This is a genomic window from Myxococcus xanthus (genome assembly GCF_006402735.1).
Classification (GTDB): Bacteria; Myxococcota; Myxococcia; order Myxococcales; family Myxococcaceae; genus Myxococcus; species Myxococcus xanthus_A.
Genome location: NZ_CP017174.1, coordinates 6,387,919 through 6,501,658 on the forward strand (window position 1 = coordinate 6,387,919; position 113,740 = coordinate 6,501,658).

Genomic DNA, 113,740 nt, shown 5'->3' on the forward strand with positions numbered 1-113,740 from the left:
CACGGCCACCACGCGATGCCCGTTATGCGTGAGCAAGTCGCTGGCGAGCTGACGGAAGAACAGGTCGTCGTCGACGACGAGGATGGGTCCGGCCACGGCGCGTTCTGACCTGGGGGCGAGAGGAACGCGGGAGGTTACCGGCCCGAGGGAACCGCGACAACGCCCTCGAAGACGAAGGCCACGGGTCCACGGAGGCGGATGTCGGACAGGTCGGCGGGGACGCGGATGCGCAGGTCTCCCCCTGGCAGGGTGACGCGCAGCCAGGCATCGGCCGGGAGCCGTTTGGCCAGCACGGCGGCCACGGCGGACGCGCAGGCGCCCGTCCCACAGGCCTGGGTGAGGCCGCAGCCTCGCTCCCAGACCACCACGGTGAGGCCGTCCGAGTCCACACGGACGAACTCCACGTTGGTGCGATCCGGGAAGGACGGGTGCCGCTCCAGCAAGGGCCCCAGGCGCGAGGCGTCTTCCAGCGGCTGGTCCAGGAGGACCATGTGGGGATTGCCCATGCTCACCGCGTAGGCGCGCAGGTGCGGATGACCCGGCACGAAGGCATCCAGGAAGGGCTGGCCGGTGACGCCCGAAGGCAGGTTGGGGGCGACCAGCCGGGCGGGGCCCATGGAGATGTCCACGGCCACCACGCCGCCCTCGCCATACGAGGGGTAGCAGGTGAGCACGCCCGCCCCGGTCTCCACGTCGAGGTGGCCCGGCGTCTGGCCCGAGTCATCCACCAGGAACTTCACCGCGCAGCGCAGGCCGTTGCCGCACATCTCCGCGATGCTGCCGTCCGCGTTGTGTACGACCATGCGGGCGACGCCACGCTCGGAGGGCAGCAGCGCCAGCACGCCGTCCCCGCCGATGCCCAGGCGCCGGTCGCACATCCACCGCGACGTGGCGGCGTCGATGTCCTCGCCGGAGCCGCGCCGGTCCAGCACGACGAAGTCATTGCCCAGGCCCTGATACTTGAAGATGCGCTCGCGAGCTTCCACGGGCGCAATCCTATTCGCGAGCGGCTATTCGCGCTCGTCCGGCTTCGGGGGCGTTTTCTGGGGCGGCAGGTCCAGCGCGGGCACCGCGCCTCGGGGACGCCGAGCCGGGGCCTTGGCGCCCTGCTCCGTCCCAGCTGGGGGGACCAGCTCGTTCCGGGCCGGCTCGGGCGCGTCCAATAGGGCGAAGCTGTCCGCGCGGGACGCCGGCCGCTGCGCCGCGGCCAGTTCGGCCTCGCGGTCCGCGAGCTTCTGCTGGAGGTCTTCCACCAGGGATTGGAGGAGCTCCATCTCCGCGGCCATCTCCAGCACGTCCTCGGGCTGGGAGGACACCTTGAGGGACTCCACGGCGGACAGGAGTTCGGCGCGCTCCACCTCCAGCGCGTCCACGCGGGCCTTCTGGGACTGGAACTGGGCTTCGAGGCCCCGGAGCTGTTCATCGAGCTGGGAGCGCTCGGTCTGGAGCAATGCGAGCTGCCCGGCAGCGCTGCCGTCGTGACTCTGGAGCTGCTGCGTGGCCACTTCGAGCGCCTGGGACAGGCGGGTGCGCTCGGCGCGCTCGGCGTCGAGGATTCGGACAGCGTCGGTGGACGCGGCTTCCAGGGCGGTGACGCGGCCTTCGAGGCGGACCCGGGCTGCGCGGGCGACGGACAGGTCGGACTGGAGGCGCTCGCGGTCGGAGTCCGCACGGGCGAGGCGCTCCTGGGCGGACTGAAGCGTGGCCGCGCGCTCCGTGGCGGCGGCCAGGTCGGCGCGGAGCACATCGAGCTGGGACGTGAGCTCGGCGACGTGGGATTCCAGGGTGGCCCTGTCGGCGTGGGCACGTTCAGCGGTGTCGGAGAGCAGGGCCGCGCGCTCGCTGGCCTCTGCCAGTTGCGCGTTGAATCGCGCTGAGGCATCGGCGAGCCGCGATTCCAGCTCCGCTTGCTGTGCTTCGAGTCGAGCGTTGAGGTCCGCCAGCCGGGTCTCCGACTCAGCGCGCTGTGCCTCGGCGTGGGCCACGGCTTCCGCGAGCCGGGCCTCCAGTTCGCCACGCTGCGCCTCGGAGCTGGCCACGGCGGCGGCCAACTGAGCCTCCAGCGCGCCTCGCTGTGCATCTGCGTGGACCGTGACTTCCGCCAGCTGGGTCTCCAGCGCCGTGCGTTCGGCCTCGGTGCGAGCAGCAGCCTCCGCGAACTGCTGCCCCGCCTCCACACGTAGAGCATCGGAACGAGAGACAGCTTCCGCGAGCTGCGCTTCGAGTTCGGAGCGCTGGGCGTTGGAACGCGCGACGGCTTCCGCGAGCTGCGCTTCAAGTTCGGCGCGCTGAGCATCAGAACGCGTGACGGCGTCCGCGAGCTTCCCTTCGAGTTGGGCGCGCTGGGCCTCCAGCTCGCTACGGGCGCGCGTCAGTCCATCGGCTGAGTCCGTGAGCTGGGCCTCCAGCGCGTTCGCCCTCGCCTGCTCCGTGGCGGCGGCCTCGGTCGCGCGGGCCAGTTCGTTTCGCAGCGTCTCCAGCGCGGCACGCTCGGCTTCGAGCGAGTTCTCCATCGCGGTGGCCTTGCCCGCGAAACGTCGCGCCGTCTCGAGCTGCACCATGAGCAACTCGGCGTTTTCCCGCTGCGCCGCGAGCCGGTCCTGCGCATCCACCAACTCGGCATCGAGCCGGGCGATGTGCATGCCCCGCTCGTGCAGGGCCGCCATCGCGCGCTGGAGCTGTGCCCCCAGGCGCATGCTCTCCTGCCGCGCCGCTCCAAGATGCGCCAGCTCCTGCTGCGCCGCGGCCAAGGCCGTCCGTTCGCGGTCTCGCTCCGCCGCCAGCGCTTCGATTTCGCCCTGCTGCCGCTCCGCCCGAGCAAGCGCGTCGTCCAGCTCACGCTCGACCGAGGAGAGCCGCTCCTGCGCGGCGGCTTCCTGCCGGGTCAGCGCCTCGCGAGCCTCGGTGGCGGCCTCGCTGACACGGCCCGCCTCCGCCTCACGCTCCGCGACCTGTTCACGCAGCTGGGCGACCTGCGTCTCCAGCGCCCCGATGATTCCCGCACGCTCGGCGAGCTGGGCATCCGCCGCGCTCCGAGCCGACTCCAGGTCCGCCAGGGCCTGAGCCAACGAGACCGCACGCGCCGCGTCCGACTCCTGCGCCGCGCGCGCCTCCGAGAGCCGGGACTCCAACGCCGAGCGCTGTTCCTTCGCGGTGTCGTCCGCCCACGCCCGCTCCGACTCCAGGCGCGTCACGGTATCGCGCAACTCCTGCTCGCGCACCTCTGCCGCCAGGCGCTGCGCTTCGAGCGCGCGCTCCTGCTCAGCCATGACACGTTCGGCGGCAGCCAGTCGCTCCTGCCGGGCCTGGTCGCGCTCGGACGTCTCCGTGCGCAGCGATTGCAGCGCGGACTCCGCATCGGCTCGCGTGCGCTGCTCGGTTTCGAGCAACGTGCGGGCCTGCGCCAACGAGGCTTCGGCCTCGGCACGGCCCTGCTGCTCGGACTCCAGTTCCGAGCGAGTCTGTCCAAGCGCGGCACCGGTATCGGCGCGAGTCTGCTGCTCCGCTTCGAGCGTCGCACGCGACTGCGCCAGTGCAGACTCAGCCTGAGCGCGAGCCTGTTGCTCCGCGGCAAGTGCCTCACGGGCCTGGGCCAGGGCGGCCTCGATGGCCGCGCGAGCCTGCTGCTCCGCCGTGAGCGCGGACACAGTCTCGCTCCGAGCCTGCTGCTCCGCCGTGAGCGTCTCACGAGACCGCGCCAAGGCGGTCTCGAGCTCGATGAGCGTCTGCTGTTCCGCCGTCAGCGACTCGCGCGACTGAGCCAGGGCCGTCTCAAGGCCGGCCCGAGCCTGTTGCTCCGCCGTCAGCGCCGCGCGAGCCTGGGCCAGAACGGACTCGGTCTCCGAGCGAGCCTGTTGCTCCACCTCAAGTGCCGCGCGAGCCTGAGCCAGAACGGACTCGGTCTCCGAGCGAGCCTGTTGCTCCGCCGCAACCGCCTCACGGGTCCGCGCCAGGGCAGACGCGGTCTCCACCCGAACCTGCTGCTCAGCCGCGAACGCCTCGCGCGACTCCGCCAGCACGGCTTCGGTCTCGGCGCGCGTCTGCTTTTCCGCCGTCAACGCAGCACGCGCCTCGGCCAGGGACGCTTCGGCATCGGCCAGCGACTGCTGTTCCGCCCCGAGCGTCGCACGGAGTTGAGCCAGCGCAGCTTCCGCCCCCGAGCGAGCCTGCTGCTCCACCCCAAGCAGGCCCTGCACGCGAGACAGCTCGGCCTCGCCATCACCGCGCCCCTGGCGTTCGACGTCCAGGTCCGCACGAGCCTGGGCCAGCGCCTCACGCTCCGCGGCGAGCGCATCCTGAGCCCGGGCACGCTCCTCGCGCTCGGAAGCCGCCTCGGCCTGAAGCCGGGTGACGACCTCATCCGCGCCGAAGGCCCGCTCCCGCATCGCGGTGAGCTCCGCGGCCAGCCGCTCTCGCTCCTCACGTTCGGAAGCAAGCGCCGCCTGGCCCCGAGCCTCGTGCCGAGCCAGCGCCTCCTGGGCCGAAACAAGCTCCGCCTCGGCCCGTGCACGCAGCGCCAGCGCCTCATCCAGGCGAGCCTGAACCCCGACAAGCGAATCCTCCGCCTGAGCTCGCCGCTCCGCCTCCGCCGCATGAAGGCCCTGGGCCGAAGAGAGCGCCGCCTCCAACCGCGCGCGCTCCTGCCCCTCCACTTGAAGCAGCGCCTGCGCATCCCCGAGCGCCGCTTCCCACCGAGCGCGCCGCTCCTCCTCGGAAGCAAGCGCATCCCGAACCTGGGTCAGCGTCTGGCGTGCCTCATCCAGTCCAGCCCGAGTCTCCGCGAGCGTCGCCTCGGCGTCGCTGCGCCGCGCCTGCTCGGCCTCGAGCTGCGCACGCAGCGCCTCCAATGCCCGGGCCCGCCCCTCCTGCTCGGAGTCCAGCGAGGTCCGGATCTCCGCCAGGGAGTCCTCCAGCGCCGTGCGCCGAGCAACCTCCGCATCCAACGCCTCACGGGTCCGCGAGAGCATGGCCTCGGCGTCCGTCAGTCGCTGCGCCGCGCCCTCCAGCTTCCCACGCGCCAGCCGCAGCGCCTCTTCCACCGCGGCCCGGGCCTCACGCTCCGAATCCAGCTCCCCCCGAACGCGCCCGAGCTGCTCCTCCGACACCTGCCATTCCAGGTGCGCGGACTCCAGCTCCTCACGGGCGGCCTGAAGCGCGGACTCCAACTCCGCCGCGCGCTCCGAGGACTGCCGCCCCGTCCGAGCGTGCGAGGAAGCCTCGGCCTCCAGCTCCACCACGCGCCGGACCAGGGCCGCGCGCTCCTCCGCCAGTTCCTGCCGCCGGGCCTCGACCTCCCCCTTCGCGGAGACCTCATCAAGGACCTGCTGCTCCAGCGCCGTCGCTCGCGCCCGCTCGTCCTCCAGCTCGCGCTCCAGCGACGTCAGCCGGGACTCGAGTTCGGTCCGTTCCGACTCCAGCGCCTGCCCCAGGCGCTCCTCGGCCCGAGCGCGCTCCGCTTCAAGCGCCTCCAGCCGCTGCGAGGCCTGATGAAGCGACTCCTCCCACTTCTGCGCCGTGGCCCGCGCGGAAGCCTCCGCGTGCGTCAGGGCCTCCACCTCCTGGCCCAGGCGGGACTGCGACTCGCGAGCGGCGGCCAGCTCCGTCTCCAGGCCCCGGACCTCCGCCTGAAGCGACTCCAGCCGCGACTCCGCGTCCTTCCGAGCCCCCTCCGCCGAGGCCGTCCGCTGCCGCGCGTCCACCAGCTCCCGAGCCGTGCGCGCCAGCTCCGCGTCCTTCACGGAGACGGCGGCGCCCGCGTCCCGGGACGTCTCCGCCGCCCGCGCCGCTTCGGCCTTCAGGTGCTCCACGGCCGCCAGGGCCGCCGAGTACTGCTCCGCGATGCGCAGCTCCCGCTCGCGCGCGGCCTCCGCGGCACGCCGGCGGTCCTCGGACTGCTCCACGGCGCGCTCGGCCCCCAGCCGGTCCCGCTCACGCTCGATGCGCAGCGTAGACTGCTCCTCCTGGAGATCCCGCACCTGCGTATACGCCTGCGTCAGCCGCTCGCGAGCCTCCTCTAGAGAAGCCGCCGTCTCCTCCCGGCGAGCGCGCTCCAGCCGCAGGGACTCCTGCGCCGCCAACACCTGTACGCCCGCGTCCGCCTGGGCACGCTGCGCGGCCTCCACCTCCAGCCGCTGCGCCGCCAGCCGCCGGTCCGCGTCGGCCAGCCGCTCCTGCGCCACCTGGAGCTCCAGCTCGCGGCGCCGCAGCTTCCCGGACAGGTCGTCCCGCTCGCGCTGTGCCTCCTGGCTGCCCCGCGCCTGCTCCAACTGCGCGGTGAGCCGAGCCACCTCATCACGGGCCGTCTCCAAGGAGGGACGCAGCGACGCCGCCTCCGCCTCCCGGTCCGTCAGCTCCGCGCGGAGCTTCGTCAGCGACTCCTTCAGCCGGCCGCTGCGCTCCTCCCACGACTTCGCGCGAGCCACCACCTCATCGAGCTTGCCGCGCGTGAAGGCCAGCGGCTCGGGAGGCAGCTGCACCCAGGTCGGGTCCACCACGCGCGCCGGGTCCTGCCCCGCCACCACCAGGAAGTAGGCGGCCTCGCTGTGATTCACCAGGGTGCCGTCCACCTGGAGCCCTTCGCCCCGCTCGAAGGCGAGCTGGTAGCCCAGCACCGGGGACTGCGTGGCCACCTCCACATTGGCGAAGTGGACCGACAGGGCGTCCAGCAGCTGACCATAGGTGGGCGGCACACCCTCCTCGGCCTCCAGCAACTGGGGCAACGCGAGCCCCGCGACGTTGCGCAGGCCGCCCACGAGGAAGCCCTGCTTCGTCACCAGCCGCGCCAGCTCCGCCAGCAGCTCCGGCGCCTTCACGTACGGCGCCAGGTCCGCGACCAGCACCACATCGAAGCTGCCCGACTCGAAGTCGTCGTAGACGTTGGCCCGGAAGCGCAAGGCGGGACCGCCGTGCGCCTTTTGCGCGGCCTCGACCGCCGCTACATCCCTGTCGCACGACACGACTGCGCGCGCGCCTCTCTCCACGAGGAAGCGTGCGCTCTCGCCCCCGGTGGAGGCGACCGCATCGACTTCCAGGACCCGTCGACGGGCGAAGAGGCTCTCCGCGAAAATGTAGCGGGGCAGCAGTTCGCTGGGCCCCAAGCGGCGGAATGTGTGGTGCATCGGTGTGTTCGGGAGTGGGAGTATACCCCCGGGCAGGCGCGCCCCAAGTTAAGCGCCGGGGCTGGAAATGGGCCTCGCGCTCGCACGTCAGGAGGGCAGGCGACATGAACGGAACGGCACAACAGGGATTCGGCTATCGGGCGCGGCGTACCTTCACGCGGCTCCTCATCTTCACTCTCATCCTGGGCCTGGGCGGCGTGGTCGTCTTTCTCCTCTCCCAGCTCAACGCGCGCACCTTCACCCTGGCCCTCCATGACGGGCAGCTGGTGGTGATGAAGGGCCGCAACGCCCCCATGGGCGCGGTCCCCTACCGGACCGGGGACCCGCGGCTGGCGGACGCCTATGCGCCGGTCGCCATCGAAGGCCAGGACGTCTCGGCCCTCCTGACGCGCAAGTTCACCGACCGGGACGAGCTGGACCAGGCCCTGTTCCCCGTCCTGGAGGGACTGGCCCGCCCGCGCATCGCGTCGGACGAGCCGGCCCGGGTCGACCAGGGCCTCTACTACCTCCGGCGCGCGGAGAAGCTCTCCGGCATCACCGAGGAGCAGCGCCTGACGCTCCAGAAGCACATGGTGGACGTGGCCTACTACCAGGCCCGGCAGAAGCTGGAGGACGCCCGCCGGCTGGTCAGCGAGGCCCTCACCCAGCTCAAGCTGGCCGCGGAGAGCCAGAGCCGCCACGCGCGCAGCGCCAACCAGATGCTGTCCGCCGTGGCCCCGCCGGCCCGCGAGTTGGAGGATTCGCTGCGGCGGGCCGTGCACACCCTCAGCGGGCCCCAGGTGGCCCCCCAGACGCCGCCCCAGGCCGCGCCGCAGCCCGCCCCCACCGCGCCGCCCCCGGCCCCCACGCCGCAGCCAGAGACCACCGGGGAGGCCCTGGACGAGGCCCCCCAGGCCCCCACCGGGACGGATGCGGGCGGTGTGGTTCCAACCCCTCCGTAGGGCCCTTTCTGACCGTCCACGGTGGATTCCAGGAGGCCCACACTCCACGTTCCTGGGAGGGGTCACCGACTGTTCACCGAACGACTGCGAGATCGTCTCGGAGATCGATCATAGATTGCACGGGCCATGCCGGGCCGAGCACTAGATCTCGCGTTGACAGGTTGGGTACCCCCCCATAGCTTGTGGCTGGTCGATGGCGCCCCACCAGCCGATGTGGCTGAGAGCGGGGAAGAGGAGGGATTGTGGGTTTCTTGCACACAGCATCGGTTTGGCCCATAAATCCCTCCAGACACACCGTCGATTCCAGCCGCTAGCCCCGTCCCGCCGGAACGGGACTTACCTGAACAATTTTCCAGTAACGTGGTGGGGAACCCCGCTTCCCTGGACAGGCCTCGTGTCTGCCCGAAGCGCCCTGCTTTTGTCTGGAGTGAGCCGCTCGTGAACTTCGATACGCCCGTGAAGCCGTCCGCCAACATGTCTGTCCCGCCCGTCTCCTCCGGTCCGTCCACGCCGGCGACGACGCCCGCGCCGACGGGCGCCGCTGCCTCGGGCGCGGTTGCTTCCGAGCCCACGGCGGGCGACTTCAGCGCGACCTCCATGCGGGTGCGCAAGCGCAACGGCGGCGCGGAGACGGTGGACCTCAACAAGATTGTCCGCGCCGTGGGCCGCTCCTGCGTGGGCCTGCCCCGCGTGGACGCGATGCGCGTGGCCACGAAGACCATCTCCGGCCTGTATGACGGCGCGACGACGCGCGAGCTGGACAGCCTCTCCATCCAGACGGCCGCCGCCCTCATCGTCGAGGAGCCCGAGTACGGCCGTCTCTCCGCGCGCCTGCTGGCCACCTTCATCCAGAAGGAGGTCAGCAACCAGGACATCCACTCCTTCAGCCAGTCCGTGGCCGCGGGCCACAAGCACGGGCTGATCGCGGATCGGCTGCTCCAGTTCGTCCAGGCCAACGCGCGCAAGCTCAACGCGGCCATCGACCCATCGCGCAACGACCTCTTCGAGTACTTCGGCCTGCGCACCGTCTACGACAGGTACCTGCTGAAGAACCCGCAGACGCGCGAGGTGCTGGAGACGCCGCAGGAGTTCTTCCTCCGCGTGGCCAGCGCGCTCAGCGGCGACAATGTGAATGAGGCCATCGAGCTGTACCGGCTGTTCAGCTCGCTGGAGTACCTGCCCAGCTCCCCCACCCTGTTCAACTCGGGCACGCGCCACGAGCAGCTTTCGAGCTGCTTCCTGCTGGACTCGCCCGCGGACGAGCTGGACGCCATCTACAAGAAGTATTCGGACATCGCGATGCTGTCGAAGTTCTCCGGCGGCATCGGCGTGGCGTACCACCGGGTGCGCGCGCGCGGCTCGCTCATCAAGTCCACCAACGGGCACTCCAACGGCATCGTCCCCTGGCTGAAGACGCTGGACGCCTCCGTGGCGGCGGTGAACCAGGGCGGCAAGCGCAAGGGCGCGTGCTGCGTGTACCTGGAGACGTGGCACGCGGACATCGAGGACTTCCTCGAGCTGCGTGAGAACACCGGCGACGACGCGCGCCGCACGCACAACCTGAACCTGGCCAACTGGGTGCCGGACCTCTTCATGAAGCGCGTGGAGGCGGACGGCGACTGGAGCCTGTTCGACCCGAAGGGCGTCCCCCACCTCACGGACCTGTACGGCGACGCCTTCGAGCAGGCCTACGCGAAGGCAGAGGCCGACGGACTGGCCATGCGCAAGGTGAAGGCGCGTGACCTCTACGCCCGGATGATGAAGTGCCTGGCGCAGACGGGTAACGGCTGGATGACCTTCAAGGACATCAGCAACCGCAAGAGCAACCAGACGGGCAAGGACGGCAACGTCATCCACCTGTCCAACCTGTGCACCGAAATCCTGGAGGTGACGAGCCAGGGTGAGACGGCGGTGTGCAACCTGGGCTCGTTGAACCTGAGCCGGATGCTGGTGAACGGGAAGTTCGACTTCGAGCGGCTGCGCGCCAACGCCCAGCTCGCGATGCGGCAGCTCGACCGCGTCATCGACCTGAACTACTACCCCATCCCCACGGCGGCTTCGTCCAACAAGCGCTGGCGCCCGGTGGGCCTGGGCCTGATGGGCCTCCAGGACGTCTTCTTCCAGCTCAAGCTGGCCTTCGACTCGGCGGAGGCGCGTGCGCTCTCCAAGAAGATTTCGGAGGAGATCTACTTCGCGGCGCTGACCACGTCCTGCGAGCTGGCCGAGCAGTACGGCGCCCACGAGTCCTTCCAGGAGACGCGGGCGGCCAAGGGCGAGCTCCAGTTCGACCACTGGGGCGTGGTGCCCGAGGACACGGCGCGCTGGGACGCGCTGCGCCAGCGCATCATGAAGCACGGCCTGCGCAACTCGCTGATGATTGCGATTGCCCCCACGGCGACGATTGCCTCCATCGTCGGCTGCTACGAGTGCATCGAGCCGCAGGTGTCCAACCTGTTCAAGCGCGAGACGCTGTCGGGTGACTTCCTCCAGGTGAACCGCTACCTGGTGCGCGACCTCCAGGCGTTGGGGCTGTGGAACGAGAACATCCGCAACCGCATCAAGATGGCGGAAGGCAGCGTGCAGGACATCACCGAGCTGCCGGAGAACCTCCGCGCGGTGTACCGCACGGCGTGGGAGCTGCCGATGCGCTCGCTGCTGGACATGGGCGCGGACCGAGGGGCGTTCATCGACCAGAGCCAGTCGCTCAACCTGTTCGTCGAGACGCCGAACATCGGGAAGCTGTCCTCGATGTACTTCTACGCGTGGCAGAAGGGCCTGAAGACGACGTACTACCTGCGCTCGCGTCCGGCGACGCGGATTGCCAAGGCCACGGTGGGCGCGGGTGGTGGCGCCAGCATGGCGTCCGCGGCCCCTGCCCCGGTGGCGAAGGCGACCGAGGCCGAGGCGGTGGCCTGCTCGCTGGAGAACCCGGAAGCGTGCGAGGCCTGCCAGTAGGCATTGAGACGCTGACGGTTTCGCAGTTGGAAGAACGTTTGAGTTACCGCGCCGCAGCGCGAGGAGCACGGAAGCAATGCTGTTGAACCCTGGCCTGAATCTCACGCTGCGCCCGATGGCGTATCCGCAGTTCTTCGAGATGTACCGGAACGCCATCAAGAACACCTGGACCGTGGAGGAGGTCGACTTCTCCACGGACCTGGTGGACCTGCGCTCGAAGATGACGGACGCGGAGCGCCACCTCATCCACCGGCTGGTGGCGTTCTTCGCGACGGGTGACAGCATCGTCGGCAACAACCTGGTGCTGAACCTCTACAAGCACCTGAACGCCCCTGAGGCGCGGATGTACCTGTCGCGCCAGCTCTACGAGGAGGCGCTGCACGTCCAGTTCTACCTGACGCTGCTGGACACCTACGTTCCGGACCCGGCGGAGCGGGCGATGGCCTTCGCGGCCGTCGACAACATCCCCTCCATCCAGCGCAAGGCGCAGTTCTGCATGAAGTGGATGGACAGCATCCAGGGGATGGACACGCTGCAGACGAAGCAGGACCGGCGCCAGTTCCTGCTGAACCTCATCTGCTTCGCGGGCTGCATCGAGGGCCTCTTCTTCTTCGCGGCCTTCGCCTACGTGTACTTCCTGCGCAGCAAGGGTCTGCTGAACGGCCTGGCGGCGGGCACCAACTGGGTGTTCCGGGACGAGAGCGCGCACATGGCGTTCGCGTTCGAGTCCATCCAGGTGGCGCGCAAGGAGGAGCCGGACCTCTTCGACGCGCAGATGGAGCGCGACGTGGTGGCCATGCTCCGCGAGGCCGTGGAGTGCGAGACGCAGTTCGCGCAGGACCTGCTGAGCGGCGGCGTGATGGGCCTGTCCGTGCAGGACATGCGCGGCTACCTGGAGTACGTGGCGGACCAGCGGCTCCAGATGCTGGGCATGTCGCCGGTGTTCGGCACGAAGAACCCGCTGCACTTCATGGACCTGCAGGACGTGCAGGAGCTCACGAACTTCTTCGAGCGCCGCGTGTCCTCGTACCAGGTGGCCGTGGGTGTTGGCGCGGCCACGGACGTCGTGCTCGACGCGGCGTTCTGAGCGGCTGTGTGTTGTGTCCCGGGGCGCGGTTTACGCGCCCCGGTTGAGGTCAGCGCGCGGAGGGGTCACCAGAACTTCCACCATGGGCGCTTCGGAGCCTCGGCCCCCCCTGATCCGGCGCCTGGATGGTTGCTCAACAGGGCCACCCTTCCTCCATTGCTTCCGGCGCCGTAACCGTCCGGCCAGTGACGTGGCGTGAGCAGTTGCAGCCGGATGAGAACCGTGGTCGGCGCACGCCGCGAGGATTCAGAGACTGGGCTGGAGGCGCGAGTCGGGCGGGTCGGCGGCGCGTCGCCGCTTCCACTCGTGGGGCAGCAGCTCACCAATGCGCGAGTTGGGGTACGTCTGCACGCGCAGCAAGACGTCCTCAAGGTATGCCTCGGGGTTGACTTGGTTGGCCTCACAGGTGGCCACCAGCGCGTAAAGGCCCGCGAGATTCTCCCCCGCGACCTCGTGGCCGACGAAGAGGAATTTCTTCCGGCCCAGGGCCGCCTTCCTCAGCGCCGATTCCGAGCGGTTGTTGTCGAGAGGAAGGCGCTCATTCTCCACGAAGCGGGTGAGGGCCTCCCACTGCTTGAGGGCGTAGGAAATGGGAAATGGCCTGGCCCAGCGGACTCTTGGGCGGGTGCCGCGGCGCCTGCGTTTCAAGCCAGGCATGCAGTTGCGCGATGACGGGGGCGATGTGGAGTTGACGCAGTCCGCGGAGCGCGGCCGTGCGAACCAAGTCCGCGTCGCGTGCCTGGGCTTCCACCCGGTAGAGATCGAGGATGAAATCCAGGGCTTCACGCGCTTCGGGCGCGGTGGCCAGCGCGTCGAAAATGCGACGCCGGCAGTGGGCCCAACACCCGACGCGTACCCGGCCCTGGGGTAGCGCCACCGCGTTGTAGCCGGTGTACGCGTCCACCACGAGGGCGCCCGAGGTGCCGCCCAGGACTTCCTTCGGCGTCTTGCTGGCGCGGCCCATGCTGAAGCGGTAGCCGATGAGCCACTCGCCTGCCTCATTCTGGGTGAGGAAAGTCCAGAGGTAGCCAAGCCGCGTCTTCTTCACGTCCAGCACTCGCAGCGGCGCCTCGTACGCCCACACCACGTCCGCAGACGCAATGCATTGCAGCAGGTGGTGGGAGAGAGGCAGTAGTACCGAGGCGGCCTGGTGGAAGAGGTCCGTCAGCGTGCTGCGACTCATGGGCACGCCGCTTCTCTCCACCCTCTGGGCCAGCCGGTGCAGCGGCATGGCGTCCGCGCACTTGGACGTCACCACGTGCGCGAGGAAGCCGGGGCCGTACTCGCCCCGGTCCACCCCCCTGGCCGGAGGCGGGGCGGTGACGACGCCCCGGCCGCGCGCGCACGCTAGGACTTCCTGCACGTGTACCTGCCGCTCGAAGCGCGAAAGAATGTACTCGTACACCTCGCTGGTGCGGCCCCGGCCCAGCGGCCTCAAGTCCTCGCTGCCGCACGCGGGGCAGTGGCGCTCCTCGACTGGGACGGCGTGGCGAATTTCCCGCGCCGGGATCTCCTCGGCCTTTCGGGCCGCCCTCTGCTGGCGCTTCTTCTTCGCTGCCTCGTCCCGCGCCGCCTTCGACTCCTCCTCGGACGCGGCCCCTCGCAGCTCGTGTTGGCGGTCATCAAAGAGCGCGGGATTCTGGTCATCGACGCGGTCATCGGCGAGCGCAGGTATCGAGTCGAGACAACGCAAGACGGCCCCGCGCTGCGCTCCGATTGCGGGGCGCAGAGCGAGGCCCGTGCGCCCGGGAGGCGTCCAGGCGGGCTGGCGCCTCACCTGGGCCACGTCAATGCCGTCCAGCAACATGGCCAACTGCGTGGCGTCCAGGTGGACTACCTGCGCGCCCGCGTCTACCGGTGGCAGCCGGAAACGGCCCGTCTCCAATCGCTTGTACAGCAGCACGAAGCCGCCTCGGCTCCACGTCAGTACCTTGATGCGATCGCCTCGCCTGGAAACGAAGGCGAAAAGGTGCCCCGAGTAGACGTCCTCCCCCCAGGCTGTGGGCACCAGCGCCATGAGGCCGTCGATGGACTTGCGCATGTCCACCGGCCCTGTCGCCAGCACCACCCGCACCGAAGCTGGGAGGTTAAACACCGCCTTACCGCCCCAGTTCCGCGACGAGCCGGGCCACGCACTCGACGTCGGTGCCCACGGCGAATCGCACCCGCGCTCCGCTTGCCGTCACCACCTCCAGCACGAACTCGGCCGCGGCGGGCGCCATCGACACCTGCACCGGCAACAGCCGCACCGGCTCGGCTCGCGTCTCCCCAGACCGTCGCCTACGGTACACCCACGACTGCAACGTGCTCAGTCGCACGCCTCTCGCTGACGCGAACTCCCGCTGCGTCTGCCCACTGGCCTCGAACGCTTCCGCGACGCGGCCCCACTCCTGCTTCTCCACCTGCTTCGACATGCCCGAAAGCGTCCGCCGCTACCGCCACCCCGGCAATCCCTCACGGCACGTCGTTGGCCGGACGGTTACGCACCAACTACACAAGATTCAGGACTTGACCCGATGCTGTTCCCGGTCTCTGCCACCTCGCATCGATGCGAACACTTGCTGCGTCTGCCCCCTGGCCTTGAACGCATCCGCGATGCAGTCCCACTCCGAATTCTTCGCCTGCTTCAACATCCCCAGAAGCGTCCGCCACGCGCTGCTTGCATTGCAATCCCTCACGGCACGTCGTTGGTCGGACGGTTACCGGTTAACAACCGTGAGCATCACCCCGCCCCTGCACTCGAAAATCGGCCGATGTTAAAATACCAACCACGCCTGCGATTCAAATGCAATTGATAAGACCCGAGACGGCGCTCATCATTCCCATTGTGACAGTTCCATCAAACAGGCCCTATCCGCCCCCCACGCTGGAAGACCTGCATCGAAATATCGATCTCTCCAACCAATATCGAATGGAATTCATAAAGCAGGGAATGCTGTTGGCAGGAGCGGTCTTTGTCTTCACTGTCTCATTCATCAAAGACCTACTCGATTGCAGTCCTGTCCAAAACAAGTTCCTCGTTGCCATGAGCTGGGGGGCAATGGCAGTGTCACTCCTCGGAGGACTCGGCCATCTGGCGGGCTGGGACCGCTTCTACATCCGCTATCGAGATGACTTTCACGCGCTCAATGAATTCGACTCAACACTGAGCCTGACTCTGGACGCCACCACCAAAGAAACTCTTCGCAGAATCACACAACAAAAAATCGACAAAATCAAACAACTACGAACTCGCATCACCCTCGCCCGCCGAACGGCCATGGCTGCGCAACTCCTAGGATTCGCGGTGGGAATAATCACCATCGCAATCTTCTACTACCAGAACCTCAGGTAACACGGAAAACGCGTGAAACCGCTTGATGAATCGCTAGACGCCATCCTGTTTCCAAAGAGAGGGTCCTGGCACCGTCGGGTCGCGGCTTGGCTTGAACGTGAGGAGAAGGAGTTCCCCAACAGCTTCCTTGAAGCGAATATCGAGGTCGTCACCCGAACCGTCCGCGATGCGGAGACAGGGCTCCGCATGATCGTGAACATCCCAGCCGATGCATTGCTCTCGATGTTGGATGAAGGGCGGTACCTCAACGCCTACGAGCGGCCTCGAGTGGGTGGCGAAGAGAAAGGCCCATCCGAGACACGCCGCGCCGTGGACGCGTTGCTAGGCATGGGAGATAACGCAAGGTCCTATTACTTCGGTGCAGTGGCGCTCGGTGGAACGGGTGTACGCTTTTATGGCGAATACTGCATGGCGCTTCGTCCCGATGCGGTATCCGCGTCTACTCAAGTGTTCGACCGTAATTGTTACGATCTCGTGCATCCGCCGCTGAACCAGATAAAAGATACGCGGAATATCGTCGATTGCTTGCGCGGCTCATGGTCCCTTCACCTGCTGGACATGCTCGTCCTCAAATGCCTTCCGAGCCTGAGAGGGACCCAGCGCCTGCTCACAGCGGGGGCCGTATCGGAAGCCATACTGCGTGATGAGGACTTTGTGGAAGTGCACCGGCTGGGAACATTTGGCCCACAGGAACTGGAAGAAATTCGCCAGAGCCCTGATGACGCCGTTGTATCCGCGCAGATTGCTTCGAACATGCAGCGGGGAGTGCCGCCCAGTCCTGATGAAATCCTCTGGAATGCGCGCCGCAATCTCGTAAACAAACGATTGGAAGAGTTCTCGATCCGAACACGCTTGGTTACGACTTCCGCACGGACTCAGCGTTGGAGGTAGATACGTGCCGTGGTTCATTGACGCATGGGCTGGCGCGGATGGACTCGCCTTTGCCTCACAACGGGATCAGGACGCGTCCCGCTCCGAGCTGACGGTGTACCTTGCTCCTCCCGCGTTTCATCCCGTCCCTGTAGCCAGCCGGTCCACCGCGCTCTGGTCCACGCGATCCAGTTTCCAGGAGGGATTCCTCGATGAGAATGGCGCCGAGGTCCCGTTCGCGGCGCTCGACGATGTTATCGAAGCGGTGAGGCGTGTCTTCCGCGCAGGTGGACATCTGCAGCCGCCACCGGCGGGGGTTCCCTTCCCACCCACGACGCCACTTCCCAGCAACGACGGTTCACTGCTCACCGTTAAGAAAGACGACACTGAGCCCGAGCATCTCAGGCATGCCCCTGATGAGTCTGTCCGAAGAGAAAGTGTGGAAATCACGAGGCGCTGGTGGCCCCGGAGCGATCGAGGTCGAGGGGGGGAAAGGAAGGAAGTGCCTTCGTGGGAAGTGGTCCATAGCAGGATCGCTGCCCGCCAGGGGACAACTAACCGCGCAGGGCTCCCTGTAGCCCTCGTTCGCTTCATGGATGATTCTGAAGTTATGCTTGAGCAGTTCAGCTTTCAAACATTGGACTCGCTCCTGGCTCGCCTTGAGGCCAAAGCCCGTCCGGCGGTATCAGAGCTCGATTGTTTGAATCGATGGGTTAGCCTCCTGTCCGGAGCATGGATCAGCGGAAGCCCAATGACCCCGTTTGATCAACTGAGCGAACTTCTCCATGACAACTATGCATCTCTGAAAATCAGTACTGGACTGGTCATCGACGCACACTCCAGGCGAGTCCGTTCCGACAGTGACTCCTCTGTTCTTCGTGGCACCCTCTTCGAAGTTCCCTTTCCGCCAACATGGCTTACGCCCAGACACGCTCGCGTGACAATGTACTCCATCGGCGACATGCTCAGCCTCGGAATGTCTGATCATTCGATGTTACGAGCAATGTGCGACCCCATGGAGTTTGTGCCGCTGGCGCTCATTGCCAGGGTCATTGTGGGGGAGTGCTTCCCTCGAAGCAGTTGGGTCATCTTCCCTGGAAGCCCACATGAGAAACGGCTATTCACCGAGCTACGCGCGCGGACTGCAGCGTGGCTTTCTGAATCCCTTCCAGATGCGCGGCTACTTGGCCACTACGTTGAGGAGGCGATCACAAACTTTCCTCTGCAGCGCTCCCGGGGAAGAGACGGGGGGAACAACGAGCCGCCCTTGACACCTGGCCCGGGTAGACCGGGCGGCAGCCCCCTCTCCTCCAGTTCAGCAGCAGCGCCAGAGGGTCAGCAGGCGGTGAATTCAGAATTTCCTCAAGAGGATGAGAATGCAGCCGAGGCGGAGGGAACCAACCTCAACGCGCTCAAGCAATAGCACTCGCTCCGCGTCGAAAAGTTTAAAAAACAGCCAAACGCCCAGCAATTCGCACTCCGAAATTTGCCCCACCAGCAAGACTTCTGGCGCATGGGCTTCCGTCTCAGATTACTGCCACACAAGAACTCTCGCCACTCCCCTATTCACATCAAAATGTCTGGGAATGACACTCCTAGACTTGAGCTGTGCGACTAGCGAGGCATTCCGTGGAGCCACCACATCAGCCCTCCTGCCGCGAGCTGGCCACCAATGAACAGCGCCAGCCGCCACGGTAGACGCACCGGCCGCCCCTGGAAGTCGTCGAAGCGCACCAGGGCGAACAGGGCCCAGACCAGCGTCATCACACCGCTGAGCACGAAGCCCTTCACCGGGCTCTCCACCGGTGGCGCGAAGATGAAGTGGTACAGCACTGCGGGCACCACCAGGGCAACCACCAGCACCAGCCCCCAGACGCGCGCCGCGGGCACCAGCGTCGCCGCCCTGCGCATCCTCCGGGCCCTCCCGAGCTTCGGCGCCATCTCGCTCACCGGCGTCGGCTTGGGCAACACCTTCCCCTTCCACACCAGGTAGTGCGTGGCCATCAGCCGCGAGGCGCGCGTCAGGTTGAAGCCCTCCACCGGCGTCCCCGCCGCCATCGCGCTGCGGCAGCTCACCGCCCAGTCGATGTAGTGGTGGACCTCCTCCAGCGGCAGCTTGACGATGCTCCGGATGACCTCGCGCGCCACCACGGGCGCCAGCGGGTCCACGGTCCACCCGTCTGGCCCCAGGGTACGCAGTGCCTCGTCCTCCCGCTTCGCACCAACGGGCACGCCCTCTTCGCCCTGGGACTCCAACTCCCACGCCATGGTGCCCACGTCGCCCATCCACACTCGCGTGCTCTTGAAGCCCGCTTCCTTCGCCAGGCTGGCCACGCGCGTCAGGAAGCCGTCCTGCTCCGCCGCCTCCGCCTCGCCTTCGACGCGCGGCGCACCGAGTACCTGCACGTCGATGAGCGTCAGCGACGGCCCGAACTGGAAGACGTCCGCGACGACGATGTCGCTCTGGGGCTGCTCCCCGAACGACGTCCCCAGTGCGGCGTCCATCCACTGACGGACCCTGGACCGGTCCGGGCTCCCATGAATCCAGAGGTGATTCGCGATGCCGTAAGCCATGAGCTCCTCAACCCGGATGCCTACCAGAGACGCGGCGCCACGCTCCAGGGTGATTGGCGCCCCGCCCCTTCACGGATACCACCCCGGGTCATGGTAGACAGGGACGCACCGCATGGACCGCCTGTCCCAACTCCTCTGGCTCTGGATGCTCTTCTTCGCCGTCAACGCCCTCTGGGCGCTGGCGCAGGCCGCCGTGGCCAGCACCCTGGGGGCACGTCCCGTGTCCGTCGTCCTCGGCTACGGCCCCACCCTGCTCTCCGCCCGCCTGGGGAGCATCCTGTGGGCCTTCCGCCCCCTGGCGCTCGGCAGCGCGGTGAGCTTCGACGAGCCCGTCGAGGGCGCCCCCGCCCAAAGCCGCCTCCTTCAGCTCTCCCCGCCCCTCCACGCCGCCGTCATCCTCCTGCCCTGGGCCGTGCAGGTCGCCATCGCCATGGCCTGCCTGGGGCCCACGGAAGCCCTGCGCCAGTTCGCGAGCGGCTTCGCCGTCCCCTTCGAGCCCTCCCTGCTCCCTGGCCGCGTGGAGCGCTTCCTCGCGCTCCTCCGGGACGGCGACCTGCTGCGCGCCTGGGGCCTGATGAGCGCGAAGCTGGCCGCCCTCAACCTGCTGCCCCTGCCCGCCCTCGCCGGAGGCACCTTCCTCCTCCTGCCGTGGCGAAAGGGCTACCCCGTCTGGGCCGGCCTGCTCGGAATCCTCGGACTCCTGGCCGCAGTGCCGTGGGTCCTCTACGTGCTCTACGTGGTCATCAAGGCGCTCGTCTGACGCCTACTCCTGGCGCTGCAACGCCAGCCGGGCCCCCAGCGCGACGAACACGCCACCGGTGACGCGCTTCTGCCACGCCGCCACGCGCGGGTTGCGCCGCATCCAGCCCCCAAAGGCACCCGCGAACGCAGCCAGCAGCACCAGCCACGACGTCCCCGTGACGGAGAACATCAACCCGAGCCCCAGGAACTGGAGTCCCGTCGAGCCCGCGGACGCATCCACGAACTGCGGAAGGAAGGCCAGGAAGAACACGGCCACCTTCGGGTTCAGCACGTTGGTGACGACGCCGTCGCGAAAGATGCGCCACAGGCCAGCGGGTGGCAGCGCCTGCACCGCCTCGGCCGCGGTGTCCTTGCTGCGCAGCATCTGCACGCCCATCCACACGAGGTAGGCCGCCCCACCCCACTTCACCACGGAGAAGGCCAGCGCCGACGTCGCGAGCAACGTCGACAGCCCGAACGCCGCCGCCGCGATGTGGAACAGGCACCCAACGAAGATGCCCAGCGCGGAGACGATGCCCGCCTTGCGCCCCTGCCCCATGCTCCGGGCCAGCACGAACATCGTGTCCGGCCCGGGCGTCAGGATGAGCGCGAGCACCGCCAGGAAGTAGGCCGTGAGGCGCGTCGGGTCGAAGAACATGGCGGCTCCAGTGGGGGCACGAGTGGCCCCGATTGCCGGTCACCGTACGCGCCGGAGCCCGCCGAGCAAAGCGACCCGCAGCATCAGACAGGCGCGCGCGTGCCGGCCCGCTCGTCCGCGATTCGCGCCTCACGCTCGCGCCGCAGGGCCCGCTCGGCCTCCTCCGCGCTGATGGGCACGGCAGGACGGAACACCGTGCGATACACCGCCGCCGCGGTGGCGCCTCCCAAGAGCGGCGCCACGATGAACAGCCACAGCTGCCCCATGGGCACGCTCCCCGCGAACACCGCCGGCCCCAGGCTGCGCGCCGGATTCACCGACGTGTTCGTCACCGGAATCCCCACCAGGTGGATGAGCGCCAGCACCAGGCCAATGGCCAGCCCCGCGAAGCCCACCGGGGCGCGCGCATCCGTCGCGCCCAGCACCGTGAGCACGAGCAAGAAGGTGAGCGCCACCTCCGTGAGGAAGGCCGCTCCCATGTTGAAGCCGTCAGGTGAAGCGGCGCCGTACCCGTTGGTCGCGAGTCCCTCGGTCACCGCCGAGTACCCTCCGGGCATGCCCTTGGCAATCAGCAGCACCACGCCCGCGCCGAGGATGGCCCCCACGCACTGCGCCACCACGTAGCCGACCGCGTCCTTGCCCTCCATCTTCCCAGACAGCAGGAGGCCCAGCGTCACCGCCGGATTCACATGGCACCCCGAGATGGGGCCAATCACGTACACCATGGCCAGCAGCGACAGGCCAAAGGCGAGCGCTACACCTTGGAAGCCGATGTGGTCGCCCGCCAGCACGGCCGCCCCGACGCCTCCCAACACCAGGACGAACGTCCCGATGAACTCCGCAACGTACTTCCGGACGGCGTCGTTGTTGCGGGGGTTGCCCGCCCGAGCCAGCGCGGCCCTGTCCCTGGATGCATCCATGGTCAGCCTCGATTCGCGCGGTCAGACGCCGCGCTTCAGCGAATTCTTCTCAGGCACGCTGTGCATGGACCGGAAGACGACAACGCGAAGCACCGCGTCACGGCCGCTGAGCAGCCCCCGTGAGCGGCCCATGGCCCTCTGTCTCCCCTGATATACACAGACATGCCCTCTTTGACTTTCAGGCATAGGAAAGACAGCCTGGATAGGCCGTCCCCACCTGGAAAGGACTCGTCGAAGGCTGCTACGCTGCTTCTCGCGGTGACGACGTGCTCCATCCAGTGCGACGGCGTGGAGCGCCGCTGCCCGTTCCGAGCATCACCTGAAGACCGGTGCGGCGCCGCGCACGTGGGCGGCGCTCGCACCTGAAAGTCACTACTTGTTCTTCATCACCCCGATGAAGGGGATGTTCCGGTACACCTCGCCGAAGTCGAGCCCGTAGCCCACGACGAAGAGGTCATCGATGACGAAGCCCTTGTAGTCGATGTCCACCTTCGTCCGGGCGCGCGAGGGCTTCTCCAGCAGCGTGCACACCTTCAGCGACGCGGGGTGCCGGGCGCGCAGGTTCTCCAGCAGGAACTGCATGGTGAGCCCGGTGTCGATGATGTCCTCGATGATGAGCAGGTGCTTGCCCGCCATCGGCTTGCTGACGTCGGTGGTGATGCGCACCTCGCCCGTGGACTCCGTGCCGCCCTGGTAGCTGGACACGCCCAGGAACTCCAACTTCACCGGCAGGTCGATGTACTTCGCCAGGTCGATGGTGAAGAACGCCGAGCCCTTCAGCACGCAGATGAGCGTCAGGTCCTTGCCCGCGTAGTCGCGCGTAATCTCCGCCGCGAGCTCGCGCACGCGCGCCTGCAACTTGTCCTCGGAAATCAGGACACCGACTTCCTGCTCGTAGAACGCCAAGGATTCCTCCGCTACACGTACGCGTTGTTCATGATCTCCCCGAAGCCGCCGCCTCCGGGGACGATGTACTGCCGGTCATCCAGGCCCCGCTCCTTCTCCCAGAGCGCGCCCGGCTCGGTGCCGAACACCTCCGGCGGGGACAGGCCCCGGTCCAACCGGAGCGCGTAGATGATGACGTCCGGATGGTCCGTGGTCATCTTCCGCAGGTACTCCGGCGTGACGATGAGGTTCAGGGTGATGATGCGCCGGGGCGTCCCGGGCACCTTGTTCTTGTAGAGCGAAATCGCCGTGGACAGGCTGCCCCCCGTGGCCCCCATGGGGTCCGGGAAGAGCACGAAGGCGTCGTCCACATCGCCGCCAATCTTCGCGCCGCCAATCTCCGAACCCACCACCGCCTCCGCGGCGTCAATCATGCGGCTCATGATGATGTGGTCCTGGCGCACCACCGTCGGGTCCAGCGTGGCGTTCATCAGGTCGTACGTCACCTGCGACGGCAGCGTGCCCGCCCGGGCGATGTTCACCGTCACCACGCGCACCTGCGGGTCGATGACCTCGCCCTGGTAGAGCCCCTGGGGGGTGGAGTCGATCATCCGCGTGGGCAGGCTCACGTTCTTCCGCGGGAACTCCGCGTTGAGCACCGTCTTCACCAGGTCGACGTACAGCGTCTCCACCAGGCGGTTGATCTGCGGCTGGATGACGCCCTTCGAACACAGCGTGGCCAGCTGGGTCAGGAGAAAGGGATTTCCCACCAGGTGGACGTGAGGCCCATAGTGGTGGGTCATCTCGTTCAGCTTGAAGGGAACGTTGGAGTACAGGGTGTCGCGCATCCGTTCAGCTCCCGCTCAGTCGAACAGTTCCAATGTCTGCGGCGGCGTGCCCTCCGCCGGTTCAGCCACGTGACACTTGCGGCAGCGCGGCTCATACGCGCCCGCCGCGCCCACCACCACCCGCTCACCACTGGACACGATGCGCTGGGAGCGGTTGGCCGGATTCCCACACACCACGCAGATGGCCAGCTCCTTCGTCACGTACTCCGACACCGCCATCAATTGGGGCATCGGTTCGAAGGGCCGCCCCTGGTAGTCCTGGTCCAGGCCCGCGCAGATGACGCGCAGGCCCTTGTTGGCCAGCGCCTCCACCACGGCGACGACTTCTGAACCGAAGAACTGCACCTCGTCGATGCCCACCACCTGGGTGTCGGGCGCGAGCCTGTAAAAAATCTCTTCAGCCCGCTCGATGGCGGTGGACATCACCTTCAGCTGCGAGTGGCTCACCACCGCGGATTCGTCGTAGCGGTTGTCGATGCGCGGCTTGAAGACCTGCACCCTCTGCTTGCCGTAGACGGCGCGCTGGACGCGGCGGATCAGCTCCTCCGTCTTGCCGGAGAACATCGAACCGCAGATGACCTCTATCCACCCGATATCTTTGGGGAATTGGTGCAAGGAACGCTCACGGGCCGGGGGCGGAAAGGGCGCGGATAGTCTGCCACGACCCCAGGAGAGTCAACTTCCCGCCACGCCCGTCCCATAGCCGAATCGTCCCTGGATGTCGCCCGCTTCCTCGCCTGCCCGTCACCAGGCCCCGCGGGCGTTGGCAAGGCTCTTGAAGAGCACTGACTACGGACTGGCGAAGGGGGATGGGCGTGGCGGCGACGATCGGACAGATGCTGGGTGGGGCGTGGGGCAACAGGGCTTCTTTCTACCTGTCACCGGCATCCGTGGCGCTATTGATGCTGAACCTGCTGGACGGGCTGTTCACCCTCTTCTTCCTGCAGCTGGGTGTGGCCGAAGAGCTCAACCCCATCATGCGGGAGGCCTATGAGCAGTCCCCGCTCTTCTTCATGTTCTCCAAGCTGGTCATCGTGAACGCGGGCCTGTGGCTGCTGTGCATCCACCGGCACCTCAACGCCAGCCGCATCGCCATCCGGCTGGGCGCGGCCGTGTATGCCGTCATCGTGGTCTACCACCTCGCCTTTCTGACCCACCTGGTCATGCACTGGCCCCAAATGCTGACCTAGCCTCCGCTCGCAGCGGCCGACTGTGGGGGCATTGAACAGTGGCGCGAATCTCCCTCGCGCCCGCGCTTGCATTTGACACCCGGTATGTCCCAGGCTTCCCTTCAGCTCCGACCTTTCGGGTTCGGGGGGGGACCATGAACATCACCGACGTCCGGGTGTTTCCGGTCGAAGAGGACAAGCTCAAGGCGTACGTCACCATCACCTTGGACCACTGCTTCGTCATTCGCGATTTGAAGGTCATTCACGGCTCGACCGGGCTCTTCATCGCGATGCCAGCCAAGAAGCGGAAGGATGGGACGTACAAGGACATTGCCCACCCGCTCAACGCGGATACGCGGAGTCAAATGGAACGCGTCATCCTGATGGAGTACGAGCGACACCTCCATCAGGCGCAAGCCGGGATGCTTGTCGCAGCGCCAGCGGACCTGGACTAACGACTTCTTTCCTTCCGTCCGCGTCCAGGTTAGTCAGCGGCCCCACCATGCAGCCGCGTGACTTCAAGGTGTTCGCCGGGAACTCGAATCCCGGCCTGGCGCATCGCATCTGCGAGTACCTCAAGCGCCCTCTGGGCAAAGCGGAGGTCGGTCGCTTCTCGGACGGGGAGATTCACGTCGAGATCGGCGAGAACGTCCGCGGCCACGACATCTTCATCCTCCAGTCGACCTGCCCACCGGCGAACGACCACCTGATGGAGTTGCTCATCATGTGCGACGCGCTCAAGCGGGCCAGCGCCGGCTCCATCACCGCCGTCATTCCGTACTACGGGTACGCCCGTCAGGACCGGAAGGTGGCGCCGCGCACGCCGATTACGGCGAAGCTCATCGCGGACCTGCTGGAGTCCGCGGGCGCCGGGCGCGTGGTGTCCATGGACATGCACGCGGGGCAGATCCAGGGCTTCTTCAACATCCCCTCGGACCACCTCTACGGCTCGCCGGTGTTCCTGGAGGACCTGCGCAAGCGCTTCCCGGAGTCGCAGGAGCTGGTCATCGTCTCGCCGGACGCCGGCGGCGTGGAGCGCGCCCGCGCGTACTCCAAGCGGCTGAACACGGGCCTGGCCATCATCGACAAGCGCCGTCCCCGCCCCAACGCGTCGGAGGTGATGAACCTCATCGGCGACGTGAGCGGCAAGGACGCGGTGCTGGTGGACGACATGGTGGACACCGCCGGCACGCTCGCCCAGGCGGCCGCGGCGCTGAAGGCCAAGGGCGCACGGCGCGTGGTGGCGTACGCGGTCCACCCCATCCTCTCCGGCCCGGCCATCCAGCGCATCCAGGACTCGGTGCTGGAAGAGGTCGTCTTCACGGACACCGTGCCGCTGTCTCCGGCGGCGCAGGCCTGCTCGAAGATCCGCCTGCTCACCACCGAGCGCCTCTTCGGCGAGGCCATTGCCCGCATCCACCGCGCCGACTCGCTCAGCTCGCTGTTCGTCTGAGCCGGCGCGCGTCTGTCCGCCGGGCGGCTTGACTCCAGGCCCTCCGGCTGGCATGTGCACGACCCTCCATCGGAGGCCTTCACAGGCGCCGTCTTCGGGGCCCGCCACTGGGGCGGGATGCCGAGGGCGCCAGGGCCGCCGGTGGCACCCGCAGTCCCATTCGTGAGGATTTCATGTCCGTCAATACGAGCACCCTCGAGGCCAAGCCGCGTGAGGGTTCCGGCAAGGGCGTTGCCCGCCGCCTGCGCGCCCAGGGTCTGATTCCCGCCGTCGTCTACGGAAAGCACCTGGAGAAGCCGGTGCACATCTCCGTGGACCCCAAGGCGGTCCGCCAGGCCATCAACACCCCGCACAAGTTCAACACCCTGATCCAGATCAAGGTGGAGGGCGGTGACCGCCAGGTGCTCCTGAAGGACTACCAGATGGAGCCCGTCACCCGCGCCATCCTGCACGCCGACTTCCTGGACGTGCGCGCCAACGAGCAGGTGAAGGTCAACGTGCCGCTGGTGCTCTCCGGCCGCGCGCAGGGCGTGGCGGACGGTGGTCTGCTCACCCAGGCTCGCCGTGAGATCGAGGTCTGGTCGCTGCCCGGCGCCATCCCCGAGCGCATCGAGGTGGACGTGACGCCGATGAAGATCGCCGAGGTGCTCCACATCAACGATGTGAAGCTGCCCGAGGGCGTGTCGGTGAAGACGAACGTCAACTACACCCTGGCCGTCATCAGCGCGCCGGAGGCCGTGGAGGCGGGTCCGGCGGCGGCTGCCGCGGCGGCGGCTCCGGCCAAGGACGCGAAGGCGGCTCCGGCCAAGGACGCGAAGGCCCCGGCGAAGAAGTAGTCTGTCGCCTTCAGCGGTCCTTCTGGAGCGGGGCCGGCCCGGCAAGGGGCTGGCCCCGTTTCTCGTTTCGGGAGCCACGTCATGAAGCTCATCGTCGGGCTGGGCAATCCAGGGCGCGAGTACGAGCGGCACCGGCACAACATCGGGTTCATGGTGGTGGAGGCGCTGCTGTCACGGGCGCGCGCGCAGCTGAACCAGGAGAAGTTCGCGGCCAAGGTCGGCCAGGGCACCCTGGCGGGCGAGCGCGTCCTCTTCGTGGAGCCCCAGACGTTCATGAACCTGTCGGGCCGCTCCGTCGCGGAGGCGGCGCGCTTCTTCAAGGTGCCGGTGGCGGACGTGCTCGTCATCCATGACGAGCTGGACCTGCCCCTGGGCCGGCTGCAGCTCAAGGCCGGCGGTGGCAGCGGCGGCCACAACGGCCTCAAGAGCATCGTCGCCAGCCTGGGCGACGAGGGCTTCATCCGCCTGCGCTTCGGCATTGGCAAGCCGGAGGGCCCCAACGCCCGCGAGCGCGTGTCCGGCTACGTCCTGTCCAACTTCGACGACGGCGAGCGCCGGGAGCTGGAGACACTCACCGACCGGGCCATGGACATGACGGAGATCTGGATTCGCGAAGGGCTGTCGGTGGCCATGAACCGGTTCAACCGGAAGGCCTGAGGCGCCCCCCCACGGGCAGGCGGACAGGGCGCCCGGCCGCTTGACTTGGCGGGGGGGGCCCCATAGAAGGCCCGTTCCCTCATCGGGGATAACCCGGTGGGATGTTCTTTTTCAGCTTCCCGTGTTGGTACACGGGACGTAGCGCGAAGGTGACGGGCGCGCGGTTTCCCGTCCCCGGCGGTGGGCCTCTCAGGTCTGCTGGCCGTTTCCCCGCTCTCTGGATTCACCGGAGGGCACTCGACCCCAAGGGGAGAGAAAACAATGGCTGAGACGCAGGCCGCGACGCGGCTTCGTGAGTACGAGACCATCTTCCTGGTCAAGCCGGACCTGACGGACGACAACGTGGACAAGCTCAAGGAGCGCGTCCGCGGCATCGTTTCCCGTGAGGGTGGCAAGGTCATCCGCTTCACGGTGTGGGGCAAGAAGAAGACCCTGTTCCCCGTGGCGAAGCAGCCCCGCGCCATCTACGTGCACACCCACTTCCTGGGCGGCGCGAAGCTGGTGGCGGAAATCGAGCGCAACCTCCGCAACCTGGACGAGGTCACCCGCTACATCTCCGTGAAGCTCGCGGACGAGGTGGACCCCGAGACGCGTCCGGTGCTCGAGGACGTGAAGCTGGCCGGCGACGTGGAGGAGACCCGTCCGGGCGCTCCCGCGGAGCGCGAGGGTGGCTTCCGCTCCGAGGGTGCCGAGGAGCAGGGCGGCGACTCCGAGGAGGAGTCGTCCGAGGAGGCCTGAGGGCCTTCTGGGTCAATTCGCTAGAGACCATTCCAGGATACGAGAACGCTCATGAGCAACGGAACGGATAGCAAGACGGCCTCTGCCCCCGCCGCCCGCAGCGGTGGTGGCTTCGGCGGTGGTGGTTCGCGCGGTGGTGACCGGGGTGACCGGGGTGACCGCGGTGGTGATCGCGGCGACCGCGGCGGCGGGCTGGGCGGCGACGACGACAAGCGCGGTGGTGGCCGCGGCTTCGGCCGCAAGAAGGTCTGCCGCTTCTGCGCGGAGAAGAACGCGTCGGTGGACTTCAAGGACCAGGCGACGCTGAAGTACTTCGTGACCGAGCGCGGCAAGATCATCCCCCGCCGCATCTCCGGCAACTGCGCCAAGCACCAGCGCGAGGTGGCGGTGGCCATCAAGCGCGCCCGTGGCATCGCGCTCCTCCCCTACAACGCGGTGGTCGGCTAGTCCGCCGGTCCGCACAGGAGACTGAACATGAAGGTCATTCTGCGTGAGGACATCGAGAACCTGGGCAAGTCCGGGGAACTCGTCACCGTGAAGGACGGCTTCGGCCGTAACTTCCTCCTGCCCCGCAAGAAGGCGGTTCTCGCCAGCGAGCAGAACCTGCGCCAGCTGGAGCACGAGAAGTCGGTCATCGCCGCTCGGAACGCCAAGCTGAAGGGCGCGGCCGAGGAGCAGGCGAAGAAGATCGGCGCCATCAAGGTCAGCATCAAGCGCCGCGTGGGCGATCAGGACAAGCTGTTCGGCTCCGTCACGGCGCTGGACATCGCGGAGGCGGTTGCCGCCGAGGGTCAGAGCATCGACCGCCGCCACATCCACCTGCCCGAGCCCATCAAGGCCCTGGGCAACTACGAGGTGGAGCTGCGCCTGCACCGCGACGTCATCGCGAAGATCAAGCTCGAGGTCCTGCCGGAGTAATCCTCCGCGGGCTTCACTGAAGTGAGAAAGGGCCGTCCGGGGCAACCCGGGCGGCCTTTTCCTTTGCGCCCCACCCCGCCCGTCCGGTTCGCGCCCTTGTGAAACCGGCTGGCGACAAGCGCGTGGAGCGCCCCGGGCGCGGTGCGTATCCCGGAGCGGAAGGAGGCTCGCCCATGAGCACCACCGTCACCGCGCACCCCACCGATGAACACCGCCCGGACCTGGACTGGCTCCGCGTGGTGGCCATCCTCCTGCTGCACCTGTTCCACACCGGGATGATGTTCAACACCTGGGACTGGCACGTGAAGAGCGTCCGGGCCCTGCCGTGGCTGGAGCCGCCCATGGAGGTGCTGCACCACCTCCGCATGCCGCTGCTGATGTGCATCTCCGGCCTGGGCACGGCGTTCGCGCTGCGGCGGCGCTCGCTGGGCACCTTCGCTGGGGACCGCACGAAGCGGCTCCTGGGTCCGGTGCTGTTCGGCATGTTCGTCGTGGTGCCGCCGCAAATCTACGTGGAGCGGCTCCAGCGAGGGACGTTCCAGGGCAGCTACGCGGACTTCTACCCGTCCGTGTTCGGCTTCGTGCCCTACCCCGCCGGCAGCTTCAGCTGGCACCACCTGTGGTTCGTCATGTACCTCTTCGTCTACTGCATGCTCGCGCTGCCCCTCTTCGCGGCGCTGCGCACGGCGAGGGGCCAGGCCTGGCTCCAGCGCGCTGAGGCGTGGCTGAGCCAGGGCTGGAACATGGCGTGGCTGTTCCTGCCGCTCGCGCTCAACGAGGTGCTGCTGCGCCGCTTCCCCCAGACACACGCGCTGCTCGACGACCCGCGAGCCTTCATCCACTTCGGCCTCTTCTTCCTCGGCGGACACCTGCTGGGCCGGTGTCCTCGCGCCATGGAGCACCTGGTGGCCCGGCGCAAGGCGCTGCTGGGCGCCTGCGGCCTGCTCTTCGCCGTCATGGTGCCGCCGAACGAGTACGCCTTCCCGCTGGAGACGCTGGGCCGCACGGCGCTGCAGTGGCTCTTCATCCTCACGGCCCTGGCGTGGGCGCGGGCCTGCATCCACGTCCGCCGCCCCTGGCTCCGGTACGCGCGCGAGCGGGCCTACCCGTTCTACATCCTCCACCAGACTGTCATCGTCGTCGTCGGCTTCGCCATCGTCGACTGGCCCGTGGGCCCCTGGGGCCTCTTCATGGCGGTGCTCACGCTGACGTTCGGTCTCACCTGGGGCCTGTGTGAAGGGGTGGCCCGGGTGCCCTGGCTGCGGGCGTGCTTCGGGATGCCGGCCCGCTCGAAACAGGCCGCGCCCATCCCCGCCGCCCCGCTGCATACTGCCTGACGACGCCCATGACGCCCGCCCCGCCCCAGGCCCGCTCCGACTGGAAGTGGCCCCGCATCCGCGCGCGGCCGACGCTGGCGCTGTTCGGCTTCTGCCTGTTCTTCGGCCTGTGGCTGGGGCTCACGCTGTGGCTCACCATCCGCGCGGACGGCGGCACCCTACCGGCTGCCCGGCCCTTCCTCTGGGAAGTCACCGGATCGCTCGGCATCTGGGCCGTCATGCCCATCCTCTACACGGCGGTGCTCAACGCTCCGAGCCCTCGCGTGGGATGGGGGCGATTCCTGGGCATCCATGCCGTGGCCTTCGTGCTCTTCACCGGCCTGCACACCGCGCTGATGGTGGGGACGCGGCAGCTGCTGTACGCGCTGCTCGGCTGGGGCACCTACGACTATGGCGAGCTCGCCTTCCGCATCCCCATGGAGGCGCAGAAGGACCTCATCTCGTACACCGTCTCCGCCACGCTGTGGAGCTTCTTCCAGGCCTGGAAGGAGCGTCAGGCGAGGGCGCTGCGAGAGGCGGCGCTGGAAGGTGAGCTGCGCGCGGCCCAGCTCCAAGCCCTCACCGGGCAGCTCCACCCGCACTTCCTCTTCAACGCCCTGAACACCGTCAGCTCGGTGATGTACGAGGACCTCGCGCGCACGGACCGGCTGCTCAGCGACCTGGGCGGGCTGCTGCGCGCCAGCCTGGAGCGGCGCGAGGCCACGTGGACGCTGGCCGAGGAGCGCACCCAGGCCGCGCGCTTCGTGGCCCTGCTGGCCGCGCGCTTCGGCGAACGGGTGACGGTGCGCTGGGAGGTGGCTCCAGGCCTGGACGGCGCCCAGGTGCCCTGCTTCGCGCTGCAAGCGCTGGTGGAGAACGCGGTGAAGCACAACCAGGACAGGACCGAGCCCCTGGAGGTGCGCATCCGGGCCCGGGAGGACGGCGCCGGGTGGCGGCTGGAAGTGGAGGACACGGGGCGCGGCTTCGGCACGCCCTCGCCCGCGTCTGGCCCCGGCGTGGGGCTGGCCCACCTGGAGCGCATCCTGGCGCTGCTGCACGCGGGCCGTGCGCGGCTGGAACGAAGCCACGGCCCCGAAGGCGGCGCGCGCGTGTCGCTGTGGCTGCCCCGGGAGGCCGCGGCATGACGCGCTTCCAGGTGCTGGTGGCCGACGACGAAGCCCCCGCGCGGGCGAAGATGAAGCGCCTGCTGGCGGAGGACACGCGCTTCGCGCTCGCGGGCGAGGCGGCGGATGGGACCCAGACGTTGCGCCAGGTGAGCGCCCTGCGTCCGGACCTGCTGGTGCTCGACGTGCAGATGCCCGGCCTCACCGGCTTCGAGGTGCTGGAGGCCCTGGGCCCGGAGCATTGCCCGGCCGTCATCTTCTCCACCGCGTACGACGCCTTCGCGCTGGCGGCCTTCGAGGCGCAGGCCGTGGATTACCTGCTGAAGCCCTACGACGCGGAGCGCTTCGGCCGGGCGCTCGACAAGGCCCACGCGGTGCTGCGCAGCGGGATGCCGGACACCGCGCGGCTCCAGGCCCTGCTGGCGGAGTTGGGGCGGGCCCCCGCGGGCCGTCCGCTGGAGCGGCTGGTGGTGAAGGCGGGGGAGGCCTGGGTACCCCTGCCGCTGAAGGACGTCTGGCGCCTGTCGGCCGAGGACAAGTACGTGCGGCTCTACACGGGCCAAGGAGAACACCTGGTGCGACAGACACTCCGGGCCCTGGAGGAGCGGCTGGACCCCTCACGCTTCGTCCGGGTGCACCGGGGCGACATCGTCAACCTGGACGCGGTGGCCCGCCTGGAGCCGTGGAGCCACGGGGATGGAATCCTCGTCCTCAAGGACGGGAGCTCCGTCGTGCTCAGCCGCACCTGGCGTGAAGCGTTCCTCCAGAAGTGGGGACTGGAGGGGTAGGCGTCACTGCTACAGGTCTGTGGTAGCAAATTTGGTTGTGTCAGCCCTGCCTGTAGAGTGGGCGGGCTGCCATGGAGAACGTCCACGAGTTCAGAGAGGGTCGGAAGGTCCACGAGGACCTCGCCGCGGAGCGCGCCGTGCTGGGCGCTGTGCTGGCGGATAACACGCTCATCGCCGCGGTAGGCGAGGTCGTCCACCCAGAGGATTTCTCCAGCCCCGCACACGCCCAGATTTTCGAGGCGATGCTGAAGCTCGACGGCCAGTCGAGACAGGTGGACCACCTGACGCTGGCCGAGGAGCTGAAGGTGTTGGGCCACCTGGTGTCGGTGGGCGGCCCGGCCTACCTGATGCGTCTGGACCAGGTGGTGCCCATCGCGTCCAACGCGGTCCAGTACGCGCAAATCGTCAAGGACCAGGCCATCCGCCGCCGCCTGGCCCAGGCGGGCAGGGAGATCCAGGACCTCGCCAGCCAGGAGACGGGCGAGCTGGAGGTGCTGCTCGACGAGGCCGAGCGCAAGGTGTTCCTCCTCGCGGAGAAGAAGCGCGAGGGCGACCTGCGCCCGGTCAGCGAGCTGATGGAGCACACGCTCGACCTGCTGGACAAGATGAAGGCGGCGGCCACGGGCATCACGGGCCTGTCCACCGGCTACATCGACCTGGACAACCAGCTCACCGGCCTGCACGCCGGCGAGCTCATCATCCTCGCGGCGCGTCCCGGCATCGGCAAGACGTCCTTCGCGATGAACATCGCGGTGCACGCGGCGCTGAAGGAGAACAAGGCCGTCGGCATCTTCAGCCTCGAAATGCCCGCCGACCAGTTGCTGATGCGTCTGCTGGCCTCCACCGCGCGCGTGGACATGAAGAAGCTGCGCGGCGGCCGGCTGACGCCGCACGACGAGGAGAAGTTCCAGGAGATGGCGGGCGCGCTCTACAACGCGCCCATCTACATCGACGACTCGGGCGGCCTGTCCCCGTTCGACCTGCGCGCCAAGGCCCGCCGCGTGAAGCAGCGCGACCCGCGCCTGTCGCTCATCGTCATCGACTACCTCCAGCTCATGCATCAGAAGGGCAAGGTGGAGAGCCGCCAGTTGGAGGTCGCCGAAATCTCCCGCGCACTGAAGCAGCTCGCCAAGGAGCTGGAGGTGCCCATCATCGCGCTCAGTCAGCTCAGTCGAAAGGTGGAGGACCGCAAGGACGGCAAACCCCTGCTGTCGGACCTGCGTGAGTCCGGCTCCATCGAACAGGACGCCGACGTGGTGATGTTCATCCACCGTGAGACGACTGACGAGGGCCCCGACGGGCAGCCGGCGCAGCAGTCGAGCACCGTCATCCCCGTGGAGCTCATCGTCGCCAAGCAGCGCAACGGCCCCATCGGCTCCATCGACCTGGTGTTCCTGGCCGAGTTCACCCGCTTCGAGAGCCGGTCGAGGACCGATTAGCGCGGCCTCACCCTACTCCGCGCCGGTCCGCAGGTAGCGCACCACCAGCGCGCGGGCCGAGCGCACCGCCGTCTCCAGCGTACGGCCCCGCCCCAGCTCCGTGGCCAGCGCGGAGGCCAGCCGGCACCCGGTGCCCCGGCGTCCGGGGGCACGCGCCAGCCTCTTGCCCTCCAGCACTCGCACGCGGCCCGGTGTGGCCAGTACGTCCGCCAGCCCCTGCGTGTCCGGCAAGTGCCCGCCCTTCACCAGCACCGCGCCAAAGCCGTGCCGTGCCAGTGCCTCCGCGGCCTCGACAGCCTCTTCCACCGTGCGCGCGACGGGTCGTCCCAGCAGCCAGCCCGCTTCATCCAGGTTCGGCGTGAGCACCACGCGCGGCGCGGCCAGGGCCAGGTAGGCCCGTGCGGACAGGCGCGTCAGCGGCTCGCCCCGGGAGGTGCGCACCACCGGGTCCACCACCCACCACGCGCCCGTGTCCTCCAGGGCCCGCTGCGCGGCCTCGAGCTGCGCGCGAGCGGGCACCATGCCGCACTTCACCGCATGCACCGGCCCCAGTTCGCGCGCGGCGGCCACCTGGGCGGACAGCACGCGCGGCGGCGAGGCCGTCCAGGTGAAGGTGCGGACACCCTGCGCCGTCTGCGCGGTGGGCACCGCCACCGGCTGGCCCCGCAGCGCACGCACCGCGGCGACGTCCGCCAACAACCCCGCCCGTCCCGTGGGCTCCAGCCCGGCCAGCAGGAGGACGCGGGCGCTCACCGGCGGTGCTCGCGCGCCTTCTGCACGAACGCCTTGTAGAGCCCCACGTGCACCGGAATGGTCGTGGACATGTATTCGGGGTGCCACTGCACGCCCACGGCGAAGGTGTGCACGGAGGACTCGATGGCCTCCACCACGCCATCCGGCGCCACCGCGGTAATCGTCACGTCATTGCCAACGCCGCGCACCGACTGGTGGTGGGTGGAGTTGACCATCAGCTGGCCATGCCCCACCGCCTCCGCCAGCAACGTGCCGCTCTTCACGTCCACCGGGTGCTGCGGGTGGGTGCGGTCGTGCTTCTGCTCGTGCTCGCGCGCGCCCTCCACCTCACGGCCGATGTCCTGGTACAGCGTGCCGCCCAGGATGACGTTGAGCAGCTGCATGCCGCCACAGATGCCCAGCACCGGCATGTTGCGTTTGAGCGCGCCGCGCATGAGCGCCGCCTCGAAAGCGGTGCGCCCTTCCTTCAGCGCCCCCAGCCCCTCGCGCGCGTCCTCGCCGTAGGCCGACGGAGGGATGTCGAACGCGCCGCCCGTGACGAGCACCCCGGAGATGCGGTCCAGGTAGGACTCCACGCAGGCTGGCTCGTCCGAGTACGGCAACACGAAGGGCAGCCCACCCGCGCGCAGGACGGCGTCCGCGTACGGCACCTTCAGCTCGTAGCGAGCAAAGGGCTGTTCTCCAGCCGGACTCCAGTCCGGGGTGATGCCAATGTTGGGGCGGCGCGGCGCCGGCCCGTGGTGACGCGAATGGGTGTTCATGGAGGCTCCTGGCTTCGAGGCTATGCCCCGAAGCGCCCCTGTTCAAACGCGTCCGCCAGCTGTCTCACACGCTCGGTGATATCCGCGGCAAGCAGCGCGTCGGAGACCACCGCCGCGCAGTGCGCCCCGGCCGCCGCCACGCTCGCGATATTCGCCAGCCCCACCCCACCAATGCCCACCACGGGCAGCGGGCTGTCGCGCACCACGGCCGCGAAGGCCTCCAGGCCCAGCACCGGCGCGGGCACCTGCTTCGTCGACGTGGGGAAGATGGGCCCCAGGCCCACATAGTCCGCCCCCGCCGCTTGTGCCGCCCGCGCGCCCACCACGTCTCGCACCGTGACGCCTACCAGACGGCCAGGCCCCAGCAGCGCGCGCGCATCCTCGGCGGGCACGTCCTCGTCACCCACGTGGACGCCGTCCGCGTCCGCCAGCAGCGCCACGTCCACCCGATCATTCACCAGGCACAGCGCGCCTTCCCGGCGGCACAGCGCCACCACCTGCCGCGTGGCGGCCAGCGCATCACGGACCGGGGTGCGCTTCATGCGCAGTTGCACCACCCGGGCCCCTCCGGCCACCAGGCGAGCCGCCTTGTCCACCAGTGAAATCTCCGGCAGGACGGAGTCGTCGCACAACAGGTAGGGACCGCGGGGAAGGTACGGACGGGACGGTGCGTTCATCGGCTCTGGAAGGCGGGACGGCGGCGTTGACAGATGGCCACCCTGCTATAAGGTGCCGCGCTGTTTTCCAAGCAATTCTGAGGATTTGAACCATGGCGGATTCGGCGGACCCGAAGTACCTCGATAAGCGCACCGTGGAGCGGTACGTGCGCTCAGGCCAGCTCGACGAGGTGGAGTACGAGCGCCACCTCCAGGGCCTGCCCGACGTGGCGGAGAAGTCCGTCCCCGTTGAGACGCTCATGCTCGACGACGCCGACGACTTCGACGACGAAGAGGATGACTTCGACGACGAGGACGAGGACGACGACGACGATACGTCCGACGACGAGGCCGAGACCTCCTCCGCCGCCGAGTCGACGGATGGCGACGCCGCCGAGGCCGGTGAGGACGACGAGGACGACGAGGACGAGGACGAGGGCGACGACGATGCCGCCACCGCTTCGAACGAGACCCCCGACGACGAGGGGCCGGTCTCCGCATGAGCTCCGGGGACGAGAAGCGCGGCGAGACCTTCGTGATGCGGGGGGAAGCGCGCTCCGCGTCCGAGGAGTCGATTTCCTTCAGCACCTTCATCGTGGGGCTGGGCACCGCGGTGCTCATCCACCTGGGAGGTGCGCCCAATCCTGAAACGGGTCAGACGGCGAAGGACCTGCCGCTGGCCCGGCAGAACCTGGACCTCTTGTCCATGCTGCGCGCGAAGACGCGGGGCAACCTCACGGCCGAGGAAGAGAAGCTCTTCGACGGGCTGCTCGCGGACCTCCGCCTGCGCTACGTGGAGGCGACCAAGCGGTGAAGCACTCCGGTAGGAAGGGCCTGCCCGGCGGCATCCGCTTCGCCGCCATCGTGGGCCTCGTGCTCTCCATCCTCACGGGCTGGGCAGCGCTGATGGAAGCCGTCGAGATGGCGAACTTCTACGAAGCGCGCTCGCTCCGGATGGAGCAGGAGCTGCCTCGGATTCCCGGCGCCCCGGCACTCGACCCGAAGATTTTCGAGGTCTACTACGCGGCGCTGGAGCCCATGCGGGAGCCGCGCGCGGTGCTGTTGGGCCTGCTGGCCGTGGCCTGCGCCTTTGTCAGCGTGTCCGCGGCGCGAATGCTGAGTCCGGAGAACCTGCCGCGCGACGCCATGCGCCGGGTCCTGAGCCGCGCGGCCATCATCGCCGCCGGGCTGCGCACCATCGACGGCGCGCAGATGTCCGTGGCCAAGCAGCGCCTGTTCGCGGCGCTGGCGGAGCCGATGAGCAAGATGCCCGAGTTCCCACCGGACATCACCGTCGAGGCCTCTCGCGAAATCCTGAGCGCGATGGGCACGGGGAGCGCCATCTTCGGCACCGTGGTGGTGGCGGGCACCTTCGCGCTACTGGGGCAGTACTTCCGCAGCCAGGGCGTCCGCGAGGCCATGGCCGTGCAGGACGGGCCGCAGGAGGAGTAGCCCTTCTCAGAGGGCGTCGGACTCCGGCAGCGTCACCTGGCAGGTCGGCAGCAGGGCCTCCAGGACGGCGGCCCCTTCTGCGTCACGGCCCTCCAACTCCAGCTCGTGGCCCGGAGCCACGCGCGGCAGCCGCAGCAGCTCCTTGCGCGTCAGGCCGAACACGTACGCCAGGTGGCCCACCGGCCAGCGCTCCTGCATGTGCTTGAAGGCCGCGTCGTCCATCTGGTCCAGCGGAACCGGGAGCTCCACGTCCTCGTAGACGACCCGCTCGCCGCCCACGCGCCGGCCGTTGCCGTACGCGATGACCTGCTCGCCTTCGTCTGGATCATAGACGTAGGCCTGGACGGCGGCGTTCGTCGCCCGGGAGAGCAGTCGGGGGAGCGCATGGTGGGCCGCATACCAGTGTGCGCCCTGCCGTCCCTCCGTGAAGGGAGCCACGTACGCCAGACGGACCACCTTGCGGCGCCGGTTGACGGACACCTTCAGCCCCGTCGCGCCCATCGCACCGTCCAGCGCCAGCGCTTCACGCGCCAGCCGGAGCAGCTCCAGGCCGCCGAAGCTTTCGAGTCGTAGGAGATATCCGCCGTGCGCTTGCAGTGTCAGCCCCCCAGGGGATTGGGCGCCGCCTATACCCGGCATCATACCCGCTGGCAACTCCGGCACCTTGAAAAGCAGGTGGTTACCAGGAGTCCAAACAATTTCAGGCGAACGGAAACGCCGCGCCACGTGCGCTGCTTGCCAAGGGGTGGCCGACTCTTACGTTGGAGGCATGCGACTCGACAAGTACACAGTGAAGGCGCAGGAGGCGATCCACGAGGGTCAGACCCTGGCCCGTCGGGCGGACAATCCGCAGTACGAGCCCGAGCACCTGGCCGCTGCGTTGCTCGGCCAGAAGGACGGCATCGTCGACCCCCTGCTCCGGAAGATCGGGGCAGACGTGAAGCTGTTCGCCGCGCGGCTCGGCGAAGCGCTCCAGAAGCTGCCCCGCATGCAGGGGGGCGAGAGCGCGATGCTCGGCCAGCGGCTGCTCAAGACTTTCGACAAGGCCGAGGACGAGGCCAAGTCCCTCAAGGACGAGTTCATCTCCTCGGAGCACCTGCTGCTCGCGCTCACGCACGACAAGGGCGCGGTGGGCGAGGTGATGAAGTCCTCGGGCGTCACGCGGGAGCGCGTGCTGTCCGGACTCAAGGACGTCCGGGGCTCCGGGCGCGTGACGAGCCAGGACGCCGAGGCGACCTACCAGGCGCTGGAGAAGTACGGCCGCGACCTCACGGAGGCGGCGCGCGCCGGCAAGCTCGACCCCGTCATCGGCCGTGACGAGGAGATCCGCCGGTGCGTCCAGGTGCTGAGCCGGCGCACCAAGAACAACCCGGTGCTCATCGGCGAGCCCGGCGTGGGCAAGACGGCCATCGCGGAAGGACTGGCGCGGCGCATCGTTGACGGCGACGTGCCGGAGGGCCTGAAGAACAAGCGCCTGGTGTCCCTGGATTTGGGCGCCATGGTGGCCGGCGCGAAGTACCGCGGTGAGTTCGAGGAGCGCCTCAAGGCCGTCCTCAAGGAGATTGCCGACGCCGCGGGCGAGGTCATCCTCTTCATCGACGAGCTCCACACGCTGGTGGGCGCGGGCAAGGCCGAAGGGGCCATGGACGCGGGCAACATGCTCAAGCCGGCGCTGGCGCGCGGTGAGCTGCACTGCATCGGCGCCACCACGCTGGACGAGTACCGCAAGCACATCGAAAAGGACGCCGCGCTGGAGCGGCGCTTCCAGCCCGTCATGGTGGGCGAGCCGAGCGTGCACGACACCATCAGCATCCTCCGCGGCCTGAAGGAGCGCTACGAGGTGCACCACGGCGTGCGCATCCAGGACAACGCCCTGGTGGCCGCCGCGACGCTGAGCCACCGCTACATCGCGGACCGGTTCCTGCCGGACAAGGCCATCGACCTGGTCGACGAGGCCTCGAGCCGCCTGCGCATCGAAATCGACTCCATGCCCACCGAGCTGGACGACGTGCGCCGGAAGATGACGCAGCTCCAGATTGAGCGGGAGGGCCTGCGCAAGGAGACGGACCCGCACTCGCAGGAGCGCCTGGGCCAGATTGAGAAGGAGCTGGCCAACCTGAGCGAGAAGTTCAACGCGCTCAAGGTGCACTGGGACGCGGAGAAGACGGCCATTGGCGCCATCCGCGGCCTGAAGGAGAAGCAGGAGAAGGCGAAGAACGACCAGGCGGCGGCCGAGCGTCAGGGCGACCTGAACCGCGCGGCGGAGCTGAAGTTCGGCGTCATCCCCTCGCTCGACAAGGAGCTGAAGGCACAGAACGAGAAGCTGACCGAGCTGCAGAAGAACCAGAAGTTCCTCAAGGAGGAAGTCGACGCGGAGGACATCGCGCAGGTGGTGGCCAAGTGGACGGGCATCCCCGTCTCGCGGCTGATGGAAGGCGAGGTCCAGAAGCTGGTCCACATGGAGGACCGACTGGCGAACCGGGTGATTGGCCAGCGCAGCGCCATCGAGGCGGTGTCCAACGCCGTGCGCCGCGCGCGCAGCGGACTGCAGGACCCCAACCGCCCCATCGGCTCGTTCATCTTCCTGGGCCCCACGGGCGTGGGCAAGACGGAGACGGCCAAGGCGCTGGCGGAGTTCCTCTTCGATGACGACTCGGCCATGGTCCGCATCGACATGTCCGAGTACATGGAGAAGCACTCCGTGGCCCGGCTGGTGGGCGCGCCTCCGGGGTACGTCGGCTACGAGGAAGGCGGCCAGCTCACCGAGGCGGTGCGCCGGCGGCCGTACACGGTGGTCCTCTTCGACGAAATCGAGAAGGCGCACCACGACGTCTTCAACGTGCTGCTCCAGATTCTCGACGAGGGCCGGCTGACGGACAGTCAGGGCCGCACGGTGGACTTCAAGAACACGGTGCTCATCCTGACGTCCAACATCGGTTCGCAGGACATCCAGGCCGGCATGGCCGGCAAGGAGGAGTTGGATGAGCGCACTCGCAACGAGGTGATGGACGCGCTGCGCGCGCACTTCCGGCCGGAGTTCCTCAACCGCGTGGACGAGGTCGTCATCTTCGAGCCGCTGCGGAAGAAGGACATCTACCGCATCGTGGACCTGCAGTTGGCGCGGCTGTCCAAGCTGCTGGCCGACAAGCGGCTGACGCTGGAGCTGACGGAGAAGGCGCGCGAGCTGCTCGCCGAGCGCGGCTACGACCCGACGTACGGCGCGCGGCCCCTGAAGCGCGCGGTTCAGAAGAACCTGCTGGACCCCCTGGCCCTCAAGGTCCTGGGCGGCGAGTTCGTCCCGGGCGACCACATCCAGGCGGATGCGGGCCCGGACGGACTCACCTTCGCCAAGGTGCTGGTGGACACCTCGAAGAACGTGAAGCGCTCGGCCTGAGCCCGGGCGTCCACGGATGTGCCCCGGCCCGGCGTCATGGCTTGACGCCGGGCCGCATGCCGCGCGAAGAGCCCCGGTCATGAAGCCCTGGGAGACGCTGGAGCGCGCAGAAGTCCCGGACGTGGGGGAAGTCACCCTGGTCCGGCGCGGAGACGAGTATGTCTTCCGCGTGCGGGGACAGACGCTGATGTCCAGCCGGCAGCACGGCTCCGAGGAAGCGCTGGCGGACGCCGGCTGTGAAGGGCTGGCGGGCCGGAGCGGCGTCCGGGTGCTCGTGGGGGGGCTGGGCTTTGGCTACACCGCCCGCGCGGTGCTGGACCGGCTGGGCCCCGACGCGCGTGTCACGGTGGCGGAGCTGCTCCCCGTGGTGGTGACGTGGAACCGGGGGCTGCTCGCGCCGCTGGCCGGGGCGCCCCTGGAGGACCCGCGCGTCACCGTGGTGGAGTTCGACGTGGGCAAGCACATGGCCCGGCAGTCCGGGACCTATGACGTCATCCTGCTCGACGTGGACAACGGGCCCACCGCCCTCACCCACCCCGACAACCACGGCCTCTATGGGCGCGTGGGGCTGGCACACGCCGTCCAGGCGCTGCGGCCAGGAGGCATGCTGGGCGTGTGGAGCGCCGGGCCCTCCCCCGCCTTCGAGCGCCGCATGGAACAGGCGGGCTTCACCGTCCAGGTGCTGCACCCGGCGGCCCATGGCACCAAGGGGACGCGGCACACCCTGTTCATGGGCAAGCGGAGGCCCCAGGGACGGCGTTAGTAGGGGCCCCATGATTCCTTTCTCCGTCCTTGACCTCTCGCCCGTCACGCAGGGCTCCACCGCGGCCGACGCGCTCCGGAACACGCTGGACCTGGCACGGCACGCGGAGGACTGGGGCTTCAAGCGCTTCTGGCTGGCCGAGCACCACAACATGACGGGCATCGCCAGCGCGGCGACGTCCGTGGTCATCGGCTACGTGGCCGGGGGGACGAAGAGCATCCGGGTGGGTTCGGGCGGCGTCATGCTGCCGAATCACGCGCCGCTGATCATCGCGGAGCAGTTCGGCACGCTGGAGACGCTCTACCCGGGGCGCATCGACCTGGGGCTCGGCCGAGCGCCGGGCACGGACACGCTGACGGCGCGCGCCCTGCGGCGGGACCTGGCGGCGAGCGCGGACACCTTTCCCCAGGACGTCGTGGAGCTGAAGTCGTACTTCGAGCCCACCGAGCCGGGGCAGCTCATCCAGGCGGTACCGGGCGCGGGCTTGAAGGTGCCCATCTGGCTGCTCGGCTCCAGCCTGTTCAGCGCGCAGCTCGCGGCGATGCTGGGCATGCCGTTCGCCTTCGCCTCCCACTTCGCGCCGGAAGCCCTGCTTCAGGCCCTGGACATCTACCGGGAGCGCTTCAAGCCGTCCGAGTCGCTTGAGCGGCCCTATGCCATGGCCTGTGTGAATGTCTTCGCGGCGGATACGGATGCGGAGGCACAGCGCCTCTTCACTTCCGTGCAGCAGCAGTTCATCCGCCTGCGCCGCGGCACGCCCGGTCAGCTGCCGCCTCCGGTCGATGACATCGACTCCGTGGCTTCGCCCGTGGACCGCGCGAGCGCCGACCATGCGTTGAAGTACTCCATCATCGGCGCGCCCGACACCGTTCAGCAGGGCCTGGCGTCGTTCATTCGACTCACGGGAGTCGATGAGCTGATGGTGACGGGAATGGTCTACGACCATGCCGCGCGGCTGCGCTCGTTCGAACTGACTGCACAGGCGCACAAGAAGCTCTCCGAGGCCGAAGCGGCGCGGACGGCCTGATGCGGCGTCGCGGGCGCGTTGCACCACGGCCGACATGCGATACGCCGTCGGCATTCTGCACCGCAACCAGCGTGGACCCCATCTGCGGCGTTGCGGCTCAAGGCGCGGTCCACGCGGTTCATGGCCGCTGATTCCGGGCGGCCCCGATCGCGCCGTTTGCGAATGCCGCCTCAGCGCAGTGGCGCCACGACCTTGGTGTCTCCGCGCCGCAACGGCACCACGCTCCCGCTACGTGGAGCGTGGAACATCGTGCCTGTAGCGATGAACGACACACACGCCAGGGACCTGTAACGGAATGCGCTACAGGGCCCCTCGGTTCGCGCGCTCGGACGCCGTTCCTCACAGGGGCAGACGGACCCTGCTCCTCATGGCGCGCGAGGTGCACGCCGTGCGGACGTGGACGGCGTGCTTCGCCTCGGAGCGCGCCACGGGAAACGAGTAGGATTTTCCGCAGGAGACCTCTCGATGCGCAGGCGGCTGTACCTTCTCGGCATTCCCGTCGGAGCCCTCGCGCTCGCCGCAGTCTGGGCGGGCACGCACCAGCAGCCTCCACCGCTTGAGCTGGGCGCCCTGCCCACCACGGCCGAGCCGGGTGAAGAACTCTCGGGTGGACGAGGCTCCGTGCCGGACCCGGGACGCAATGCCTTCGGCCGCTCGCCCATGAACATGCCGCGGACGCGCTGGGAGGACTTCCACGCGGGCAAGCGCGTCTTCGGCCGTGACTGGACGGACGTAGACGGCCCCATCCAGGTGGGGCCGCTGTTCAACGCGCCCTCCTGCATGACGTGCCACGTGAAGGATGGCCGCGGACAGCCTCCTGCGTCCCCCAGCGAGACGCCGGTCTCCCTCGCGTTCCAACTGAGCGGACCGGACGGCCGGGGTCCCCATCCGGTATACGGCGCACAGCTCGACGTGCGCCACGTGGACGGCGCCGGCGCGGAGGGCTCCGTCAAAGTGACGTACGAGAAAGTCACCGGCCGGTTCGCCACTGGAGAGTCCTTCACACTGCACCGACCCCGCTACCAGTTCACCGGCTTGTCCAAGGGCCCCATCGGCGAAGGGACGCGCTTCTCGCCTCGCGTCGCGCCCGCCAACCACGGGCTCGGCCTGCTCGAAGCCATTCCCGAGAGCGCGCTGCTGGCCCACGAGGACGTCGAGGACCGCGACCAGGATGGCATCTCCGGCCGGGCCAACCGCGTGAAGGACGCCGCGACGGGACAGACGCGTTTGGGGCGCTTCGGCTGGAAGGCCAACCAACCCACGCTGCATCAGCAGGTGGCGCACGCGCTCGTCACTGACATGGGACTGACGACGGAGCTGTTCCCTCGCGAGCAGGGACGTGAAGCGCACGACGCCGTCCCACCCGAGGTCAGTCCCCAGGAGCTGGCCTCACTGCTCATCTACGCGCGTCTGGTCGCCGTCCCCAAGCGCAGGGACTGGGAAGCCGCCGATGTCCTTCGCGGCAAAGCGGTGTTCAGCGCCATTGGCTGCACGGGGTGCCACGTGGCCACGCCCTTCGCGACGGAGGACGTGCCCGGCTTCCCCGAGCTGTCCGGCCAGCTCATCCGCCCCTTCACGGACCTGCTGCTGCACGACATGGGCGAAGGGCTCGCGGATGACCGCCCGGATGGACTCGCCAGCGGCACCGAGTGGCGCACGCCGCCGCTGTGGGGCATCGGCTTGGTGAAGGCGGTGAATGGCCACACCCGCTTCCTGCATGACGGGCGGGCGCGCAACCTGGAGGAGGCCGTGCTGTGGCATGGCGGCGAGGCCGCGCCGGCCCAGGAGCGCTACACGCGCCTGCCTCCCACGGACCGACAGGCGCTGCTCGCGTTCCTCGGCTCGCTTTGAGGCCCCGGCGGATCAAGCGGCATTGACGCGGGTGGTGGCGCCGCCACCCGCGAGCCGCCGCATGGGCTGAGCCCGGCGCATCAAGATGCGCTGACGCCGGCACCACCACCCTCGCCCACGAGCCGCCGCATGGGCTGGACCTTTCCGTACGTGAGCGAGCGCCACAGCCACTCCACGGGGCCGAAGCGGAAGTACGTCAACCACAGGCGGCTGAGCACCACCTGCGCCGCGAAGACGCTGCAGGTGATGACGACGATGCGCGACGGCGGCAGCTTGCCGATGAAGCCCAGCCCCCAGCCGTCATAAATCCAGATGCTCACCGCGGACTGCATCAAGTAGTTCGTCAGCGCCATGCGGCCCACGTGCGTCAGGACGCCCAGCCAGCGACGCCAGCGCTCGCGCTGGAAGAGCAGCGCGAAGGCCGCCACATAGGCCGCGCCCATGGCGATGTAGCCCGGCTCCTGGAGCCCGTTGAGCACCAGCATCGCGGGGCTCCGAGGCTCCCACGCCAGCACGCCCGCGGCGTTCAAGCGATACAATACGAAGCCGGTGCCATTGAGGACCAGGCCCACGGCCAGGCCCCACCCCAGAATCCTGCGCAGCAGCGGGCGGTGGGCCTCCACGTTCTGGAGCAGCAACAGACGCCCCGCGAGCAAGCCGAGCAGGAAGCGCCCCAGGATGAGGCTCAGCCATTGCACCTGACGGTACTCACGCCCGAAGAACGAGAGGAAGAAACGCGCGTTGCCCGTCTGCGTCGTCCAGATGGAGTCGCTCGACAGCGCCGCCAGTGTGTCCGCGAACAGAGCCAGGTTCCGGGCCTGGGTGGCCTTCACCGCCGCCTCCGCGGCCTCCGCGCCGTGCAGCAGAACGGGGACATAGCGGATGGCCGCGGGAACCAGGAACGGCATCACGGTGATGAGGCCCACCGCCCAGAACAACACTTTGCGGTTGGAGCTGGCCCGGAAGGCCATCAGCACGAAGCCCACCAGCGCGTAGCTGATGAGGATGTCCCCCGTCCACAACACGAGGGCATGCGCGATGCCGATGCCAAGGAGCACCAACAGTCGGCGACGGTAGAGCGGCACCAGGGAGGTGCCACGAGCCTCCGCTCGCGCGAACTGGATGGAGAATCCCAGCCCGAAAAGAAAGGAGAAGATGGCGATGAACTTCTGCGCCACGAAGAGCTGGAAGAGGGCGCCGACGACCTGCTCCAGCCAGGGTGCGGACTGCGCCTTCGCCACATCCGGAGGCAGTAAGACCCTGCCGCTGAGCCACATGAGGCTGTTGGACATGAAGACGCCCCACAGTGCGAAGCCACGGAGGGCGTCCAGCAAGACGACGCGCTCGGAGACTTCCACCGGGCGCGCCCCGGGGAGGGCCGCTTCCACGGGAGAACCAGGCTCGGACATGGGTGAAGCAGACGCGCTCCGCCACCTGGGCGTCAATCCGGCGCATGACCGGCTATCCTGCCTCAAGTCGCTCTGAGCCCGCGCCCTGCGCCTCGCGTCAGGAGGCCGCGACACCGGGCGCGTCACCGTCCCCGGCTGGACGTCGCATGAGCTGGGCCTTGCCATACGTGAGTGAGCGCCACAGCCACTCCGCGGGACCGAAGCGGAAGCGAGACAGCCACAGGTGGCTGAGCACCACCTGCGCCGCGAAGACGATGCAGCAGATGACGACGATGCGCGACGGCGGCAGCTTGCCGATGAAGCCCAGCCCCCAGCCGTCATAAATCCAGATGCTCACGGCGGACTGCATCAGGTAGTTCGTCAGCGCCATGCGTCCTACCGGAGTCAGGACGCCCAGCCAGCGGCGCCACCGCTCGCGCTGGAAGAGCAGCGCGAAGGCCGCCACGTAGGCCGCGCCCATGGCGATGTAGCCCGGCTCCTGGAGGCTATTGAGGAGCATCATCCAGGGCCCCTGCGGCTCCCACTCCAACACGCCAGCCTTGCGCAGGCGATACAGCACGAGCCCGCTCCCATTGAGCGCCAGCCCCACACCCAGGCCCCAGGCCAGAATCCGGCGAAGCAACGCGCGGTGACGCGCCACGTCCTGGAGCAGGAGCAGACGGCCCGCCAGCAGGCCCAGAAGGAAGCGCCCGAGGATGAGGCTCATCCAGAGCACGCGCCGGAAGCCGCCCCCCAGATTCTCCAGGAAGAAGCGCGCGTTGCCCACCTGCGCCGTCCAGAACGACTCGCTCGACAGCGCCGCCAGGGTGTCGGCTTTCAAGGCCCGATCCCTGGCCTGACTGGCCTTCACGGCCTCGGCCGCGGCCTCCGCGCCGTTCAGCAGGATGGGGGCGTAGCGAATGGCCGCGGGGACCAGAAATGGCATCACGGTGACAAGCCCCAGCGCCCAGAACAGCACCGTGCGGTTGGCGCGAGCACGGAAGGCCATCAGCAGGAAGCCCACCATCGCGTAGGTGTGGAGGATGTCCCCCGTCCACAACAGAAGGGCATGCGCCAGGCCGATGCCCAAGAGCACCAGCAACCGCCGGCTGTAGAGCGGCACCGCGGAGACACCCCGCGCCTCCGCCCGGGCGAGTTGGATGGAGAAGCCCAGTCCGAAGAGAAACGAGAAGATGGAGATGAACTTCTGCGTCACGAAGAGCTGGTAGATTCCGCTGACCACCTGCTCCAGCCCTGACGCTTCCAGCGGCGCGGCCGCCTCGCGCGGCATGAAAGCCCGGCCGCTGAGCCACATGAGGCTGTTGGAGACGAAGACACCCCACAGCGCGAAGCCCCGGAGTGCATCCAGCAAGATGACTCGCTCGGAGGCATCCACGGGACTCGCGCCAGGAGCGGTGCTCGCCGGGAGCGGACTCGATTCGGACATGCACGAAGCAGACACGCTCCGCCGACTGGCCGTCAATTCCGCCCAATCTTGGACGGCGGGACATGCGGGCCTGTCCCCTGCCGACACGGCGGGTGTGCTGTAGTGGCGCCCCGCTCCCCCGTCGGACAGGAGTCCGCCCTGTGAAAGTTTCGCACCTGCTGCCCCTGCTCATCTCACTGGCCGTGCCCGGCGGCCTCGCGCTCGCCGCGGAGACGCCTCCCGTCCTGGGCGGCCTCGACGCGCTCTACCCCGAGCTCGACGCGCTCTACCGCGACCTGCACCAGACGCCGGAGCTGTCCAACCAGGAAGCCAGGACGGCGGCGAAGCTGGCCGACCGGCTGCGCAAGCTCGGCTTCGAGGTGACGTCCAAGGTGGGCGGACACGGCGTCGTGGCCCTGCTCCGCAACGGTCAGGGCCCCACGGTGATGCTGCGCGCGGACATGGACGCGCTGCCCGTGGAGGAGAAGACGGGCCTGCCCTATGCGAGCAAGCAGAAGGCGAAGGACGCTGCGGGCGCGAGCACCTCGGTCATGCACGCGTGTGGCCATGACGTGCACATGACGTCGTTGTTGGGGACGGCCACGCTGCTGGCCCGTTCGAAGGACCGGTGGCGAGGAACACTGCTGCTGGTGGGCCAGCCAGCTGAAGAAGTGGGCGCGGGCGCCCGGCAGATGCTCCAGGACGGCCTCTTCAAGCGCTTCCCCAAGCCGGACTTCGCGGTGGCGCTCCACGTCAACACCGCCGCGGCGGGCACGGTGGAGTTCACCCCCGGCTATGCGATGGCGAGCGTGGACGGCGTTGAAATCACCCTGCATGGCAAGGGGGGACATGGCGCGTATCCCCACACCACCGTGGACCCGGTGGTGATGGCGGCGCGCGTCGTGCTGTCGCTCCAGACGCTCGTCAGCCGCGAGAAGAACCCGCTGGAGCCCGCGGTGGTGACGGTCGGCGCCATTCATGGCGGCACCAAGCACAACATCATCCCCGATGACGTGAAGCTCCACCTCACCGTGCGCTCGTACAAGCCCGAGGTCCGCAAGGCCCTGCTGGACGGCATCGAGCGCATCGCCAAGGCGGAGGCCATGGCCTCCGGCGCGCCCCGTCCACCCGACATCGCCATCACCGAGGGCACGCCCTCCACCTTCAACGACCCCGCACTCACCCGGAGGCTGGTGGGCGCGGTGTCCCGCGTCCTGGGCGAGAAGAACCTCCAGGAGGCGCCTCCCGTCATGGGCGGCGAGGACTTCTCCGAGTACGGGCGAGCGGGCGTTCCCGCCGTGATGCTCTGGCTCGGCTCCACCGAGCCGCGGCAATACGCCCAGGCGAAGGCCGCGGGGACAGCGTTGCCCTCGATGCACTCGCCCCTCTTCGCGCCGGACCGCGAGCGCACGCTGCGCACGGGCGTCACCACGCTGACCACCGCCGCCCTGGAGCTGCTCGACAAGCCGTGATGGCCGGGAAGCGCTCAGCGCCTTGCCCCGGGCCGGCACCTGTTCGGCGACGGGGTTCGCGAGACGCCCACGCTGATTTGACTCGGAGGAATGCGAAACCGTAGACAGGGCTCCTCTCGCATCGCGACAGGATGTCCCCCTTGCTCAATCGCAATCATTCCCTGCGAGCCCTGCTGGGGGCTTCGCTGTGGTGGGTCGCCTCCGGCTTCCAATCCGAGGCCATCGTCAGTCACGAAGGCACGGTCCGCAGTGGCACCTCCGTCTCGCTGAGCCTCCAGGTCTCCTCCGGGCCCAGCCAGACCTCCACGCGCACCGGTCAGCTGGTGGCCTGCATCGCCCTGCCCGGGGGCTGGCAAGCGCCGGGCGGCAGCTACACTCATGCCGGCTCAGCGGCCACCGCCGCGCAGCCGGGCGCCCCGGAGCTCTCCGCCGAGGCCCAGTCCGCCTGGCCGGTCAACGGCGCCACCTGGCACTGCCTGGTGTCGGAAAACGTGACCACGACGAACCAGGAGGTCCAATCGACCGCGCAGCTCACGCTCCCCGTGCCCGCGGCGGCCCAGGGGGCCTACCGGGTGCGGTACCAGAGCGGGTTCCGCGAGATGACGCCTCCGGTCGGAGGGGGGCAGGCTCCGACCTACCAGCCCACGGACTTCTCGGGACGCCTGGAGCGCCTGCTCCACGTCAACGTGGCCCCCGCCACCACCTTCGACGACTGGCAAGCGGGCGTCGCCACCGGCATCTTGGTGACGCCGTCCGTGACGCGCGCATGGCATGGCAACGGGACGTTCCTGGCGGCGGCCACGGGCAACACGGAGCTGCTGCGCTCCTCGGACGGGCGCCAGTGGACGGGCTTCGTTCCCGTGTCGGAGGGGACCACGTCGCCCCTCCCGCTGGAGCGGCTGGTCTACTCCCAGCGCAAGTGGTTCGGCGTGTCGAACGGGCGCATCGTCGTCTCGTCCGACAACGCGCATACCTGGGCCCCCGCCTACCAGGACCCGGCGCCCGGGGGCCGGCGCTTCCTGGAGCTCGCGCTCAGCGGAAACCGGATGGTCGCGGTGGGCACCGCGGGCCTCATCGCCAGCTCCACGGACGGCCAGCGCTGGACCGATGAGAGCATCAACGGCGCCTATGATGTCGTGACGCTGGTGCCCGGTCAGAGCAGCTTCCTCGCCGTGGCCAACCCGATGGCGGGCGCGCCCTCCCAGCTTCCCGTTCTCGTGCGGCCCCAGGGCGCTGGCGCCGCCTGGGAGGTGTTCCAGCCCGCCACGCTGTCCGGGCTCACCATCGCCCAGCTCACCGCTGGCAATGGCCGCTTCCTCGCCTTCGCCCGGCCCAACCAGGTTCCCCCTCCGCCGCCCCTGGCCGCGGAGCCGACGAGCGGATTCTTCCTCTCCGAGGACCTCGGCAGCACCTGGACGCGCGTGGAGAGCCTCCAGCTTCCCGCTGACGCTCCGTCGCCCACCCCGCTCATGACGTTCGTGGACCAGAGCTTCGTCGTCAGCTGGACAGCCGTCGACCCGCAGTTCGTGGAAGTGCTGCCCCCGTTCGAGTTGCAGGTGTCGGCGGATGGCAAGGAATGGACGGCGCACCCGACGGGCGCGGGCGGCAACTATGCGTCCACGGCCTTCGCCTCGGGTGAGACGTCGGTGGTCGCGGTGAGCCAGCGGCGCCTGCTGGTGGCCACGCGCCGGCCCTGGCCGCTGCCGGAGCTCCTCACGGAGACGCTGCCCCCGTTCCGGCTGGGCACGGCCGCCAACGTGGTGCTGAGCACGCGCGGCTCGGGCACCCTGACGTTCGAACTGGAGGGCACGCTGCCCTCGGGCCTGACGTTCACCCCCACGACGGGCACCTTCACCGGCACGCCCGCGCAGTCGGGCAGCACCGCCGTCACCGTCCGGGTCCGCGACGCGCGCGGCGGTGTGGCGGCGCGCACGTACAGCGTGGACGTGGTCGGCACGATGAGCATCTCCAGCGACGCGCTTGCGTCCGCGACCCAGGGCACCGCGTACGAGGCGCGCTTCACCGTCCAGGGAGGCCGGGCGCCGTATACGTGGAGCCTGGGCGGCGGCACCGTGCCCGGCGGCCTGACGCTTCAGCAGCGCGACGGCGCCTACGTGCTGAGCGGGATTCCGACCGCCAGCGGCACCTTCCCGCTGACGGTGCGGGTGACGGACTCGGCGAACCAGACGGCGGCGCGGAGCGTGTCGCTGCAGGTAGCGCCCACGCCTCCTCCGGTGGAGGACAAGGGTGACGCGCCCAGCGGCTGTGGTTGCAACGGCGGCGGCGCGGGCGTCCAGGCCCTGGGGCTGGCGGCGCTGGCGCTGATTGGCCGAGCCCGCCGCAAGCGCTGACCCTGCGATGACCTGACGTCCTCTCCATCCAGGAGAGGGCGTCAGCCCAAGGAGCCCCTATCCCTTCTTCGGGGTGTACACGGCCCGCGCCGCGGCGATGCGGGGCATGCTGTCCTCAATCCAATCCGCGAGCGCCTCCACGCGCGTGGCGACTTCCTCCCCCAGCGGCGTGAGGCTGTAGTCCACGTGCGGCGGAATCACCGGGTGGACTTCACGGAGCACGAAGCCGTCCTGCTCCAGGGCCTGGAGCGTCTGCGACAGCATCTTCTCGCTCACGCCCGCCACCCTCCGGCGCAGCTCGCTGAAGCGACGCGTGCCTTCCAGCAGCGCAATCAAGACCAGGACGCCCCAACGGCTCGTCACGTGGTCCAGCACGCCTCGGGAAGGACATGAGGGCACGTACAGGTTGCCCCGCTCCACCGCCAGCTTCGCCATCTTCCGCGCCAGCGGCCCCGGACGCTTGTTCGCGCTCATGTTAGTAGCTTACCAAAAAGTGGGTACTTACTAGAAGTTAGTGACATCGTTAGGTTCCTCTCGCGTCTGGAAAACCCTCCACGACAGGAGATGTGAACCCCATGATTCTTGTGACTGCGGCAACGGGTAAGCTGGGCCGTCTGGTCGTCACGGGCCTGCTCGAAAAGGTCCCTGCCAAGGACATCGCCGTCGCCGTGCGCGACCCGAGCAAGGCCTCCGACCTGGCGGCCAAGGGCGTCCAGGTCCGTCAGGCGGACTACAGCAAGCCGGAGACGCTCGGACCCGCGTTGGCCGGAGCGGACAAGGTGCTCCTGATTTCGTCCAGCGAGGTCGGCCAGCGCGCGGTGCAACACCAGGCCGTGGTGGACGCCGCGAAGAAGGCAGGCGTCCGGCTGCTTGCATACACCAGCATCCTGCACGCGGATACCTCGGGCCTTGTGCTCGCCGGCGAGCACAAGGCGACCGAGGAGGCGATTCGAGCGTCCAGCATCCCCTTCGTCTTCCTGCGCAACGGCTGGTACACGGAGAACTACACGGAGAACCTGGCACCCGCGCTGGCACACGGCGCACTCATCGGCAGCTCAGGTCAGGGCCGCTCCGCCGCCGCCACCCGGGCGGACTACGCCGCCGCCGCGGTGGCCGTGCTCACCAGCACGGGCCATGAGAACAAAATCTACGAGCTGGCCGGCGACACCGCCTTCACCGCCGCCGAGCTGGCCGCCGAGGTGTCCCGCCAGGCGGGCACGACGGTCGTCTACAAGGACCTGTCACAGGCTGACCATGCCGGCGCGCTCATCGGCGTGGGCGTCCCCGCCCCCTTCGCCGAGTTGCTGGCGGACTCCGATGCGGGCGTGGCGCGCGGTGAGATGAACGACAGCTCCGGCGACTTGCGTCGGCTCATCGGGCGGCCCACGACGCCGCTCGCGGACGCGGTGGCGGCGGCCGTCAAGCGCTGAGCCCGACGCCCCCAGATTCCAACCCGGCCCGCGTGAACGCGCGGGCCGTCAGTTGCCCAGCCGCGTCAGCAGCCACTCCCGGACGTAGGCCCAGTCGCGCTTCACGGTGACGGGCGACACGCCCAGCACGGCGGCGGTGTCCAGCAGGTCCAGACCCACGAAGTAGCGCAGCTCCAGCATGCGCGCGAGCCGCGGCTGGAACGTGTCCAGCTCCGAGAGCGCTCGGTCCAGCTCCAGCACCTCCATGCTCAAACCCGCCGGGACATCCGCTTCCACGTCCCCCAGGCTCACCCGCTCCAGCCGGGCCTCGCGGACCTGCGCCCTGCGCAGCCGCGTCCGGTCCACCATCACCCGCCGCATGGCCTGCGCCGCGGCGCTGAAGAAGTGACGCCGCGCCTCCACCGGAGCCCCCGCGCTGAACAGACGCAGCCAGGCCTCCTTCACCAACACCGCGGGTTGCAGTGACGGCGTCGACACCGCATCGGACATGGCCCGCTGCGCCATGTCCCGCAGCTCCTGGTAGGCCGCCGCCATCAACGCATCCCGCGCGCCCTGCTCGCCCTTCCGCGCGTGGTCCAGTAGCTCTGTCAGCTCCGACATGCCCACATTCACCTCCAGGCCAGACGGGTTCGCCGCCCCCACAGAAACTACGCCCTCAACGAGAAAGCTTGGAAAGCTGGGGCAGATACCCCTCACGGTGCAACGATTTCCCCGACCGGAGGGGTTGGGAAACGACAGTGCCCCACAGCGGGAGGCGTTCACCCCCTGACGTCAGGCCGAGGCGTGCCCGCAGGCACGGCGGAAGCAGGGCATTCCGGTATTTCCCTGAGTCGTGCTAGCGAGCCGCTCGCGTCCGGCGGGCCACACCCTCCGTCCGGGCGCAACCACCCTACGTGCCCGGGAGTCGCCATGAAGCCGCTGCTGTCCGCCCTGCTGCCGTTGCTGTGTCTTGCCTCCGGCGCCTCCGCCGCGCCGCAAGCGCCCGTCGCCGTGCGGTCCGACCTGACCTTCCTGTCCGGACCGCCCACGCTGACCTTCGCCGCGGACTGGGGCGTCACCCTCAGCGGCCAGCCGGAGGCGGGCGGCGCGCTGGACATCGTCTATGACACCTCGCGCCTGCCGCTGTGCCGGGGCACCGGGTGGACCATCACCGGCTTCGCCATGTCGAACCGGGGCCCGGTGCAGAGCTTCCCCGTGGCGGATGCCACCACGGTGGGCGCCATCGCGCAGACGCAGCTGGCCCTGGCCCAGGGCGGCACGCTCGAGCTGTGGTTCCAGAACACGGACGCCACCGGCTGCTCCAACTGGGATTCGAACCTCCAGTACAACTTCCACACGTGGGTGACGCAGAACCCGACGATTTCGTTCCACCCCGCGCCGGCGTGGACGTACACGGTCCACGGAACGCTCCAGGGCGGCACCACGCTGATGGTGGACTACGACATCGGCCGCATCGCCCAGTGCCGGGCGCAGTACCTGAACTTCAAGGCCTGGGGCACCACGGCGTACTACCGCATCAACGGCGGCCCGGTGACGATGCTCAGCCTGACGGCGAGCTGGGGTGAATGGGACGCCCAGTTCTGGAGGCAGATCCCCGCCTTCATTCCGCTGCCGCCCGGCCCCGCGACGCTGGAGCTGTGGTTCTCCACCCAGGACCGCAAGGGCTGCCAGCAGTGGGACTCGCGCCACGGGCAGAACTACGTCTTCGCCATCCAGTGAGCCTCCGCGCCCCGCAAGAACAAGGCCACCACCAGCAAAACAGGCTTGCGCGTCAAACGCCGACATTGCGTGCGCCAGGGACGCATCGAACGAGGTGCGCGTCTTCCAGGGACGCCCCCCTGACGAGAGTCCCCTGACTGGGCGCGCCTCTCACGCCCCCAGCGACAGGAGCCGCTCCACCGCCGCGCGCACGTCGCGCAGCAGCGCCGGGTCCGTCACCGCGACGAAGATGGTGTCATCCCCCGCCACCGTCCCCGCGAGCCCCGGCAACTCCCGCTCCTTGTCCAACGCCAGCGCGAGCACCGGCGCGAAGCCCGGCGCCGTTCGAATCACCAGCAGGTTGGGGGGCGCTTCCAGGATGGTGACGCGGGGCCGCTCCGGCATCACCGCGGGCGTGGCCGGCATGCGCTGATAGCGCCCACCCACCTTCAAGATGCCCAGCTTCTTCAGGCGCCGCGACAGCGTCGACTGGCTTGGCGCCTGGCCTTCGGCCTCCAGGAGCTGCTGCAGCACGGCCTGATCGCCGATCTCCCGCTCCGCGATGAGCCGCAGGATGGCCTCGTCCAGATTCATTCCCACCACCATGCATCCCCGTGAATATTCATGCAAGAACATGCATGCGCCCGTTGCGAATAATCCGCTTGCGCGGCGCGTCTTTCTGCATAATATCCGCCGCCTTTTCGCGGCAATGCACGCATTTTCACGCATATTCATCACGAATATGCAGGCAGCCGCTGCCGGGGAGGACAGGCCCATGAAGCACGTCACGCACATCAAGGATCTGGGGCCCGAGGGCGTGGAGGCGGTGCTCGCGCAGGCGGCCGCGTGGAAGCAGAAGGGCCCGGAGCACGCGCTCTTCGCCAACGCGCTGCTGGGGATGGTGTTCTTCAACCCGTCGCTGCGCACGCGCACCTCGTTCGAGGCCGTCATGCTGCGCGGCGGCGGCAACGCCATCATCCTGGACGTGGGCGCCGGCGTCTGGAAGCTGGAGCACCGCGAAGGCGCGGTGATGAACGCGGACCGGGCCGAGCACCTCAAGGAGGCCGCGCCCGTCCTGTCGCGCTTCGTGGACATGCTGGGCGTGCGCACCTTCTCGCAGGGCGGCGGTGACGAGGAGGACGAACTCGACCCCGTCATCAACGCGTTCCGCAAGTGGTCCACCGTACCGGTGGTGAGCATGGAGTCCGCGCGCGAGCACCCCTGCCAGGGTCTGGCGGACATGCTGACGCTGCGCGAGACGTTCGGAAGCACGAAGAAGCTGCCGGTGACGCTGACGTGGGCGCCGCACATCAAGCCGCTGCCCAAGGCCGTGCCCAACTCCTTCCTGCTGAGCGCGGCGGCGGCCGGCTGTGAGATTCGCGTGGCCCACCCTCCCGGGTTCGACCTGCACCCGGCCGTCCGCGCCGAGGCGGAGGCGTACGCCAAGGCCACGGGCGGCAGCGTCACCTATACGCACGACCAGGACGAGGCCCTGGCCGGCAGCCGCGCCGTCTACGCCAAGTCGTGGGGCCCCACGGCCGCGGCGGCGTTTTCGCCCAACGACGTCACCGCGCTGCTCGCGTCCTACTCCGGCTGGATGCCCACGCGCCTGACGATGTCGCGCGCGCAGAAGGACGCGGCCTTCCTCCACTGCCTGCCCGTGCGCCGTAACGTGGAGGTGGCCGATGAGGTTCTGGACCACCCGAACAGCCGCGTCGTAGACGAGGCCGGCAATCGCTACCACGTCCAGCGGGCGCTGCTGCACTGGATGCGTTCGCGCTGAGCGGCCCCTCCGCATTCTTCCTTTCCTGACTTCGAGGTCTCACGTGCCCCTTTCGCCCGACCCCTACTCCGCGCTTCGCAACGCGGCGAAGTACGTGCAGCAGTTCCGCCGCAAGACGTTCGTGGTGAAGCTCGGCGGCGCCATGCTGAGCGACCCGCGTCTGCGCCGCGCCGCGTGCGAGCAGATTGCCCTGCTGTGGACCTTCTCCATCCGCCCCGTCGTGGTGCACGGCGGCGGCCCGGAGCTGGACACGCTGTGTGACGCCCTCCACCTGCCGGTGGAGAAGGTGGCCGGCCGCCGCGTCACCTCCGCGCCCGTGCTGGACGCGGCGAAGATGGTGCTCGCGGGCAAGCTACACACGGACCTGCTGGCGGACCTCCAGGCGGCGGGCGTGCCCGCGGTGGGCCTGAGCGGCGTGGACGCCGGCCTCATCAAGGCGCGCAAGCGTCCGCCCGTCATGGTGACGGAGGCCGGGGCCACCGAGGGCAAGCTGGTGGACTACGGCCTGGTGGGTGACATCGAGCAGGTGGACACCCGCGTGGTGGAGCACCTGCGCTCGGCCGACTACGTGCCCGTCATCGCGCCCCTGTCGGGTGGCACGGACGGCGCCGTGTACAACACCAACGCGGACACCGTGGCCGCGGCGCTGGCGGTGGCGCTGTCCGCCGAGAAGCTCTTCTTCCTGGTCCAGGTTCCGGGCCTGCTGAAGAACGTGAGCGACCCGTCGTCGCTCGTCACGCTGGCCAACCTCACGGACCTGGCCACCATGGAGAGCACCGGCGCCATCGCGGGCGGCATGAAGCCCAAGGCGCACGCCATCCGCCACGCGCTCGTGGGCGGCGTGGGCAGCGTGCACCTGGTCAGCGGCGTGCAGCCCAACGCGCTCCTGGAGGAGGTCTTCACCAACGAGGGCAGCGGCACCATGGTCGTGCGGGAGAACGCGCAGAAGCCCGCGGGGGCGGTGGGATGACGGCGGCGGAGCTGCTCCAGGCGCTGGTGGCCATCCCCAGCGTGTCGGGTGACGAGGGCCGCATCGCGGACACCGTGTCCGGGTGGGCCGAAGGCTGGGGCGCGCGCGTCCAGCGGCAGGGCCACAACGTGTGGTTCTCCGTGGGGAGCGGGCCGCGCCGGCTGCTCGTCAACTCGCACCTGGACACGGTGAAGCCGTGCGCCGGGTGGACGTACGAGCCTCACGCGCCCGTGTGGCGCGAGGACCGCCTGTACGGCCTGGGCAGCAATGACGCCAAGGGGTGCGTGACGGGCATGCTGCTCGCCGCGCGAACCCTGCTGGCCGAAGGCGCGCCCACGGGCGCGGAAGTCGTGTTCGCGTTCACCGCGGAGGAAGAGACGGGAGGCCAGGGACTGGGAACGCTGTTGCCCAATCTGGGCCCGCTGGACGCCGCCATCGTCGGCGAGCCCACCAGCCTCAAGCCCTGCACCGCCCAGCGCGGCATGCTGCTGCTTCGCTGCACCGCGCACGGCAAGAGCGCGCACGTCGCGCATGCGCACGCCACGGAGGCGGTCAACGCCATCCACCTGGCGGCCACCGACATCGCGGTGCTGGCCGAGCTGCGCTTTCCGCCCCACCCGCTCCTGGGCGAGGCCCGGGCACAGGTGACGCAGGTGTCCGGTGGCCTGGCGCGCAACCAGGTGCCGGACCGGTGCGAGTTCTTCGTGGACCTGCGCACCACGCCGGGCATGGAGCACGCGATGGTGGCCCGGCAGGTGGCGGGCGCGTTGAAGAGCGAAGTGAAGGTCCATTCGGAGCGCTACCTGCCGAAGGCGACGTCGGCGGAGCAGCCCATCGTCCGCGCGGCGGTGGCCGCGTCGGGCGCGCAGCCGGTGGGCTCCAGCACGGCGTCGGACTGGGCCTTCCTGGGGGACATCCCCGCGGTGAAGGTGGGCCCTGGCGACACGCTGCGCAGCCACCTGGCGGACGAATTCATCACCCGGGCGGAGCTGGAAGCCGGCGCCGCCTTCTACACGCAACTGGTTCGGGGTTACTTCGAGGAGGTGGCTCGTGGCTGACACGCTGTGGGGCAAGGGCCTTCCCCTGGACGCGGCCATCCACCGCTTCACGGTGGGCAACGACCCGGTGGTGGACCTGGCGCTGGCGCCGCATGACGCGCTCGGCTCGGCCGCGCACGCGCGGATGCTGGCGCGCGTGGGCCTGCTGAAGGACGCGGAGGCCAAGGCCCTGGTGACGGCGCTCAAGGCGCTGCACGACGAGGCCCGCGCGGGCACGTTCGTCATCCGTCCCGAGCAGGAGGACGGCCACACCGCCCTGGAAGCGGCGCTGGTGGAGCGCGTGGGCGAGCCGGGCAAGCGCATCCACCTGGGGCGTTCTCGCAATGACCAGGTGCAGCTGGCCCTGCGCCTGCTGCTGCGTGAAGAGGTGCTCACGCTGGGCGCGCGGGCGGCGGAGCTGGCGGGGGCCTTCCTGGACTTCGCGCAGGCGAACAAGGACGTGGCGCTGCCGGGCTACACGCACCTGCGCCGGGCCATGCCTTCCACCTTCGGCCTGTGGGGCATGGCCTTCGCGGAAGGACTGCTGGAGGAGTTGGAGGCGCTGCGCGGCGTGTGGGCTCGGCTGGACCGCTGCCCGCTGGGCGCGGCGGCGGGCTTCGGCGTGCCGCTGCCCATCGACCGGGAGTACGTGGCGGCGCTGCTTGGTTTCTCGCGCGTGCAGCGCAGCCCCATCGACGTGCAGAACGGACGCGGCCGTCATGAGTCCGCGGTGCTGGGTTGGGCCTGCTCGGTGGTGGGCACGCTGGAGAAGTGGCTGTGGGACGTGCAGCTCTACAGCATGGACGAGTTCGGCTTCCTCGGGCTGCCGGACGCGTACACCACGGGCTCGTCCATCATGCCGCAGAAGAAGAACCCGGACGTCGTGGAGCTGGCCCGGGGCCGCTGCCGCGAGCTGCGCGGGCTGGCGCATCAGGTGGAGGCCGTCGCGGGCGGACTGCCCTCCAGCTACCACCGCGACTTCCAGTTGCTGAAGTCCCCCACCCTGACGGCGCTGGGCTCCACGCGGGAGCTGTTGGACGTGCTCACCCGGCTGGTGCCAGCGCTCCAGGTGAAGGCGGACGCGGCGGCGCGCGCCAGCGATGACACGCTGTACGCGGCGCACCACGCCTATGCGCTGGTGGCCCAGGGACAGGCCTTCCGTGATGCCTACAAGCAGGTGGGCCGCGAGCTGGTGGAAGGAACGTTCCGTCCAGACCGCGGCGCCCTGACGGCCACCCACCTGGGTGGCGCCGGCAACCTGGGCCTGCCCCAGGCCCGGGAAGAGCTGGCCGCCTCGCGCGACTGGCTCGATGAGACGCACCGCTCGGTGGCCGACGCCGCCGGGCGCGTCTGGACGGTCTGAACCGCATCCCCGTGAGGAGCGAATCATGAGCAACAAGAAGAACGTGGTGCTGGCCTTCTCCGGCGGACTCGATACCGCTTTCTGCGCCGTCTACCTGCGCGAGCAGGGCTACGACGTCACCACCGTCACGGTGGACACCGGCGGCTTCCCGCCCGAGCAGTTGGAGCGCATCGCCGCGCTGTCCAAGCAGTTGGGCGCGGTGGAGCACGTGACGGTGGACGCGCGCGAGACGCTCTTCCAGGGCTACCTGCGCTACCTCATCGCCGGCAACGTGCTGCGCGGCCAGGTCTACCCCCTGAGCGTGTCCGCGGAGCGGGCCTGCCAGGCGGTGGAGGTCGTCCGCGTGGCGCGTGAGAAGGGCACCCAGGCACTGGCGCACGGCAGCACGGGCGCGGGCAATGACCAGGTGCGCTTCGACGTGGCCTTCCGCTCGCTGGCGCCGGAGCTGGAGCTGCTCACGCCCATCCGCACGCTGTCCCTGAGCCGTCAGCAAGAGCTGTCCTACCTGGCCGAGCGCGGCGTCCACATGCCCCCGAAGCTGGGCTCCTACTCCGTCAACGAGGGCATGTGGGGCACCTCCGTGGGCGGCGCCGAGACGCTGGACTCCTGGAAGGCGCTGCCCGAGGCGGCCTTCCCTGGCGGCGAGCTGCCGCAGGACTTGAAGCCCCGTCCGCTCACGGTGACCTTCGAGAAGGGCGTCCCGGTGGCGCTGGACGGCGAGAAGCTGGGCCCCGTGAAGCTGGTGGAGGCGCTCAACGCGCTGGGGCGCACCTACGGCATCGGCCGGGGCGTGCACCTGGGTGACACCATCCTGGGCATCAAGGGCCGCGTGGGCTTCGAGGCGCCGGCGGCGCACCTGCTCGTCACCGCGCACCGCGAGTTGGAGAAGCTGGTGCTCTCCGGCAAGCAGCTCTTCTGGAAGGAGTCGATGGGCAACCTCTATGGCTCGCTGCTGCACGAGGGCCACTTCTTCGACCCGCTGGTGAAGGACCTGGAGGCGTTCCTCAGCTCGTCGCAGGAGCGCGTGACGGGCGAAGTGCGGCTGGTGCTGCACCCGCGCACGCAGGTGGTGGAAGGCGTGCGTTCGCCGCACTCGCTGATGGACGCGAAGGTGGCGACGTACGGAGAGGCCAACGTGTTGTGGAACGGCTCGGAAGCCGCGGGCTTCGCCAAGCTGTACGGCGTCGCGCAGATGCTCTCGCATCGCGCGAAGTGAGGGTGCCATGAAGGTTTTCGTCGACAAGGTAGGCAGTGTCACCCGCAACCTCGGACTGGGGCGGACGGTCCACCTCGCGTCCGAGGTGAAGGCCGAGGAGGGCGCGGTGGTGGCCGTGCGCATCCACGGAGAGAAGAGCACGTACAACCAGCTCGAGGACGTGCACGGGCGCCTGGTGACGCTGCACGCCGGTGACATCGTCGTGGGCGCGCTGGGTCACCGCAACGCGCTGCACGGCTACGAGGGCGTGGTGCCGGCGTCCGTCACCGTGGGCGAGCGGCTGCACGTGCTCAACATGGGCGGCGTCATCGGCAAGTGCACGTCGCACAACCACGGCGTGGGCCTGCCCTTCGAGGCGGAGGTGCTGGGCCAGGTGCTGGAGTTCCCGGAGCTGATGTCGCGCACCGGGCAGCCGGCACACGTGTCCTCTGGCGCGCTGAAGGGCACGTCATCGCCGGTGAAGTGCCCCGTCGTCTTCGTGGTGGGCACCTGCATGAACGCGGGCAAGACGTTCGCCGCGGCGGCCATGGTGCGCAAGCTGGCGCAGGCGGGTTTCCGCGTGGGCGGCGCCAAGCTAACGGGTGTGTCGCTGATGCGCGACACGCTGAGCATGCAGGACTCCGGCGCGGACGTGGTGATGGACTTCACGGACGCGGGCATCGTCTGCACGGGGCCCCGCACGGGCGCGCGCGTGGCGAGGGTGCTCTTCTCCGAGCTGGCGGCGGAGAACGTGGACGTCATCGTCGCGGAGACGGGCGACGGCATCATGGGCGAGTACGGCGTGCAGGGCATCCTCGCCGACCCGGAGCTCAAGAGCCTGGCGGGGGCGTGGGTGCTGTGCGCCAACGACCCGGTGGGCGCGTCCGGCGGCGTGCGGCACCTGCGCGAGGCGTATGGCATCGAAGTGGACGTGGTGGCCGGGCCGGCCACGGACAACGCCGTGGGCGTGCGCTTCGTGGAGCAGGTGGTGGGCATCCCCGCTCGCAACGCCCGCGCGGACGCGGCGGCGCTGGGCGGACTCATCCTGGAAAAGCTCGCCCCCAAGCTGGGCGCGGGGAGGAAGTCATGACGCAGGTCAACATCTACATCCTGGGTGCCTCCGGCTTCGGCGGCGGCGAGCTCTTGCGCATCCTCTCCGGCCACCCGGCGGTGGGCAGCATCCGCGCGGTGTCGCGGCACCACGCCGGCGAGCCCATCCACAAGGTGCACCCGCACCTGCGCGGACTGGTGGAAGGCCGCTTCGAGGGCGAGCCCGACTGGAAGTGGCTGGCGGACTGCCAGCAGCCCGTCGTCTTCAGCGCACTGGGCCACGGTGACCTGGCCAAGCAGTTCGCGGGCCTGGAGAAGCAGTGGGCGGAGGTCGGCATCGCCGAGCGCCTGCTGCTGGTGGACCTGTCCTCCGACTTCCGGCTGGACCACCCGGGCCGCTACGCGGGTGCGTACGGCCGGCCCCACCCGTCCCCCGAGCTGCTGGGCACCTTCACCTACGGCCTCACCGAGTGGAAGCGCGACGCGGTGAAGACGGCGAAGCGCATCGCCAACCCGGGCTGCTTCGCCACGGCGGTGCAGCTGGCGCTCCTGCCCATCGCCTCCACGCCGGGACTGGGGCTGCTCGCGGTGTCCGGCGTCACGGGCTCGTCCGGCTCCGGCTCGCTGCCCGGTGAGGGCACGCACCACCCGACGCGCGCGCAGGACTTCCGCGCGTACAAGCCGCTGGAGCACCAGCACGAGGCCGAGGTCGAGGTCATGCTGGTGGCCCACGGCGCGCAGCGGCACCGGCTGGCCTTCGTCCCGCACTCGGCGCCCATGGTGCGCGGCATCTTCGCCACCGTGCAGTTCGAGTGGCCGGAGCACGGCGGCGCGGTGGTGACGGCGTCGCTGATGGAGCGCTACCGCCGCTACTACGAGGGCTCGAAGTTCGTGCGCATCGTCGAGGGCACGCCGCGCATCGCCGCGGTGGCCGGCAGCAACTTCTGCGACATCGCGGTGGCCACCAAGGGCCGCTCGGTGGCCGTCATGGCGGCGCTCGACAACCTGGTGAAGGGCATGGCCGGCCAGGCGGTGCAGAACTTCAACGTCGCACTGGGGCTGCCGGAAGACACGGCGCTGCGCCAGGCCGCCTGCTATCCGTAGGCTGCACGTCTTCCGGGCCTGGGCGCACGCGCCCGGGCCCACCGCTCGCGACGGGCGCTTCCTTCGCGAGCAACTCCCGCATCAACCTGCGTCCCAGGACGAGCCCCAGCAACAGGCTCACGACCATGCCGGTGGCAGACACGGCCGTCATCCACGTCTTCCCCTGCCCCAGCGAGCTGCCGAAGAGCGCCGTCAGCAGCGTCCCGGGGAGGGTGCCCACCACGGCGCCCAGCGCCAACGGGACGTAGCGAGCGCCTGACGCGGACGCCGTCGCCAGCATCACATCCGCCGGAATCACCGAGTTGATGCAAGCCAGGAAGCCCAGCTGGAAGCCGTGCTCGCGCGCCGCACGCTCGAACACCGGGTGTTTGTCCCCAGCCAGGCGCCGCATGGGCTTGCGGCCCAGCCTGCGCGCCAGGAAGTGGATGAGGCCCGCGGCCAGCAGCGTCCCGAGGAGCGCGTAGGCCGTGCCGGCGGCCATGCCGAAGAGGATGCCGCCCACCGCCGTGAAGAGCTGTCCGGGCAGCAGCGTCACCGGGCGCACCGTGAGGAGCAGGATGAAGGCCAAGGGCGCCAGCGCGCCCAGGGGACTCAGCCAGCCCGACAGCGTCTGCTGATCCAGGTATTGGGGCCCCAGCAGCCGCAGCCCCACGAGCAGGCCGACGGAGATGCAGAGCGGTCCGATGAGCTTGAGGCCCGCGCTCAGCCGTCCTCCCTTGGAGCGGGGGTGCTTGGACATGGCTCAAAGCTGGGAAGCCCCACGCGAGAAGGCAAGAGCAGCCAGGCGAGAGATGACGTCTTGCATTCCGCCTCACCCTGGCAATTTGCGATGTCTTCCGTGCGAGCGAGAACAACGTCGAGTGCGTCTCTGTTCAGCTCAACTGCGCTATGGTCCTGCGCCTTTGATCCAAACGGGTAAGGACGAATGCATTTCGAGTTGGCCTTCGTACTGATTTTCGCCATCGCGACCGCCGTGGCCATCGCCGCGCGGTACTTCAAAATCCCCTATACGGTTGCCCTGGTCGTCGCGGGTCTGCTGTTGGGTACGTTCAAGGCGTTCGAGCCGCCGCACCTCACGAAGGAGCTGCTCTTCGCCATCATCCTTCCAGGTCTGCTCTTCGAAGCGGCCTTCCACGTCGAGTTCCGCAAGTTCTGGAAGAACAAGATGGCCATCCACGCCCTGGCCATTCCAGGGCTCCTGGCCTCCGCGGGGCTCACGGCCTTCATCCTCACGCGCGTGGTGGATGGGTTGGACTTCGTCCATGGCTTCGGGATGCTGTCCGCGCTGGTGTTCGCGTCCGTCATCGTGTCCACGGACCCCATCGCCGTGGTGGCGCTCTTCAAGTCGCTGGGCGCGCCCAAGCGGCTGCTCATCCTGGTGGAGGGAGAGAGCCTGCTGAACGACGGTTCCGCCGTCGTGCTCTTCACGCTCATCGTCGCGGTCGCCACGGGTGGCCAGTTCACGGTGGGCGGCGCCATGTTCGACTTCATCAAGGTCTTCGGCATGGGCGTGCTGATGGGCAGCGCGGTGGGCTTCGCCGTCGCGCAGGTCATCAAGCGCGTGGACGACGCCATGGTGGAAATCACCCTCACGGTCATCGCGGCGTACGGCTCGTTCGTGCTCGCCGAGCACTTCCACTACTCGGGCGTCATCGCGTCGGTGGTGGCCGGCATGCTGTGCGGCAACTGGGCCACGCACGAGGGCATGAGCCCCGCCACCCGCATCGCGGTGGAGAGCTTCTGGGAGTACCTGGCGTTCGCGCTCAACTCCGTGGTGTTCCTCCTCATCGGCCTGGAGGTGCAGCTCTCCTCGCTGCTGGCCTCGTGGAAGCCCATCCTCGCCGCCTATGTGGCGGTGATGGTGGCCCGCGCCGTGGTCGTCTACGGTGTGTCCGCGCTGCTCCGCTTCACCAAGGAGAAGATTCCGTGGACCTGGAGCGCGGTGCTCACCTGGAGCGGCCTGCGTGGCGCCATCTCCATGGTGCTGGTGCTCGGTCTTCCCACGGACTTCCCGCACCGCGAACTGCTGGTGAACATGACGTTCGGCGTGGTGGTCCTCTCCATCATCTTCCAGGGCCTCACCATGGCGCCGCTGCTGCGCAAGCTGCGCATCACCGGCCTCAAGGACGCGTTCCAGGAGCAGTACGAGCTGGCCCGCGGCCGCCTGGGCGCCATCCACGCAGCGCTGGCCGCGCTGGAGAGCATGCGCCGCGCCCGGGAGATTCCGGGGGATGTGGTGACGCAACTGGAGAAGGACTACCAGGAGAAGGAAGTCGTCGCGGAGAAGGAGCTGACGGCGCTGAAGCAGCAGTCGATGCGCTTCCACGAGGAGGAGCACCAGGAAGCAGTCCGCCGCGTGCTCATCGTGGAGAAGGCGGCGCTGCTCAAGGCCTACCAGTCCGCCACCATTGGCAAGGAGGCCTTCGCACGGCTGACTGCGGATCTGGATGAGCGCATCGCCGCCGCGGACGCCGCAGAGAACCACGTGCCCACAGAGGGTGAGCCTCCGGCCGCGGCCGGCGCTGTGAGCGCCTGATTCACCCGGGCACGGCACATCCGCCTGATGACAGTCAGGCGGGTTTGCCGTGCCTGCCGCGTCCAGGACTCCTAGACTCTCGTGGGTGAAACCACGAAAGCAGACGTTCCCGCGGCGACTTCGCAGAGTGCTCGTCGCCACTGATTTCTCGGAGGCGAGCACCCACGCGCTGGGCAGGGCAGGACACCTGCCACTCGCGGACGGCGCGAAGGTGCTGGTGACGCACGTCCTCCCCAGCCGCATGCCTGCGGAGGTGGGCACCCGAGCGCTCCATGCCACCGCGCGCGAGTTGGAGCGGAGCGCCGAACGGCTGCGCAAGGCGCTGCGTGCCGCGGGCAACTCCGCCACCGTCGAGACGCACATCGCGCGAGGCAAGCCCGTGGAGGCCATCCTGCGCCGGGCCCGGGCCTTTGGCGCGGAGCTCATCGTCCTGGGCCGGCATGGCGACAAGCCGCTGCGCAACATGTTCCTGGGCTCCACGGCGGAGAACGTCATCCGCGGTGGAGACCTGCCCGTGCTCATCGCCAACCGGAGGGCTCCCGGGCCCTACCTCCGGCCTGTCGTGGCCGTGGACGCGGACGAGACGTCCAAGCGCGCGGCGAGCTTCGTTCCCACGCTGATGACGCCCGGCTCCGAGCTGACGCTGGTGCACGCCTATGACGTGCCGCTGGAGTACGCGGTGTTCCCCGGCCTGACGACGAAGGAGCACAAGCACTACCGGCAGACGTTCAAGGCGTCCGCGGAGCGCAAGCTCAAGGCGTTGCAACGGGAGCTCGACGCGATTGAGGTCCCGTACCACCTGGTGATGGAGAACGGCGGCTCGCGCTCCATCGTCCTCGAGTTCGTGGACGACCAGGGCGCGGACCTGCTGGCGCTGGGCACCCGGGCGCGCTCCGGTGTGGCGTTCGCGTTGCTCGGCAGCGTCGCGACGGACCTCATCCGTGAGGCGACGTGCGACGTGCTCGTCGTCCGCGAGGCCGAGCCCGGCGAGTAGCGTGAAGGCCCCCGCTCGTGCGGGCTCAGGCCTCGGGGGCCTTGCCTGCCTGGGTGTCGGTGGCGGGTGATGCCCCTGCCTCTTCCGCCGCGACGGGCTCCGCGCCACCGGAGGTCTGCGCCTGCGATGCAGCAGCGTTCGCGTCGCTGGCTGGCGCCTGAGCCGGCACAGAAGCAACCGTCGCCGAGATGGCCGCGGCCGTGAGCGCGTCTCCAGCCACAGCAGTGGACTGGGCTTCCCGCTGCTCCAGCCGCGCCCCGCCCTGCTCCGCCGCGCGGAGGAACTCGTCGTATTCGGACTTGCGCTCCTCTGCCTTGGCCTGGGTTTTCACCGACTGCTGTGCCGCGGCGTCCCGGCCCATCATCACCGCACGCGCGCTGAGCACGACGCCTCCGGCAAACGCCGCCATGCTGAACAGCGAGCCGATGTCTCCGGCCCACAGCCCGTACACCCCGCTCTGGATGAAGGCCATCGCGTTCAGGAAGGCCGCGCCCGTGAGCGCCGCACCGCCCGCCGTGGTCCATGGACGCAGCTCCATCACCCGCGCGGCGCCGTAGCACAGCACCGGCAGCACCCCGAGCACCCACAGGTTCTCCAGCAGCACCGCCAGCGCCACCCGCAGCATGCCCACGGGCACTGCCTGGATGCGCACGCTCAGCCGAAGCGTCAGCGCCACGCTCAGAAGCGACCCCGCGATGAGCGCGATGAACCCCAGTCCCATGATGAACTGGAAGCGACGGACACGGACGCGCAGCGGTTCTAGGACACTCGTCTTGGAGCTCACAGGCAGGCAGCCTACTCCACTTCAGCCCTCATCCTCTTCCGCGTCCGCCGTCCCCCCCGGCGTACGGGCAGGCGGGCCGTCCCCGTAGAAGACCTCCTCCAGCACCAGCCCCTGGGCCGGCGCGGTGGGCCCGGCGCGCTTGCGGTCCTTGGAGGCCAGCACCTCCGCCACCCAGGACTCGGGCCGCCGTCCCTTCCCCACCTCCACCAGCGTCCCCGCCAGGTTGCGCACCATGTGCTTCAGGAACGCGGTGCCCTCGACCACGAAGGACACGGCGTCCCCCGACGTGCCTTCCACCGCCAGGCTCCGAATCTCGCGCACCGCATGCTTCGCCTGGCAGTCCGCGGCCCTGAAGGCGGAGAAGTCATGCCGCCCCAGCAGGTGCGCGGCCGCCTGCCGCATGGCCTCCACGTCCAACGGTGCGAAGACTTCCCAGTGCGTCATCCGCCGCAGGGGCGAGCGCGTGCGCCGGTTGCTCACGCGATACCGGTAGCGCTTGCCCCGGGACCATCGGCGCGGGTCGAAATCCTCGGCCACCTCCACCGCGTCCACCACGGCTACGTCGGCGGGCAGCAGGCCATTGAGCCCCATGACGTAGGCCTTCATCGGCAACACCCGGGGCGCGTCGAAACAGGCCACCTGCCCGGAGGCATGGACGCCCGCATCCGTGCGCCCCGCCGACGCCACCGACACCCGCGCCCCCAGCAGCCGCTCCAGTCCCGATTCCAACACCGACTGGATGGAGGGCCCGTTCGGCTGCACCTGCCAGCCCACGTAGCGCGTTCCTTCGTATTCGAGCGTCAGCTTCAGCCGGGGCATGGGTCAGCGGTACTTGAGCCAGGACTCGAGCAACTCGGCCACCATGCGGCCCGCGGGCACGTTGTTGCGACGGGCCACCGCATCCAGCGCTTCCGAGACGGCGGGACTCAGCGGCACGGCCAGGGTGCGCGGCTCGGTGCGGTCATCCCGAGCCGGGGGCTCCGGCTCCGGAGCGGGCACGGCCTTCGCGGTGTCGAGCGCGGCCGCCACATCCGACAGCTCCAGTGCCTCCTCCGACGTGGGCGCGGCCGCGGCGCGCACGGCCAGGCGGCGCTGCTCGGCGGCCAGCTCTTCCTCGAAGAGCTGCTTGATGAAGTTGGACAGGTGCAGCGCCGTGGGCGTGAAGTCGTACGCGTCCAGGAAGGCGTCCAGGTCCTTCTGCATCTGCGCGGCCGTCTGGTAGCGCTTGTCCCGGTCGCGCTCCAGCGCTCGCATCAGGATGATCTCCAGGCGCTCCGGCAGGTCCTCGCGGAAGTACGACGGCGCGTAGATCTTCCCGTCCGTGATGCTGCGCATCACCGCGGCCTCGGACTCGCCGGTGAAGAGCTTGAAGCCGGTGAGCCACTCGTAGAGCACCACGCCCAGGGAGAAGACGTCGCTGCGGCAGTCGAGCGGCTTGCCCAGACACTGCTCCGGGCTCATGTAGCTGAGCTTGCCTTTGATTTCGCCGTTGCGCGTCTGCTCCATCTGGTTGGCGGCCTTGGCGATGCCGAAATCCAGAATCTTCACCGAGCCGTCGAAGGCGACGACGATGTTCTCCGGTGACACGTCCCGGTGGACGATGTTGAGCGGGTTGCCGTACAGGTCCACCTTGGTGTGCGCGTGGTGCAGGCCCGCGCAGACGCACGAGGCAATCTTCACCGCGTACACCAGCGGGAAGGGAATCCCCAGCGCCTCCGCCTTGGGGACGACGCGGCGCATGTCCCGCCCGGACACGTAGTCCATGGCGATGAAGTAGCTGTCCGCAATCTTTCCCAGGTCGTGAATCTGCACGACGTTGGGATGGTTGAGCTGCGAGGCGAGCCGGGCCTCGTTGAGGAACATCTTCACGAAGGCCGCGTGCTTGGACAGATGCGGGCGGATGCGTTTGATGACGACGGGGGACTCGCGGCCGTCATCCTGCTGCTGATGCGCGAGGAAGATTTCGGCCATGCCCCCCACGGCGATGCGGTCGATGAGGCGGTACTTTCCAAAGCGGCCGGTGTCGCGCTGCGGGGCGGCGGGAGGCATGGCCCGGCGAGCCTACCTGTGCCGAGCCGCGGAGTGGCAACAAACTTGGGTGAGGCTCGACAGGCTTCTATTCGAAGCTGCAAGCCTCTCGGGCCTCATCCGAATGAGCGTAGCAGCTTGCGAGTGAGCGGGCCGAGGGCTCACCTCCCCGGCCGCTGGTACTACCGGACCTGCACCCGGTGCACCTTCAGCGCGGGTTCCTCTCCGGGCGGCGGTGGGAAATCCAACGCGGACGGCCCCAGCGAGCCCAGCGATTTCCCCTGGCGTCCCGCCTGAGTCACCCCTTCGAGCACCATGGCCTCGAAGCGGCGGGCAGGCAGTCCCGCGTGGTTGCAGCACGCCACCAGTTGGCCTCCCGGGCTCACGACACGCGCGGCGGCCTCGGCCAGCCGGGCATAGTCGCGCGCCGCGGAGAACCGGCCGCTGCGCGTCGTCGAGAACGACGGCGGGTCCGAGATGACGATGTCGAAGGACTCGCCCTTCTTCGCCAGGCGCTTGAGCCAATCGAACACGTCGCCGGCCACATAGTCATACCGGTCCACCGTCTGGCCATTGAGGCGCGCGTTCTCCTCGCCCCACTCCAGCACGCGCCGGCTCGCATCCAGGTTGAGCGCCCGCTTCGCGCCGCCCGCCATGGCCACGACGCCAAAGGCACAGGTGTACGAGAAGAGGTTGAGCACGGTGAGGCCCCGCGCCTGCGACAGCAGCCACGCCCGCGTGTCCCGCATGTCCAGGTACAACCCCACCGACAGCCCTTGCGCCGGACGGATGAGGAACGCCAAGCCGTTTTCGAGCGCGGTGAAGGACTCCACCGCTTCGCCCCGGGCGGGTGCCTCGGGCGCGAGCGACTCCTTCGCCACGTTGGCCAGGACACGCGCCTCCCGCGGCCGGCGCTTGAGGTAGAGGCTTCGAGGCGCCCAGGCGGCCATGGCCGCGTCGAGCAGCGTCTCCTCCTCGGCCGGCGTGAAGTCCCGATAGAGGCTGATGACGTACACGTCGCCAAATACGTCCGCCGTCACATCCGGCACGCCGTCCGCTTCGGCATTCACCACGCGCCAGGCCGTGGTCCGCGCGTCTCCAAGCAGCGACCCGCGCCGGCCGCGCGAGGCGCGCAGCGTCTCCACCAGGGAAGAAGGCAATGCGCTCATGCCGCCGCTCAACTGCCCAGACGCGCGCGCGTCCAGACACGCTCCAGCGCCTGGGTCGCCGCGCGGGAAAGCGCCACGTAGTCGAGCCCCAGCAACTGGCCCTCCCGCACGCAGACCCGGCCGTTGACGATGGTCCACCCCACCGGTGAATGCGCCAGTTGCCCGAGCAGATAGGGCGAGTAGCCCGTCTCCGGGTCCGCGGTGGGCACGACGTCATAGACGACGAGGTCCGCGATGCACCCCTCCTCCACGTTCCCGGAGGGCAGGCCAAACAGCCGCGTACACAGCTCCGCCGGGCCATTGACGAGCAGGTGCGCCAGCGCGCCATCCACGTCGGGCATCCTTCCGGAACGGGAGATGCGCAGCACGCCCACCAGCGCGGCGAGCAGTTCGTCCTGGAGGCTGCCATGGCCCCCCGTGCCAAGCCCCAGCAAGTGGACCCGCGACAGCACCGCGTCCATGGGGTCCGCGCCACGCTCCAGCGCGCGCACACCCCGGGCCGCCAGCGCCACGAAGGCCCCGCTCTGCTCCAGCAACTCCGCCTCCGCGCTGTCCAGCACGCGCGCATAGCCCGCGATGGCACGCGGCCCCAGCAGCCCCAGCGCATCCAGCCGCGGGACCACGCGTTTGCCGTGCTGCGAGTAGGTGGAAGAGAGGTCGTCCTCGCTCTCCGCGAGGTGGAAGACGGTGGGCGCGTCCAGCACCCGGCTCAGCTCCGCGATGCGGCGCAGCAGCGCGTCGTCACAGGTGAACGACGCATGGAAGCCAAGCGCGCCCCGGACCAGTGGGTGGTCCCGATACGCGCGGGTGAAGTCCGCGTTGGCGTCCAGCCACGTCTGCGCCTGCGCCGCGCCGTCCAGCCCGTGGGTGGAGTGGCTCGTCACCAGCCGCAAGCCTACCGCCTCCGCGGCGCGCGCCTGGGCGGCGAGCCCTCCGGCCACGTCCTGACAGGACAGGTGCTCCACCGCCAGGGTGACGCCGTGGCGCAGGGCCCGGGCCGCCGCGTAGCGGGTGAGTGCCTCCACGTCCTCGTTCGTGAGCAGCCGCGCCACGTGCCGGAGCCGGTCCAGGCGCTCGCGGGGCGGAAGCATCAGGAAGTGCCCCGTGGGCGGCAGCAGCTGGCCGTTGACGAGGTGCGTGTGGCAGTCCACCAGTCCCGGCGCCACCAGCCGGCCGTGACAGGCGACTTCCCAGTCCCCGGGCAGCACGGGCACCTGGGCGTCCGGAGCCACGCGACGGATGGTGTTGCCTTCCACCACCACGGCCATGCCATGGCGGACGCGACCGTCCGCCCTGAACACGGCACAGTTTTTCAGAAGCAGGCGGCCTTCCATGAAAGCCCTGTTCTAACACGGGCCCGGCGCGGCGCGAGGGGCGCCGCCGCCAGCGAGCATGTTAGGGTCCGTACGGTATGACGCCGCTGAGCCCCGCCGTGAACTCCCCGTCTCCCGTGACGGCCCCCTCCCCGCGAGGGGCGCTGGCCTTCCGGGGCTTGTGGCTCTTCTCACCGCGGGCAGATGCCCTCATCGTCGCCCTGCCCCTGGCCCTGGCCCTGTGCACGGCGGCCGCCAACGTCTGGCTGGCCCCGGGCGCCGCGGAAGGCGCGCACCGTCTGTCCGCCTGGACGGCGCAGAACCTGCTCGGCAACGCCACCCACGTCATCCTCACGTTCCTGCTCTTCGCGGTGCACCGGGACGTGCTGACGTCCGCCCCGGGTCAACCCCGGCAGGTGCTGGCGGGCTCGCTGGGCATGCTCGCGGTGGGCACGGTGCTCTTCTTCACCTTCTACGCGGAGCGCACGGCGCACACGTATGGCGTGGCGGTGATTTTCAACGTCTTCGGCACGCACCACACCCTGTCCCAGCACCGGGGCATCTGGTCACTCCACGGGCTGCGCGCGGGCAAGGCCGGCCTGCCCGGCGCGTCGGCGCTGGAGCGCAAGCTGCAACAGATGTACGTCCCGCTGCTGCTCACGCTGCTGCTGGTGCGCATCTTCTTCGTGCCGGAGGCGCCCGGGCCCGATGCGCCGGCGTACCTCGACATTGGCCAGGGCGCGGTGCTCCCGCACGGCGCGCTGGGGGTGCTGCTGGCGGTGTGGCTGGGCTACTTCATGCTGCTGTTCCGCACGGTGCTGCGCGCGGAGGCCGTCAGCGGGCCCAAGGTGCTCTACCTCCTGGCCATGGCGACGGCGACCGGGCTGGTGCTGGTGGCGCCCACCTGGGGCTACGTCATGCTGCCCGGCATGCACGGCCTGGAGTACTACATGCTCACCGCGCGGATGCTGGAACCCCGCGAAGGTGACACGCCCCGGTTGCCGCGGAAGTTCATCGTCCCGGCCATGATTGCGTCCATGCTGCCCCTGCTGGCGCTGGGCGCGGTGCACGGTCTGCTCCAGCAGGGCGTGGTGCGCGGCGCGCTGGGCAGCAACATGGGCGTGGCGGAGACGCACCCCCTGCTGCGCGCCATGACGTCCCTGGGCTTCGCGGTGGTGCTGGCGCACTACTTCGCGGACGCCCTCATCTACCGCTTCCGGATTCCCTCCATCCGCGCGGTGATGTTGAAGCGGCTGGGCTTCAGCTAGCCGCAAGGAGCATCGGAGGCCCCCTGCCGCTCCGCGTTGGCCGCGAAGGCGTCCCGCAGGAACAGCGACAGGCCAGGGCGCACCTTGTCGATGTTCTCCGTGAAGCGCGTGTCCGCCACGTACATCTCCCCCAGGCCCCGGTGCATGGCGGGAGGGCACGCGTAGAACCACTTGCCCAGGTATTGGCGGTGCGCCTCGGCCAGGTCCATGGCAGCGGCCGACGCGGCCCGGGTGCCCGCCGCGAGCAGGTCCGCCAACGCCTGGAAGAGGGCATCCCCCTCCTCCTTGATGCGCTTCCAGTCCTCCTTCTTGTAGCGCGCCGTCCTCCGCGCGGACTCCTTGTAGGCCTCCGTGTTCCCCCAGCGCTGCTTCGCTTCCTCCTCGTACTTCGAGGGGTCGAAGTCGCCAAAGGCCTCGAACATCGCTTCCTTGTCCACGTGCGTCCCCTTCTCCAGCGCGTCCAACGCTGCGTCCACGGCGTGCACCAGCGCGTCCAGACGGGCGGCCCGCTCCGTCAGGAGCTGCCGCTGCATCCGCAGCGCGGTGCGCAGGTCGAAGGTGGGGTCGCCCAGGATGCGGCGGATGTCCTCCAGCGGGAAGCCCAGCTCCTTGAAGAAGAGCACCTGCTGGAGCTTCTGGAGGTCCGCCTGCGAATAGAGCCGGTAGCCGGCTTCGCTGCGGTCCGAAGGACACAACAGGCCCAGCTCGTCGTAGTGGTGCAACGCGCGGATGCTGATTTTCGCCAGCCGGGCGACCTGGCTCACCGTCAGGGCCATCTCCACCTCTTGAAGAGGAGGTGTAGGGCCTCACGTCGCGTGAGGGTCAAGCCCCTGGGCGGGGGTGCTGCCACTTCCGGCCGGGCACCGGGCTGACGACTCAGCCCTCGACCTCGGCCGCCCGAGAGGAGCCACCCGCACGAGGCAGGTATGGCTCCCCCCGGAAGGACACGGCTCAGTACGCGTTGTTCTGGCCGAACGTCTTGATGGTCTTCTTCTCCAGCTGGCGCTGACGCTCGGTGGCCTCGGACTCAACGGAGGCGTTACCGGCCAGCGCGTCGGCGGAGGCGCCGAACAGCTTGCGGATGTTGTCGCCGAACAGGGTCACCACGCCGATGGCGGCGATCGCGATGAGGGCGACGATGATGATGTACTCAGTCATGCCCTGGCCACGAGCCTTGCGGAGCTGCTGCTTCTTCGAGATCGCCTTCATGGAACTCTCCGGGGATTGCAGTGGTGGAAAAGACACCCTGCTGCTTGGGTGATTCGCACCCTAGGGCAGATCCCACTTCCACCTCCATCGGTCATCGGGAGGATGCCAGGAATTCTCAGTGATTCCGGGCAATTGGCCCGATTTGGATGATCCAAGGCCCCATTTCAGGGGCTCCCAGGAGCGGCGACGGGCATTTGGGCGGTGCCTTCGCAGCTCGAACGAGGCAGCGCCTCGCAGAGTGAGCGCAGCGCCCGGGCCAGATGTTCGTCGTCCGGGTGCCGGGCCGCAACCTCGCGCCCCATGGACACGGTGTCGTGCAGGGCACCTACAGGCGTCCACATGGTGCGCGAAGCCCAGGTCTGGGCCGTCACCAGCCTCAGGTAGGCCGTCACCAGGGCGGGCTCGCGTCCGCCCCGCGCCACCTCGGGCTCCAGGAGCGAGGCGGCCAGCGTCAAATCCTGCTGAGCCAGCGCCGCCTTGCCCAGGGCCAGGGCGGACTCGGGGCTGTCGGGGGCCAGCCGCCGCCACTGCGCGGCCGCGCCGCGCACCATGGGGTCATTGGGCGCATGGTAGCGCTCGATGTTCCGGTACAGCCCGGCGGCCTGCTCCGCGGTGGGCGGGTGCTGCTGGACGTAGTCGTGCAGGAAGAGGCGGTCCGCCCCTTCGGGCGCGCGCCGCTCGTCCCTCACGCGCACGTCCAGATTCGACACGAAGAAGGCGATGGGCGACGCGTACTCCAGCAGGTTGTGGTCGTCCGTGTTGATGGGCCCCTCACCGGCGAACTCGAGCTGGCCGGCCTCGCTGTGCACCTGCTTGGACAGCAGCGCGAACACGTCGTTGATGCCCACGCGGGACAAGTCCTTCCGCACCTCAGGATGCCCCATGCGCTCGGCCAGGCGCGCCGCATCGAAGGCCAGGGGCTTGCGGCTGGCCACCATCACCAGGTCATGCGGCCCCAGCCACGTGGTGGCGTGCGGAAAGGTGTCGCGCAGGGTGCGGACCACCAGCTTGATGAGGTCCTCGTTGCTCTCGTAGGTGTGGATCCACTGCACCAGCACGCCGTCGTCCGCCAGGTGCCGGTCCACCGTCTGGAAGAAGTCCCGCGTGAAGAGGCCGGACACGCCGGACACCCACGGGTTGGACGGCACGCTCACCACCAGGTCGTACTTGCGCGGCGACAGCGCCATGAACGTCTTGGCGTCATCCACGTGCACGTGGGTGCGCGGGTCATCCACCGCGTTGCGGTTGTCCGCCTTGAACAGGCGCGCCGCGTCGATGACGGCGGGTGCGATCTCCACCATGTCCAGGTGCTCCACGGGATGCACCAGCACGCTACCCGCGGTAATGGCCGCGCCGGCGCCCACCAGCAGCACCGACTTGGGCTCGCGCGGGTGCAACAGGGCGCCCAGGTGGCCGGCCACCACCTGCGTCTCCACGTCGCTCCCGTTGGACGCGTCCACCTTCCCGTTGAGCTTCATGAACCGCAGGTTGTCCACGGGAGCGTCCGCCACCATCACCGTGGCGAAGGTGTCGTCCTGGTAGAAGATGGGGCGGATGATGGCCTCCGTGTCCGCCACCAGCTTCGCGTAGCTCTCCGGCGGCTTCTCGTGGGAGCGGATGGAGGCGATGCCCGACAACCGCACCGCCCAGCCGCTCATCCCGCCCAGCACCACCAGCGCCAGCACCGCCGTGGCGGCCACCGGCCACAAGGCACGCGCCGGCTGCGCGGGACGGCCGGGAGCCGCGTGGAAGGCCAGCCCCGCGCCGAGCAGATTGGCCGCCACGCCCGCGATGAAGTTGCCCTCCATGCCCCACCACGGCATCAGCACCAGCACGCCCAGCGCCGAACCCGTAATCGTGCCCACCGTGTTCCACAAGTAGACGCCGCCCAGTTGGCGCCCCACCTCGGACACCTTGGCCGTGGCCACGCGCGCCGCCGCCGGGAAGGCCGCGCCCATGAAGAAGGTGGGCACCAGCAGCACGAGGCAGCAGAAGCCGAAGGTCAGCACCTGGAACAGCGGCCAGGTGTCCAACGAGCGCGTCATCATCCACTGCGCCTTGCGGAACAGGTGCGGCAGCCGGACGTAGAGCGGCAGCGCCACGCAGATGCTGGCCACCAGCGCGACCTGGAGCCGGCCGAACAGGCGCAGCGAGTCCACCTGTCCCTTGCGCGTCATCAGCCAGAAGCTGCCCAGGCCAATGCCCATGATGAACGCGGTGAGGATGAGCGTGAAGGCGTAGGTGGACGCGCCCAGGACGATGGACAGCAGGCGGATCCACGTCACCTGGTACAGCATGGACGTGAAGCCCGACAGCAGCACGCCGATGAGCGCCGCCCGCACCGCGATGCGCGGATAGGACACCTCCGCATCGCCCTCTTCCGTGGGCGGTGTCTGGCCCGGCACCAGCGCGGGCGGGAAGCGCCGGGCCAGCCCCAGCGAGGCCAGCGCCACCAGGATGTTGAGCCCCGCGGCCAGCCCCGCCGAGGAGGACAGGCCAATGGCGGGCACCAGCTTCGTCCCGGCGATGAACACACCCACCGCCGCGCCCAGGCTGTTGACGGCGTAGAGCCGCGCCAGCTCGTAGCGCACCCCCGACAGGCTGGAGGCGAAGTGCCGCACCAGCGCCGGCAGCGTGCCGCCCATCAGCAGCGTGGGAATCAGCAGCGACGCGGAGGAGACCAGCAGCCGGGGCCCCAGTCGCCAGCCATCCGGCACGGACGGGGCCACGTTCAGCCACAGCGCCCCCAGCACATCGAGCACATAGGGGAAGGCCAGCGCGTACAGGCCCACGCCCAGCTCCAGCAGACCGTAAAGGGCCAGGGGGTTCTTTGCCCGGTCGGCTGTCCGCCCGAAGACAAATGCCCCCAGCGCTTGCCCTCCCATGAACGTGGCGAGCACCACGGCATGCGCCTGGCCGCTGTTCCCCAGGACATTCCCGAGATACTTGGACCAGACGAGTTCGTAGACAAGCGCAGTGCCCCCGGACAGGAAGAGGAGGCAGGCCACAAGGTTCTTAGGAAAACGCGCCGTAGATGACATGGGGACAGCGCGGAACCTTAGTCGGTATGTTTCAGGCCCATCAAATGAACACCCATCTCCTGCAAGCCGCGATGCTCGCCTGGACTCCAAGCCTGCGGGTGACACGCGCCGAAGGCGACCTCTCCAGCATCCTGCGCCGCCCCGCCGGGGCCCTGTTGGAGCAGCCGCTCCACGAGGTCCTCGGCGTGTCGCCCAAGCGCGCCCGTGAGCTGGACGCCCGCGCCCGCGAGGACCGCCGCGCCGTGGAGTTCGTCTCCGCCAACCTCGGCGGCGAGGACGCGTGCCCCCTCCGCCTGTCCCTGGGACTGGACGGCGGCGAGGCCTGTGCCACCGTGTTGGATCTCAATGCCGTGCTGGACGGCGCCCCCCCGGTGCAGATTTCACGGCTGTCCTCCTCGCTCAGCCACGAGATTCGCAACCCCCTCTCCTCGGTGAAGATGGCGGTCCAGACGCTGGCCCGGAACACCGGCCTCAATGACCGGGACAAGCGGCGGCTCACCATCGCCAACCGCGAGATTCGCACCATGGAGCGAATGCTCTGGCTCCTCTCCGAATACGGCCGCGACACCACCCCGAAGATGGACGCCCATCCGCTGCGCGGCGTGGTGCAGGAGGCCACGGAGATGGTGGCCCCCGAGCTGGCCGAGCGGCGCGTGGAGGTCCGCGTGGACGAGGAGCCCGACCTGCCCCGCGTCCGGGTGGACCCGACGCGGCTGCGGCCCGTGCTGGCCCAGGTGCTGCTCAACGTCGCCATGGGCCAGACGGAGGGCAGCCCGGTGGAGGTGGCCCTGCGCCGGGGTGGCCCCCACCAGGTGATGATGGTGCTCCATGACCCCGCCGCCGCCCTGCCACCCGAGGAGAACGGTTCGCTCTTCGAGCCCTTCGGCTCCCGGCTGGCCCGGGGCGCCGGTCTGTCCCTGGCCGCCCTGCGCCGGGTGATGATGGGCGTGGGGGGAGACGTGGCCGCCCGGGGCAGCGCCGAGCCGGGCGTGGTGCTGACGCTGACGTTCGCCACCTGAGAGCGCCATGGAGACCCTTCTCATCGTCGACGACGACGTCTCGCTCCTCGAAACGCTGAAGATGCACTTCGAGGAGATCGAGCAGGACGGCCAGCCCCGCTACCAGGTGGCCACCGCCACTAGCGCCGCGGCAGGACTGCGCGCCGCCCAGGAGGCCATGCCCAGCGTGGTCATCCTCGACATGATGCTCCCGGACCGCACGGGCCTGGAAATCATCGAGGAGATGAAGGGCCTGTGCGGGGACGCGCGCATCATCCTGGTCACCGCGTACCACGACATGGAGACCACCATCCGGGCCATGAAGGCCGGGGCCTTCGACTACATCCACAAGCCCTTCCCGGACCCGGCCGCCCTGGACCTGGTGGTGGAGCGCGCGCTGGAATACCGCCAGCTGTCGCGCCGCGCGGACGAGGTCCACCGGGAGAACGCCGCCGCCCGCCTGGGCGACATCGTGGGCACCAGCCCGCTGATGCAGCAGTTGGTGAAGGAGATTGGAAAGGTCACCGGCAGCCACGCCACCGTGCTGATCACGGGCGAGAGCGGCACCGGCAAGGAGCTCATCGCCCGCGTCATCCACAACTACTCCTACGACGAGCCCCGGCCCTTCATCGGCATCAACTGTTCGGCCATCGTCGACACGCTGCTGGAGAGCGAGCTCTTCGGCCACGAGAAGGGCGCCTTCACCGGCGCCACGGCGGGCAAGCCGGGCAAGTTCGAGCTGGCCGAGGACGGCACGGTGTTCCTGGACGAGATTGGCGACATGTCGCTGATGCTCCAGGCCAAGCTCCTGCGCGTGCTGCAGGAGCGCGAGTTCGAGCGCGTGGGCGGCGTCAAACGCATCAAGCTGCGCGCCCGCGTCATCGCCGCCACCCACCGGGCCCTGGTGGAGGAAGTAGAGGCCGGCCGCTTCCGCGAGGACCTCTACCAACGCCTCAAGGTCATCACCCTCCAGATTCCCCCGCTGCGCGAGCGGCGCGAGGACATTGCCCCGCTGGTGAAGCACCTGCTCGAGCGCATCAACGAGAAGGTCCACAAGCGCGTCACCCGCGTGCCCGGCGAGGTCATGGAGCGCCTCACCCGCTTGCCCTGGCGTGGCAACGTGCGTGAGCTGGAGAACGTGCTCACCCGCGCCGTGGTGCTGGCCCCCGGTGACGTCCTGCGCGGTGACGACCTGCCCGCCCTGGAGTCACCCCTCCCCTCGCCGGAACCGGGCCGGGCCACCTCCGCCCACACCGCCAGCGCCATGTTCGCCGCGCCGGCCGAGGACGACGCCAGCCTGATTCCCACTTTGGAAGAGGCCGAGCGCCAACTCATCGCCCGTGCGATGACCGTCACCAAGGGGCACAAGGGTCGCACCTGCCAGATCCTTGGAATCAGCCGGCCCACCCTGGAGCGCAAGCTCCAGAAGTACGGTCTTGCACAGGGCCAGAGCACTCAAGTGCACACCTTCCCTGTGAAGGATGCGTCGTGAGCACTCTTGGACAGTGTCGCTGCTCCGACACTCCTCCCCCCGGTTTGAACGTTTCGTTCAAATTGATCAGACTGTTTGAACGTTCTGTTTCAGGTTTTGGACACAGAACGGGGTCTGGTGCGGGCCTGTAGCGCTAAGTACCCGGCATTTCAGGAGGTGTTGTCCCGGCGGCATTTCAATTCCCGCTGGCATGAACCTTGGAGAAGGGAAGTCCCGTTCGCCGCTGAAGCAGACGGCTCGACTTCCCTACGCTTCCTTCCCAGGAGTAATGCCATGCACGGATTCAACCGCCCCCTCGGCCCCATCGGTTCCAACGTCGTGGCGCCGCTGCAGACGACCAGCTCCGGGATGATGGTCACCGCCAACAAGCTGGTGCCCGGCCAGGAAGCCATCGACTTCAAGGGCTACTTCAAGGTCGAGTCCTTCCCGCACAACTCGACCATCTACCGCCCCGGTGACAACACCGACCGCGTCTACCTGCTGAAGTCCGGCCGCGTGCGCCTGATGCGCATCGGCAAGAACAGCACCCGCTCCGTGGTGTCCATCCTCCGCCCGGGCGACCTCTTCGGCGAGCTGTTCCGCCCCGAGGGCACGCCGATTGAAGAGATGGCCATCGCCGCCGGTGAGGCCGAGGTCTGGAGCATCGAGGGCCGCGACTTCCGCGCCCAGTTGGAGGCCCGTCCGGCCCTGGCGGTGGACGTGGTCCGCGCCTACGCCGAGCGCGTGCGTGCCCTGCGCAAGCGCGTGCTGGGCCTGACGTTCAAGGAGGTTCCGGCCCGCCTGGCGGACACCCTGCTCACCCTGGTTGAAGCGCACGGCGAGCGCTGCCCGCACGGCGGCGAGACGGACCTGCGCGGCATCACCCAGCAGGACCTCGCGGACCTCGTGGGCGCCTCCCGCTCCTTCGTGTCCACGCTCATCAACGAGATGAAGCGCGAGGGCGTGCTCGGCAACGTCGGCCGCATCCTCTGCGTGCGTGACCAGAAGGCCCTGCGGAAGATCGCCGGCAAGGAGAAGTAGTCCGCGCGCCCGCGGCGAACGGGAAGCAGGACACCAGACGGGCCTGACCATGCACATGCCGCGTGGCCGGGCCCGTGGTGTTTCCAGCGAACGGTGCCCTCCCGAGTGACCGCCCAGGACCTCCACGTCCTGGAGTCCTCGCTGGGCGCATTGCTTCCCCAGGCCTACCTCGACTTCATCTCCCAGCACGGCCTGTTCTCCGCGGTGGATTGGCGGGGACATGAGCGCGCCCGGATGTTGAGCCCCACCGAGTTGCTGAAGGCGCTCCAGTGGTCCAAGGAGACCATCGAGGAGGGCTGCTTCGGCGACAACGAGGACGAGCTGGAAGCCGCCATCCTCGAGATGAAGATCCGCGAGCGGATCATCCCCTTCCAGTACATCGCAGCCACGAACGTGAGCGACTACTACTACTTCGACACGGGGATGCGTCGCGACACCGGGCGGCTCATCTTCCCGGCGCGCCACGACGACTTCGACTTGTCGACGTGGCTGCTGGACGGAGAGCCCGACGTCTCCGGCTGCACCTTCGATTTCGACGAGCACCTGCGCTGGGTCCTCCGGGAGGGCCTGGAGGAGAAGGACTGGGGCCGCTGACCTCAGACGCGGCGGCGCAGCTCCTCCACTTCGGCGCGCAGCAGCCAATCGTCCGGGAAGTCCGAGGCCGCCGCGGCAATCTGGCTCAACCGCTCCGGCTTCACGGCGTGCGTCTCCCGCATCTTCCGGACCTCGCGGTAAAGCGCGGCCAGCGCTGGGTGCAGCGCCAGGGCCTTGCGTGAGCGGGCCTTCTCCTCGCCATCCCCTTCCGAGAAGGCGCTCAGCTCGCCGTACCAGCGGTCCCACGTCGCCGGGTCCGAAGGCCCACCCGCCACCGAGGGCAGGTGCGTGCTGACGAAGAGCTTCGCCACCGCGGGCAGCGCCAGCTCGCGCCCCGCCAACCGGCCGCGCAGCGCCAGCACCTGGCCACCGTCCGTGGCGAAGCCCTCCAGCTCCAGCCCACTCTCCAGCGACAGCTTGAAGGGCCCGCGCTCCGGCAACGTCCCCGCGCCGAACGCCACCAGCGCCGGCCCGCTCCACGGCTTGTCGTCCAGGGAGCGCCCGCTGCGCGAGGCCATGATGGGCCCCTCCATGCAGACGAGCGCGGTGCCCAGACCCGGCGCCACCTCGCGCGGCGCGGCCAGCATCTCCAGCACCCGGCCCGTCACCTCGCGGCCGTCCGCCAGCACCAGGTGATTGACGGTCCGCGCGCGCAGCGCCTCCGTCAGGCCGAAGTCGCCGCCTCGCTTCCACGACAGCGAGGACTCGAACTCCGCCAGCACCTCGAACAGGTGCTCGAAGTCCCGCGCCACGAAGAGCTGCGGCTGCATGCGGGTGATGTCGTAGTCCATGTCCGCGCAGGCCACGCTCAGCGGCAGCTTCTTCACCGCCGGCGTCAGGCAGTGCTGCGCCTCGCCGATGCTGGACAACAGCCCCGCGCCGTAGATGCGCGGCGACTCCACGCTCCCGATGAGGCCGTACTCCGCCGTCCACCAGTAGAGGCGGCTCGCTCGAGTGCTCTCGCTGACGTAGCGACGGCTCGCGCTGGCGGCATCCAGCCGGGCCTGCGCGTGCGCCGCTTCCTCCTCGCTGGCGTCCGGGTCCTCCTTCACCACCGACAGGTTGCGGATGGCCTCGAAGACGGCCTGGTCCTCCACGCTGGCAATGGCCTTGAAGCCCACCAGCCCGCATGCCTTGAGGTACTCCGCGTAGCGGCGGTTGGCGATGATGGGCGCGTGCCCGGCGCTCTCATGGACGATGTCCGGTGCCGGCGTGTACTCGATGTGCTCGTGGGTGCGGATGTCCGCGGCAATCGCCAGGACGCCCAGCGCCTGGAGCTCCGTGAAGACGGCGGGGGGAATGAAGCCACGCACCCCCACACAGGCCCACCCCAGACGAGCGAGCTTCTCGTTCATCACATCCAGGCTGGGGATGCACTCCGAACCAATGCCCGTGGCCTCCAGGCCCTCCAGGTAGACGGGGTGCGCCTTGTCCGCCAGGTGGCCCCGCAAGGAGCCCAGGATGTTCCGCCAGACGGCCTGGTCCCGCGACGTATACGCCGCGTAGTCCTGGCCCACCACGTAGCGACGCAGATGAGCAGGCAGGCGGGCAATCGTCCGTTCCGTGGGAGTCATCATCATTCACCTCAGGCGGAATCTTCTATTCTTTGAAGATATCCCTTCTTAGGGCGAACGGAAATCCGACAGAAATCGACGTCTTCGTCGTTTTAACGTCGAACTAACCTGGCTGGCGGCGAAGTCCGTCCAGTACCAAACGGGCACCGGGGCTGAGCGCTCCGGAGGGCCACAAGGCCACCACCTCCACGGCCTGGGGCTCCTCTTCCAAGAGGGGCCACGCATGGAGGTCCGGTGGAAACGGGTGCATGGGGCGCAGGTCCGGAGTGATGGCGCAGGCGCGGAACGCGCGCAGCAGTTCGTAGAGGAGAAGGAAGCTCTCCGCGCGCCCCACTTCATCCACCGTCACGCCGTGGGCGGCGAAGCGGGCGCTGTTGGCGCCGCCGTAGGGGTCATCACGCAGCCAGTCCACGAAGCGCTGCCCCTCCAGGTCCTTCACGCGCAGCGACGTCCGGGACGCGGCCTGTCGCGCGAGCACGTTGTCCGGCCCGGCGAGCACCACGAAGGGCATGCGCAGCAGTGACTCCGACTCCACGCCTTCGTGGGTAGGCAGGGGCGTGAAGTCGAGCGCCAGGTCGAGCTGCCGCGTCTGCACCTGGCGCGTCAGTTCGTGGGGCCCTCCGAAGCTGAGCACCAGCTTGAGGTCCGCGGCGGCGGCGTCCCTCGCCACGGCGCCCACCAGGGACAAGGACAGCGTCGGGTTGAGGCCCAGCCGCACCACGGGCTCGGCGCTGGCCAGGTCGCGCAGCCGCTTCATGTCCAGTTGATGCAGCGGCGTCTGGGTGCCCGCGAAGAGCCGCTCCCCCCGGGCGGTGAGCTGCAGGCGACGGCCGGGCCCGCGCTCCAACAACGGCGCACCATCCGCCAGCGCCAGCTCCAGCGCGCGAACGTGCTCGCTCACCACCGAGCGCGCCACGCCCAGGTGCTCCGCGGCGGCCTCGATGCTGCCCGCCTCCACGGCGGCGGCGAAGGACTCCAACCAGACGAGGTGCCGAACGAGCTTGCGCGGAGGCATGAGCAGCATCCTTGCACGCCGCCATCAGCGGGGACGCGCCGCCGGACTTCATTGATGCTTGCGAAACTCCGGCATCCGGAATACCTGCGCCATCCAATGTCACGGATGTCTGACGCGGCGTCCACCGCAGCCGCCATTTCCCTCCAGCGCTTCGCAGCAGCCCGGCCCTACCTGAGCACCGCGCTGACCTGGTGCGTGCTCCACGGGCTCGTCGCATTGGTGTATTTCGGCGGTGCGCTGCGCGTGGCCGTGGAGCGGCTGGCGCCAGGGCTTCGCCCCCTCCTGCTCGCGGGAAGCTTCGCCCAGGCGTTGTTCCTGGGGCTGGTGGCCTTTCTTGGAAGCCTCCCCCTGGCCTTCCTGCTCGGCCACCGCTATCGCTTCGCGCTCCCGATGCTGACGGCGGTGGGCGGCGTGCTGCTCGGGCTGGACGCGCTGGTGCTCAACTCACTGGGCTTCCACATCAACGGCCTGGTGCTGGCGGTGGCGCTCCAGCCGCATGCCCTGGCGGAGACGGGGCTGTCTTCGTCGGAGGTGGCGCTGTTGGCCGGGGCGATGGTGGCCACCCTCACGCTCGACGCGGCGGCGGGCATCTGGTTCCTGCGCCGGGGCTTTGGCCCTCGCCGGGTGGCGCGCGCGGTGGTGCTGATAGCGGCCCTGTGCACCACCGAGCGGTTGGTCAGCGCGTCCCTCGTCTTCGCCCATGGCGGCGCCGTGCAGCACGCCACCACCACCCTGCCCCTCCAGGCACCGGTGCGGATGAACACCTTGCTGTCGCGCGTCACTGGCAAGATGCCGGCGTCCGGCCTGCGCCTGGGCGTGAGCCCCGAGGCGGGCGTGCCCGCGGCGAGCATCGACCCCGCGGAGGTGCGCTTCACCCGCCGTCCCGACATCGTCGTCGTCCTGGTGGAGAGCCTGCGTGACGACTTCTTCACCGCCGACGTCATGCCGAACATGTGGCGCAGGGCGCAGAGCGGCACGCGCTTCCTGCATCACCACAGCGCGGCCAGCTCCACGGACTACTCGCTGTTCAGCATGTTCTTCGGGCTGGAGGCCCAGCGCCGCGATGCCGTGGTGGGCGCGGGCCGCACGCCCCTCCTCTTCCCCGCGCTGGCCCACAATGGCTACCAACAGTCCTTCTTCGCCGCGTCCTCCGTTGACTGGATGGGCCTCAAGGACACCGTCTTCCGCGACGTGACGGGAGGCCTGCGCACGGACTACACGGGCCGCAGCCACCTGCGGGACGAAGCCATGGTCCGCGACGCGCTGGCGGCCGTGGAGGCCACGCCTCAGGACACGCCGCTGTTCCTGTTCGTGTTCTTCGCCGGCACGCACTTCGACTACGACTACCCGCCGCGCTCCGAGGTCTTCTCGCCCGCCTGGAATGGCAAGGGCGGACTCGCCACGGCGCGCGTACCTCCCGAGCATCTCAAGGCTCGCGCGTGGAACGCGGCCTACGAAGTGGACACCAAGGTCGAAGAGCTGCTGACGCGCATCGAAAGCCTGCGCGGCGCGCGTCCGCTGATTCTCTTCACCGGCGACCATGGCGAGGAGTTCCGTGAGCACGGCCGCGTAGGCCATGCCAGCGACGTGACGGCCTCCCAGCTTCACGTGCCCATGCTCGTGTTCGACGACCAGCTTCCCGTGGGCCAGGTCGACGCCGTCACCGGACACATCGACGTGGTGTCCACGCTCTTCGACCTGCTGGGAGACACGCACAGCCCGGCGATGCTGGGTGACGGTATTCCGATGACACGGCCGGACCCGCAGCGATACCTCCTCACCACCGTGGGTTGGGAGGCGCGTTACGCGCTCATCGGCAAGGAGCTGAAGGTCCATTTCGGCGCGGGGCGGCCTGGCACCGTCATCACCGACCTGCGCGACCGTCCCCTGGCCGATGGCAAGGAGCGCCTCGCGGCCGAGGCCCCGCGCATCCTCCGCCGACTGAGAGGGACGTCGGAGTCGACGCTTCCCGACTCCGCCACGGCCACGGACATGCCCTGACGGTACCTCGCGGCGGGCCCTGGGGCGGTGCTCACACGCGCCGCTTCAGAACCGGAGCTTCACACCCAGGGCCAGCGTGAAGAGCTCGACGTTCACGGTGGAGGGATTGCGGATGAACTGCACCAGCCGGTAGTCGGTGGCGACGAGCTCGAAGTACCCCTCCACGAATCGCAGGTTCAGCGCCTCCACCGGGCGCCCCGCGCTGGCGCCCAGCAGCAGCGCGGGCCGGATGGCGGTGCGGAACCAGTAATAGCCCTGGTCGTAACGGCTGGGCAGGCCCGCGAAGTAGTCGTCGCCCACCGTGTAGGTGAGCATCGCGCCCACCATGAGCGGGCGGACGGTCCACCCTGCCGCATCGAACAGGAAGGGGCGCCACTGCCCCTTCAGCGTGAAGGTGAAGAAGTCTTCCCCCGCCAACGCGGGCGGCGCCCAGCCCACCAGCAGCGCGGCCTCCACGGTGTCGTCGAGAAAGCTCCAGCCCGGCCCCGCGGAGAGAAAGCCGATGGCGCCCGCGAACTGCATCGCCGCATGGTCGGGCACGTACCAGGGTGACGCCTCGTGCGCCGGCTCCGGCCGCGCCTCCCGCGCCGCCAACAGCAGCGCCGCCACCAGCGAGGCTCGGAGACTCCCGTGCGCGGCCATCAGAAGGTGGCCCTCTGCACCTGCACCGAGGTGCCATCGACGTCCACCCAGAGGTAGCTCCGGCCCTTCATCGAATCGGTGGTGACGTACCGGACATCGTGCGCATGGACGTCGTGGTACTGGTGGACGTGGCCGTGGAAGGAGATGGCGACGCCCTTCTTCTGCTGGAGCTTCACCAAGGGCTCGGCGAGCGCATCGTCAAAGTCCCCGTTCCCAGGAGGCACGTGGGAGAAGGTGAAGGTGTTCATCACCGCGGGCGCCGGTGCGAGCGCCGTCTTCAGCCACTGCAGGTTCGGGATGTCGCCCGGGAAGCCGTACTCGCGGGAGTTGGAGTCGAAGAAGACGAAGCGGGTGCCCGAATACGTGAAGGAGAAGGACTCCGGTCCGAAGGTGCGCCGGTAGAGCTTCTGCCCCATGCCCAACGCGTCATGGTTGCCCATGACCACGAAGAACGGGACCTTCAAGCGGGACAGCAGCTCGACGCCCCACTCGTACTCCTGCGTGCTGCCGAACTCCGTCAGGTCGCCCATCTGCACCACGAAGTCGACGCCGCGCTGCTCCAGGTCCCGCATCGCCGCCGCGGAGTCATCCAGGAACAACTGCATGTCGCCCACCACCGCGAAGCGAAAGGCCTGCTTCGGCTTCGCTCCGAACAGCCGCTCGAGCGAGCGCGCATGCAAGTCCCGGTGGGGTCCCCGGAGTTCATAGGGGTGGAACTCGAAGGCGCCACAGCCCGCGCACACCAGTAGCAATGTCACCCAGACGCGCACGGATGCACGCTAACGTCGGCCTCCCGATGCTTCCATGGAATGCGACACCCGAATCCGGAGCACGCGGCGACAAGGAGCAGCCATTCTCACGCGCCATATGAACTGGACTCAGGCGCCCTCCAGCGACCTTCTCGCCTCGCGCATGACGGCGGTGCCGTGAGCGCACCTCTGTCGACATGGGAACTGCTGCATTGGGTGGCCACGAAGCCCACCCGGAGCACTCGGGAAGACCTCGACGCGCTGCTCGCGCGAGCGGATTTCACGCAAGTCGCCCGGGACGTCCTGGTGTCGGGCCCCCCTTCCGAGAAGACCACGGCCTTGCGAGTGCTCCGGAAGCTGGCGACGCCCGAAGCCCATGCCCTGGCCCGGCTCGCGCTTCGCGACGAAGCGGCTGACGTCCGGGTCCTGGCGGCTCGCGTGCTGGCGGGCACACAGGACGCCGCGGACTGGCGGAGCCTCCAGGAGGCGCTGGATGATACCGAGCCCTCCGTGCAGCACGCCGTCATGGACTCGCTCGCGAGGATGAATCCGGCGGCCGCGAGCGACCTCTTCCTCGAGCGCTTCGAACGTGCCCCTTTGGCGGAGAAGCTGAACGCGCTCGCCACCGCGCAACGGCTGGGGCTCCCCGAATCCGGCGCCCTGGCCCGGCTCGGCCTGGCTTCGACCTCTTCCACCCTCAGGGCCGCGGCGGTGGCCCTGCTCGCGCGAGAAGGCGAGGCGACAGAGGGCCTGCTCATCCAACTCCTCACGGATACCGCCGAAGACGTGCAACTCGAAGCCCTTCACGCGCTGTCCCGTCGTGCACACGTGCCCGCCAGCGTCTTCGTCCCACTGCTTTCCGCGTCGTCCCCATTACAAGTCCGCCAACAGGCGCTTCGGTCGCTCGTCCTGCGTGGCGACGCCAGTGCTTGCGAACCCATTTGCCGGCTGCTGACGGCCCCTGAATCTTCGCTCCGCAGAATGACGATTCTCGCCACCGCACGGCTCGGCTGCTCCGGTGCGACGCGCGCCCTGCTGGAGATGCTGGCCCGGACACGCGACGAAGATGAACGGGCGGACCTCGTCACCGCGCTCGGTCAACTCGGTGGACCCGAGGCATGGGAGGCGCTTCGCCAGGCACTGTCGGATGAATCCCTCCGCGTCAGGCGCGCCGCCATCTCCGCCTGGACCTCGGACGCCGCACCACCAGACGCAACCACGGTGATGCTGGAGCACCTGCGAGGTGCCCCCGACATAGAAACGCGGAAGGCCGTTGTCCTGGCCCTTCTGAACAACCGCCCGGAGATGGCCCACCGCGCCCTGCGGCTCGCGCTCGAGGACTCCGCGCCCGAGGTCCGGCGGATGGCCGTGCGAGCCCTGGGCCTCGAGGCCAGCCCAGAGGCCCTTCAAATCCTGCGCGAGCACCAAGCCACCGAACGTGACCCAGACGTTCTGCGGCACCTGGGCGCGGCGCTGGAGCGACAGCAAGCCCCTGGCGACACGCCTATCTCAGTGGACTCGCCCGCCGAACGTCTCCTCTTCGACCCGGCGCGAACGGGACAGCATGTGGCGGAGTGGCTCGCGGTCCCCGAACGCTACCCCGCGACCGAGCGCTTCTACTTCTACGCAGGCGGAAACCTGGAGCAACTGGGCACCGACAGCCGACTCCACGCCTTCCAGTACACCGCGCTCGGAGACCAACTCCACATTCAACCCGAGGGCGCACCCGGCCGAAGCACGGCCTTCACCGTGACGCCCGAGCCGCCAGCCTCCAACGGCATGCCACACCGCTTCCGCCTGGAACTGGCCCGGGACATCCTCTTCGGAACGGACGCACCGCGAACGCTGCACTTCATCGAGCCCAAGCAAACCGACACAGCGTCGGACGACGACTTCTGACGCCCCGGGCGCCCCTTACGCCGCGGCGGACCGGGCGCCCTCCCAATCCTCCACCTCGTAGAGGAACTTCGAACCGCCTATCAGCTTCCGGTTGGCCGAGGTGCTCTGCACGAAGACGACGTACTTCTCCAGGCTGGAGGGCCGGATGCGCACCGTCTCGCCGGGCGGCAGACCAAGCATCTCCCGGGCCCGCTCGCCGCTGTAGAGGTCGCCCGTCTTGCGGTCCATCAGCACCACTTCCTTGCGGCCCTGGATGGTCTCCGTCTTGGTGAACTCGTAGAAGCCCCGGCCCGTCTTGAAGCCCAGTCCGTTCTCGTGCACGAAGTCCTTGATGGGCTGGGTCCGGTCCACATCCAGCACCTGGAAGCGGCCCGGAGGCACCGCGCGCAGGTCCGCCTCGCCATGGAGCGGCGGCGCAGTTCGCTGGAGCATGGTGCTGAACATCACGTTGAGGCCGCGGCTCATGCGGCCCTCGCGCACCACTTCCTGCTCAAACGATTGAAGCTGCACGTCCGAGGCCTGCTTGTAGCAGACGGCCAGCAGCAGGTCGGTGACGTAGGCGAACTGGTCCAGGCTCAGGTGGAAGCCACCCGACTTCTCCGCCAGCTCCTTGTAGAAAGCCGTCGCATGGCGGCGCGCCAGGGCTTGCACGCCATACACTGGCACGCCCATCCGCCCCAGCGCGGCCACCTCCTTGCGCCAATCCAACTGGTGGGGATTCTGCGAAGGCCCATGGGGTACGTCGTCGCCAATCAATACCAACGCCCGCGTGTACCCGACCGTCCAGGACAGGCTTTGCGCCTGACGCAGCACGAACTCGTAGCATTCGGGCGCATCGCCCCCGCCCGTCTGCTCCACACGGTCCACGAAGCGGACAACGGCGCTCTCGTCGTCCGTCAGGTCCAGCATCTTGGTGACATACGTGGAGCCCGCGTCGCAGTAGTCCCCGTGGGCGATGATGCCGATGCGGATGCCCGGAATCTCCTTCATCAACCGGGACACGGTGCCCCGCAGCTTCTTCCGCACCTGCGCCAGACACGGATACATGCTGCCGGTGGTGTCAAAGCTGAAGACGATTTCGACGCGGTTATCAATGACTGACGTGCTCATTCCGGTGCCCCCTCGTGACCGCCGACGAGGACAAATCTACGCGCCGGGTCTGACATGAATCAGGCCTGGAGACGGCTCGGGAAACGAGGGCTGGACGGGCCTTCGTCGACCCGATGTCACGCAATCGCACCTGCCGCTTGCCCTGGACGCCGCGCGACCGCAGCATGCGTGCCCATCGTGTCCGCCACCGTCGAGCCCCCATCCCCGCATCGTACGTACACCGAGCGCCGTGCCGCCGCGCAGGCGGAGCTGACCGCGCTGGACCGCGTGAGCGCCCGCTACGCCAATTTTCGAACACTCGCCTTCCTTGCCGCGGCCGGCGTCGCGGGCTTCGTGCTGGCGGGGCGTCTGCCCAAGGTGTGGTGGTGGGCCAGCGCCGCCGCGTTGGTGCTCTACGGCGTGCTCGCCATCCTCCACCACCAGGTCTTCCGCCGCGAGGCCCGGACGAAGCTGTATGTGACGCTCAACGAGCGCGGACTGGCGCGGCTGGGGCCCGGCTGGCACGACTTCACCGAGCGCGGTGAGCGCTTCCTGTCCCCCAGCCACCTGTACACCCCGGACCTGGACGTCTTCGGCCAGGGCAGCCTCTTCCAGCTCCTCAACGAGACGGCCACGCGCGCCGGAGAAGAACGGCTGGCGGCGTGGCTCTCCGCCCCCGCGTCCGCCCAGGAGGTCGAAGCCAGACAGGGCGCCGCGCGCGAGCTGGCGCCCAACCTGGACTTCCGCCAGGACCTCTGCGTGGACGCGCGGGACGCCTCGCGTGAGAAGGCGGACCCGGCGCTCTTCATCCAGTGGGCGGAGCTGGGTCCGCAACTGAACTCCATCCGCTGGGCCCGGCCGGTGGCGGTGGTGCTGCCCCTGGTGACGCTGGCCGTCTACGTCCTGGGCAAGTTCGAGGTGCTGCCCGAGTCTGCCTTCTGGGTGGGGCTGGCCGCGCAGCTGGGCGTGGCTGTCATCACCCGCCGCCCGCTGAAGGTCATGGACGAAGGCGTGGAGGTGGGTGAGCGCGGCTTCGTGCGCTACGCCCCCATCTTCGAGCGCGTGGAGGCCCAGCGCTTCGAGCACCCGCGCCTGAAGTCGCTCCAGTCCGGCCTCCAGCAGCCCGGCCAGCCGCCCGTGTCCGAGCACTTCAAGCGCTTCAGCCGGCTGTTCTCCTTCATCGAGTTCAAGCGCCACCAGTTCCACCCCCTGATTCACTGGCTCACGCTCTGGGACATCCACGCGCACTTCGCGCTGGAGCGCTGGCGCGAGGCCCACGGCAAGCAGCTGCGCCAGTGGTTCGAGGCCCTGGCCGAACTGGAAGCCCTGTCCTGCGTCGCGGGCCTCGCCCATGACCGGCCGGACTTCACCTGGCCCGTCATGGCCGCCAGTGGCCCCTGCGTGGAAGCGACGGCGCTGGGCCACCCGCTGCTGGACGCGCCCGTGCCCAACGACGTGTCCCTGCCCGGCCCGCGGCACGCGCTGCTCATCACCGGCTCCAACATGAGCGGCAAGACGACGCTGATGCGCGCGGTGGGCGCCAACGTGGTGCTGGCGTTGGCGGGCGCGCCGGTGAGCGCGAAATCCTTCCGCCTGACACCGCTCCAGACGCTCACCAGCATGCGGGTGAAGGACTCGCTGGAGCGCGGCGTCTCCTACTTCTACGCGGAGGTGCAGCGCATCAAGGCGGTGCTGGACGCGGCGCAGGCCGCGCGCGGGCAGGTGCTGTTCCTCCTGGACGAAATCCTCCTGGGGACGAACACGCGCGAGCGGCAGATTGCCTCGCGCGAGGTGCTGCGCCTGCTGCTGGGCACCGGCGCCATCGGCGCGGTGACGACGCACGACTTGTCCCTGGCGGTGCTCGCGGACGAGCCGGGCGCGCACGTCGTCAACGTCCACTTCCGGGACCACCTGGAGGCCGGGAAGATGATGTTCGACTACAAGCTGCGCCAGGGCGTGGTGGACACCACCAACGCCCTGCGCGTGCTGCGCCTGGCCGGCGTGCCGGTGGACGACCCGGACGAAGCCGCGACGGCGCGCTGAGCCCGAAACGACACGGGCCCCGGGGTTTCCCCCGAGGCCCGCGCTTGAATCAGTGACTCACGTCGAAGCAGTGACTACTTGGGCGCCTCGATGAGGGCGGCGAAGCCCATGCCGCCGCCGATGCACATGGAGACAACGCCGTAGCGGCCGTTGCGGCGCTTCAGCTCGCGCAGGATGGTGGCCACCATGCGCGCGCCGGAGACGCCCAGCGGGTGACCCAGGGCGATGGCGCCGCCGTTGGGGTTCACCTTGTCGGCGGGGATGCCCAGCTCGCGCACGCAGTACAGCGCCTGCGCGCCGAAGGCCTCGTTCAGCTCGAAGACGTCGATGTCCTCGACCTTGAGCTTGTTCTTCTCCAGCAGCTTGCGGACTGCGGGAACCGGGCCGATGCCCATGATGTCCGGGGGCACGCCCGCCACCGCGGCGTCCACGAAGTAGCCCAGCGGCTTGACGCCCAGCTCCTTCGCCTTGGCCTCGCTCATCACCACCGCGGCGGCGGCGCCGTCCGTCAGCGGCGACGCGTTGCCGGCCGTCACCACGCCCTTGGGGTTGAAGGCCGGGCGCAGCTTGGCCAGGCCCTCCTGCGTGGTCTCCGGGCGCAGGATGGTGTCCACCGTGACAGTGACGTTCTGCGCCACGCCGTCGTCGTCGTAGTACGTCGTGGTGACGGGGACGATCTCCTCCTTGAACTTGCCCTGCTCGCGCGCGGTGGCGGCACGGCGCTGGCTCTCGGCGGCGAACTTGTCCGAGTCCTCACGCGACACGCCGTAGCGCGACGCGATGTTCTCCGCGGTGGCGCCCATGGAGGTGTAGATCTCCGGCAGACGCTCCATGGCCTCGGGGTTGGCGCTCGCCTTGTTGCCGCCCATGGGGACCATCGTCATGGACTCGGTGCCACCACCGATGCCCACGTCGTACATGCCCGCCTGGATGGCCTGGGCCACCTGGGCGATGGCCTGCGAACCGGAGGAACAGAACCGGTTGATGGTCATCGCGGGCACCGTGACGGGCAGGCCCGCCAGCAGCGTGGCCACGCGGGCCACGTTCATGCCCTGCTCGGCCTCCGGCATGGCACAGCCCAGGACGACGTCACCGATGTCCTCCGGCTTCAGGCCGGGGACCTGGGCAACCGCCTCCTTGATGGCGATGGCGGCCAGGGTATCCGGCCGGGTGTCCTTGAACTCTCCCTTGTGGGCGCGGGTGAAGGGCGTGCGGACCGCGCTGGCAATCACGACTCGACCAGCCATTTTGATGTCTCCTTGCCCGGGGGGCACCCGGGCATTCAGCGAATCTCAGGTTCAGTAGCCTATGGATACTGGCCGGCCGTCAGTTCCGCAGCGGCTTGCCCTTCTCGATCATGTGCTGCAGGCGGTCCTGGGTCTTCTCCTCGCCGCACAGGCTCAGGAAGGCCTCCGCCTCCAGCTCCAGCAAGCGCTCTTCCGTCACGAGCAGCGACGGGCTGGTGTTGCCACCCGTCAGCACCTTCGCCAGCTTCTGGGCGATCTTCCGGTCGTGCGCGCTCACCTGGCCGTTGAGCTCCATGTCGTAGAGCATCATGTCGATGGTGGCCGCGCCGCTGGTGCCCGGCAGGCGGAAGCGCGTGGGACGGGGCGCCTTGAAGCCGGCGTCCGCCATGCCCAGCACGCGGGCCTTCGCGTCGGACAGCAGGAAGTCCCGGTTGGCGCTGATGCCATCCGAGTGCGTCAGGAAGCCCGCCTCACGGGCCTCCTCGGCGCTGGTGGCGACCTTCGCCATGCCGATGGTGAGGAAGATCTTCTTCAGGAAGGGGAAGAAGTCGAAGTCCTTGTCCGTGCCGAACGGGCCGTACACGTTGCGCAGCAGCTGCATGTTGCCGCCGCCGCCCGGGATGAGGCCCACGCCCACTTCCACCAGGCCCATGTACAGCTCGGCGCTGGCCTGGATGGCGTTGCCACCCATCGTCACCTCGGCGCCGCCGCCGAGCGTGAGGTTGAAGGGCGCCGTCACCACCGGCACCGGGCTGTAGCGCATGCGCTGGTTCACGGCCTGGAAGCCCGTCACCAGCTTGCGGATGGACTCGAACTCGCCGCTCTTGGCCGCCCACAGCAGCGCCACGATGTTCGCGCCCGCGGAGAAGTTGGACCCGTCGTTACCGATGACGAGGCCCTTGTGATTCTTCTCCGTCTCGTCCAGCGCGGTGTTCATCATCTCGATGATCTGGTCATCGATGGAGTTCATCTTGGTGTGGAACTCGAGCAGCGTCGCGCCGTCGCCCAAATCCCACAGCGTGGCCCCGTCGTTGCCGGCGATCTTCTTGTTGCCGCGCTTGAGGTACTCCACGCGCTGCGTGCGGGCGTTCTCCGGCACCACCTTCACGGACTTGGACGGGATGTCCCAGTACGTGTCCTTGCCGTTCTCCACGCCGTAGAAGGACGTGCGGCCCGCGGCCAGCATCTCCTCCACCCACGCGGCCGGCTTCAGGCCCAGGGCCTTCATCCGCTCCACGCCCTTCTTCACGCCGTAGGCGTCCCAGACCTCGAAGGGCCCCAAGTCCCAGCCGAAGCCCCAGCGCACGCCGCGGTCCACGTTGACCACGTCGTCGGCGATCTCCGGGATGCGGCGGCTGGTGTAGGCCAGCACGTCCAGGGTGACGCCCTCGGCGAACTTCGCCGCCTTGTCCTCGGCGTTCATCACGGAGGCCACGCGCTCACGCACGTCCTCGATGTCACGCGCGGCGCCTAGCGACTCGTAGCGCACCTTCGCCTGCGGCCGGTACTCCAGCGTCTTCAGGTCGAGCGCGAGGATCTCCTTGCCCTGCTTCTTGTAGAAGCCGCCGCCGCTCTTGTCGCCCAGCATGCCCTTCTCCACCATCTTCTGGAGGAAGGCGGGGCTCGCGAACACCTCACGCTCTTCGTCGTGCGTCAGCGTGTCGTAACAGTTCTTCGCCACGTGGGTGAACGTGTCCAGGCCCACGATGTCCGCGGTGCGGAAGACGGCGGACTTGGGACGGCCCATGGCCGGGCCGAAAATCTTGTCCACCTCTTCGATGGACAGCTCCGCCTTGTCCATGGCGGCGATGGTCCGCATCATCCCGTACACGCCAATGCGGTTCGCGATGAAGTTGGTGGTGTCCTTGCCGTAGACGATGCCCTTGCCCAGCACCTCTTCGCCAAAGCGGTGCAGCGTCTTGAGCACCTCCGGGGAGGTCTCCTTGCCGGCCACCAGCTCCAGCAGCTTCATGTAGCGGACGGGGTTGAAGAAGTGCGTGACGAGGAAGTTCTTCTTGAACTCCGCGCCGCGGCCCTCGGTCATGCCCACAATCGACATGCCGGAGGTGTTGGAGGACACGATGGTGCCCGGGCGGATGAGCTTCTCCACCTTGGCGAACAGGTCCTGTTTGATCTTCAGGTCCTCCTTCACCACCTCCACCACCCAGTCGCACTCGGCGATGCGGTGCAGGTCGTCCTCGAAGTTGCCCACCTCGATGTTGGTGAAGACCTCACCGGAGACGATGGGGCTCGGCTTCTGCTTGCGCAGGTTGGCCAGCGCGCCCTGGGCGAACTTGTTGCGAAACGCCTTCGAGGAGGTGTCCTCGCCCGGCGCGGCCTTGGGCGGAACGATGTCCAGGAGGAGCGCACGCACGCCCGAGTTGGCCAGGTGCGCGGCGATGCCGCTGCCCATTACTCCGGCGCCCAGCACAGCCACTTTGCGGATCCGCGTCGTCATGTGGAAAAGGCTCCCTGTTGGGAAGGAGGGGATTGCACAAATGTAGGCGATTGACCCGAAAGTCAATCGGATCGGACGGCCAGGGCGCTCGCCACAAGAGGACAAGCCGACTAGATACCGGCCCTCCATGGCTCGCCTAGACCCGCACTCGTACAACGACAGCACGCAGCCTGAGACGGAAACCCTGGACTGGAGGGCCCGCGTCGATTTCAAGACGCAGCGGCTCCACGCGGAGGTCACCCACACCCTCAAGGAAGCCTCGGCCGGGCCGCTGGACCTGGATACCCGGGATTTGGAAATCCGTGACGTCGTCGACGCCGCGGGTCGCCCCTTGCCCTACATCCTCTCCCCTTCCGAGCCGATTCTCGGCAGCCGGCTGCGCATCGAGCTGCCGGTGGGGCTGCGGCAATTCACCGTGCGCTACCGCACGGCTCCGCACGCCAGCGCGCTCCAGTGGCTGACGCCCTCCCAGACAGCCGGGGGGCAACACCCCTTCCTCTATAGCCAGTGCCAGGCCATCCACGCCCGAAGCGTGGTGCCGCTCCAAGACACGCCGCGCATCCGCATCCGCTACACCGCGTCGCTGCGGATTCCCAAGGCGCTCAAGGCCGTGATGGCCGCCAGCTTCCTGCGGCGCGACGAGCACGGCGTGGAGGCGGAGGAGCACTACGAGATGCCCCAGCCGGTGCCGCCGTACCTGCTGGCCTTCGCGGTGGGCAGCCTGGCGCCGAAGGAGCTGGGGCCGCGCTCGCGCGTGTGGGCGGAGCCGGAGTTGCTGGAGGACGCGGCGGAGGAGTTCTCCGGCGTGGACGACATGCTGCGCGCCGCGGAGTCGCTCTTCGGGCCCTATGACTGGGAGCGGTTCGACCTGCTCACCATGCCGCCCTCGTTCCCCTACGGTGGCATGGAGAACCCGCGACTGACATTCCTCACGCCCACGCTCATCACCGGGGACAAGAGCCTCGTCAACGTGGTGGCGCATGAGCTGGCGCACTCGTGGACGGGCAACCTGGTGACGAATGCTTCGGCGGAGCACTTCTGGCTCAACGAAGGCTTCACCGTCTTCGCCGAGCGCCGCATCCTGGAGGCCCTGGCCGGTCCGGAAGTGTCGGCGCTGCACGGCGCGCTGGGCCGCCGCGCGCTGGACTCCGCGCTGCAGCACTTCCGCGCGCACCCGCAGCTGACGTCGCTGCGCACCCACCTGGCCGGCGTGGACCCGGACGAGGCCTTCTCCCAGATTCCCTACGAGAAGGGCTACCTGCTGCTGCGCGCCATGGAGGACGCGGCCGGTCGGCCCGCCTTCGACGAGTTCCTCCGCCGCTACCTGGCCACCTACCGCTTCCGCGCGCTCACCACCGAGGAGTTCGTCGCCTTCGCGGAGAAGGAGCTGCCCGGAGTGCTGACCAAGGTGGACGCGGAGGCGTACCTGCACCGGCCCGGCGTGCCCCCGGGGGCGCCGTCACCGCGCTCGCTGCGCTTGGAGGCCATGGACGCGCTCCGAGGCAAGGTGCCCACGCCGGAGCAGGCGAAGGACTGGACGCCGGCTGAGTGGCAGCTCTACCTGGAGTCACTACCCCAGGAGACGCCGCGGGACGTCTTCCAGCAGCTCGACGCGCGCTTCAGCCTCACCCAGAGCCGCAACTCGGAGGTGCTGGTGGCGTGGCTGGTGTCGGCGCTGCGCGCGGACTGGGAGCCGGCCGTGTCCCGCACCGAGACGTTCCTCGGCGAGGTGGGCCGGATGAAGTACCTCAAGCCGCTATACGGGGTGCTCTCCGCGTCGCACACGCACCGGAGCCTGGCGCGCGCGCTCTTCAAGAAGCATGGGGAGCGCTACCACCCCATCGCCCGTCAGGGCGTGGAGCTCATCCTGTCGCGCGCCTGAGTGCGCGCGAGCAGGACGGGACTACTTCGACGCCGCCGCGTTCAGGCGCTTCTCCGACAGGGCGAGGTACTTCTCGTCCATGTCGATGCCCACGTAGCGGTGGCCCAGCTTGAGGGCCGCCACGCCCGAGGTGCCGCTGCCGTTGAAGGGGTCCAGCACCAGCGCGTCCGGGGGGCAGCTCGCCTCCAGGATGCGCTCCAGCAGCGCCACCGGCTTCTGCGTGGGGTGGCTGCCGAAGGCCTTCTCCTCGCCGCCGCGCGGGACGGTGAGCGTCCACAGCCGGCCCTCGCCGTCCGCCGTCAGCTCGGCGTCACCAGAGGGCGGCAGCACCCACGCGTCGCGCATCTGCTTGCCGCCGTTCTCCGCCTTCATGCGCGAGTAGTTGAACGTGTGCTGCAACTTGCCGCCGGACTTCGGCGAAGCCCAGATGAGCAACTCCGTGGAGTGCGTGAAGTAGCGGCACGCCAGGTTGGGGCTCGCGTTGGGCTTGAACCAGGTGACGGTGTTGAGCAGCTTGTAGCCGAGCTTCTGCATCGCGAAGCCGACGTTGAAGATGACGTGCTGGGTGCCGCTCACCCACAGCGTGCCGGTGGGCTTGAGCAGGCGCTGGCAGGCCGCGAGCCACTCGGTGGTGAACTTGTGGTCCTCCTCCACGCCGCGCGACACGTCCCAGCCGCCCTTGGCCACCGAGGCGCGCTTGCCGCCCTTGCAGGTGAAGCCGCCGTTGGAGAGGAAGTACGGCGGGTCGGCGAAAATCATGTCGAACGTCTGGGGCTCGAACTGCGACATCAGCTCCAGGCTGTCGCCGTGCAGCAGCGTATAGGCCTCCCCTTTCGCGTAGACGCTCTCGTTGAGCGAACGGCGGACGACTTTCAGGGAAGGGGCTGCTGCAGCGTGCGCGGACATCTCGCCTCCGTCGGACTCTTCGTCGTGGACGCGGCGGACTGTGCGGTCGCTTCGGTGCTACGTCTAATTTCTGGCCTGTAGCACCCTGAAACTTGACGGGTGATTCAGGCCGTAGAAGCGCCGCGAGCAGGGCGGGAGCGCCTCTCGTGGAGGCCCTCCGACACCCTGCTCGACGGGTACTGCCTGGACTGTGGCGGGGCCCATGGAAGGCCCCCGCGGCCTTACGCCTTCTTGGCGGAGGTCGGCGACGCGCCGTACTTCTTGCGGAAGCGGTCGATGCGGCCGGCCGTGTCCACGAGCTTGTACTTGCCCGTGAAGAAGGGGTGGCAGTTCGAGCAGATTTCCACCGAGAACGAGCCGCGGGTGGACTTCGTCTCCACGACGTTGCCGCACATGCAGGTCACGCGGGACGGCGGGTAGACGGGATGGATTTCAGACTTCATGGCACGCTCCAGTATGCCTTGCCCCCACCCGCTGACGGGTAGGAGGTCCGGCGCTGAGGGATGGTCGGCGCTTATAATGGCGCTTGGACCGCTTCACAAGGCCAGCACGGCTCAATGGGCCGCCGAGCCAGGAGGCTCGACGCGTTCCACCCATTTCTGGACGACCGGATCCGCCGGAACGTCACTGCCAAGCTGGATGTACGACAACAGATGCGTGCGCCCGGCGTCCGTTGCGCCGCCGGACAGCTCCTTCTGGTAGGCCGCACGCGAGGCTTCCAAGCGGGCAATCGTCGCCTCCAGGGGCTGTTTTTCCGCCGGGTCCTGGGTCCCCGCGAGCCGCGCCTTCGCACGGGTGAGGTTGCCTTCGAGCAGGCGCAGCTGCTGCCGCGTGCGCTCCTGCACGGAGGCGTCGGCGAAGCGGCCCGTCCCCTCCAACTGGAGCACCAGCTTCGCCAGCTCGCGGCCCCGGGCCCCGGAAGGAATCACCGTGGCCTGGGCCTGCCGCTGGGCGATGCCCTGCCCTCGGCCCTCGTGGGACTGCACCACGAAGTCCACGCCCTCCACCTGGTCGGCAAGCCGCAGCGCCTCGTCGTGGGGCACCGCCGCGAGCACGACCACCAGCTCCACCTTCGACTTCTCACGCAGGCGCTTCGCCTCGGCGGCCACGGCGGGCTGCACCGGCAGACCCTGCACCTGTTCCTGGGCCTGGCCCGGAACGGCCAGCCCCACCGGCGTGGGCCTGGTCATGGCGGGAGAGACGCCCACCACGCCCACCTTCACGCCGCCCACCGTCGTCACCAGCGACGCGAGGAACAGCAGCTTGCCCTGCGCGTCCACGAGGTTCGCCGACAGGAGCTTCAGCTTCGCCTGCCGCGTCTGCTTCCGGAGGAAGCCCACGCCGAACCCGAGGTCGCGCGCGCCCACGGCCATGGCCGCGGTGCCCTGCGCGTCCATCTGCGACAGCACGAGCTCCGCGCGCGCCCGGGCATCCGGCGCCTGCGCGCTGTCCCGGCTCTTGAAGAGCGCATTGCCGGCGTCCAGCACGAGCACTGGCGCGCCCTGCTTGCGCTCCTTCTCAATCGCGACTTTTCGTCTGGCCAGACCGCCAGATGGATTGTGCCTTCAACCACAGGGGGCGACTTCGCCCCCATTGTCTCCGGTGAAGAGGAGGACAAGCTGCTTGGGCGCCGCGCCCGCCACCAGGGGCAGCAGGAGCAGCAGCGCCAGCGCGGCCAGCTTCACCGGACGCGGGCTCACTTCTTGGCCTTCTTGGCGGGCGCCGCCTTCTTGTCCATCTCGGCGATGCGCTCCTTGGCCGTCTTCGCCTCGGCGGACTTCGGGTAGCTCTTGATGAGCTCCTCCAGCGCCAGCCGCGACTCCTCCTTCATCTTCAGCTGCGCGAAGCAGTCCGACGAGCGCAGGTACGACTCCGGCGCGGACTCCGCCTTCGGGAAGTCCTGCAGCACCTTGCCGTACTCGAAGAGGGCCTCGCGGCACTTGGATTCGGAGAAGTACGTCTCACCGAGGCCGAAGTGGGCGTCCCCCACCAGCGGGTCCTTGGGCCACTTCTTCATGAACTCGTTGTAGAGCTGGCGCGCCAGCAGCACGTCGCCGGCCTTGGCCTTCTCCTTGGCGAGCGCCAGGAACTCCTTCTTGTCCGTGGGGCGCTTGAGCTCCTCGGCCTTCTTCTTCGCCTCGGCCTCCTTCAGCGCCGCCTCGCCCTGCATGGCGATCAGCTTCTGGTCCTGCGCGGCCAGCGCCGTCTCCAGCTCGGTGATTTTGTGGAGGTACGTCTCCACCTGGCCACGAAGCTGGGCGAGGTCCTCGACCGTCTTCTGGAACTGCACGCCGATGTCCGCGTCCTTGCGGCGTGCCGCGGTGTCCAGACCCTTGAGGGCCTTGGTGACCTCCGCGACCTTCTCGTCGATTTTAGGGAGCGTGGCGGCGAGCTGCTCGCGCGTCTCCTTCAGCTCCGTCTGAATCTGGGCGGAGTCGGTGCCGAGCCGGTCGACCTTCGCCTCGAGGGCGCGGCCGCGGTCAGCGGGATAGAAGCAACCAGGGAGGGCCAGCAGGGATATCAGCGCCAAGCTTCGCATCGGGCGCCATCTTAGGCGCAAACGCCCTGCCCGTCCGGTCTTCTCTCGCCCATGTCGGGCTCCGGGGGAGCCTGCCCGGCTGGCCGGTCACCGCTTCTGGATGGAAAACTCCAGCCGCTCGGCAGCATGCGCGCAGGCCACCCGGAGGCGGTCGGGGTTGAGGAAGAAGGCCACGGGGCGCGAGCGGCCCGACTCCAGGGCCTGGAAGGCCCGGCGGTACTCGGAGGCCGCCTCGGCGGTGCGCCGGCACTGCTCCAGGAGCAGCCCGAGCAGGTAACGGGCGGCCGCGTGGTCCGGGTCCAGCGTCAGGCAGCGACGCAGGTCGCGCTCCGCCACGGCGTCGGAGACACCCGAGGCGGCGCCATCCAACACGCAGGCGAAGAGGAGGTCCGCCTCCGCGAAGGCCTCCGGGCCGGACTCGGGTGTGGTGGCCACGGCTCCCCGGGCGCCCCCTGCATCCAGGTGAGCCGGGACAGAAAGCCCATGGTGGGCCTCGGGCCGGGCGCGCTCAGGGGCTCGGCCTGGGGGCACGGTCGTGCCACGCTTCCTTGAAGGAGACGCAGCGCCGTTCCAAGGGTGCTGGACAGCCCGAGCCTCGGACTCCCCTTCCTCCAGCCGGACGTAGAAGAAGGCCTGCTCTCCGCGCTGCACACGGAGCGCCGGTGGGACGCGAAGCAGCGGCTCGGACGCGGACAGCACCAACACGCCACCGGGCGACAGGCTCCCCGCGAGCGCCTCTACGGTGCGATGGAAGGCCTCCTCGGTGAAGTAGATGAGGACGTTGCGGCAGAAGATGACGTCGAAGCCGCCTCCGCCGGGCGCCACCGGATACGGCGACTCCATCAGGTTGTGGCACTGGAAGCTCGCGCGCTCCCGCAGCGCGGGCGTCAGGGCTTCTTTCGCGCCGGACCGGACGAAGTACCGCGAGCGCAGCTCCGGTGGGACGCGGCGCAGTTGCTCCCGGCCGTAGGCCAGCCACCGCGCACGGCGCAGCGTGTCCCCGGCGATGTCCGTCCCCAACACCGTGCTGTCCGGGTCGGCCCCCGCCTCCGCGAGCAGGACGAGCAGCGTGGCCACCTCCTCGCCCGTGGCGCAGCCCGCGCTCCAGACGCGCAGGGGCCGCCGATTCCGCGTCACCAGAGGGGTGAGGACCTGCGCTCGGAACGCGGCGAGCTGCACCTCGTCGCGGAAGAGGTCCGTCTTGTTCACCACCACCGCGGCGATGAGGTCCTCCAGGTCCGTCACGCCCGACGGGGACTGGAGGAACATCAGGTACTGGTGCGGCGTGAGGCCCTGGCTGCGCGCCGCCAGGCGCTCATCCAGCCGGCGGACCTGAGGGCCACTCAGGGCCATCCCCGTCCGCGCCGACAGGAAGGCGCGCACTCCAGACCATGGCGCGCCGTCAGTCACCCGGGCTCAGCGCCCCACCGCGAGGGACTCTCCCCGCGCCAGTCGCACCAACGTCGCCGCGACTTCGTCACCGTGGATGAGGTGGTCCACCGCCTTGCGCTCCACCGCCGCGCCCGGCATGCCGAACACCACGCAGGACTCCTCGTTCTGCGCCACCGCCAGTCCGCCTGCCTGCTTGATGGCCAGCAGGCCATCCGCGCCGTCCGCGCCCATGCCCGTCAGCACCAGGCCCACCGCGCGCCGTCCATAGGTGCGAGCGGCGCTCTCCAGCAGCACCGTGCCGGACGGCATGTGCCCATCCCGCTCCACGCCCAGCTTGATCCCCACGCGTCCCCGGAAGGGGATGACGGTGTGCTGCCCCGGCGGAGCGATGAGGACGTGCCCCGGCATCAGCGGCTCTCCGTCCTGCGCCAGCCGCACCTTCAACTTGCTGGCCCCGGCCAGCCACCCCGCGAGGGACTCCGCGAAGGCGGCGTTGATGTGCTGGACGATGACGATGGGCGCCGGGAAGTCCGCGGGCAGCTCCGACAGCATCTTGAAGAGCACCTGGGGCCCGCCCGTGCTCGCCGCCACCACCACGACGCCCATGGACACCGCCGGCAGCACCGACGTGGCCACCCGAGGCGGCAGCAGCGGGCCGCGCTGGGGCCGGCGCAGGTGGCGGATGACGCGCACCGAGGACAGCAGCCGGATTTCGCGAACCAGGTTCCACGCGTCCGGCCCGGCGTCGATTGCGGGCTTGATTTGCAGGGCGAGCGCGCCCAGCTCCAGCGCGCGGTACGTCAGCTCCGGCGCCTGGGAGCGCGGGTCCGCCGTGAGCACCAGGATGGGCGTGGGGCACTCGGCCATGATGTGCTCGGTGGCCGTGAGCCCGTCCATGACGGGCATGTCCACGTCCATGGTGATGACGTGGGGACGCAGCTCCTTGGTCATCTCCACGGCCTGCTTGCCGTCCGCGCAGGTGCCCACGACTTCGATATCGGGGTCCTTGCTCAGCGCCTCGCAGATGAGCTGTCGGCAGATGAGGGAGTCATCGACCACCAGCACCGACACTTTCTTGCCCATGCCCTGTCCATACCCCGTGCGCGAGCCCGGGAGTATAGCCAATGCAAGGGTCTGTCAGCCCAGCAGTCGCCGCACCACATCCACCAGGTCCTGGCGCACCAGGTCGCCCTTGGTGATGTAGCCGTCCACCCCTGCCGCCAGCCCCCGCCGCCGGTCCTCCTCCCCCCCACGGGTGGTGAGGATGACCACCGGGAGCCTCGAATGGACGGGGTGCCCCTTCAGGCGCCGGGCCAGCTCCAGGCCGTCCACCCCCGGCATCTCCAGGTCCGTGACGGCCAGGTCCACGGGATGAGAATCCAGGACCTCCAGGGCCTCGGCGCCGTCCGAGGCGATGACGGTGTCGTACCCCACCGCCTCCAGCAGGTTGGCGATGAGCTCCCGGGTGAGGGGCGAGTCGTCCACCACCAGGATGCGGCGCCGCCGGGCCTCGGGGCCGGGCGCTACCGACGGGGGCGGACGTGGCAAGGCATTTCCATGATGGGCACTGGCGGTGAGGAAGGCCGCCGAGAGCACCATGGCCAGGCGCCCATCCGCCAGGGACGTGGCCCCCGTGAGGTGGCCGAAGCGGCCCAGGATGCCCTTCAAGGGGAGGATGGCCTGAACCCGCTCCTCCAGGACGCGGTCCACCACCAGCGCCGCCGCGCCGCTCTGGCTCTTCACCACCAGGGCCAGCTCACCCTCGCGGGCGGGCCGCGGAGGCCCCAGCCCCAACAGTGACGACAGCGGGGCCAGCGGCAGCACCCGGCCTTCCACCAGGAGCGACGGGCGGCCGGCCACCTCGCATTGGTCCGCCGAGTCCACCTTCAGGGCCCGCGAGACATGGGTGGCGCTCAGGGCCAGCGTCTCCGTCCCCACCTGGATGAAGAGCAGCGGGGCCACGGTGAGGGAGACGGGGACGCGCAGCTCGAAGATGGTGCCCCAGCCCGGTGCCGACTCCACCCCGACGTCGCCGCCCAGGGCCTGGATGGAGGTGCGGACCGCGTCCAACCCCACGCCCCGGCCCGACAGGTCGGTGACGACGTCCCGCGAGGTGAAGCCCGGCAGGAAGATGAGCTCGCGGGCCGCGGCGTCCGACAGGGCGTTGGCGGCGCTCTCATCGAACAGCCCCCGGCGCACGGCCACCTTGCGGAGTTGGACGGGGTCCACGCCCATTCCGTCGTCCTCGACACGGAGGATGATGCGGCTGCCCTCTCGAGCTGCACGCAGCGTGAGACAGCCACGCGGCTTCTTGTCCGCAGTGACGCGGTCCACCCGCGTCTCCAGTCCGTGGTCCAGGGCGTTGCGGACCAGGTGCATCAACGGCTCGCGAAGCGCCTCCACGACGGCGCGGTCGGCGCGAGTGTCCTCCCCGTCGACGACCAGCTCCACCTCCTTGCCCAGCACGCGGGACAGGTCGCGCACCATGCGGGGGTAGGGCTCGAAGAGGACGGAGAGCGGCAGCATGCGCAGCGTCTGCACCTCCTCCACCAGCATGCCCAGGTCGCGCAGCTCCGCGTTGGAGAGCAGCTTCGACTCGCGGTGGAGCACCGCGGCCATCTCCTTGGCCGAGCCCAACCGTGCCGCCAACGCGGCGCCCGCGGGCCCCAGGTCTTCCGCCTCGCGGGCAAGCTGGCTCAGCTCGCGGGCCAGGGCCAGGCGCCGGGCGTTGGCCAACTCCCGGCGACGCGCCACCTGCGTGAGGTTGGTGACGGCACTGGTGAGCAGGTCCAGGCTCTCCACGCCGATGCGCACCGCGGTGTCCGGACGAGGCTCGGGCTGCCGGGGCGCCGAGATGCCGTTGGACCCCTGCACCGTCGGAGCCGAGGAGGTCGCCCGGGCTCCTACGCCAGAGGACGCCGCGGTACCGGAGGCCGGCGGAGAGACGAGGCTCGGCATCGCGCTCCGTCCGGCTGAAGGCACGTGAGGCCGGCTTCCCTCAGCGACGGGGACCGTCAACAGCCGCCCCGGAGAAGCCCCTGGGCTCGCCCGCACGGTGGCGGGTGGGCCACCTTGGGCCCCCGCCCTGCCGACAGCCTCCGGACTCGGGGTGGCTCCTTCTGCGGGCGCGAGACTTCCGGGCGGCAGCCGCACCGACTCGGAGCGGACGCACTCCTGCAACCACGCGACGAGCCGCTCCACCGCGGGCGGCGGCTCATCAGCGGCCTGCGTCCCGGAGAACACGAGCACGGCGTCCGCCGTGGTCAGCAACGCATCCGTGGACGCGGGTGAGAGCGCGTAGCGAAGGGGCTCGGTGCAGCGGACCAACTCCTCCATCTCGTGCACCAGCACGTTGACGTCATCGAAGCCCATCATCCGGGCTTCACCCTTCAAGCCGTGCAGCTCTCGCAGCACGCCCCGCCCCGCCTCCGCGCTGGCGCCGGACTCCAGCTCCATCAAGGACCGGGTGATGCGCTCCAGGCGCACCGTCACCAGGTCCCGGAACTGCCTGAGCAGGCGCTCGCTCGGGGTCACCCGCCCTCCTCCCCCAGCGGCTCCTGGCCAATCTGGAAGCGCTCCACCACGCCCTGCAGGTCCCTGGCGAGCACGAGCAGGTCCGTGTTCGCGGTGGTCACCTGCTTGGTGGCGTTGAGGCTCTGCTGGGTGATGCGGAGGATGTCCGCCATCGTGTCGGCGAGTTGGTCGGTGCCCTGCTGCTGCTGCTGCGTGGCCAGGGAGATGCTGCGCACCGCGTAGGACGTCTGCCCGGCCAGGTCGACAATCTGCCGCAGCGACTCGGACACCTGCTGCGCCAGCGTGGTGCCCGTCTCCACCGCGCGCACGCCGCCCTCGGTGGCGGACACGGCCGCGGCGGAGGCCTCGCGCACCTCCTCGATGAGGCCTTCAATCTCCTTCGTGGACTCCAGCACGTTCTCCGCCAGGCGCCGCATCTCAGCCGCCACCAGGGAGAAACCCCGGCCCACCTCACTGGCCTTGGTGCCCTCCAGTTCGGCGTTGAGCGCCAGCAACTCCGACTTGTCGGCGACGCCGTTGATGAACTCGACGATCTTGCCAATCTGCTGCACGCGCTTGTTGAGCCGCACCACGGCGGAGGAGATGGCGCCGTTGTCCTGGCGCATGCGCGCCATGGAGCCCAGGAAGGCCTCCGCGCTCCCCTGCCCCTGCTGCGCCGCGCCCAGCGTGCGCTGGGCAATCTCCGCCACCGAGCCCGCGTTCTCGGCGATCTGCCGCGCCGAACGTGCCAGCTCCTCCGTGGTGGCGCTCGTCTCGTCCAGCGAGCTGGCCTGCTCCGTCGCGCCCGCTTCGTAGCGTCCCGACGTGGTGAGAATCTCCTCCGTGGTCGCCGAAATCTGCGCGCCCGCGCGCTGCAACTGCGACATCACGTCCGCCAGATGCACGCGCATGGTGGTGAACGCCGCGGAGACGTCCCAGACCTCGTCCTCCGCGGGCACCACGCGCGGGCTGGCCAGGTCCCCCTCGGCGATGCGCTTCGCCTCGCGCGACAGCTCCCGGAGGGGCCGCCCCAGCATGGTGCCGCCCAGGTAGGCGGCCGTCAGCGCCAGCGCGAAGACGAGCAGCACCAGCCCTCCGCCCTGCGTCAGCGCCTCGACTCGAAGCTCCTGCGCCAGCATCAGCTGACGGCTGACGTCCCGCTCCGCCATGAGCCGGGTGAAGATGTGGTTGCTCAGCGCCGACGCGAGCTGCGCGGACAGCACCGCGGGCGTCACCACCGCCACGAAGGCGAAGGCCGCCAGCCGCGCACGCAGCTCCGCGCGCCGGGGCATGGCCTCGATGAGCTGCGCGTGCGTCATGCCCAGCTCCGCCAGCCACAGCACCACCTTGCGCGAACGAAGCACGACGAGGCAGTACACGAGCAGCGCGGTCAGCGGCCCGAAGAGCAGGCCCAGCGCGGCGATGCGAGCGGCCACCGCCAACTCCACGCCCACGCCCAGCCACATGCACACGCCCAGCGCCAACGTGGTGACCAGCCACAGTCCCAGCGAGCCCAGGAAGGCCTCGTCCGGCGCGCGCGTCACCTCCGCCACCGCCGACGCCAGCGTCTGCGGCGTGGTGGGCACATCCCCACGCTCCAGCCCGCGCAGGGTGCGCTGCCGGCCCAGGGACACAGCGGCCCCCGATACCAGCGCCGTCGCGCAGAGCGCGCCGCCCAGGATGCCCATCACGCCCATCCGGTCCGCCAGCGGCTCGGCGAAGGTGAGCGAGGCGAAGCGCAGGCTGAGCGCCGCGCCCACCAGGTTGGCCAGCGGGACGGGCGCCATGAGGTGCCGGCTGAACGAGGCCCGCCTGGGGCCCTTCTGCGCGCTCACGCGTCACCTCCCGGCCCGACGTGGAAGCGCTCCACCGCGTCTTTCAAATCACGCGCCAGGGTGGACAGGTCGGCGTTGGCCGCCGCCATCTGCTTGGTGGCCGCGAAGTTCTGCTCGGTGACGCGAAGGATGTCGCCCATGGCGGCCGCCAGCTGGTCCGTTCCCGTCTGCTGCTGCTGCGTGGCCAGGGAGATGCTGCGCACCGCGTGGGACGTCTGCCGGGCCAGTTCCAGGATGAGGCTCAGGCTTTCGTCCACCTGCGCGGCCAGCACCGTGCCCGCGTCCGTCGTCTTCAGCCCCGCCTCGGTGGCCATGACCGCGGCGTGCGTCGCATCGCGAATCTCCGCGATGAGCTGCTCAATCGCCTTCGTGGAACGAATGACGTTCTCCGCCAGGCGCCGCATCTCCGCGGCCACCAATGAGAAGCCCCGGCCCACCTCGCCCGCCTTGGTGCCTTCCAACTCGGCGTTGAGCGCCAGCAGGTCGGACTTGTCGGCAATCTCGTTGATGAACTCCACCACCTTGCCAATCTGCTGCACGCGCTTGTTGAGCCGAACCACCGCGTCCGCGATGGCCTGGTTGTCCTCCTTCATGCGCTGCATCGCGCCCAGGAAGGCGGCGGCGCCTCGCTGTCCCGTCTGCGCGGCGGCGAAGGTCGTCTCGGCGATGGCGGACACCGACTCCGCGTTGCCGGCAATCTGCTGCGCCGAGCGTGCCAGCTCCTCCGTGGTGGCGCTCGTCACGTTGAGCGACGCGGACTGCTCATCCGCGCCGGACTCCTGCTCACCGGACGTGGCCACCAGTTGCTCGGTGGTGGTGGAAATCTGGAGGCCCGCGCGCCGCAGCTGCGCCAGCGCCTGCCCCAGCTGCGTCTGCATCTGCGCGAAGGCGGCGGAGGTGGCCCACACCTCGTCCTCCGCGGCGATGATGCGCGGCGGGCGGAAATCGCCCTGGGCGATGCGCGTGGCGTCCTCGGTGATGGAGCGCAGCGGCTCGGCGATGACGGCGCCGCCCACATAGGCCGTCATCATCACCAGCACCGCGACCAATCCGGCCACCGCGAGCCCGCTCGTCTCACTGGCCCGCCCCGCCACGTCGCGCTGTACGTGGGCTGGCGCGCCCACCATCGCCTCCACCGCGTCCATCGCCCGCGTCACCGACGCGTCGAGGATGAAGAAGGACGGGCTGAGCACGGCGATGGCGGTGAAGAGCACCATCCGCCGGCGGATGTGCAGGCGGCGCGGCGGCGCCGTGGCCACCACTTCCAGCGGGGACAGGCCCTGGGCCGCCACCAACTCCACCGCCTTACGGGCGCGGCGAGCCACCATCAGGTAGACGAACAGCGCGCTCAGCGGCCCCAGGAACAGGCCCATCAGCGCGAGCCGCATCCCCAGCATCCACGTCCCACCCACCAGCGGGACGAAGATGAGCGCCACGCCCAGCGAGGCCAACAGCCAGCACTGAAGGACGAAGGCGAAGCTCCGCTCCGGGAAGGAGCGCGCTTCCAGCAGCGCCTTGAGCAGGGCCTCGTGCGTGGATGGCAGCCGGCCTTCGCCCAGCCCGTACAGCACCCGCAGCGCGCGCCGTCCATGGACGCCGGTGAACCAGAGCGCCAGCGACAGCGCCACGCCCACCAGCAGCAGGAAGGGCCCCCAGGTGCCCTCGGGCACCGTGTCGGTGAGCTGGCAGTGCAGCAGCACCAGCACCGTGCCCATGGAACTGCCAAACAACGCGGGACGCGCGGTCCACCGCGCCAGGCCCCTCATGCCTCCGGGCACCGTCATGCGCCCTCCCCTGGATGCCCGCGCAGGAAGCGCTCGAAGTCCGCCAGGCCCACGAGGGGCCACAGCTCTCCTCGCGCCATCACGAAGCCCTGGAGGCTGCCCCCCGACGCGCGCACCGTCACCGGCGGCGCGGGCAGCACCCGGTGCGGCTCCGCGTCGATTTCCAGCGCGTCCACGCCCACTGCCCCGCCCGAGGCGGACACCAGCACGCGGGCGGAACCCTCCGTCTCATGGAAGGCCCGGCGCGCGGAGGCCGCCGCGTGCCCGGAGGGCGACGCGATGGAGGCCACCTCGTGCGCATGGAAGGCGAGCCGGTGGGGACCGGCATGGCACAGGAGCATTCCCCGGACGTGGCCCGGCGGCTCCATGACTCAGGTCCCCTGACTGAGGTGGTCGAAGAGCCCTTCCGGGTCGATGACGGCCACGTCCCGGGGGCCGCTCTTGGCGGGGCCGCGCAGGTGGACGTGGACGCCCGTGGGGCCCAGGGGCTCCAGCGTGCCCGTCACCGGGGAGACGCCGGCCACCGTACTGGCCGTGAGGGCCAGGGTCCCACGCGACAGGCGCACCAGCACCGCCCTTCGGGAACCCTGACTGACGCCGCCCACCAGCAGGCCCATGTCCACGACGGGGATGACTTCTCCCCGGTGTGCGAACACGCCCAGCAGGTGGGCTGGAGCGCCGGGCACCCGCGTGAGCTCGGGGAAGGTCACGACCTCCGCCGCGCTCTCCGCGGGTACCGCATACCAGCTACTGCCACAGGCGAAGACGAGATAGGACTGACGCGCTTCCGGCTCTTGGACGGCCATCACACGCGCAGCCTACCTCAGACTAGCGCTGGAACTCGACGCGGCGGTTCTCGGACCACGCGTCTTCGGACGAAGCGGAGTTCACCGGGCGGGTCTCACCATAACCCACCGTGCCCAGCCGGCTGGCCGGCACGCCCAGGTCCGTCAGGTAGCGCTTGACGGACGCCGCGCGGCGGTTGGAGAGCTGGAGGTTGTACTCCTCGGTGCCGCGCTCGTCGGCGTGGCCCGCCAGGGTGACGCGGCCCGGAGCGCTCTTCAGGCACTGGGCCAGGTCGGACAGACGCTGCTGCGCGTCCGCGGACAGGCCAGACTCATTGAAGCCGAACGGCACGGGGCTCCAGTCGCAGCGGTCCGCGGAGGCCGTCACGCACTGGCCGGCCTGGCACTCCTGGCCCTCGCCGCAGTCAGAGCTGGACGCGCAGGTGTTCTCGGGAACCTGGCAACGGCCGGACTCGCACTTGCCGCCGCCGGGGCACTGGGTGTCCTGCTGGCACTGGGCCTCGGCGCACTTGCCGGCCTCGCAGATGCGGCCGCTGCCACAGGCGCTGTCCGTGGTGCACTCAGGCGGCTTGGGGGCGCACTTGTTCGCCTGGCAGGTGAAACCCTCCTGGCAGTTGGCGTCGGTGGCGCACTCCTGGCACTGGCCCTGGACGCAAACTTCGCCCTTCTCCGCGCAGTGCTCGTCCTCGTTGCACTTCGGATAGGAAGGGGTGCAGCCGCCCATGATGGCGACGGCGAGGGAGAGCCCCGCCAAAAGGGAAATCTGACGCATTATTTCCTCCAGAATTCTGTAGTCGAAAACGCGCCCGCGCCCGCGGGGTGTAGTCGGTGGCGTGTAGTCTCACTGGCGGGGGTGAGTCAAAACATTTGTCCCTCTCTAGACACCTCCCCGGCCGCCGAAACCCTTGAATCTCCAAATATTTTCCGTGAGATTGTCACGATTGACCCGCGTGTGGCGCGCCCCGTGGCGCGCCTCGGGGAAAGCCCGTCATGCCCGCCTCTGTCCTCATCGTCGATGACGAGAAGAACATCCTCCTCACCCTGAGCCAGTCGCTCCAACTGGCGGGGTATCAGACGCACCTGGCCAACAGCGGGCAAGTAGCCCTGGATGTCGTCAGCGCCCGTCCCGTGGACGCGGTGCTGATGGACGTGAAGATGCCGGACATGGACGGCCTCACAGCCCTGGCGAAGCTGACCGAGCTGAAGCCGGAGCTGCCCGTCATCATGATGTCCGGGCACGGCACCATCGACACCGCGGTGAAGGCGACCCAGCTGGGAGCCAGGGATTTCCTGGAAAAGCCAATCGCCCGGGAACGACTGCTGGTGGCGCTGCGCAACGTGCTCAAGCACCAGGCCGCCATGGCGGAGCTCCAGGAGCTGCGGGCACAGCTGGGCCGATACGACATGGTCGGCGGCGGACCGGCCATGCAGCGCATCTTCTCGCTCATCCAGCGCACGGCGCCGTCCGAGGGCCGGGTGCTGATTACGGGTGAGAACGGCACGGGCAAGGAGCTCATCGCGCGGGCGCTGCACCAGCATTCGAAGCGCAAGGGGCAGCCCTTCGTGAAGCTCAACTGCGCCGCGGTGCCGCACGAGCTCATCGAAAGCGAGCTGTTCGGCCACGAGAAGGGCGCCTTCACCGGCGCGGTGAGCGTGCGGCGGGGCAAGTTCGAGCTGGCCCACGAGGGCACGCTCTTCCTGGACGAGATTGGCGACATGCCGCCGGCGATGCAGGCCAAGCTGCTGCGCGTGTTGCAGGAAGGCGAACTGGAGCGCGTGGGCGGCGCGGAGACACACAAGGTGGACGTGCGCGTCGTCGCGGCGACGAACAAGAACCTGGAGGCGGAGATTGCCGCCGGGCGCTTCCGCGAGGACCTCTACTACCGCATCAACGTGGTGCAGATTCATTCACCTCCGCTGCGCGAGCGTCGCGAAGACTTGCCGGACCTCATCAAGACGTTCCTCGACGAGGCCTGCGCCAAGAATGGACGCCGGCCGCTGACGCTGTCTCCCGACGCGCTGGCGGTGATGAGCGCCTACGACTATCCCGGCAACGTGCGCGAGCTGCGCAACCTGGTGGAGCGGCTGGCCATTCTGTGTGAGGGCCCCGTCGTCACCCGGACGGATGCGCTGGAGCTGTTGCCCCGGGGCCGGAACGTGCCGCCGCCCTCACCGGTGGAGACACCCGCGAGCCCCCTGCCCCCTCCTTCTCCCGAGACAGCCGTGGCCCTGGCGTCCAGCGCGCCCGCGCCCGCCATCGCCACCCCGGTGACGACCGAGCCTCCCGCGCCCGTGGGGTTCCGTCCTCGCGCGGACCGGACGTTCCGCGAGCAGGTAGAGGACGCGGAGCGAGAAATCATCCAGTACGTGCTTGCCCATACACATGACAACGTGACGGAAGCCGCGCGGTTGCTCGACCTGGAGCGTGGTCATTTTTACAAGAAGATGAAGGCACTGGGCTTGCGCCGCGGCCAGAGCGAATCCTGACTATCTGACAATTATTATCCCAGGCCACTGACTCCCCCTTATCCCCAGACATCCGGGTGAGGATTGCGCCTCACCCAGGACTGGCCATGGGTCAGGGAGGGTGTATGTCCTGGAAGACGACGTGGCAGCTGGGCTGTCCTGGGTCTGGGAACCATGGGCTGCGAGCCTGCGCTCGGCAACACCAACACCGGCACGCCCCTGGCGTACATTGAAGTGAAGTAACGCCCCACAGTCGAAGCAGCGCCCCTTCGGACGCAAAGAAGGCCCGAGCCTCGGCGTCTCCGCCGCGCGCCGGGCCTTCTCCAACGCAGCGGGCTCAGCTCAGGGTCGCGATGCCCTCGCCCAGCAGATCCGCCTCGCGGCCACGGCGCGACGGATAGCGGTCACCGAAGTCCTCCAGGTTGGCCTTCGCGTCGTCCCACCGCTGCTCCGTCACCTGCGCGAAGAAGTTGGGCGTGGCCGTCTTCAGCGAGCCGTACTGGAAGCCCACGGAGGCAATCACCGTCTGCATCTCCCGCGGCAGCTCCGCGAACTTCGGCCGGCTTCCACCGTCCGCGGCGTTCAGGCGCTCAACCTCGGTGTTGTACTCATTGACCACGTTGTCCAGCGCCTCGCCCTTCACGGCCCGGTCCAGCTCCTTGACCTCTTCCGCCGTCAGGTTCAGCGGGTTCTCAGCAAGGAAGTCCGCGGCGTCCTGGCCCTGCTTGCCCAGGTAGGGCTCCAGCTTCGTCTTCAGCGCGTCCGACAGCCCGAGCCGGTCCAGGTCGTTCATGTCCCGGGCGCCCAGGTCCACGCCCGTGCCCACCGTGACACCGCTCTTGCTCCCCGTGGCGTCCGGGACATAGCCATCCTGTACCGCCCGGCCCTCCTGCTCGGCGATGAAGTCCCAGTCGACGTCTGGCTCCGTCGCGGCGGCAACTCCGCCCTCCGCCTGCACGCCCTGGGCCTCGGCCGCCGGTTGCAGCTGCTTCGCCGCGTGGGCCGGGCGCGAATCCCAGCCGTCCTTCACCGAATAGCCCTTGGCCTGGTTCTTCTCGGGCTGCCGCGCGTCCTCACGCCGGTTCGTCTCATTCCGGAGGCCGCGGGCGGAGTCCCCTCCCGACACCCGCGATTCCCGCTGCGAGCTTCTCGACGACGAAG

The 113,740-nt window shown here is 69.1% G+C and carries 99 protein-coding genes (2 of these 99 running past the window's edge); 48 read left to right on the forward strand and 51 right to left on the reverse strand.

Going from position 1 to position 113,740, the window contains the following annotated elements; translation table 11 throughout:
* The 3 genes in view from BHS09_RS25935 to BHS09_RS25945 are tightly spaced (at most 38 nt apart) and all read right to left on the reverse strand, a layout consistent with a single transcriptional unit that may run on beyond the window.
* Positions 1 to 96: the beginning of a GGDEF domain-containing response regulator gene (locus tag BHS09_RS25935; RefSeq protein WP_140799407.1), read on the reverse strand. Its footprint begins 1,755 nt before the window's first position; 96 of the gene's 1,851 nt are visible here — the first part of the coding sequence; its start codon is at positions 94 to 96; its stop codon lies beyond the left edge, outside the window.
* A 38-nt stretch (positions 97 to 134) separates the two neighbouring features.
* Positions 135 to 986: a diaminopimelate epimerase gene (gene dapF / locus BHS09_RS25940; RefSeq protein WP_140794193.1), complete on the reverse strand. Its 852-nt coding sequence runs from the start codon at positions 984 to 986 to the stop codon at positions 135 to 137.
* 24 nt (positions 987 to 1,010) lie between these two features.
* Positions 1,011 to 7,118 (reverse strand): methyltransferase domain-containing protein, encoded by a 6,108-nt coding sequence (locus BHS09_RS25945; RefSeq protein WP_140799408.1) that lies wholly within the window; start codon positions 7,116 to 7,118, stop codon positions 1,011 to 1,013.
* On the opposite strand from BHS09_RS25945, the gene BHS09_RS25950 reads away from it, so the two are divergent.
* The 3 genes from BHS09_RS25950 (at position 7,106) to BHS09_RS25960 (ending at position 12,101) form a co-directional block, all read left to right on the forward strand.
* The gene (locus BHS09_RS25950) at positions 7,106 to 8,059 is read left to right on the forward strand and encodes an IF-2 protein (protein WP_140794195.1); all 954 of its coding nucleotides are present in this window, start codon (positions 7,106 to 7,108) and stop codon (positions 8,057 to 8,059) included. The genes BHS09_RS25945 and BHS09_RS25950 overlap by 13 nt on opposite strands.
* 438 nt (positions 8,060 to 8,497) lie before the next feature.
* The gene (locus BHS09_RS25955; RefSeq protein ID WP_140799409.1) at positions 8,498 to 11,014 is read left to right on the forward strand and encodes a ribonucleoside-diphosphate reductase subunit alpha; all 2,517 of its coding nucleotides are present in this window, start codon (positions 8,498 to 8,500) and stop codon (positions 11,012 to 11,014) included.
* 76 nt (positions 11,015 to 11,090) lie between these two features.
* Complete coding sequence (locus tag BHS09_RS25960; RefSeq protein ID WP_140799410.1) at positions 11,091 to 12,101, forward strand: ribonucleotide-diphosphate reductase subunit beta; 1,011 nt, start codon at positions 11,091 to 11,093, stop codon at positions 12,099 to 12,101.
* A 246-nt stretch (positions 12,102 to 12,347) separates the two neighbouring features.
* Here BHS09_RS25960 and BHS09_RS39530 read toward each other — a convergent pair whose 3' ends face one another.
* The 3 genes from BHS09_RS39530 to tnpA are packed head-to-tail and all read right to left on the reverse strand — an operon-like array spanning position 12,348 to position 14,515.
* Positions 12,348 to 12,650, reverse strand: a complete 303-nt coding sequence (locus BHS09_RS39530; RefSeq protein ID WP_237079828.1) for a transposase domain-containing protein — start codon at positions 12,648 to 12,650, stop codon at positions 12,348 to 12,350.
* The gene (gene tnpC, locus BHS09_RS25965; RefSeq protein ID WP_237079829.1) at positions 12,640 to 14,196 is read right to left on the reverse strand and encodes an IS66 family transposase; all 1,557 of its coding nucleotides are present in this window, start codon (positions 14,194 to 14,196) and stop codon (positions 12,640 to 12,642) included. The genes BHS09_RS39530 and tnpC overlap by 11 nt, the downstream gene beginning before the upstream one ends.
* 4 nt (positions 14,197 to 14,200) lie before the next feature.
* Positions 14,201 to 14,515 (reverse strand): IS66 family insertion sequence element accessory protein TnpA, encoded by a 315-nt coding sequence (gene tnpA / locus BHS09_RS25975; RefSeq protein ID WP_140799411.1) that lies wholly within the window; start codon positions 14,513 to 14,515, stop codon positions 14,201 to 14,203.
* Between the two features lie 371 nt (positions 14,516 to 14,886).
* Between tnpA and BHS09_RS25980 the strand changes: the two genes are divergently transcribed.
* The gene (locus BHS09_RS25980) at positions 14,887 to 15,435 is read left to right on the forward strand and encodes a hypothetical protein (RefSeq protein WP_140799412.1); all 549 of its coding nucleotides are present in this window, start codon (positions 14,887 to 14,889) and stop codon (positions 15,433 to 15,435) included.
* Positions 15,436 to 15,447: 12 nt separating this feature from the next.
* A complete protein-coding gene (locus tag BHS09_RS25985; protein ID WP_140799413.1) occupies positions 15,448 to 16,326 on the forward strand; it encodes a hypothetical protein in 879 nt (292 codons plus the stop codon).
* 1,593 nt (positions 16,327 to 17,919) lie between these two features.
* Here the strand turns inward: BHS09_RS25985 and BHS09_RS25990 are convergent.
* On the reverse strand, positions 17,920 to 18,879 hold the full coding sequence (locus BHS09_RS25990) for a hypothetical protein (RefSeq protein WP_237079830.1): 960 nt from the start codon (positions 18,877 to 18,879) through the stop codon (positions 17,920 to 17,922).
* A 112-nt stretch (positions 18,880 to 18,991) separates the two neighbouring features.
* On the opposite strand from BHS09_RS25990, the gene BHS09_RS25995 reads away from it, so the two are divergent.
* Positions 18,992 to 19,639, forward strand: coding sequence for a hypothetical protein (locus BHS09_RS25995; RefSeq protein WP_140799415.1), 648 nt, complete (start codon positions 18,992 to 18,994; stop codon positions 19,637 to 19,639).
* A 3-nt stretch (positions 19,640 to 19,642) separates the two neighbouring features.
* Here BHS09_RS25995 and BHS09_RS26000 read toward each other — a convergent pair whose 3' ends face one another.
* The 5 genes from BHS09_RS26000 to BHS09_RS26020 form a co-directional block, all read right to left on the reverse strand.
* A complete protein-coding gene (locus BHS09_RS26000; protein ID WP_090491545.1) occupies positions 19,643 to 20,278 on the reverse strand; it encodes a LysE family translocator in 636 nt (211 codons plus the stop codon).
* A gap of 83 nt (positions 20,279 to 20,361) precedes the next feature.
* Positions 20,362 to 21,198, reverse strand: a complete 837-nt coding sequence (gene aqpZ / locus BHS09_RS26005; protein WP_140799416.1) for an aquaporin Z — start codon at positions 21,196 to 21,198, stop codon at positions 20,362 to 20,364.
* A gap of 372 nt (positions 21,199 to 21,570) precedes the next feature.
* On the reverse strand, positions 21,571 to 22,104 hold the full coding sequence (gene hpt, locus BHS09_RS26010) for a hypoxanthine phosphoribosyltransferase (protein ID WP_140799417.1): 534 nt from the start codon (positions 22,102 to 22,104) through the stop codon (positions 21,571 to 21,573).
* Between the two features lie 11 nt (positions 22,105 to 22,115).
* Positions 22,116 to 22,931, reverse strand: a complete 816-nt coding sequence (locus BHS09_RS26015; protein ID WP_140794211.1) for a uracil phosphoribosyltransferase — start codon at positions 22,929 to 22,931, stop codon at positions 22,116 to 22,118.
* A gap of 15 nt (positions 22,932 to 22,946) precedes the next feature.
* Positions 22,947 to 23,546, reverse strand: coding sequence for a thymidine kinase (locus BHS09_RS26020; RefSeq protein WP_140794212.1), 600 nt, complete (start codon positions 23,544 to 23,546; stop codon positions 22,947 to 22,949).
* A 194-nt stretch (positions 23,547 to 23,740) separates the two neighbouring features.
* Here BHS09_RS26020 and BHS09_RS26025 point away from each other — a divergent pair, with 194 nt between their 5' ends.
* The 12 genes from BHS09_RS26025 to dnaB all read left to right on the forward strand — a co-directional run bounded on the left by BHS09_RS26025 (position 23,741) and on the right by dnaB (position 33,369).
* Positions 23,741 to 24,121 (forward strand): DUF5658 family protein, encoded by a 381-nt coding sequence (locus BHS09_RS26025; RefSeq protein WP_174258895.1) that lies wholly within the window; start codon positions 23,741 to 23,743, stop codon positions 24,119 to 24,121.
* Positions 24,122 to 24,255: 134 nt separating this feature from the next.
* The gene (gene spoVG / locus BHS09_RS26030; RefSeq protein ID WP_002634160.1) at positions 24,256 to 24,555 is read left to right on the forward strand and encodes a septation regulator SpoVG; all 300 of its coding nucleotides are present in this window, start codon (positions 24,256 to 24,258) and stop codon (positions 24,553 to 24,555) included.
* 47 nt (positions 24,556 to 24,602) lie between these two features.
* A complete protein-coding gene (locus BHS09_RS26035) occupies positions 24,603 to 25,553 on the forward strand; it encodes a ribose-phosphate pyrophosphokinase (protein WP_002634159.1) in 951 nt (316 codons plus the stop codon).
* Between the two features lie 173 nt (positions 25,554 to 25,726).
* Positions 25,727 to 26,389 carry a 50S ribosomal protein L25/general stress protein Ctc gene (locus BHS09_RS26040; RefSeq protein ID WP_140794214.1) on the forward strand — a complete coding sequence of 221 codons (663 nt, stop codon included), beginning with the start codon at positions 25,727 to 25,729 and terminating at the stop codon, positions 26,387 to 26,389.
* 81 nt (positions 26,390 to 26,470) lie between these two features.
* Complete coding sequence (gene pth, locus BHS09_RS26045; protein WP_140794215.1) at positions 26,471 to 27,046, forward strand: aminoacyl-tRNA hydrolase; 576 nt, start codon at positions 26,471 to 26,473, stop codon at positions 27,044 to 27,046.
* 261 nt (positions 27,047 to 27,307) lie between these two features.
* A complete protein-coding gene (gene rpsF / locus BHS09_RS26050; RefSeq protein ID WP_140794216.1) occupies positions 27,308 to 27,784 on the forward strand; it encodes a 30S ribosomal protein S6 in 477 nt (158 codons plus the stop codon).
* A 51-nt stretch (positions 27,785 to 27,835) separates the two neighbouring features.
* Positions 27,836 to 28,231, forward strand: coding sequence for a 30S ribosomal protein S18 (gene rpsR / locus BHS09_RS26055; RefSeq protein WP_090491552.1), 396 nt, complete (start codon positions 27,836 to 27,838; stop codon positions 28,229 to 28,231).
* 27 nt (positions 28,232 to 28,258) lie between these two features.
* The gene (rplI, locus tag BHS09_RS26060) at positions 28,259 to 28,702 is read left to right on the forward strand and encodes a 50S ribosomal protein L9 (protein WP_140794217.1); all 444 of its coding nucleotides are present in this window, start codon (positions 28,259 to 28,261) and stop codon (positions 28,700 to 28,702) included.
* A 173-nt stretch (positions 28,703 to 28,875) separates the two neighbouring features.
* The gene (locus BHS09_RS26065) at positions 28,876 to 30,039 is read left to right on the forward strand and encodes an acyltransferase family protein (protein ID WP_140799418.1); all 1,164 of its coding nucleotides are present in this window, start codon (positions 28,876 to 28,878) and stop codon (positions 30,037 to 30,039) included.
* Between the two features lie 8 nt (positions 30,040 to 30,047).
* Positions 30,048 to 31,163 carry a sensor histidine kinase gene (locus tag BHS09_RS26070; protein WP_140799419.1) on the forward strand — a complete coding sequence of 372 codons (1,116 nt, stop codon included), beginning with the start codon at positions 30,048 to 30,050 and terminating at the stop codon, positions 31,161 to 31,163.
* Positions 31,160 to 31,930: a LytR/AlgR family response regulator transcription factor gene (locus BHS09_RS26075; protein ID WP_140799420.1), complete on the forward strand. Its 771-nt coding sequence runs from the start codon at positions 31,160 to 31,162 to the stop codon at positions 31,928 to 31,930. The genes BHS09_RS26070 and BHS09_RS26075 overlap by 4 nt, the downstream gene beginning before the upstream one ends.
* 71 nt (positions 31,931 to 32,001) lie before the next feature.
* Positions 32,002 to 33,369, forward strand: a complete 1,368-nt coding sequence (gene dnaB / locus BHS09_RS26080; RefSeq protein WP_140794221.1) for a replicative DNA helicase — start codon at positions 32,002 to 32,004, stop codon at positions 33,367 to 33,369.
* A 12-nt stretch (positions 33,370 to 33,381) separates the two neighbouring features.
* Here the strand turns inward: dnaB and thiD are convergent, their stop codons facing one another.
* Genes thiD through thiE form a run of 3 tightly spaced genes read right to left on the reverse strand, consistent with a single transcriptional unit; the run spans position 33,382 to position 35,560 of the window.
* Complete coding sequence (gene thiD / locus BHS09_RS26085) at positions 33,382 to 34,122, reverse strand: bifunctional hydroxymethylpyrimidine kinase/phosphomethylpyrimidine kinase (RefSeq protein WP_140799421.1); 741 nt, start codon at positions 34,120 to 34,122, stop codon at positions 33,382 to 33,384.
* On the reverse strand, positions 34,119 to 34,883 hold the full coding sequence (locus tag BHS09_RS26090) for a gamma-glutamyl-gamma-aminobutyrate hydrolase family protein (protein WP_140799422.1): 765 nt from the start codon (positions 34,881 to 34,883) through the stop codon (positions 34,119 to 34,121). Before BHS09_RS26090 ends, thiD begins: the two co-directional genes overlap by 4 nt.
* A gap of 20 nt (positions 34,884 to 34,903) precedes the next feature.
* The gene (thiE, locus tag BHS09_RS26095; RefSeq protein ID WP_140794224.1) at positions 34,904 to 35,560 is read right to left on the reverse strand and encodes a thiamine phosphate synthase; all 657 of its coding nucleotides are present in this window, start codon (positions 35,558 to 35,560) and stop codon (positions 34,904 to 34,906) included.
* Between the two features lie 92 nt (positions 35,561 to 35,652).
* Here thiE and BHS09_RS39045 point away from each other — a divergent pair, with 92 nt between their 5' ends.
* From BHS09_RS39045 to BHS09_RS26110, 3 genes are read left to right on the forward strand one after another with little or no spacing between them, the layout of a single operon-like run.
* On the forward strand, positions 35,653 to 36,042 hold the full coding sequence (locus tag BHS09_RS39045) for an RNA polymerase subunit sigma (RefSeq protein ID WP_140799423.1): 390 nt from the start codon (positions 35,653 to 35,655) through the stop codon (positions 36,040 to 36,042).
* Entirely contained in the window at positions 36,039 to 36,353 is a 315-nt protein-coding gene (locus BHS09_RS26105; protein ID WP_140794226.1) for a DUF1844 domain-containing protein, read from the forward strand. The genes BHS09_RS39045 and BHS09_RS26105 overlap by 4 nt, the downstream gene beginning before the upstream one ends.
* Entirely contained in the window at positions 36,350 to 36,991 is a 642-nt protein-coding gene (locus tag BHS09_RS26110) for a hypothetical protein (protein WP_140794227.1), read from the forward strand. The genes BHS09_RS26105 and BHS09_RS26110 overlap by 4 nt, the downstream gene beginning before the upstream one ends.
* Before the next feature lie 6 nt (positions 36,992 to 36,997).
* Here BHS09_RS26110 and BHS09_RS26115 read toward each other — a convergent pair whose 3' ends face one another.
* On the reverse strand, positions 36,998 to 37,633 hold the full coding sequence (locus BHS09_RS26115; protein WP_237079831.1) for a hypothetical protein: 636 nt from the start codon (positions 37,631 to 37,633) through the stop codon (positions 36,998 to 37,000).
* A gap of 127 nt (positions 37,634 to 37,760) precedes the next feature.
* Between BHS09_RS26115 and clpB the strand changes: the two genes are divergently transcribed.
* From clpB to BHS09_RS26135, 4 genes are all read left to right on the forward strand, one after another.
* The gene (gene clpB / locus BHS09_RS26120; RefSeq protein ID WP_140794228.1) at positions 37,761 to 40,385 is read left to right on the forward strand and encodes an ATP-dependent chaperone ClpB; all 2,625 of its coding nucleotides are present in this window, start codon (positions 37,761 to 37,763) and stop codon (positions 40,383 to 40,385) included.
* A 79-nt stretch (positions 40,386 to 40,464) separates the two neighbouring features.
* Positions 40,465 to 41,148: a spermidine synthase family protein gene (locus tag BHS09_RS26125; RefSeq protein ID WP_140794229.1), complete on the forward strand. Its 684-nt coding sequence runs from the start codon at positions 40,465 to 40,467 to the stop codon at positions 41,146 to 41,148.
* 10 nt (positions 41,149 to 41,158) lie between these two features.
* A complete protein-coding gene (locus tag BHS09_RS26130; RefSeq protein WP_140794230.1) occupies positions 41,159 to 42,175 on the forward strand; it encodes an LLM class flavin-dependent oxidoreductase in 1,017 nt (338 codons plus the stop codon).
* A gap of 465 nt (positions 42,176 to 42,640) precedes the next feature.
* Positions 42,641 to 44,026, forward strand: coding sequence for a di-heme oxidoreductase family protein (locus tag BHS09_RS26135; RefSeq protein WP_140794231.1), 1,386 nt, complete (start codon positions 42,641 to 42,643; stop codon positions 44,024 to 44,026).
* A gap of 80 nt (positions 44,027 to 44,106) precedes the next feature.
* Here the strand turns inward: BHS09_RS26135 and BHS09_RS26140 are convergent, their stop codons facing one another.
* Together BHS09_RS26140 and BHS09_RS26145 are read right to left on the reverse strand one after the other, a co-directional pair.
* Positions 44,107 to 45,435: a DUF418 domain-containing protein gene (locus BHS09_RS26140; protein ID WP_140794232.1), complete on the reverse strand. Its 1,329-nt coding sequence runs from the start codon at positions 45,433 to 45,435 to the stop codon at positions 44,107 to 44,109.
* A 97-nt stretch (positions 45,436 to 45,532) separates the two neighbouring features.
* Positions 45,533 to 46,861, reverse strand: coding sequence for a DUF418 domain-containing protein (locus tag BHS09_RS26145; RefSeq protein ID WP_140794233.1), 1,329 nt, complete (start codon positions 46,859 to 46,861; stop codon positions 45,533 to 45,535).
* 140 nt (positions 46,862 to 47,001) lie between these two features.
* On the opposite strand from BHS09_RS26145, the gene BHS09_RS26150 reads away from it, so the two are divergent.
* Together BHS09_RS26150 and BHS09_RS26155 are read left to right on the forward strand one after the other, a co-directional pair.
* On the forward strand, positions 47,002 to 48,312 hold the full coding sequence (locus tag BHS09_RS26150) for an amidohydrolase (protein ID WP_140799424.1): 1,311 nt from the start codon (positions 47,002 to 47,004) through the stop codon (positions 48,310 to 48,312).
* Between the two features lie 131 nt (positions 48,313 to 48,443).
* Positions 48,444 to 50,663 carry an Ig domain-containing protein gene (locus BHS09_RS26155; protein WP_140794235.1) on the forward strand — a complete coding sequence of 740 codons (2,220 nt, stop codon included), beginning with the start codon at positions 48,444 to 48,446 and terminating at the stop codon, positions 50,661 to 50,663.
* A 57-nt stretch (positions 50,664 to 50,720) separates the two neighbouring features.
* Here the strand turns inward: BHS09_RS26155 and BHS09_RS26160 are convergent, their stop codons facing one another.
* Entirely contained in the window at positions 50,721 to 51,137 is a 417-nt protein-coding gene (locus BHS09_RS26160) for a winged helix-turn-helix transcriptional regulator (RefSeq protein ID WP_140794236.1), read from the reverse strand.
* Between the two features lie 101 nt (positions 51,138 to 51,238).
* Here BHS09_RS26160 and BHS09_RS26165 point away from each other — a divergent pair, with 101 nt between their 5' ends.
* Positions 51,239 to 52,093: an SDR family oxidoreductase gene (locus BHS09_RS26165; RefSeq protein ID WP_174260591.1), complete on the forward strand. Its 855-nt coding sequence runs from the start codon at positions 51,239 to 51,241 to the stop codon at positions 52,091 to 52,093.
* 48 nt (positions 52,094 to 52,141) lie between these two features.
* Here the strand turns inward: BHS09_RS26165 and BHS09_RS26170 are convergent, their stop codons facing one another.
* Positions 52,142 to 52,693 (reverse strand): sigma-70 family RNA polymerase sigma factor, encoded by a 552-nt coding sequence (locus BHS09_RS26170; protein ID WP_140799426.1) that lies wholly within the window; start codon positions 52,691 to 52,693, stop codon positions 52,142 to 52,144.
* Between the two features lie 309 nt (positions 52,694 to 53,002).
* Here BHS09_RS26170 and BHS09_RS26175 point away from each other — a divergent pair, with 309 nt between their 5' ends.
* The gene (locus BHS09_RS26175; RefSeq protein ID WP_140799427.1) at positions 53,003 to 53,812 is read left to right on the forward strand and encodes a DUF6209 family protein; all 810 of its coding nucleotides are present in this window, start codon (positions 53,003 to 53,005) and stop codon (positions 53,810 to 53,812) included.
* A gap of 150 nt (positions 53,813 to 53,962) precedes the next feature.
* Here the strand turns inward: BHS09_RS26175 and BHS09_RS26180 are convergent, their stop codons facing one another.
* Positions 53,963 to 54,397, reverse strand: coding sequence for an arginine repressor (locus BHS09_RS26180; protein ID WP_140794240.1), 435 nt, complete (start codon positions 54,395 to 54,397; stop codon positions 53,963 to 53,965).
* Between the two features lie 169 nt (positions 54,398 to 54,566).
* Between BHS09_RS26180 and BHS09_RS26185 the strand changes: the two genes are divergently transcribed.
* From BHS09_RS26185 to argC, 7 genes are read left to right on the forward strand one after another with little or no spacing between them, the layout of a single operon-like run.
* Positions 54,567 to 55,574: an N-acetylornithine carbamoyltransferase gene (locus BHS09_RS26185; protein WP_140799428.1), complete on the forward strand. Its 1,008-nt coding sequence runs from the start codon at positions 54,567 to 54,569 to the stop codon at positions 55,572 to 55,574.
* Positions 55,575 to 55,617: 43 nt separating this feature from the next.
* Entirely contained in the window at positions 55,618 to 56,544 is a 927-nt protein-coding gene (gene argB, locus BHS09_RS26190) for an acetylglutamate kinase (protein WP_140794242.1), read from the forward strand.
* Positions 56,541 to 57,602, forward strand: coding sequence for a M20/M25/M40 family metallo-hydrolase (locus BHS09_RS26195; protein ID WP_140794243.1), 1,062 nt, complete (start codon positions 56,541 to 56,543; stop codon positions 57,600 to 57,602). The genes argB and BHS09_RS26195 overlap by 4 nt, the downstream gene beginning before the upstream one ends.
* A complete protein-coding gene (argH, locus tag BHS09_RS26200) occupies positions 57,595 to 58,944 on the forward strand; it encodes an argininosuccinate lyase (RefSeq protein ID WP_140794244.1) in 1,350 nt (449 codons plus the stop codon). Before BHS09_RS26195 ends, argH begins: the two co-directional genes overlap by 8 nt.
* Positions 58,945 to 58,969: 25 nt before the next feature.
* Positions 58,970 to 60,160 carry an argininosuccinate synthase gene (argG, locus tag BHS09_RS26205; protein WP_140794245.1) on the forward strand — a complete coding sequence of 397 codons (1,191 nt, stop codon included), beginning with the start codon at positions 58,970 to 58,972 and terminating at the stop codon, positions 60,158 to 60,160.
* Positions 60,161 to 60,167: 7 nt separating this feature from the next.
* Entirely contained in the window at positions 60,168 to 61,229 is a 1,062-nt protein-coding gene (locus tag BHS09_RS26210; RefSeq protein ID WP_140794246.1) for a DUF1611 domain-containing protein, read from the forward strand.
* Entirely contained in the window at positions 61,226 to 62,293 is a 1,068-nt protein-coding gene (argC, locus tag BHS09_RS26215) for an N-acetyl-gamma-glutamyl-phosphate reductase (RefSeq protein WP_140794247.1), read from the forward strand. Before BHS09_RS26210 ends, argC begins: the two co-directional genes overlap by 4 nt.
* Here the strand turns inward: argC and BHS09_RS26220 are convergent.
* Positions 62,232 to 63,032: a TVP38/TMEM64 family protein gene (locus tag BHS09_RS26220; protein WP_140799429.1), complete on the reverse strand. Its 801-nt coding sequence runs from the start codon at positions 63,030 to 63,032 to the stop codon at positions 62,232 to 62,234. The genes argC and BHS09_RS26220 overlap by 62 nt on opposite strands.
* Positions 63,033 to 63,218: 186 nt before the next feature.
* Here BHS09_RS26220 and BHS09_RS26225 point away from each other — a divergent pair, with 186 nt between their 5' ends.
* Together BHS09_RS26225 and BHS09_RS26230 are read left to right on the forward strand one after the other, a co-directional pair.
* Positions 63,219 to 64,829, forward strand: coding sequence for a Na+/H+ antiporter (locus BHS09_RS26225; protein WP_140799430.1), 1,611 nt, complete (start codon positions 63,219 to 63,221; stop codon positions 64,827 to 64,829).
* Positions 64,830 to 64,956: 127 nt separating this feature from the next.
* Positions 64,957 to 65,823, forward strand: coding sequence for a universal stress protein (locus BHS09_RS26230; protein WP_237079832.1), 867 nt, complete (start codon positions 64,957 to 64,959; stop codon positions 65,821 to 65,823).
* A gap of 25 nt (positions 65,824 to 65,848) precedes the next feature.
* Here the strand turns inward: BHS09_RS26230 and BHS09_RS26235 are convergent, their stop codons facing one another.
* The 5 genes from BHS09_RS26235 to BHS09_RS26255 all read right to left on the reverse strand — a co-directional run bounded on the left by BHS09_RS26235 (position 65,849) and on the right by BHS09_RS26255 (position 71,138).
* Positions 65,849 to 66,607: a hypothetical protein gene (locus BHS09_RS26235; protein WP_140799432.1), complete on the reverse strand. Its 759-nt coding sequence runs from the start codon at positions 66,605 to 66,607 to the stop codon at positions 65,849 to 65,851.
* A 21-nt stretch (positions 66,608 to 66,628) separates the two neighbouring features.
* Positions 66,629 to 67,426 carry a tRNA pseudouridine(38-40) synthase TruA gene (gene truA / locus BHS09_RS26240; RefSeq protein ID WP_140799433.1) on the reverse strand — a complete coding sequence of 266 codons (798 nt, stop codon included), beginning with the start codon at positions 67,424 to 67,426 and terminating at the stop codon, positions 66,629 to 66,631.
* A 3-nt stretch (positions 67,427 to 67,429) separates the two neighbouring features.
* Positions 67,430 to 68,656, reverse strand: coding sequence for a serine/threonine protein kinase (locus BHS09_RS26245; protein WP_140794253.1), 1,227 nt, complete (start codon positions 68,654 to 68,656; stop codon positions 67,430 to 67,432).
* Positions 68,657 to 68,817: 161 nt separating this feature from the next.
* Positions 68,818 to 69,804, reverse strand: coding sequence for a class I SAM-dependent rRNA methyltransferase (locus BHS09_RS26250; protein WP_140799434.1), 987 nt, complete (start codon positions 69,802 to 69,804; stop codon positions 68,818 to 68,820).
* 8 nt (positions 69,805 to 69,812) lie between these two features.
* Positions 69,813 to 71,138, reverse strand: a complete 1,326-nt coding sequence (locus BHS09_RS26255) for an amidohydrolase family protein (RefSeq protein ID WP_140794255.1) — start codon at positions 71,136 to 71,138, stop codon at positions 69,813 to 69,815.
* 98 nt (positions 71,139 to 71,236) lie between these two features.
* On the opposite strand from BHS09_RS26255, the gene BHS09_RS26260 reads away from it, so the two are divergent.
* The gene (locus tag BHS09_RS26260) at positions 71,237 to 72,385 is read left to right on the forward strand and encodes a hypothetical protein (RefSeq protein ID WP_237079833.1); all 1,149 of its coding nucleotides are present in this window, start codon (positions 71,237 to 71,239) and stop codon (positions 72,383 to 72,385) included.
* Here BHS09_RS26260 and BHS09_RS26265 read toward each other — a convergent pair.
* From BHS09_RS26265 to BHS09_RS26275, 3 genes are all read right to left on the reverse strand, one after another.
* Complete coding sequence (locus tag BHS09_RS26265; RefSeq protein WP_174260088.1) at positions 72,382 to 73,161, reverse strand: MerR family transcriptional regulator; 780 nt, start codon at positions 73,159 to 73,161, stop codon at positions 72,382 to 72,384. The genes BHS09_RS26260 and BHS09_RS26265 overlap by 4 nt on opposite strands.
* Positions 73,162 to 73,336: 175 nt before the next feature.
* The gene (locus BHS09_RS26270; RefSeq protein WP_174258898.1) at positions 73,337 to 73,594 is read right to left on the reverse strand and encodes a hypothetical protein; all 258 of its coding nucleotides are present in this window, start codon (positions 73,592 to 73,594) and stop codon (positions 73,337 to 73,339) included.
* Between the two features lie 164 nt (positions 73,595 to 73,758).
* Positions 73,759 to 76,602: a fused MFS/spermidine synthase gene (locus BHS09_RS26275; protein ID WP_237079834.1), complete on the reverse strand. Its 2,844-nt coding sequence runs from the start codon at positions 76,600 to 76,602 to the stop codon at positions 73,759 to 73,761.
* Positions 76,603 to 76,679: 77 nt separating this feature from the next.
* Here BHS09_RS26275 and BHS09_RS26280 point away from each other — a divergent pair, with 77 nt between their 5' ends.
* From BHS09_RS26280 to BHS09_RS26295, 4 genes are all read left to right on the forward strand, one after another.
* The gene (locus BHS09_RS26280) at positions 76,680 to 77,654 is read left to right on the forward strand and encodes a sensor histidine kinase (protein ID WP_328285466.1); all 975 of its coding nucleotides are present in this window, start codon (positions 76,680 to 76,682) and stop codon (positions 77,652 to 77,654) included.
* A 7-nt stretch (positions 77,655 to 77,661) separates the two neighbouring features.
* Positions 77,662 to 79,125 carry a sigma-54-dependent transcriptional regulator gene (locus BHS09_RS26285; protein WP_140799437.1) on the forward strand — a complete coding sequence of 488 codons (1,464 nt, stop codon included), beginning with the start codon at positions 77,662 to 77,664 and terminating at the stop codon, positions 79,123 to 79,125.
* A 273-nt stretch (positions 79,126 to 79,398) separates the two neighbouring features.
* On the forward strand, positions 79,399 to 80,145 hold the full coding sequence (mrpC, locus tag BHS09_RS26290; protein ID WP_002634092.1) for a Crp/Fnr family transcriptional regulator MrpC: 747 nt from the start codon (positions 79,399 to 79,401) through the stop codon (positions 80,143 to 80,145).
* A 93-nt stretch (positions 80,146 to 80,238) separates the two neighbouring features.
* A complete protein-coding gene (locus BHS09_RS26295) occupies positions 80,239 to 80,739 on the forward strand; it encodes an SMI1/KNR4 family protein (RefSeq protein WP_237079835.1) in 501 nt (166 codons plus the stop codon).
* Between the two features lie 2 nt (positions 80,740 to 80,741).
* Here BHS09_RS26295 and BHS09_RS26300 read toward each other — a convergent pair whose 3' ends face one another.
* Together BHS09_RS26300 and BHS09_RS26305 are read right to left on the reverse strand one after the other, a co-directional pair.
* Positions 80,742 to 82,313, reverse strand: coding sequence for an aromatic amino acid hydroxylase (locus BHS09_RS26300; protein ID WP_174260592.1), 1,572 nt, complete (start codon positions 82,311 to 82,313; stop codon positions 80,742 to 80,744).
* Positions 82,314 to 82,416: 103 nt separating this feature from the next.
* Positions 82,417 to 83,328, reverse strand: coding sequence for a LysR family transcriptional regulator (locus tag BHS09_RS26305; protein WP_418763965.1), 912 nt, complete (start codon positions 83,326 to 83,328; stop codon positions 82,417 to 82,419).
* 96 nt (positions 83,329 to 83,424) lie between these two features.
* On the opposite strand from BHS09_RS26305, the gene BHS09_RS26310 reads away from it, so the two are divergent.
* The gene (locus BHS09_RS26310; RefSeq protein WP_237079836.1) at positions 83,425 to 85,329 is read left to right on the forward strand and encodes a sulfatase-like hydrolase/transferase; all 1,905 of its coding nucleotides are present in this window, start codon (positions 83,425 to 83,427) and stop codon (positions 85,327 to 85,329) included.
* 45 nt (positions 85,330 to 85,374) lie between these two features.
* Here the strand turns inward: BHS09_RS26310 and BHS09_RS26315 are convergent, their stop codons facing one another.
* Complete coding sequence (locus BHS09_RS26315; protein WP_140799439.1) at positions 85,375 to 85,971, reverse strand: hypothetical protein; 597 nt, start codon at positions 85,969 to 85,971, stop codon at positions 85,375 to 85,377.
* Positions 85,971 to 86,741 (reverse strand): metallophosphoesterase family protein, encoded by a 771-nt coding sequence (locus BHS09_RS26320; RefSeq protein ID WP_140799440.1) that lies wholly within the window; start codon positions 86,739 to 86,741, stop codon positions 85,971 to 85,973. Before BHS09_RS26320 ends, BHS09_RS26315 begins: the two co-directional genes overlap by 1 nt.
* A 156-nt stretch (positions 86,742 to 86,897) precedes the next feature.
* On the opposite strand from BHS09_RS26320, the gene BHS09_RS26325 reads away from it, so the two are divergent.
* Positions 86,898 to 88,619: a HEAT repeat domain-containing protein gene (locus BHS09_RS26325; protein WP_140799441.1), complete on the forward strand. Its 1,722-nt coding sequence runs from the start codon at positions 86,898 to 86,900 to the stop codon at positions 88,617 to 88,619.
* Between the two features lie 15 nt (positions 88,620 to 88,634).
* Here BHS09_RS26325 and BHS09_RS26330 read toward each other — a convergent pair whose 3' ends face one another.
* Entirely contained in the window at positions 88,635 to 89,729 is a 1,095-nt protein-coding gene (locus BHS09_RS26330; protein ID WP_140799442.1) for a vWA domain-containing protein, read from the reverse strand.
* Positions 89,730 to 89,906: 177 nt separating this feature from the next.
* On the opposite strand from BHS09_RS26330, the gene BHS09_RS26335 reads away from it, so the two are divergent.
* Complete coding sequence (locus tag BHS09_RS26335; protein WP_174258900.1) at positions 89,907 to 91,751, forward strand: MutS-related protein; 1,845 nt, start codon at positions 89,907 to 89,909, stop codon at positions 91,749 to 91,751.
* Positions 91,752 to 91,825: 74 nt separating this feature from the next.
* On the opposite strand, the gene BHS09_RS26340 is transcribed toward BHS09_RS26335, so the two are convergent.
* Together BHS09_RS26340 and BHS09_RS26345 are read right to left on the reverse strand one after the other, a co-directional pair.
* Positions 91,826 to 92,998: a thiolase family protein gene (locus tag BHS09_RS26340; protein WP_140799444.1), complete on the reverse strand. Its 1,173-nt coding sequence runs from the start codon at positions 92,996 to 92,998 to the stop codon at positions 91,826 to 91,828.
* Between the two features lie 79 nt (positions 92,999 to 93,077).
* Positions 93,078 to 95,456, reverse strand: a complete 2,379-nt coding sequence (locus tag BHS09_RS26345) for a 3-hydroxyacyl-CoA dehydrogenase/enoyl-CoA hydratase family protein (RefSeq protein WP_140799445.1) — start codon at positions 95,454 to 95,456, stop codon at positions 93,078 to 93,080.
* Positions 95,457 to 95,583: 127 nt separating this feature from the next.
* Here BHS09_RS26345 and BHS09_RS26350 point away from each other — a divergent pair, with 127 nt between their 5' ends.
* On the forward strand, positions 95,584 to 97,338 hold the full coding sequence (locus BHS09_RS26350) for a M1 family metallopeptidase (RefSeq protein WP_140794270.1): 1,755 nt from the start codon (positions 95,584 to 95,586) through the stop codon (positions 97,336 to 97,338).
* A gap of 21 nt (positions 97,339 to 97,359) precedes the next feature.
* Here BHS09_RS26350 and BHS09_RS26355 read toward each other — a convergent pair whose 3' ends face one another.
* From BHS09_RS26355 to BHS09_RS26410, 13 genes are all read right to left on the reverse strand, one after another.
* Positions 97,360 to 98,244, reverse strand: a complete 885-nt coding sequence (locus BHS09_RS26355) for a DNA-methyltransferase (protein ID WP_140794271.1) — start codon at positions 98,242 to 98,244, stop codon at positions 97,360 to 97,362.
* 221 nt (positions 98,245 to 98,465) lie between these two features.
* Positions 98,466 to 98,687 carry a 50S ribosomal protein L31 gene (gene rpmE, locus BHS09_RS26360; RefSeq protein ID WP_140794272.1) on the reverse strand — a complete coding sequence of 74 codons (222 nt, stop codon included), beginning with the start codon at positions 98,685 to 98,687 and terminating at the stop codon, positions 98,466 to 98,468.
* A gap of 111 nt (positions 98,688 to 98,798) precedes the next feature.
* Entirely contained in the window at positions 98,799 to 99,737 is a 939-nt protein-coding gene (locus tag BHS09_RS26365) for a metallophosphoesterase family protein (protein WP_140799446.1), read from the reverse strand.
* Between the two features lie 72 nt (positions 99,738 to 99,809).
* Positions 99,810 to 99,944: a hypothetical protein gene (locus BHS09_RS39950; protein ID WP_002634075.1), complete on the reverse strand. Its 135-nt coding sequence runs from the start codon at positions 99,942 to 99,944 to the stop codon at positions 99,810 to 99,812.
* Positions 99,941 to 100,783: a tetratricopeptide repeat protein gene (locus BHS09_RS26370; RefSeq protein ID WP_140794274.1), complete on the reverse strand. Its 843-nt coding sequence runs from the start codon at positions 100,781 to 100,783 to the stop codon at positions 99,941 to 99,943. Before BHS09_RS26370 ends, BHS09_RS39950 begins: the two co-directional genes overlap by 4 nt.
* Positions 100,784 to 100,870: 87 nt before the next feature.
* A complete protein-coding gene (locus tag BHS09_RS26375; RefSeq protein ID WP_140799447.1) occupies positions 100,871 to 102,193 on the reverse strand; it encodes a CheR family methyltransferase in 1,323 nt (440 codons plus the stop codon).
* A 6-nt stretch (positions 102,194 to 102,199) separates the two neighbouring features.
* The gene (gene cheB / locus BHS09_RS26380) at positions 102,200 to 103,258 is read right to left on the reverse strand and encodes a chemotaxis-specific protein-glutamate methyltransferase CheB (protein WP_140794276.1); all 1,059 of its coding nucleotides are present in this window, start codon (positions 103,256 to 103,258) and stop codon (positions 102,200 to 102,202) included.
* Positions 103,259 to 103,312: 54 nt separating this feature from the next.
* On the reverse strand, positions 103,313 to 105,709 hold the full coding sequence (locus BHS09_RS26385) for a hybrid sensor histidine kinase/response regulator (protein ID WP_140799448.1): 2,397 nt from the start codon (positions 105,707 to 105,709) through the stop codon (positions 103,313 to 103,315).
* The gene (locus BHS09_RS26390; protein WP_140794278.1) at positions 105,706 to 107,523 is read right to left on the reverse strand and encodes a methyl-accepting chemotaxis protein; all 1,818 of its coding nucleotides are present in this window, start codon (positions 107,521 to 107,523) and stop codon (positions 105,706 to 105,708) included. Before BHS09_RS26390 ends, BHS09_RS26385 begins: the two co-directional genes overlap by 4 nt.
* Entirely contained in the window at positions 107,520 to 109,307 is a 1,788-nt protein-coding gene (locus BHS09_RS26395) for a methyl-accepting chemotaxis protein (protein WP_140794279.1), read from the reverse strand. The genes BHS09_RS26390 and BHS09_RS26395 overlap by 4 nt, the downstream gene beginning before the upstream one ends.
* Positions 109,304 to 109,675 (reverse strand): protein CrdC, encoded by a 372-nt coding sequence (locus BHS09_RS26400; protein WP_140794280.1) that lies wholly within the window; start codon positions 109,673 to 109,675, stop codon positions 109,304 to 109,306. The genes BHS09_RS26395 and BHS09_RS26400 overlap by 4 nt, the downstream gene beginning before the upstream one ends.
* Positions 109,676 to 109,678: 3 nt before the next feature.
* Complete coding sequence (locus tag BHS09_RS26405; protein WP_174258901.1) at positions 109,679 to 110,113, reverse strand: chemotaxis protein CheW; 435 nt, start codon at positions 110,111 to 110,113, stop codon at positions 109,679 to 109,681.
* A 22-nt stretch (positions 110,114 to 110,135) separates the two neighbouring features.
* The gene (locus BHS09_RS26410) at positions 110,136 to 110,885 is read right to left on the reverse strand and encodes an OmpA family protein (protein WP_140794282.1); all 750 of its coding nucleotides are present in this window, start codon (positions 110,883 to 110,885) and stop codon (positions 110,136 to 110,138) included.
* A gap of 218 nt (positions 110,886 to 111,103) precedes the next feature.
* Here BHS09_RS26410 and BHS09_RS26415 point away from each other — a divergent pair, with 218 nt between their 5' ends.
* On the forward strand, positions 111,104 to 112,600 hold the full coding sequence (locus BHS09_RS26415; protein WP_140799450.1) for a sigma-54-dependent transcriptional regulator: 1,497 nt from the start codon (positions 111,104 to 111,106) through the stop codon (positions 112,598 to 112,600).
* Positions 112,601 to 112,916: 316 nt separating this feature from the next.
* Here BHS09_RS26415 and BHS09_RS26420 read toward each other — a convergent pair whose 3' ends face one another.
* A protein-coding gene (locus tag BHS09_RS26420; RefSeq protein WP_140799451.1) for a pesticin C-terminus-like muramidase crosses the window boundary here: on the reverse strand, positions 112,917 to 113,740 show its 3' portion. Its footprint extends 19 nt past the window's final position; 824 of the gene's 843 nt are visible here — the last part of the coding sequence; the start codon falls outside the window, past its right edge; the stop codon is at positions 112,917 to 112,919.

What these genes read in the sequence shown, in the direction of transcription:
- BHS09_RS25950 (WP_140794195.1), top strand. Translation starts at nt 7,106, where the DNA reads ATGTGTGGTGCATCGGTGTGTTCGGGAGTGGGAGTATACCCCCGGGCA.
- BHS09_RS25945 (WP_140799408.1), bottom strand. Translation starts at nt 7,118, where the DNA reads ATGCACCACACATTCCGCCGCTTGGGGCCCAGCGAACTGCTGCCCCGC.
- BHS09_RS25960 (WP_140799410.1), top strand. Translation starts at nt 11,091, where the DNA reads ATGCTGTTGAACCCTGGCCTGAATCTCACGCTGCGCCCGATGGCGTAT.
- tnpA (WP_140799411.1), bottom strand. Translation starts at nt 14,515, where the DNA reads ATGTCGAAGCAGGTGGAGAAGCAGGAGTGGGGCCGCGTCGCGGAAGCG.
- BHS09_RS25980 (WP_140799412.1), top strand. Translation starts at nt 14,887, where the DNA reads ATGCAATTGATAAGACCCGAGACGGCGCTCATCATTCCCATTGTGACA.
- BHS09_RS25990 (WP_237079830.1), bottom strand. Translation starts at nt 18,879, where the DNA reads ATGGCTTACGGCATCGCGAATCACCTCTGGATTCATGGGAGCCCGGAC.
- BHS09_RS25995 (WP_140799415.1), top strand. Translation starts at nt 18,992, where the DNA reads ATGGACCGCCTGTCCCAACTCCTCTGGCTCTGGATGCTCTTCTTCGCC.
- BHS09_RS26000 (WP_090491545.1), bottom strand. Translation starts at nt 20,278, where the DNA reads ATGTTCTTCGACCCGACGCGCCTCACGGCCTACTTCCTGGCGGTGCTC.
- aqpZ (WP_140799416.1), bottom strand. Translation starts at nt 21,198, where the DNA reads ATGGATGCATCCAGGGACAGGGCCGCGCTGGCTCGGGCGGGCAACCCC.
- BHS09_RS26015 (WP_140794211.1), bottom strand. Translation starts at nt 22,931, where the DNA reads ATGCGCGACACCCTGTACTCCAACGTTCCCTTCAAGCTGAACGAGATG.
- BHS09_RS26025 (WP_174258895.1), top strand. Translation starts at nt 23,741, where the DNA reads ATGGGCGTGGCGGCGACGATCGGACAGATGCTGGGTGGGGCGTGGGGC.
- spoVG (WP_002634160.1), top strand. Translation starts at nt 24,256, where the DNA reads ATGAACATCACCGACGTCCGGGTGTTTCCGGTCGAAGAGGACAAGCTC.
- BHS09_RS26035 (WP_002634159.1), top strand. Translation starts at nt 24,603, where the DNA reads ATGCAGCCGCGTGACTTCAAGGTGTTCGCCGGGAACTCGAATCCCGGC.
- BHS09_RS26040 (WP_140794214.1), top strand. Translation starts at nt 25,727, where the DNA reads ATGTCCGTCAATACGAGCACCCTCGAGGCCAAGCCGCGTGAGGGTTCC.
- pth (WP_140794215.1), top strand. Translation starts at nt 26,471, where the DNA reads ATGAAGCTCATCGTCGGGCTGGGCAATCCAGGGCGCGAGTACGAGCGG.
- rpsF (WP_140794216.1), top strand. Translation starts at nt 27,308, where the DNA reads ATGGCTGAGACGCAGGCCGCGACGCGGCTTCGTGAGTACGAGACCATC.
- rpsR (WP_090491552.1), top strand. Translation starts at nt 27,836, where the DNA reads ATGAGCAACGGAACGGATAGCAAGACGGCCTCTGCCCCCGCCGCCCGC.
- rplI (WP_140794217.1), top strand. Translation starts at nt 28,259, where the DNA reads ATGAAGGTCATTCTGCGTGAGGACATCGAGAACCTGGGCAAGTCCGGG.
- BHS09_RS26065 (WP_140799418.1), top strand. Translation starts at nt 28,876, where the DNA reads ATGAGCACCACCGTCACCGCGCACCCCACCGATGAACACCGCCCGGAC.
- BHS09_RS26070 (WP_140799419.1), top strand. Translation starts at nt 30,048, where the DNA reads ATGACGCCCGCCCCGCCCCAGGCCCGCTCCGACTGGAAGTGGCCCCGC.
- BHS09_RS26075 (WP_140799420.1), top strand. Translation starts at nt 31,160, where the DNA reads ATGACGCGCTTCCAGGTGCTGGTGGCCGACGACGAAGCCCCCGCGCGG.
- dnaB (WP_140794221.1), top strand. Translation starts at nt 32,002, where the DNA reads ATGGAGAACGTCCACGAGTTCAGAGAGGGTCGGAAGGTCCACGAGGAC.
- BHS09_RS26090 (WP_140799422.1), bottom strand. Translation starts at nt 34,883, where the DNA reads ATGAACACCCATTCGCGTCACCACGGGCCGGCGCCGCGCCGCCCCAAC.
- thiE (WP_140794224.1), bottom strand. Translation starts at nt 35,560, where the DNA reads ATGAACGCACCGTCCCGTCCGTACCTTCCCCGCGGTCCCTACCTGTTG.
- BHS09_RS39045 (WP_140799423.1), top strand. Translation starts at nt 35,653, where the DNA reads ATGGCGGATTCGGCGGACCCGAAGTACCTCGATAAGCGCACCGTGGAG.
- BHS09_RS26105 (WP_140794226.1), top strand. Translation starts at nt 36,039, where the DNA reads ATGAGCTCCGGGGACGAGAAGCGCGGCGAGACCTTCGTGATGCGGGGG.
- BHS09_RS26115 (WP_237079831.1), bottom strand. Translation starts at nt 37,633, where the DNA reads ATGATGCCGGGTATAGGCGGCGCCCAATCCCCTGGGGGGCTGACACTG.
- clpB (WP_140794228.1), top strand. Translation starts at nt 37,761, where the DNA reads ATGCGACTCGACAAGTACACAGTGAAGGCGCAGGAGGCGATCCACGAG.
- BHS09_RS26125 (WP_140794229.1), top strand. Translation starts at nt 40,465, where the DNA reads ATGAAGCCCTGGGAGACGCTGGAGCGCGCAGAAGTCCCGGACGTGGGG.
- BHS09_RS26130 (WP_140794230.1), top strand. Translation starts at nt 41,159, where the DNA reads ATGATTCCTTTCTCCGTCCTTGACCTCTCGCCCGTCACGCAGGGCTCC.
- BHS09_RS26135 (WP_140794231.1), top strand. Translation starts at nt 42,641, where the DNA reads ATGCGCAGGCGGCTGTACCTTCTCGGCATTCCCGTCGGAGCCCTCGCG.
- BHS09_RS26140 (WP_140794232.1), bottom strand. Translation starts at nt 45,435, where the DNA reads ATGTCCGAGCCTGGTTCTCCCGTGGAAGCGGCCCTCCCCGGGGCGCGC.
- BHS09_RS26145 (WP_140794233.1), bottom strand. Translation starts at nt 46,861, where the DNA reads ATGTCCGAATCGAGTCCGCTCCCGGCGAGCACCGCTCCTGGCGCGAGT.
- BHS09_RS26155 (WP_140794235.1), top strand. Translation starts at nt 48,444, where the DNA reads ATGTCCCCCTTGCTCAATCGCAATCATTCCCTGCGAGCCCTGCTGGGG.
- BHS09_RS26160 (WP_140794236.1), bottom strand. Translation starts at nt 51,137, where the DNA reads ATGAGCGCGAACAAGCGTCCGGGGCCGCTGGCGCGGAAGATGGCGAAG.
- BHS09_RS26165 (WP_174260591.1), top strand. Translation starts at nt 51,239, where the DNA reads ATGATTCTTGTGACTGCGGCAACGGGTAAGCTGGGCCGTCTGGTCGTC.
- BHS09_RS26170 (WP_140799426.1), bottom strand. Translation starts at nt 52,693, where the DNA reads ATGTCGGAGCTGACAGAGCTACTGGACCACGCGCGGAAGGGCGAGCAG.
- BHS09_RS26175 (WP_140799427.1), top strand. Translation starts at nt 53,003, where the DNA reads ATGAAGCCGCTGCTGTCCGCCCTGCTGCCGTTGCTGTGTCTTGCCTCC.
- BHS09_RS26180 (WP_140794240.1), bottom strand. Translation starts at nt 54,397, where the DNA reads ATGGTGGTGGGAATGAATCTGGACGAGGCCATCCTGCGGCTCATCGCG.
- BHS09_RS26185 (WP_140799428.1), top strand. Translation starts at nt 54,567, where the DNA reads ATGAAGCACGTCACGCACATCAAGGATCTGGGGCCCGAGGGCGTGGAG.
- BHS09_RS26195 (WP_140794243.1), top strand. Translation starts at nt 56,541, where the DNA reads ATGACGGCGGCGGAGCTGCTCCAGGCGCTGGTGGCCATCCCCAGCGTG.
- argG (WP_140794245.1), top strand. Translation starts at nt 58,970, where the DNA reads ATGAGCAACAAGAAGAACGTGGTGCTGGCCTTCTCCGGCGGACTCGAT.
- BHS09_RS26210 (WP_140794246.1), top strand. Translation starts at nt 60,168, where the DNA reads ATGAAGGTTTTCGTCGACAAGGTAGGCAGTGTCACCCGCAACCTCGGA.
- argC (WP_140794247.1), top strand. Translation starts at nt 61,226, where the DNA reads ATGACGCAGGTCAACATCTACATCCTGGGTGCCTCCGGCTTCGGCGGC.
- BHS09_RS26220 (WP_140799429.1), bottom strand. Translation starts at nt 63,032, where the DNA reads ATGTCCAAGCACCCCCGCTCCAAGGGAGGACGGCTGAGCGCGGGCCTC.
- BHS09_RS26225 (WP_140799430.1), top strand. Translation starts at nt 63,219, where the DNA reads ATGCATTTCGAGTTGGCCTTCGTACTGATTTTCGCCATCGCGACCGCC.
- truA (WP_140799433.1), bottom strand. Translation starts at nt 67,426, where the DNA reads ATGCCCCGGCTGAAGCTGACGCTCGAATACGAAGGAACGCGCTACGTG.
- BHS09_RS26245 (WP_140794253.1), bottom strand. Translation starts at nt 68,656, where the DNA reads ATGCCTCCCGCCGCCCCGCAGCGCGACACCGGCCGCTTTGGAAAGTAC.
- BHS09_RS26250 (WP_140799434.1), bottom strand. Translation starts at nt 69,804, where the DNA reads ATGAGCGCATTGCCTTCTTCCCTGGTGGAGACGCTGCGCGCCTCGCGC.
- BHS09_RS26255 (WP_140794255.1), bottom strand. Translation starts at nt 71,138, where the DNA reads ATGGAAGGCCGCCTGCTTCTGAAAAACTGTGCCGTGTTCAGGGCGGAC.
- BHS09_RS26265 (WP_174260088.1), bottom strand. Translation starts at nt 73,161, where the DNA reads ATGGCCCTGACGGTGAGCCAGGTCGCCCGGCTGGCGAAAATCAGCATC.
- BHS09_RS26270 (WP_174258898.1), bottom strand. Translation starts at nt 73,594, where the DNA reads ATGAAGGCGATCTCGAAGAAGCAGCAGCTCCGCAAGGCTCGTGGCCAG.
- BHS09_RS26280 (WP_328285466.1), top strand. Translation starts at nt 76,680, where the DNA reads ATGAACACCCATCTCCTGCAAGCCGCGATGCTCGCCTGGACTCCAAGC.
- BHS09_RS26285 (WP_140799437.1), top strand. Translation starts at nt 77,662, where the DNA reads ATGGAGACCCTTCTCATCGTCGACGACGACGTCTCGCTCCTCGAAACG.
- mrpC (WP_002634092.1), top strand. Translation starts at nt 79,399, where the DNA reads ATGCACGGATTCAACCGCCCCCTCGGCCCCATCGGTTCCAACGTCGTG.
- BHS09_RS26300 (WP_174260592.1), bottom strand. Translation starts at nt 82,313, where the DNA reads ATGACTCCCACGGAACGGACGATTGCCCGCCTGCCTGCTCATCTGCGT.
- BHS09_RS26305 (WP_418763965.1), bottom strand. Translation starts at nt 83,328, where the DNA reads ATGCCTCCGCGCAAGCTCGTTCGGCACCTCGTCTGGTTGGAGTCCTTC.
- BHS09_RS26310 (WP_237079836.1), top strand. Translation starts at nt 83,425, where the DNA reads ATGTCACGGATGTCTGACGCGGCGTCCACCGCAGCCGCCATTTCCCTC.
- BHS09_RS26315 (WP_140799439.1), bottom strand. Translation starts at nt 85,971, where the DNA reads ATGGCCGCGCACGGGAGTCTCCGAGCCTCGCTGGTGGCGGCGCTGCTG.
- BHS09_RS26330 (WP_140799442.1), bottom strand. Translation starts at nt 89,729, where the DNA reads ATGAGCACGTCAGTCATTGATAACCGCGTCGAAATCGTCTTCAGCTTT.
- BHS09_RS26340 (WP_140799444.1), bottom strand. Translation starts at nt 92,998, where the DNA reads ATGGCTGGTCGAGTCGTGATTGCCAGCGCGGTCCGCACGCCCTTCACC.
- BHS09_RS26345 (WP_140799445.1), bottom strand. Translation starts at nt 95,456, where the DNA reads ATGACGACGCGGATCCGCAAAGTGGCTGTGCTGGGCGCCGGAGTAATG.
- BHS09_RS26350 (WP_140794270.1), top strand. Translation starts at nt 95,584, where the DNA reads ATGGCTCGCCTAGACCCGCACTCGTACAACGACAGCACGCAGCCTGAG.
- BHS09_RS26355 (WP_140794271.1), bottom strand. Translation starts at nt 98,244, where the DNA reads ATGTCCGCGCACGCTGCAGCAGCCCCTTCCCTGAAAGTCGTCCGCCGT.
- rpmE (WP_140794272.1), bottom strand. Translation starts at nt 98,687, where the DNA reads ATGAAGTCTGAAATCCATCCCGTCTACCCGCCGTCCCGCGTGACCTGC.
- BHS09_RS26370 (WP_140794274.1), bottom strand. Translation starts at nt 100,783, where the DNA reads ATGCGAAGCTTGGCGCTGATATCCCTGCTGGCCCTCCCTGGTTGCTTC.
- cheB (WP_140794276.1), bottom strand. Translation starts at nt 103,258, where the DNA reads ATGGGCAAGAAAGTGTCGGTGCTGGTGGTCGATGACTCCCTCATCTGC.
- BHS09_RS26395 (WP_140794279.1), bottom strand. Translation starts at nt 109,307, where the DNA reads ATGACGGTGCCCGGAGGCATGAGGGGCCTGGCGCGGTGGACCGCGCGT.
- BHS09_RS26400 (WP_140794280.1), bottom strand. Translation starts at nt 109,675, where the DNA reads ATGGAGCCGCCGGGCCACGTCCGGGGAATGCTCCTGTGCCATGCCGGT.
- BHS09_RS26405 (WP_174258901.1), bottom strand. Translation starts at nt 110,113, where the DNA reads ATGGCCGTCCAAGAGCCGGAAGCGCGTCAGTCCTATCTCGTCTTCGCC.
- BHS09_RS26410 (WP_140794282.1), bottom strand. Translation starts at nt 110,885, where the DNA reads ATGCGTCAGATTTCCCTTTTGGCGGGGCTCTCCCTCGCCGTCGCCATC.
- BHS09_RS26415 (WP_140799450.1), top strand. Translation starts at nt 111,104, where the DNA reads ATGCCCGCCTCTGTCCTCATCGTCGATGACGAGAAGAACATCCTCCTC.